Annotated in this window: 108 protein-coding genes, 1 tRNA gene and 1 pseudogene (2 of these 110 only partly in view); 86 read left to right on the forward strand and 24 right to left on the reverse strand. The window is 60.9% G+C overall.

Annotated features, from left to right (window positions below):
• The 5 genes in view from CLU91_RS18295 to CLU91_RS18315 are tightly spaced (at most 37 nt apart) and all read right to left on the reverse strand, a layout consistent with a single transcriptional unit that may run on beyond the window.
• Window positions 1-1324 carry the 5' portion of a sigma-54-dependent transcriptional regulator gene (locus tag CLU91_RS18295; protein WP_100875295.1) on the reverse strand. Its footprint begins 29 nt before the window's first position, so the window shows 1324 of its 1353 coding nt (coding positions 1-1324); its start codon is at window positions 1322-1324; the stop codon falls past the left edge of the window.
• A gap of 28 nt (window positions 1325-1352) precedes the next feature.
• Window positions 1353-2588 (reverse strand): ABC transporter permease, encoded by a 1236-nt coding sequence (locus tag CLU91_RS18300; protein WP_100875296.1) that lies wholly within the window; start codon window positions 2586-2588, stop codon window positions 1353-1355.
• Between the two features lie 30 nt (window positions 2589-2618).
• Window positions 2619-3929 carry an ABC transporter permease gene (locus tag CLU91_RS18305; RefSeq protein ID WP_100875297.1) on the reverse strand — a complete coding sequence of 437 codons (1311 nt, stop codon included), beginning with the start codon at window positions 3927-3929 and terminating at the stop codon, window positions 2619-2621.
• Window positions 3930-3938: 9 nt separating this feature from the next.
• Window positions 3939-4667, reverse strand: a complete 729-nt coding sequence (locus tag CLU91_RS18310; RefSeq protein WP_100875298.1) for an ABC transporter ATP-binding protein — start codon at window positions 4665-4667, stop codon at window positions 3939-3941.
• Window positions 4668-4704: 37 nt separating this feature from the next.
• The gene (locus CLU91_RS18315; RefSeq protein ID WP_100875299.1) at window positions 4705-5970 is read right to left on the reverse strand and encodes an efflux RND transporter periplasmic adaptor subunit; all 1266 of its coding nucleotides are present in this window, start codon (window positions 5968-5970) and stop codon (window positions 4705-4707) included.
• A gap of 243 nt (window positions 5971-6213) precedes the next feature.
• On the opposite strand from CLU91_RS18315, the gene CLU91_RS18320 reads away from it, so the two are divergent.
• Entirely contained in the window at window positions 6214-7800 is a 1587-nt protein-coding gene (locus CLU91_RS18320) for a MutS-related protein (protein ID WP_232730794.1), read from the forward strand.
• 9 nt (window positions 7801-7809) lie between these two features.
• Here CLU91_RS18320 and CLU91_RS18325 read toward each other — a convergent pair whose 3' ends face one another.
• Window positions 7810-9747: a phosphoethanolamine transferase gene (locus CLU91_RS18325; RefSeq protein ID WP_198521358.1), complete on the reverse strand. Its 1938-nt coding sequence runs from the start codon at window positions 9745-9747 to the stop codon at window positions 7810-7812.
• Between the two features lie 425 nt (window positions 9748-10172).
• Here CLU91_RS18325 and rpsL point away from each other — a divergent pair, with 425 nt between their 5' ends.
• From rpsL to dsbD, 38 genes are all read left to right on the forward strand, one after another.
• A complete protein-coding gene (rpsL, locus tag CLU91_RS18330; RefSeq protein ID WP_010394376.1) occupies window positions 10173-10556 on the forward strand; it encodes a 30S ribosomal protein S12 in 384 nt (127 codons plus the stop codon).
• A gap of 152 nt (window positions 10557-10708) precedes the next feature.
• Window positions 10709-11179, forward strand: coding sequence for a 30S ribosomal protein S7 (gene rpsG, locus CLU91_RS18335; RefSeq protein ID WP_010394377.1), 471 nt, complete (start codon window positions 10709-10711; stop codon window positions 11177-11179).
• A 108-nt stretch (window positions 11180-11287) separates the two neighbouring features.
• Window positions 11288-13393 (forward strand): elongation factor G, encoded by a 2106-nt coding sequence (fusA, locus tag CLU91_RS18340; RefSeq protein WP_100875301.1) that lies wholly within the window; start codon window positions 11288-11290, stop codon window positions 13391-13393.
• Window positions 13394-13465: 72 nt separating this feature from the next.
• The gene (tuf, locus tag CLU91_RS18345; RefSeq protein ID WP_100875273.1) at window positions 13466-14656 is read left to right on the forward strand and encodes an elongation factor Tu; all 1191 of its coding nucleotides are present in this window, start codon (window positions 13466-13468) and stop codon (window positions 14654-14656) included.
• Window positions 14657-14835: 179 nt separating this feature from the next.
• On the forward strand, window positions 14836-15153 hold the full coding sequence (gene rpsJ, locus CLU91_RS18350) for a 30S ribosomal protein S10 (RefSeq protein ID WP_010394389.1): 318 nt from the start codon (window positions 14836-14838) through the stop codon (window positions 15151-15153).
• 467 nt (window positions 15154-15620) lie between these two features.
• A complete protein-coding gene (locus CLU91_RS18355; protein ID WP_232730795.1) occupies window positions 15621-18371 on the forward strand; it encodes a TonB-dependent receptor plug domain-containing protein in 2751 nt (916 codons plus the stop codon).
• A gap of 288 nt (window positions 18372-18659) precedes the next feature.
• On the forward strand, window positions 18660-19328 hold the full coding sequence (creB, locus tag CLU91_RS18365) for a two-component system response regulator CreB (RefSeq protein WP_100875303.1): 669 nt from the start codon (window positions 18660-18662) through the stop codon (window positions 19326-19328).
• Entirely contained in the window at window positions 19325-20746 is a 1422-nt protein-coding gene (gene creC, locus CLU91_RS18370) for a two-component system sensor histidine kinase CreC (RefSeq protein WP_100875304.1), read from the forward strand. The genes creB and creC overlap by 4 nt, the downstream gene beginning before the upstream one ends.
• A gap of 82 nt (window positions 20747-20828) precedes the next feature.
• Window positions 20829-22238, forward strand: a complete 1410-nt coding sequence (creD, locus tag CLU91_RS18375) for a cell envelope integrity protein CreD (RefSeq protein WP_100875305.1) — start codon at window positions 20829-20831, stop codon at window positions 22236-22238.
• A 215-nt stretch (window positions 22239-22453) separates the two neighbouring features.
• The gene (gene rplC / locus CLU91_RS18380; RefSeq protein WP_010394393.1) at window positions 22454-23110 is read left to right on the forward strand and encodes a 50S ribosomal protein L3; all 657 of its coding nucleotides are present in this window, start codon (window positions 22454-22456) and stop codon (window positions 23108-23110) included.
• A gap of 3 nt (window positions 23111-23113) precedes the next feature.
• On the forward strand, window positions 23114-23734 hold the full coding sequence (rplD, locus tag CLU91_RS18385) for a 50S ribosomal protein L4 (protein WP_034753197.1): 621 nt from the start codon (window positions 23114-23116) through the stop codon (window positions 23732-23734).
• The gene (gene rplW / locus CLU91_RS18390; RefSeq protein WP_010394398.1) at window positions 23731-24048 is read left to right on the forward strand and encodes a 50S ribosomal protein L23; all 318 of its coding nucleotides are present in this window, start codon (window positions 23731-23733) and stop codon (window positions 24046-24048) included. The genes rplD and rplW overlap by 4 nt, the downstream gene beginning before the upstream one ends.
• Window positions 24048-24875, forward strand: coding sequence for a 50S ribosomal protein L2 (gene rplB, locus CLU91_RS18395; RefSeq protein ID WP_034753198.1), 828 nt, complete (start codon window positions 24048-24050; stop codon window positions 24873-24875). Before rplW ends, rplB begins: the two co-directional genes overlap by 1 nt.
• Window positions 24876-24885: 10 nt before the next feature.
• The gene (rpsS, locus tag CLU91_RS18400) at window positions 24886-25161 is read left to right on the forward strand and encodes a 30S ribosomal protein S19 (protein ID WP_008444295.1); all 276 of its coding nucleotides are present in this window, start codon (window positions 24886-24888) and stop codon (window positions 25159-25161) included.
• Entirely contained in the window at window positions 25158-25490 is a 333-nt protein-coding gene (gene rplV / locus CLU91_RS18405) for a 50S ribosomal protein L22 (RefSeq protein WP_170840583.1), read from the forward strand. Before rpsS ends, rplV begins: the two co-directional genes overlap by 4 nt.
• 9 nt (window positions 25491-25499) lie before the next feature.
• Window positions 25500-26324, forward strand: coding sequence for a 30S ribosomal protein S3 (gene rpsC, locus CLU91_RS18410; protein WP_034753199.1), 825 nt, complete (start codon window positions 25500-25502; stop codon window positions 26322-26324).
• A 2-nt stretch (window positions 26325-26326) separates the two neighbouring features.
• On the forward strand, window positions 26327-26746 hold the full coding sequence (rplP, locus tag CLU91_RS18415; RefSeq protein WP_010394411.1) for a 50S ribosomal protein L16: 420 nt from the start codon (window positions 26327-26329) through the stop codon (window positions 26744-26746).
• A 12-nt stretch (window positions 26747-26758) separates the two neighbouring features.
• Window positions 26759-26950, forward strand: coding sequence for a 50S ribosomal protein L29 (rpmC, locus tag CLU91_RS18420; RefSeq protein ID WP_010394412.1), 192 nt, complete (start codon window positions 26759-26761; stop codon window positions 26948-26950).
• Complete coding sequence (rpsQ, locus tag CLU91_RS18425) at window positions 26947-27219, forward strand: 30S ribosomal protein S17 (RefSeq protein WP_010394415.1); 273 nt, start codon at window positions 26947-26949, stop codon at window positions 27217-27219. Before rpmC ends, rpsQ begins: the two co-directional genes overlap by 4 nt.
• Window positions 27220-27472: 253 nt before the next feature.
• Window positions 27473-27841 (forward strand): 50S ribosomal protein L14, encoded by a 369-nt coding sequence (gene rplN / locus CLU91_RS18430; protein ID WP_008444317.1) that lies wholly within the window; start codon window positions 27473-27475, stop codon window positions 27839-27841.
• 9 nt (window positions 27842-27850) lie between these two features.
• Window positions 27851-28165, forward strand: coding sequence for a 50S ribosomal protein L24 (gene rplX, locus CLU91_RS18435; protein WP_034753204.1), 315 nt, complete (start codon window positions 27851-27853; stop codon window positions 28163-28165).
• Between the two features lie 6 nt (window positions 28166-28171).
• Window positions 28172-28711: a 50S ribosomal protein L5 gene (gene rplE / locus CLU91_RS18440; protein ID WP_010394421.1), complete on the forward strand. Its 540-nt coding sequence runs from the start codon at window positions 28172-28174 to the stop codon at window positions 28709-28711.
• Window positions 28712-28713: 2 nt separating this feature from the next.
• Window positions 28714-29019, forward strand: a complete 306-nt coding sequence (gene rpsN / locus CLU91_RS18445) for a 30S ribosomal protein S14 (RefSeq protein ID WP_010394423.1) — start codon at window positions 28714-28716, stop codon at window positions 29017-29019.
• A gap of 14 nt (window positions 29020-29033) precedes the next feature.
• Window positions 29034-29429, forward strand: coding sequence for a 30S ribosomal protein S8 (rpsH, locus tag CLU91_RS18450; RefSeq protein ID WP_034753208.1), 396 nt, complete (start codon window positions 29034-29036; stop codon window positions 29427-29429).
• A 10-nt stretch (window positions 29430-29439) separates the two neighbouring features.
• Window positions 29440-29973 carry a 50S ribosomal protein L6 gene (gene rplF, locus CLU91_RS18455; protein WP_034778281.1) on the forward strand — a complete coding sequence of 178 codons (534 nt, stop codon included), beginning with the start codon at window positions 29440-29442 and terminating at the stop codon, window positions 29971-29973.
• A gap of 13 nt (window positions 29974-29986) precedes the next feature.
• Window positions 29987-30349, forward strand: a complete 363-nt coding sequence (gene rplR, locus CLU91_RS18460; RefSeq protein WP_010394431.1) for a 50S ribosomal protein L18 — start codon at window positions 29987-29989, stop codon at window positions 30347-30349.
• A 9-nt stretch (window positions 30350-30358) separates the two neighbouring features.
• Window positions 30359-30877 carry a 30S ribosomal protein S5 gene (gene rpsE, locus CLU91_RS18465; protein WP_010394433.1) on the forward strand — a complete coding sequence of 173 codons (519 nt, stop codon included), beginning with the start codon at window positions 30359-30361 and terminating at the stop codon, window positions 30875-30877.
• Between the two features lie 10 nt (window positions 30878-30887).
• Window positions 30888-31067 carry a 50S ribosomal protein L30 gene (gene rpmD, locus CLU91_RS18470; protein ID WP_010394435.1) on the forward strand — a complete coding sequence of 60 codons (180 nt, stop codon included), beginning with the start codon at window positions 30888-30890 and terminating at the stop codon, window positions 31065-31067.
• Between the two features lie 30 nt (window positions 31068-31097).
• On the forward strand, window positions 31098-31529 hold the full coding sequence (gene rplO, locus CLU91_RS18475) for a 50S ribosomal protein L15 (protein ID WP_034753211.1): 432 nt from the start codon (window positions 31098-31100) through the stop codon (window positions 31527-31529).
• A gap of 32 nt (window positions 31530-31561) precedes the next feature.
• On the forward strand, window positions 31562-32896 hold the full coding sequence (secY, locus tag CLU91_RS18480; RefSeq protein ID WP_010394438.1) for a preprotein translocase subunit SecY: 1335 nt from the start codon (window positions 31562-31564) through the stop codon (window positions 32894-32896).
• A gap of 18 nt (window positions 32897-32914) precedes the next feature.
• Window positions 32915-33133, forward strand: a complete 219-nt coding sequence (gene infA, locus CLU91_RS18485; protein ID WP_005663428.1) for a translation initiation factor IF-1 — start codon at window positions 32915-32917, stop codon at window positions 33131-33133.
• Window positions 33134-33175: 42 nt separating this feature from the next.
• Complete coding sequence (rpmJ, locus tag CLU91_RS18490) at window positions 33176-33289, forward strand: 50S ribosomal protein L36 (protein ID WP_010394471.1); 114 nt, start codon at window positions 33176-33178, stop codon at window positions 33287-33289.
• Window positions 33290-33303: 14 nt separating this feature from the next.
• Window positions 33304-33669, forward strand: a complete 366-nt coding sequence (rpsM, locus tag CLU91_RS18495) for a 30S ribosomal protein S13 (RefSeq protein ID WP_046681666.1) — start codon at window positions 33304-33306, stop codon at window positions 33667-33669.
• Window positions 33670-33686: 17 nt separating this feature from the next.
• A complete protein-coding gene (rpsK, locus tag CLU91_RS18500; RefSeq protein WP_010394475.1) occupies window positions 33687-34091 on the forward strand; it encodes a 30S ribosomal protein S11 in 405 nt (134 codons plus the stop codon).
• A 255-nt stretch (window positions 34092-34346) separates the two neighbouring features.
• On the forward strand, window positions 34347-34970 hold the full coding sequence (rpsD, locus tag CLU91_RS18505; RefSeq protein WP_010394478.1) for a 30S ribosomal protein S4: 624 nt from the start codon (window positions 34347-34349) through the stop codon (window positions 34968-34970).
• Between the two features lie 102 nt (window positions 34971-35072).
• Window positions 35073-36050, forward strand: coding sequence for a DNA-directed RNA polymerase subunit alpha (locus CLU91_RS18510; RefSeq protein WP_008444343.1), 978 nt, complete (start codon window positions 35073-35075; stop codon window positions 36048-36050).
• Window positions 36051-36183: 133 nt separating this feature from the next.
• On the forward strand, window positions 36184-36576 hold the full coding sequence (rplQ, locus tag CLU91_RS18515; RefSeq protein ID WP_010394482.1) for a 50S ribosomal protein L17: 393 nt from the start codon (window positions 36184-36186) through the stop codon (window positions 36574-36576).
• A 158-nt stretch (window positions 36577-36734) separates the two neighbouring features.
• Complete coding sequence (gene dsbD / locus CLU91_RS18520; RefSeq protein WP_100875306.1) at window positions 36735-38663, forward strand: protein-disulfide reductase DsbD; 1929 nt, start codon at window positions 36735-36737, stop codon at window positions 38661-38663.
• Between the two features lie 106 nt (window positions 38664-38769).
• On the opposite strand, the gene CLU91_RS18525 is transcribed toward dsbD, so the two are convergent.
• Window positions 38770-39303: a Spy/CpxP family protein refolding chaperone gene (locus tag CLU91_RS18525; protein ID WP_157814729.1), complete on the reverse strand. Its 534-nt coding sequence runs from the start codon at window positions 39301-39303 to the stop codon at window positions 38770-38772.
• A gap of 187 nt (window positions 39304-39490) precedes the next feature.
• Here CLU91_RS18525 and CLU91_RS18530 point away from each other — a divergent pair, with 187 nt between their 5' ends.
• The 5 genes from CLU91_RS18530 (at window position 39491) to CLU91_RS18550 (ending at window position 47112) form a co-directional block, all read left to right on the forward strand.
• Window positions 39491-40219, forward strand: coding sequence for a response regulator (locus tag CLU91_RS18530; RefSeq protein WP_035824023.1), 729 nt, complete (start codon window positions 39491-39493; stop codon window positions 40217-40219).
• The gene (locus CLU91_RS18535) at window positions 40216-41574 is read left to right on the forward strand and encodes an ATP-binding protein (RefSeq protein ID WP_100875307.1); all 1359 of its coding nucleotides are present in this window, start codon (window positions 40216-40218) and stop codon (window positions 41572-41574) included. The genes CLU91_RS18530 and CLU91_RS18535 overlap by 4 nt, the downstream gene beginning before the upstream one ends.
• Before the next feature lie 88 nt (window positions 41575-41662).
• Window positions 41663-42835 (forward strand): efflux RND transporter periplasmic adaptor subunit, encoded by a 1173-nt coding sequence (locus CLU91_RS18540; RefSeq protein ID WP_100875308.1) that lies wholly within the window; start codon window positions 41663-41665, stop codon window positions 42833-42835.
• Window positions 42832-45942, forward strand: coding sequence for an efflux RND transporter permease subunit (locus CLU91_RS18545; protein WP_100875309.1), 3111 nt, complete (start codon window positions 42832-42834; stop codon window positions 45940-45942). Before CLU91_RS18540 ends, CLU91_RS18545 begins: the two co-directional genes overlap by 4 nt.
• Before the next feature lie 267 nt (window positions 45943-46209).
• On the forward strand, window positions 46210-47112 hold the full coding sequence (locus tag CLU91_RS18550; RefSeq protein WP_232730796.1) for a hypothetical protein: 903 nt from the start codon (window positions 46210-46212) through the stop codon (window positions 47110-47112).
• Between the two features lie 61 nt (window positions 47113-47173).
• Here CLU91_RS18550 and yihA read toward each other — a convergent pair whose 3' ends face one another.
• Window positions 47174-47923, reverse strand: coding sequence for a ribosome biogenesis GTP-binding protein YihA/YsxC (gene yihA / locus CLU91_RS18555; protein ID WP_100875310.1), 750 nt, complete (start codon window positions 47921-47923; stop codon window positions 47174-47176).
• 186 nt (window positions 47924-48109) lie between these two features.
• Between yihA and CLU91_RS18560 the strand changes: the two genes are divergently transcribed.
• The 5 genes from CLU91_RS18560 (at window position 48110) to CLU91_RS18580 (ending at window position 54023) form a co-directional block, all read left to right on the forward strand.
• On the forward strand, window positions 48110-48781 hold the full coding sequence (locus tag CLU91_RS18560) for a c-type cytochrome (protein WP_070221697.1): 672 nt from the start codon (window positions 48110-48112) through the stop codon (window positions 48779-48781).
• Window positions 48782-48966: 185 nt separating this feature from the next.
• Window positions 48967-51063: a cytochrome c biogenesis protein ResB gene (locus CLU91_RS18565; protein ID WP_100875311.1), complete on the forward strand. Its 2097-nt coding sequence runs from the start codon at window positions 48967-48969 to the stop codon at window positions 51061-51063.
• A 64-nt stretch (window positions 51064-51127) separates the two neighbouring features.
• A complete protein-coding gene (gene ccsB, locus CLU91_RS18570; RefSeq protein ID WP_100875312.1) occupies window positions 51128-52279 on the forward strand; it encodes a c-type cytochrome biogenesis protein CcsB in 1152 nt (383 codons plus the stop codon).
• A 103-nt stretch (window positions 52280-52382) separates the two neighbouring features.
• On the forward strand, window positions 52383-53360 hold the full coding sequence (msrP, locus tag CLU91_RS18575) for a protein-methionine-sulfoxide reductase catalytic subunit MsrP (protein ID WP_100875313.1): 978 nt from the start codon (window positions 52383-52385) through the stop codon (window positions 53358-53360).
• Window positions 53361-53369: 9 nt separating this feature from the next.
• On the forward strand, window positions 53370-54023 hold the full coding sequence (locus CLU91_RS18580; protein ID WP_100875314.1) for a sulfite oxidase heme-binding subunit YedZ: 654 nt from the start codon (window positions 53370-53372) through the stop codon (window positions 54021-54023).
• Here the strand turns inward: CLU91_RS18580 and lptM are convergent.
• On the reverse strand, window positions 54020-54202 hold the full coding sequence (gene lptM, locus CLU91_RS18585; RefSeq protein WP_100875315.1) for an LPS translocon maturation chaperone LptM: 183 nt from the start codon (window positions 54200-54202) through the stop codon (window positions 54020-54022). The genes CLU91_RS18580 and lptM overlap by 4 nt on opposite strands.
• A gap of 40 nt (window positions 54203-54242) precedes the next feature.
• Here lptM and cyaY point away from each other — a divergent pair, with 40 nt between their 5' ends.
• The gene (gene cyaY / locus CLU91_RS18590; RefSeq protein WP_100875316.1) at window positions 54243-54572 is read left to right on the forward strand and encodes an iron donor protein CyaY; all 330 of its coding nucleotides are present in this window, start codon (window positions 54243-54245) and stop codon (window positions 54570-54572) included.
• Between the two features lie 66 nt (window positions 54573-54638).
• On the opposite strand, the gene CLU91_RS18595 is transcribed toward cyaY, so the two are convergent.
• Window positions 54639-56984: a penicillin-binding protein 1A gene (locus CLU91_RS18595; protein WP_100875317.1), complete on the reverse strand. Its 2346-nt coding sequence runs from the start codon at window positions 56982-56984 to the stop codon at window positions 54639-54641.
• 299 nt (window positions 56985-57283) lie between these two features.
• On the opposite strand from CLU91_RS18595, the gene pilM reads away from it, so the two are divergent.
• From pilM to CLU91_RS18645, 10 genes and pseudogenes are all read left to right on the forward strand, one after another.
• Entirely contained in the window at window positions 57284-57916 is a 633-nt protein-coding gene (pilM, locus tag CLU91_RS18600; RefSeq protein WP_157814730.1) for a pilus assembly protein PilM, read from the forward strand.
• Window positions 57913-58473: a PilN domain-containing protein gene (locus CLU91_RS18605; protein ID WP_100875319.1), complete on the forward strand. Its 561-nt coding sequence runs from the start codon at window positions 57913-57915 to the stop codon at window positions 58471-58473. Before pilM ends, CLU91_RS18605 begins: the two co-directional genes overlap by 4 nt.
• 15 nt (window positions 58474-58488) lie before the next feature.
• Window positions 58489-59523: a pilus assembly protein PilP gene (locus CLU91_RS18610; RefSeq protein ID WP_100875320.1), complete on the forward strand. Its 1035-nt coding sequence runs from the start codon at window positions 58489-58491 to the stop codon at window positions 59521-59523.
• A gap of 98 nt (window positions 59524-59621) precedes the next feature.
• Window positions 59622-60947: pseudogene (locus tag CLU91_RS18615) on the forward strand (type IV pilus secretin PilQ); the annotation flags it as partial.
• 97 nt (window positions 60948-61044) lie between these two features.
• Window positions 61045-63285 carry an Ig-like domain-containing protein gene (locus CLU91_RS18620; protein WP_198521359.1) on the forward strand — a complete coding sequence of 747 codons (2241 nt, stop codon included), beginning with the start codon at window positions 61045-61047 and terminating at the stop codon, window positions 63283-63285.
• Window positions 63286-63402: 117 nt separating this feature from the next.
• The gene (gene aroKB / locus CLU91_RS18625) at window positions 63403-65022 is read left to right on the forward strand and encodes a bifunctional shikimate kinase/3-dehydroquinate synthase AroKB (RefSeq protein WP_100875323.1); all 1620 of its coding nucleotides are present in this window, start codon (window positions 63403-63405) and stop codon (window positions 65020-65022) included.
• A 2-nt stretch (window positions 65023-65024) separates the two neighbouring features.
• Entirely contained in the window at window positions 65025-66161 is a 1137-nt protein-coding gene (locus tag CLU91_RS18630) for a deoxyguanosinetriphosphate triphosphohydrolase (protein ID WP_100875324.1), read from the forward strand.
• Window positions 66162-66445: 284 nt separating this feature from the next.
• A complete protein-coding gene (dsrO, locus tag CLU91_RS18635) occupies window positions 66446-67156 on the forward strand; it encodes a sulfate reduction electron transfer complex DsrMKJOP subunit DsrO (RefSeq protein ID WP_100875325.1) in 711 nt (236 codons plus the stop codon).
• A 3-nt stretch (window positions 67157-67159) separates the two neighbouring features.
• Window positions 67160-68266: an NrfD/PsrC family molybdoenzyme membrane anchor subunit gene (nrfD, locus tag CLU91_RS18640; RefSeq protein ID WP_100875326.1), complete on the forward strand. Its 1107-nt coding sequence runs from the start codon at window positions 67160-67162 to the stop codon at window positions 68264-68266.
• Window positions 68267-68276: 10 nt separating this feature from the next.
• Window positions 68277-71498 carry a molybdopterin dinucleotide binding domain-containing protein gene (locus CLU91_RS18645; RefSeq protein WP_100875327.1) on the forward strand — a complete coding sequence of 1074 codons (3222 nt, stop codon included), beginning with the start codon at window positions 68277-68279 and terminating at the stop codon, window positions 71496-71498.
• Here the strand turns inward: CLU91_RS18645 and CLU91_RS18650 are convergent.
• Genes CLU91_RS18650 through mutM form a run of 5 tightly spaced genes read right to left on the reverse strand, consistent with a single transcriptional unit; the run spans window position 71495 to window position 77852 of the window.
• Window positions 71495-72109 (reverse strand): response regulator transcription factor, encoded by a 615-nt coding sequence (locus CLU91_RS18650; protein ID WP_100875328.1) that lies wholly within the window; start codon window positions 72107-72109, stop codon window positions 71495-71497. The two genes, CLU91_RS18645 and CLU91_RS18650, sit on opposite strands and share 4 nt — an antisense overlap.
• Window positions 72106-73920, reverse strand: coding sequence for a sensor histidine kinase (locus CLU91_RS18655; RefSeq protein WP_198521360.1), 1815 nt, complete (start codon window positions 73918-73920; stop codon window positions 72106-72108). Before CLU91_RS18655 ends, CLU91_RS18650 begins: the two co-directional genes overlap by 4 nt.
• Window positions 73920-75083, reverse strand: a complete 1164-nt coding sequence (gene mutY / locus CLU91_RS18660) for an A/G-specific adenine glycosylase (RefSeq protein ID WP_100875330.1) — start codon at window positions 75081-75083, stop codon at window positions 73920-73922. The genes CLU91_RS18655 and mutY overlap by 1 nt, the downstream gene beginning before the upstream one ends.
• 20 nt (window positions 75084-75103) lie before the next feature.
• Window positions 75104-77005, reverse strand: a complete 1902-nt coding sequence (locus tag CLU91_RS18665) for a dynamin family protein (RefSeq protein WP_100875331.1) — start codon at window positions 77003-77005, stop codon at window positions 75104-75106.
• A 10-nt stretch (window positions 77006-77015) separates the two neighbouring features.
• A complete protein-coding gene (mutM, locus tag CLU91_RS18670; RefSeq protein ID WP_100875332.1) occupies window positions 77016-77852 on the reverse strand; it encodes a bifunctional DNA-formamidopyrimidine glycosylase/DNA-(apurinic or apyrimidinic site) lyase in 837 nt (278 codons plus the stop codon).
• 166 nt (window positions 77853-78018) lie between these two features.
• Between mutM and CLU91_RS18675 the strand changes: the two genes are divergently transcribed.
• From CLU91_RS18675 to ychF, 8 genes are all read left to right on the forward strand, one after another.
• Window positions 78019-79788, forward strand: coding sequence for a tetratricopeptide repeat protein (locus CLU91_RS18675; protein ID WP_100875333.1), 1770 nt, complete (start codon window positions 78019-78021; stop codon window positions 79786-79788).
• 5 nt (window positions 79789-79793) lie between these two features.
• The gene (locus CLU91_RS18680) at window positions 79794-80444 is read left to right on the forward strand and encodes an outer membrane lipoprotein LolB (protein WP_100875334.1); all 651 of its coding nucleotides are present in this window, start codon (window positions 79794-79796) and stop codon (window positions 80442-80444) included.
• Window positions 80441-81325 (forward strand): 4-(cytidine 5'-diphospho)-2-C-methyl-D-erythritol kinase, encoded by an 885-nt coding sequence (gene ispE / locus CLU91_RS18685; protein WP_100875335.1) that lies wholly within the window; start codon window positions 80441-80443, stop codon window positions 81323-81325. The genes CLU91_RS18680 and ispE overlap by 4 nt, the downstream gene beginning before the upstream one ends.
• A gap of 78 nt (window positions 81326-81403) precedes the next feature.
• Window positions 81404-81480 (forward strand) — tRNA-Gln (locus CLU91_RS18690).
• Window positions 81481-81630: 150 nt separating this feature from the next.
• On the forward strand, window positions 81631-82581 hold the full coding sequence (locus tag CLU91_RS18695) for a ribose-phosphate pyrophosphokinase (protein ID WP_034753270.1): 951 nt from the start codon (window positions 81631-81633) through the stop codon (window positions 82579-82581).
• A gap of 166 nt (window positions 82582-82747) precedes the next feature.
• The gene (locus tag CLU91_RS18700; RefSeq protein ID WP_100875336.1) at window positions 82748-83356 is read left to right on the forward strand and encodes a 50S ribosomal protein L25/general stress protein Ctc; all 609 of its coding nucleotides are present in this window, start codon (window positions 82748-82750) and stop codon (window positions 83354-83356) included.
• A 115-nt stretch (window positions 83357-83471) separates the two neighbouring features.
• Complete coding sequence (pth, locus tag CLU91_RS18705) at window positions 83472-84056, forward strand: aminoacyl-tRNA hydrolase (RefSeq protein ID WP_100875337.1); 585 nt, start codon at window positions 83472-83474, stop codon at window positions 84054-84056.
• Between the two features lie 215 nt (window positions 84057-84271).
• Window positions 84272-85363, forward strand: a complete 1092-nt coding sequence (ychF, locus tag CLU91_RS18710; RefSeq protein ID WP_100875338.1) for a redox-regulated ATPase YchF — start codon at window positions 84272-84274, stop codon at window positions 85361-85363.
• Window positions 85364-85431: 68 nt separating this feature from the next.
• On the opposite strand, the gene CLU91_RS18715 is transcribed toward ychF, so the two are convergent.
• The 3 genes from CLU91_RS18715 to CLU91_RS18725 all read right to left on the reverse strand — a co-directional run bounded on the left by CLU91_RS18715 (window position 85432) and on the right by CLU91_RS18725 (window position 88713).
• Entirely contained in the window at window positions 85432-87144 is a 1713-nt protein-coding gene (locus CLU91_RS18715; RefSeq protein WP_100875339.1) for a PAS domain-containing hybrid sensor histidine kinase/response regulator, read from the reverse strand.
• Window positions 87145-87496: 352 nt separating this feature from the next.
• On the reverse strand, window positions 87497-88324 hold the full coding sequence (locus CLU91_RS18720) for a MipA/OmpV family protein (RefSeq protein WP_100875340.1): 828 nt from the start codon (window positions 88322-88324) through the stop codon (window positions 87497-87499).
• Window positions 88321-88713: a hypothetical protein gene (locus CLU91_RS18725; RefSeq protein ID WP_157814732.1), complete on the reverse strand. Its 393-nt coding sequence runs from the start codon at window positions 88711-88713 to the stop codon at window positions 88321-88323. Before CLU91_RS18725 ends, CLU91_RS18720 begins: the two co-directional genes overlap by 4 nt.
• 133 nt (window positions 88714-88846) lie before the next feature.
• Between CLU91_RS18725 and CLU91_RS18730 the strand changes: the two genes are divergently transcribed.
• The 3 genes from CLU91_RS18730 (at window position 88847) to CLU91_RS18740 (ending at window position 92116) form a co-directional block, all read left to right on the forward strand.
• The gene (locus CLU91_RS18730; protein WP_099760896.1) at window positions 88847-89941 is read left to right on the forward strand and encodes a type II asparaginase; all 1095 of its coding nucleotides are present in this window, start codon (window positions 88847-88849) and stop codon (window positions 89939-89941) included.
• A 128-nt stretch (window positions 89942-90069) separates the two neighbouring features.
• Window positions 90070-90921, forward strand: coding sequence for an MOSC domain-containing protein (locus CLU91_RS18735; protein WP_100875342.1), 852 nt, complete (start codon window positions 90070-90072; stop codon window positions 90919-90921).
• Between the two features lie 34 nt (window positions 90922-90955).
• A complete protein-coding gene (locus tag CLU91_RS18740) occupies window positions 90956-92116 on the forward strand; it encodes a GGDEF domain-containing protein (RefSeq protein WP_100875343.1) in 1161 nt (386 codons plus the stop codon).
• Here CLU91_RS18740 and CLU91_RS18745 read toward each other — a convergent pair whose 3' ends face one another.
• Window positions 92117-94096, reverse strand: coding sequence for a monovalent cation:proton antiporter family protein (locus CLU91_RS18745; RefSeq protein ID WP_100875344.1), 1980 nt, complete (start codon window positions 94094-94096; stop codon window positions 92117-92119).
• Between the two features lie 84 nt (window positions 94097-94180).
• Here CLU91_RS18745 and CLU91_RS18750 point away from each other — a divergent pair, with 84 nt between their 5' ends.
• The 8 genes from CLU91_RS18750 to CLU91_RS18785 all read left to right on the forward strand — a co-directional run bounded on the left by CLU91_RS18750 (window position 94181) and on the right by CLU91_RS18785 (window position 100900).
• On the forward strand, window positions 94181-95215 hold the full coding sequence (locus CLU91_RS18750; RefSeq protein ID WP_442906569.1) for a KpsF/GutQ family sugar-phosphate isomerase: 1035 nt from the start codon (window positions 94181-94183) through the stop codon (window positions 95213-95215).
• Complete coding sequence (locus CLU91_RS18755) at window positions 95215-95748, forward strand: KdsC family phosphatase (protein ID WP_100875346.1); 534 nt, start codon at window positions 95215-95217, stop codon at window positions 95746-95748. The genes CLU91_RS18750 and CLU91_RS18755 overlap by 1 nt, the downstream gene beginning before the upstream one ends.
• 42 nt (window positions 95749-95790) lie before the next feature.
• The gene (lptC, locus tag CLU91_RS18760; RefSeq protein WP_100875347.1) at window positions 95791-96402 is read left to right on the forward strand and encodes an LPS export ABC transporter periplasmic protein LptC; all 612 of its coding nucleotides are present in this window, start codon (window positions 95791-95793) and stop codon (window positions 96400-96402) included.
• A gap of 25 nt (window positions 96403-96427) precedes the next feature.
• On the forward strand, window positions 96428-97009 hold the full coding sequence (gene lptA, locus CLU91_RS18765) for a lipopolysaccharide transport periplasmic protein LptA (RefSeq protein ID WP_100875348.1): 582 nt from the start codon (window positions 96428-96430) through the stop codon (window positions 97007-97009).
• Window positions 97009-97764, forward strand: a complete 756-nt coding sequence (lptB, locus tag CLU91_RS18770; RefSeq protein WP_099760888.1) for an LPS export ABC transporter ATP-binding protein — start codon at window positions 97009-97011, stop codon at window positions 97762-97764. The genes lptA and lptB overlap by 1 nt, the downstream gene beginning before the upstream one ends.
• 4 nt (window positions 97765-97768) lie before the next feature.
• Window positions 97769-99247, forward strand: a complete 1479-nt coding sequence (locus CLU91_RS18775; protein ID WP_100875349.1) for an RNA polymerase factor sigma-54 — start codon at window positions 97769-97771, stop codon at window positions 99245-99247.
• A gap of 69 nt (window positions 99248-99316) precedes the next feature.
• A complete protein-coding gene (gene hpf / locus CLU91_RS18780; protein WP_035824124.1) occupies window positions 99317-99679 on the forward strand; it encodes a ribosome hibernation-promoting factor, HPF/YfiA family in 363 nt (120 codons plus the stop codon).
• A 135-nt stretch (window positions 99680-99814) separates the two neighbouring features.
• On the forward strand, window positions 99815-100900 hold the full coding sequence (locus CLU91_RS18785; RefSeq protein WP_100875350.1) for an enoyl-CoA hydratase/isomerase family protein: 1086 nt from the start codon (window positions 99815-99817) through the stop codon (window positions 100898-100900).
• On the opposite strand, the gene rapZ is transcribed toward CLU91_RS18785, so the two are convergent.
• From rapZ to ilvA, 5 genes are all read right to left on the reverse strand, one after another.
• Window positions 100901-101764, reverse strand: a complete 864-nt coding sequence (gene rapZ / locus CLU91_RS18790) for an RNase adapter RapZ (protein ID WP_071079719.1) — start codon at window positions 101762-101764, stop codon at window positions 100901-100903.
• A gap of 153 nt (window positions 101765-101917) precedes the next feature.
• Window positions 101918-102853: an HPr(Ser) kinase/phosphatase gene (gene hprK, locus CLU91_RS18795; RefSeq protein ID WP_034753337.1), complete on the reverse strand. Its 936-nt coding sequence runs from the start codon at window positions 102851-102853 to the stop codon at window positions 101918-101920.
• A 36-nt stretch (window positions 102854-102889) separates the two neighbouring features.
• The gene (locus CLU91_RS18800; RefSeq protein ID WP_071079718.1) at window positions 102890-103372 is read right to left on the reverse strand and encodes a PTS sugar transporter subunit IIA; all 483 of its coding nucleotides are present in this window, start codon (window positions 103370-103372) and stop codon (window positions 102890-102892) included.
• Window positions 103373-103705: 333 nt separating this feature from the next.
• Window positions 103706-104548, reverse strand: a complete 843-nt coding sequence (queF, locus tag CLU91_RS18805) for an NADPH-dependent 7-cyano-7-deazaguanine reductase QueF (protein ID WP_100875351.1) — start codon at window positions 104546-104548, stop codon at window positions 103706-103708.
• A gap of 94 nt (window positions 104549-104642) precedes the next feature.
• Window positions 104643-106178, reverse strand: a complete 1536-nt coding sequence (gene ilvA, locus CLU91_RS18810) for a threonine ammonia-lyase, biosynthetic (protein ID WP_100875352.1) — start codon at window positions 106176-106178, stop codon at window positions 104643-104645.
• 201 nt (window positions 106179-106379) lie between these two features.
• Between ilvA and CLU91_RS18815 the strand changes: the two genes are divergently transcribed.
• From CLU91_RS18815 to ubiE, 7 genes are all read left to right on the forward strand, one after another.
• Window positions 106380-106871, forward strand: a complete 492-nt coding sequence (locus CLU91_RS18815) for a YqaA family protein (RefSeq protein WP_092718393.1) — start codon at window positions 106380-106382, stop codon at window positions 106869-106871.
• A 257-nt stretch (window positions 106872-107128) separates the two neighbouring features.
• Complete coding sequence (locus CLU91_RS18820; protein ID WP_100875353.1) at window positions 107129-111169, forward strand: DUF3683 domain-containing protein; 4041 nt, start codon at window positions 107129-107131, stop codon at window positions 111167-111169.
• A complete protein-coding gene (locus CLU91_RS18825; protein WP_100875354.1) occupies window positions 111169-111618 on the forward strand; it encodes an HIT family protein in 450 nt (149 codons plus the stop codon). The genes CLU91_RS18820 and CLU91_RS18825 overlap by 1 nt, the downstream gene beginning before the upstream one ends.
• Window positions 111619-111627: 9 nt before the next feature.
• On the forward strand, window positions 111628-112077 hold the full coding sequence (locus tag CLU91_RS18830) for a gamma-butyrobetaine hydroxylase-like domain-containing protein (RefSeq protein ID WP_100875355.1): 450 nt from the start codon (window positions 111628-111630) through the stop codon (window positions 112075-112077).
• Between the two features lie 97 nt (window positions 112078-112174).
• The gene (locus tag CLU91_RS18835; protein WP_100875356.1) at window positions 112175-112519 is read left to right on the forward strand and encodes a YciI family protein; all 345 of its coding nucleotides are present in this window, start codon (window positions 112175-112177) and stop codon (window positions 112517-112519) included.
• Between the two features lie 2 nt (window positions 112520-112521).
• Window positions 112522-113763: an RNA polymerase sigma factor gene (locus CLU91_RS18840; RefSeq protein WP_100875357.1), complete on the forward strand. Its 1242-nt coding sequence runs from the start codon at window positions 112522-112524 to the stop codon at window positions 113761-113763.
• A 29-nt stretch (window positions 113764-113792) separates the two neighbouring features.
• A protein-coding gene (gene ubiE, locus CLU91_RS18845; protein WP_034778407.1) for a bifunctional demethylmenaquinone methyltransferase/2-methoxy-6-polyprenyl-1,4-benzoquinol methylase UbiE crosses the window boundary here: on the forward strand, window positions 113793-114458 show its 5' portion. Its footprint extends 69 nt past the window's final position; only the first 666 of its 735 coding nucleotides appear in the window; it begins with the start codon at window positions 113793-113795; the stop codon falls past the right edge of the window.

The raw sequence follows: 114458 nt of genomic DNA on the forward strand, positions 1-114458 counted from the left end.
TGCGCCGGTACAGCGCCTGGCGCGACAGCCCCAGTTCCTGCGCCGCTTGCGCCACCACGCCGTGCGTGCGCGCCAGCGCCGCAGTGATGCTGTCGCGGTCCGGTTCCGTCGCGGCGCCATCGTGCGGCGCGCGTGGCGCTGCGACATCCGCCAGCGGCAAGCCCGTTTCCTGCGCGCCGATCACCGGGCCGGCCGTCAGCAGGCTGGCGCGCTGCATGACATTTTTCAGTTCGCGCACATTGCCCGGCCAGCCGTGCGCCAGCAGGGTCGCCTGCGCTTGTGCGTCCAGCGTTTTTTCGCTGCCCAGGAAATGCCGCGCCAGCACCAGGATATCCAACGGGCGCTGGGCCAGCGGCGGCAGGCGCAATTCGATCACGTTCAGGCGGTAAAACAGGTCTTCGCGAAACGTGCCCGCCTTGATCATCGCCGGCAGGTCGGCGTTGCTGGCGCTGATGACGCGCACTTTCACTTGCCGCTCGCGGTTCGAGCCGAGGCGCTCGAAGCGTCCCGTTTCCAGCACGCGCAGCAGTTTCATTTGTCCGGCCAGCGGCAGGTTGCCGATCTCGTCGAGGAACAGGGTGCCGCCGTCAGCCGCGTCGAACTTGCCGTCGCGCGCGCGCGTGATGCCGGTGTAGGCGCCCGCTTCGGCGCCGAACAGTTCCGCCTCGATCAGCTCGACCGGCACGGCGCCGCAATTGAGCACCACGAAGGGGCCGCCGGCGACCTGCGAATTGGCTTGCACGATGGCGGCGATGCATTCCTTGCCGCTGCCGTTCGGCCCCGAAATGAGCACGGGCACGTCGGCACGCGCCACCTGGCACGCCAGGTGCACCACTCTTTCGGTGGCCGGGTCTTGCCACACCATGCCGCGCAAGTCGAAGTCGTGTTCCAGCGCGTGGCGCTGGCGCTGCTCGGCCACCACGCGCTGGCGCAGCGCGCGGTTGGCCTGCCCCAGTTCCAGCAGGTTTTGCACGGAAGCGATCAGGCGCCGGTCATCCCATGGCTTGGCCAGGTAGTCGGCCGCGCCGGACTTGATCAGGTCGACCGCCGCGTCGAGCTGGGTCCAGGCCGTCAGCAGGATCACGGGCAGGTCAGGGTAGCGCGCGCGGATGGCGTGGAACAGCGCGCTGCCTTCCTCGCCCGAGGTGGTGTCGGCCGTGAAGTTCATGTCCTGCACCACCAGGTCGATGGCATGACGTTCGAGCAGGTGCAAGCCCTCCTGGGGCGAGGCGGCGCGCACGGCGTCGATCTCGTGCAGGGAGAACAGCACGTCGAGCGCGATGGCCACGGCGGCATTGTCGTCAATAATCAGTACGGTAGGCATGCGCGCAGCATATCACTCAGGTGCCGGCTCAGGTACTGCGGGTGGCAGTGGCTGGCGAAATGCTGGCCGCGCGCCAGGCCGGGCCGTACACGGCGCCCAGGCCCAGCAGCCAGAAGACGGCCGCGCCACCAAGCAGGTAGGGCAGGGGCAGGCGCGCCATTTCCAGCTGGCTGACCAGCAGCTGGTTCAGCGCCAGGGCCAGCAGCACGCCGGCAGCCACGCCGACGCTGGTGATCATGAAATTCTCCGTCAGGAAGTAGCGCAGGATGTCTACGCGGCGCGCGCCCAGGGCACGCCGCACGCCGATCTGCTTGCGCCGCTGCGTCACCCACAGGCTGGCGATGCCGACGATGCCGCTGGCGGTGACCAGCAGCAGCAGGGCCGAGACCGTGATCAGCATCCACGACATCGCGCGGTCGGCGCGGTAGCGCGTGTCGCGGTCTTCATCGAGTGTGCGCAGGCGCACGATCAGCTTGTCCGGCGTGGCTGCGCGGATGGCCTGCTCGGCGTCTTTCATCACGCGGTCGCGCTGGCCCGCTTCGGCACGGATGGTCAGCAGGGTATCGCCGTCGCCCGTCAGGCGTGCGGGAAACAGCACCGAATACTCTCCTTTGTCACCCACTTCCGCACCCTGGCTCTGCAGCCGCTCGACGACGCCGACGACTTGCAATTGCTGCGCTCCTTCGCCGGTGCCCAGAAAGAGCGGCATGCCCAGCGCACTGCTGCCACCAGGGTGGATTTTCTCGGCCATTGCCCGCGTGACGATGACTTGCGGGGGAAATTCTTCCGTCACGTTCTGGTCGATTTCGACGATCTCGGCTGGCGTGAAGTCGCGTCCTTCCACCAGCGTCAACCCCCAGGTCTTGATCAGGGAATCGGGCGTGATATACACGGCGGCAATGGCGGAACTGTTTTCCTGCTTGCGGCTGGCGGCGAAGCCGCTGTTGCTGCCACTGCGCGACAACGGCACCTGGCTCACCTGCGCTACCGAGACGACGCCCGGCACGGCACGTGCGGCCGCGGCCAGGCGCTTTTGCAGCGCGAGTTCTTCGTTGTGGCCCAGCGGACGCAGGTTGCGCGCCAGCAGGTGGAAGACGTCGCCCTCCGCCGCCACGCCGCTGGGCCGCGCCGCCACTTCCTGGCGCACGTTGACGATATGCAGGGCATTGGCCAGGATGGCCAGGCTCAGGGCTACTTGCACGGCGACCAGGATGGCGCCGGTTTTGCTGCGCATCAGCGCAGACAGGATGGGTCGGATTTCCATGGTGATCCTATTCGTGTGCGGTCGATACTGTCATTGGGATTTGAGCTGGATGGCCGGCGTCACCTGGCAGGCGCGCCAGGTCGGCAGCAGGCCCGCCAGGATCGCTGCGGCCACCGAGATGACGAAGGTCATGGCCAGCATCATCCAGTCCATGTGCGCGGCGACGGTCAGCTGCTTCGACTGCATGCCGATCAGTGCCAGCGCACCGAAGGACAGCAATAGTCCCAACACGCCGCCGGCCAGGCCGATGACGGTGGTCTCGACGAGGAACTGGCGGAAGATATCGCTGCGCGAGGCACCGAGTGCGCGGCGGATGCCCACCTCGGCGGCGCGTACCGAGAACTTGGCCAGCAGCAGGCCGATGGTGTTGACCAGGCACAGGGCCAGAAAGCCGAAGGCCAGCCAGGCCGACAGTTTGTTGTCATTGCCCACCACGCGCAGATGCACCAGCCACTCATCGATGTTGAACAAACGGTTGGGCGCAGCGCGTTTCAGGCGGCCCAGCTTGCGCTGCTCCTGCGCATAGCTGTCGAGGTAATTTTGCAGTTCGCCGCGCTGGCCGTCGTTGGCCATCTCGAACCAGAACTGCATCCACGTGCATTCCGAATCGAGCGTGCCCTGGTAGCCCGGCTCCCGGTTGCCGCTGCAGTTCATGCTGCCGTTATGGCTGGTCTGGTGGCGGATCGCGCTGGTAAACGGGATGAAGTAACTGTCCTCGCTGCCAAAGGCGCCGCTGCCGATGATGCGGTGGATGCGCGGCACGGGTTCCCATGTATCGAGCACGCCCGTGATCTGGTATTGGAAGCCCATGAGCGTCATGCGCTGGCCTACAGGATTGCCGTCGCCGTACAGCTTTTCTGCCAGCTTGCGCGACAGGACGATGACGTCGGCGCCGGCGGCATCGTCGGCTTCGCTCCATGGCTGGCCATGCAGGAAGGGCGTTTCGAACATGGCAAAGAAATCGCGGTAGGCGGCCAGGCCTTGCGACGTGAAGGCGCCGATGTCCTTGCGCTGCGGCTCGATGGCACCGCCCACGCCGAACATGACGCTGCGCCGCTCGCCCATTTTGCTGTTCTGGAAATTGACGGCGTCGCGGTAGCTGAGCTGCTTGTCGCCCGATGTATTTCCCGGTGTATAACCGGAGAGGGAGCCATTGTCGACCAGCGGCACGAACATGCGGCCATTCTTGTGCGGCAGGGGATTGCCCGACATGACATGCAGGATGGTCAGGGTAGAAATGCTGGCGGCCACGCCGATGGCCAGCGTCAGCACCATCAGTGCCGTCAGGGCCGGGTTGCGGCGCAGGCTGCGCAGGCCGAGCAGAAAGTAGTACTGGAACATGGGCGATCCTCAGACAGTGGCGGCGTTGCTGCCGGCCTTGGCCTGGCGGCTGGCCAGCGTCGGCCCCTTGTGCACCAGGTCCGATACCTGGCCGTCGATGATGTGCACATTGCGCTGGCTGCGCAGCGCCAGTTCGGGATCGTGCGTGACCATCAGGATGGTGGTGCCTTGCGCGTTGATGTCTTCCAGCAGTTCCATCACGCCGCGCGCCATCTGCGTGTCCAGGTTGCCCGTCGGTTCATCGGCCAGCAACAGTTTGGGCGAGCCGGCCAGCGCGCGCGCGATGGCCACGCGCTGCTGCTGGCCACCCGACAGTTCGGCCGGATAGTGTTTCATGCGCGACGCCAGTCCCACCTTGGCCAAGGCATCCTCGATGCGTTCGCGCCGCTCGGCGCTGTTGAAGCCCCGGTAGCGCAGCGGCACGTCGACATTGTCGAACAGCGACAGGTCGGGAATCAGGTTGAAGCCCTGGAAGATGAAGCCCAGTTTCTCATTGCGCAGGCGCGAGCGGGCATTGTCGTTCATGCCCTTCACGTTGACGCCGTCGAGGATGTATTCGCCGTCGGTAAATTCTTCCAGCAGGCCAGCGATGTTCAGAAAGCTCGTCTTGCCGGAACCGGAAGGGCCTGTGACGGTGACGAATTCACCTTGCTTGACGTGGATTTCGAAGCCGCGCAGCGCGTGCGTTTCGATCATGTGGGTGCGATAGACTTTGTTCAGATTTTGCATGCGCAGCATGGCGGACCTCTTGATGGAATGGAGTGGATGCAGCTGATTAATTGAGGGAAACGCGGGCCGCGTTCTCGAACGCTTCCGTGCCGGCGACGACCACCTTGTCGCCCAGCTTCAGGCCGCCGAGAATTTCCACGGCCGAGACGCTGGTGGCGCCCATCTTGATGGGCGTGCGCATCGCCACGCCGTCGCGCACGACATAGGCGTAGCGGCCGCCTTCGGCCTCGACGAAGGGGCCGCGCGCCAGCATCAGCACATTCGGTTTTTCATCGATCAGCAAGCGTGCCGTGACGCGCTGGTTCTGGCGCAGGCCGGCCGGCTGTTCGCCGTTGAAGCGCACGCGCGCCAGCACCTGGTTTTTGACCACTTCGGGCGACAGGGCCGAGAGTTTGCCCGTTGCCTTGATGGCGCCCGTTTCGATTTCCGCGCGCATGCCCAGGCCCATGTCGGCGACATACGTTTCCGGCACTTCCAGTTCGACTTCCAGCTGCGACAGGTCGACCAGGGTCATCAGGGCGGTATTGGCTTGCACCACGCTGCGGTTGGCCACCGACAGGGTGCCGATGAAGCCGTTGACGGGCGCGCGCACGGTCAGCTCGTCGACCCGGCGCTGGGCATTGTCGCGGACGAGGCGCTGGCGTTCCAGCTCATTGACCTTGGTTTTCAAGGCCAGCGTCACGTCTTCGCTTTCCAGGCCCGCCGCCTGCGAGGCGTGCTTGCTGCGGATGTCGGCAGAATTCAAGGCATCCCTGGCCTTCTGGTAATCGATCTTGGCGATGATGCCCACCTGCGCCACGCTTTCATAGCGCTCCAGCGTGCGCTGCGCGGACAGGCGTTCGATTTCGGCTGTATCGGCTTCGCGGCGCGCCAGCAGCTTCTGTTTTTTTGCCAGGATCTGCTGGCGCGCCACCTCGGCTTCCAGTTGCTGCACGCTCGATTGCTCGCGCTTCAATGCGTCGGACAGGTCAGGCGATTCCAGCACGGCGAGGATGTTGCCCTTTTTCACCGTGTCGCCGGCCTTGGCCTTCAATGTCACGGTCGCTACCGTTGTCGAATACAGGGTGGGACTGATGGCGGCCACCACGCGGCCATTCACGGCGGCGTCGCGTATCAGGGTGCCGCGCGTGACCTCGGCGATGCGTAGCCGGCTGCTGTTGACGGAATGCTCGCTGTTGCGCCAGCCGGCAACGGCAGCGATGGCGCCGCCGATGACGATGACGGCGCCAGCGAGCAGCAGGGCGCGTTGCTTGTGGCGCTGGCCCGGCGGGGCAGACAGGACGGCATCTTGAGAGGAAGTATCGCGGATCATGGTCAGGTCTCGTGAAGGATGCGTTTTCCAATGCACGATCCGTGCCAGTTATCAAGTCGTTGATTTGAATGGAAAAAGTTTTGGCGTCCGGCTGTCCGCCGTGTCCGCGCTGTCCAGGTGGTGTCCGCGTGCGCGGCAGTGTCGCGGCGTTTGTGCATGGATCTTGATATTCTGGCAATCGACCTGATCTGCGGCCCATGCAGTGATGGCGCGCGGCGCCATGCTGGTCCCCTTCTTTGGAGCATGATGTTGCCTTCGCCCTCCCTTTTTGCCCGTCTGGGTCCCTGGCTGCGCCAGTTTGCCAGCCTGCCCGAGCCGGCGGAACTCGATTATCCATTCGCCGCCAGCGACATCGCCATGCTGCAGCGGATCGAGGGTGGCTTGCCCCAGCTCGATAGCCAGACCTGGGATGAAATGCTGCTCGATGACTACCATCGCCAGCTCGCCGGCCAGACCAGCATTCTTGGCCAACAGCGATTGCATCAGCGCCTGGCCAGCGGCACGGCGGGCGCCGCCTCGCGGGCGCGTATCGCGGCCTTGCTGGCCGCGCCGGCACAGCAGGCGGTGCTCGAGCAAGCCATGCAGCCGCTGCGTACGGCAGACATGGAAGTGGCGGCGCTGCTGTGCGGCGCTGCGCCGCCAGCACCACCGTGGTGGAGCCGCTGGCTGCTGCTGCCGACCCTGGCGCTGTTGGTGTCGCTGCTGGCAGCGTGGCTGTTTGCGCCGCTGGCATGGGCCGTCGCGGTGCCCGTCTGGCTCTTGCTGATGGCGTTGCAGATGCGTTTTTACGACCGTTGCAAACCGTGGGAGCGCAGCGTCTTTACCTTGCAGCAGATACTGCTGGTGCATGGCCGCCTGGGCGCGCTCGATACGGCGTTCACGGCGGACCTGCGCGAAGGTGGGCGGGCAGCCGGCGTGATCAACCGCCAGATCACGCCGGTACGCTGGATCAAGATGATTCCCCTGCTGAGCGAATATGACGACTGGCTCATGCTGGGCAATATCCGGCGCTACTTCCACAGCCTGCGCGTGGTGCGGCGCGAACGCGCCTTCTTGCGCCAGAGTTTCCTGCTGCTGGCCGACCTGGAGGCGGACCTGGCCCTGGCGCGCCACCTGCGCGGTCGCGCACAGTTTTGCTGGGCGCAGCAAGCCGATGCGCGGCAGTTGTCGCTCGACGCCATGGTGCATCCGCTGCTGGAACGCGCCATGCCGCTGTCGCTGCATCTCGATGGCCGTGGCGCCTTCATCTCGGGCCAGAATGCCATCGGCAAGAGTACCTTGCTGCGCGCCGTGGGCCTCAATCTGATCGGTGCGCGCGCTTTCGGCTTTTGCTATGCGCAGGCGGCCCAGGTGCCCATGCTGCCGCTGTATTCGAGCATGCAGAACGAGGACTCGCTCGATGGCGGCGAGAGCCTGTACATCGCCGAGCTGCGGCGCGCGCGCGAATTGCTGGCGCTGGCCGAAGCGGGGGCGCCGGCCTTGTTCCTGATCGATGAGATTTTCCGCGGCACCAATCACCTCGAATCGGTGGCGGCCGCGGCCGCCGTGCTGCACAGCCTGGCCGCAGATCACCTGGTGATCGTCTCGTCGCACAACCTGGTATTGGGGCCGCTGCTGGAAGACTGCCTGGCGCCGTGGTGCGTGCGCCGCGATGAGGCCGGCGCGCTGCTGCTGGCGCCCGGCGTGCTGCAAGCAACAAATGGCATCGCCCTGCTGGCGCAGCGCGGTTTCGACGCCGGTATCGCGGACAAGGCGGGGCGCGTCTTCGACTGGCTCAGCACGCACATGGCGCAGCCGGCCGATTGCGGCGGCGTCCTCGAACGGGCTTGACGGCCGCCCTTACTTGTCCTGCTTTTCCGGCGTGCTCTTGTCGATCACTTCGCGGCAATCGCCGCGGATGATGGCGTTGTCGTAGTTGGTCCAGCCATAGCTGTCGACGTAGCGCTTGTGCTGCCTGAAGCGGGGGCTGGCGATGCTCCATTCGGGCTGTTCGCCGGCAAAGCGGATGTCGCCCAGGTCGAGCAGGGTGTGGAACATGTTTTCCGTCGACAGGCGCGCCTTCTGATGGCGCTTCAGCTGCGTCACCTTGTCCGGATAGTGCTGCTGGAATTGCGGTGAATACCAGACGAAGGCGGGCACGTGGAATTCGAATTGCGTGTTGTGGCCATGGAAGGCCAGGCGGCAGGTGCCGTCGTACAGGGTCTGGCCATGGTCTGCCACGTAGACGAGCGAGCTGCGCAGGGCGGTGCGCTGGCCATCGTCCTTCAGCATGCCGATCACGTTCGACAGGAACCAGTCCGTGTACAGGATGGAACTGTCATAGCTGTTGTTGAGCTGTGGCTTGATGGCCGTGTCCGTGTAGATGGGCTTGTCGACGCCGAACAGCGACGGCTGCCACTTGTCGAACGATTTCGGATAGCGCTGGCTGTAGTTCCAGTGGCTGCCCAGCGTGTGCAGCACGATGAGTTTTTTCGGCGCCGGGTCGGCCAGCGCGTTCTTGAACGGATCGAACAGGATCTGGTCGAAGTTCGAATTGTTGGTGAAGCCGCCCAGGTTCAAAAATTGCACCACGTCCGCTTCCTTGGCAAACACGGACACGGGCGTGTCGAACTGGCCGAACGAAATCTGGTTCGACAGCCAGTAAGTCTTGAAGCCCGCTTCCTTGTAGGCGGTGAGGAAGGATTTTTCCGAGAAGCCATCCTTGAGGCTTTGCGTGGCTGGCTTGCGCGAGATGATGACGGGCACGGACAGGCGCGTGGCGGAAACGGCCGTGATGACGTCGGCCAGCGGTAGCAGGTTGCTTTCCTGTTTCAGCAGGGGATTGGTGTCGCGTTCGTAGCCGTTCAGGCTCCAGCGGTCGTAGCGCGACGATTCGCCGATCACCATGACCACCACTTCCGGGTTGGCATCGGGCTGTTGCTGGTGTGCGCCGAAACGGAAGCTGCTGCTTTTCTGTCCCAGTTCGGCCAGGTACCGACGTTCCTTGTAGAAATCGAAGCCGCGCGCGGCCAGGCCGAAGGGCCAGGAATTGCTGACGGTGTCGAAGGCGTACGGCAGGCGCGCCCAGTGGGGCAGGCTGGGCCAGCCCAGGCCCGTTTCGTCGGCGCCGGCGATGCTGGCGTTCTCCGGCTTGCTGCTTTCCTCGTCTTCTTCGGCCGTGTCGTCGTCGGCCGAGCTGGCGTCGCCGAAGCCGGAGGCGCCCGCCTTGCCGCTGGCCGCCGGCACGCTGGCCTTGGCCTTGGTCTTGGCCGAGGCGGGCGCGCTATGCAGCACCTTGGCCTCGAAACCGAATTCATGGCCATACCACCAGAAGCCTCCCAGCAGGATCAGCAGCACGAAGGCGGCCGGGCGCGTCTTGCCGCGCCAGTCGAGGTCGCGCGTGCGCGTGGCCGCATACCAGCCCAGCGCGCACCAGGCGATCACGCCCAGCATGACGGCGCCCATCAGCCACACTTTTTGTCCGAGGAATTCCATCGCTTCCTTGGGGCTGGTTTCGAAGATGATGCCCAGGTGGTGCGTGGAAATGCCCTGGCCATAGAAGATGAACAGGTAGATTTCCGTCGGCAGGGCCAGGAAGGCGGGCACCAGCAGCCAGTGGAAATACGCGGGGCGCTTGAACACGCTCCAGACGGCCAGCCAGGCCAGCAGCTCGAAGCTGAGCATCTGCCAGGGATGCTCGGGCGCACGGCCCAGCAGCGCGGGGACGAAGGGCACGGCCGTCAGCAAGGCATACGTCAGGAGCAGGAACAGAGTGGCAGGGCGAAGCAAGGAGCGCATAAGGGAGGGCAGCGAAAAATGTCCGCTATTATCAATCCTTTTGTTGTCTTGCGGTCACACAAGAATGTGCGCGCCAGATGCTTGGTGGCAGGGAAAGTATGCCAAATCATCAATCGTTTACGCATGCCGGCATTCGCGCATCGTTGCCAAAGATTAGTCAAAATGCCACAAAAGTGCCGCTTGCTTGCCTTTTTTTATAGCAAAAAGCGGTAAACTGATTGACCCCCTGTAACACAAGGTCTAAACTAGCGAGTTCTCGATTTTATTCTGCTCATCGTTTACGCATTACTTGGCATTTCATGGCCGCTCCTTACCGAGTGGCTGCGGGCGCCTCCGGTGCGCAGTAGATGAAAGTGGGACGAGGTTTTAGTCGCCGGGCATCTTGCCCGGGTTATTAATCGTAGTTTTTTGTTGGATTTATAACGATGCCAACCATCAATCAATTGATTCGCAATCCACGCGTCGCTTTGACCGTGAAGAGCAAATCGCCGGCGCTGGAAAACAGCCCGCAAAAACGTGGCGTTTGCACACGTGTTTACACCACGACTCCAAAGAAGCCTAACTCGGCTCTGCGTAAAGTCGCTAAAGTTCGCCTGACCAATGGTTTCGAAGTCATTTCGTACATTGGCGGTGAAGGCCATAACCTGCAAGAGCATAGTGTTGTGCTGTTGCGCGGCGGCCGCGTCAAGGATTTGCCGGGTGTGCGTTACCACATGGTTCGCGGTGCTCTGGATACCCAAGGCGTTAAAGACCGTAAGCAATCGCGTTCGAAGTATGGTACCAAGCGCGCTAAAGCAGGCAAGAAGTAATAAGTTGTACGCAGCAAACCCAAGTTTCGCTCAGTGGCAACTAGCTAAGTGAATGTAGTCGACCGCATCTGGTCGAGTAAGTGGAAGACTATGATGGTCGTCCGCGAGTGTGCGAAGAACGCGCGCTCAACTGAAGATTGAAAGGAATTGATATGCCACGTCGTCGTGAAGTACCCAAGCGCGAAATTTTGCCAGATCCAAAATTCGGCAACACTGATGTCGCTAAATTTGTAAACGTGCTGATGCTGTCCGGTAAGAAATCGGTTGCAGAAAACATCATCTACGGTGCTTTCGAGCACATCGCAGCAAAATCGGGTAAAGATCCACTCGAAGTTTTTGCTACCGCAATCAACAACGCCAAGCCGTTGGTTGAGGTGAAATCCCGTCGCGTCGGTGGTGCAAACTACCAGGTGCCGGTCGAAGTTCGCCCAGTCCGTCGTATGGCTCTGTCCATGCGTTGGTTGCGTGAAGCTGCTAACAAGCGCAGCGAAAAATCGATGCCACAACGCCTCGGCGGTGAGCTGATGGAAGCGGCTGAAAGCCGCGGCGGCGCGATGAAAAAACGCGACGAAGTCCATCGTATGGCTGAAGCGAACAAAGCGTTCTCGCATTTCCGCTTCTAATATAAAGCCAGCTACCGCAAGGCGGCTGTCAAGCATCTGTTGTTCGAGGCCGGGCTCATTTTTGCAAAAAAATGCTGCTCGGTTTTGTCCATTCATTTAGGATTAATTATGGCCCGCAAGACCCCCATTGAGCGCTACCGCAATATCGGTATCTCCGCTCACATCGATGCAGGTAAGACGACCACCACCGAGCGCGTTCTGTTCTACACGGGCGTGAACCACAAGCTGGGCGAAGTCCATGATGGCGCTGCCACCACCGACTGGATGGCACAAGAGCAAGAGCGCGGTATCACGATTACCTCGGCTGCTGTTACGTGCTTCTGGAAAGGCATGGCTAACAACTTCCCAGCGCATCACATCAACATCATCGACACCCCAGGCCACGTTGACTTCACCATTGAAGTAGAACGTTCGATGCGCGTGTTGGATGGCGCCTGCATGGTTTACTGTGCAGTCGGCGGCGTGCAGCCACAATCGGAAACGGTTTGGCGTCAGGCTAACAAGTACAAAGTGCCACGTCTGGCCTTCGTGAACAAGATGGACCGTACCGGCGCCAACTTCTTCAAGGTCTACGATCAGATGCGTTCGCGCCTGAAGGCCAACCCAGTGCCTATCCAGATGCCTATCGGCGCTGAAGACCTCTTTACCGGTGTTATCGATCTGGTCAAGATGAAAGCGGTCATCTGGGATGACGCTTCGCAAGGCATGAAGTTTGAATACGGCGACATTCCTGCCAACCTGGCTGCTGAAGCTGCCAAGTGGCGCGAAAACATGGTTGAGGCCGCTGCTGAAGCGTCCGAAGAACTGATGAACAAGTACCTGGAAGAAGGCGACCTGTCGGAAGCCGAGATCAAGGCTGCTTTGCGTCAGCGTACCATCGCCAGCGAAATCGTTCCAATGCTGTGCGGTACCGCCTTTAAAAACAAGGGCGTACAAGCCATGTTGGACGCGGTCATCGAGTACCTGCCATCGCCAATCGACATTCCACCTGTCCCAGGTCTGGACGAGGACGAGCAGCCAGTCGAGCGCGCTGCTGACGACAATGAGAAATTCTCGGCATTGGCGTTCAAGATCGCAACCGATCCGTTCGTCGGTCAGTTGTGCTTCATCCGTTGCTACTCGGGTACCCTGAATTCGGGCGACTCGGTGTTGAACTCCGTGAAGCAGAAGCGTGAGCGTATTGGCCGTATCGTGCAGATGCAAGCCAATGAGCGCGAAGAAATCAAGGAAATGCGCGCTGGCGACATCGCCGCCGTTGTGGGTCTGAAAGACACCACCACTGGCGATACGCTTTGCGACGAAAAAGCCAGCGTCGTTCTGGAACGCATGGTCTTCCCTGAGCCAGTGATTTCGCAGGCAGTCGAGCCAAAAACCAAGGCCGACCAGGAAAAAATGGGTCTGGCGCTGAACCGCCTGGCTGCAGAAGATCCATCGTTCCGCGTGCGTACCGATGAAGAATCGGGCCAGACCATCATCGCCGGTATGGGCGAGTTGCATCTGGACATCATCGTTGACCGCATGAAGCGCGAATTCAACGTTGAAGCGACCGTCGGCAAGCCACAAGTGGCTTACCGCGAAACGATCCGTAAAGTGTGCGAAGAGTCGGAAGGCAAATTCGTCAAGCAATCGGGTGGTCGTGGTCAATACGGTCACGTGGTTCTGAAGATCGAACCGCAAGAACCGGGCAAGGGCTTCGAATTCGTTGACGCGATCAAGGGCGGCACCGTTCCTCGCGAATACATCCCTGCAGTTGAAAAAGGTGTGCGCGACACGCTGACTTCGGGCGTGATGGCTGGTTACCCAGTCGTTGACGTGAAAGTCACGCTGTTCTTCGGTTCGTACCATGATGTTGACTCGAACGAAAATGCATTCCGCATGGCCGCTTCGATGGCATTCAAAGATGGCTGCCGCAAAGCATCGCCAGTCATCCTGGAGCCGATGATGGCCGTGGAAGTGGAAACGCCGGAAGACTACGCCGGTACCGTGATGGGCGATCTGTCGTCGCGTCGCGGCATGGTGCAAGGCATGGATGAAATTGCTGGCGGTGGCGGCAAGATCATCAAGGCCGAAGTGCCTCTGTCGGAAATGTTCGGTTACGCTACGTCGTTGCGTTCGTCGACCCAAGGTCGTGCGACTTACACGATGGAATTCAAGCACTATGCTGAAGCACCTAAGCATGTGACTGAAGCGATCGTAAGCTCGAAAGCTAAGTAATAGAAGTTCCGGGCCGGCTTTCACGAGAATGCCGGTCCCTACATTTAAATCATTGTTCTAAGGAAGAATAAAATGGCAAAAGGTAAATTCGAACGGACCAAGCCGCACGTCAACGTCGGCACCATCGGCCACGTCGACCACGGTAAAACCACGCTGACCGCTGCAATCGCAACGGTTCTGTCGAAGAAATTCGGCGGCGAAGCCAAAGCATACGACCAGATCGATGCGGCACCAGAAGAAAAAGCGCGCGGTATCACGATTAACACCGCCCACGTCGAGTACGAAACGGAATCGCGTCACTACGCGCACGTTGACTGCCCAGGCCACGCCGATTACATCAAAAACATGATTACCGGTGCTGCCCAGATGGACGGCGCGATCCTGGTATGTTCCGCAGCTGACGGCCCAATGCCACAGACCCGCGAACACATCCTGCTGGCCCGCCAAGTTGGCGTTCCATACATCATCGTGTTCCTGAACAAGTGCGACCTGGTCGACGACGCAGAGCTGCTGGAACTGGTTGAAATGGAAGTGCGCGAGCTGTTGTCGAAGTATGAGTTCCCTGGCGACGACGTGCCTATCATCAAAGGTTCGGCACGTATGGCGCTGGAAGGCAAAGAAGGCGAAATGGGCGTTGACGCAGTGCTGCGTCTGGCCGATGCCCTCGATTCGTACATCCCAACGCCAGAGCGCGCTGTTGACGGTGCTTTCCTGATGCCAGTGGAAGACGTGTTCTCGATCTCGGGTCGCGGTACCGTTGTGACCGGTCGTATCGAGCGCGGCATTGTTAAAGTCGGCGAAGAGATCGAAATCGTTGGTATTATCGATACCGTCAAAACGACTTGCACCGGCGTGGAAATGTTCCGCAAACTGCTGGACCAAGGTCAAGCAGGCGACAACGTTGGTCTGCTGCTGCGCGGCACCAAGCGTGAAGACGTGCAACGTGGTCAAGTTCTGGCCAAGCCAGGCTCGATCAAGCCGCATGCACACTTCACCGGCGAGATCTATGTTCTGTCGAAAGACGAAGGCGGCCGTCATACGCCATTCTTCAACAACTATCGTCCACAGTTCTACTTCCGCACGACGGACGTAACTGGTTCGATCGAGTTGCCAGCAGACAAAGAAATGGTTATGCCAGGCGATAACGTGTCGATCACCGTCAAGCTGATCAACCCGATCGCGATGGAAGAAGGTCTGCGCTTCGCTATCCGCGAAGGCGGCCGTACCGTCGGCGCTGGTGTTGTTGCAAAAATCCTGGCTTAATTCTTAAGCCTGCATAAAAGAAGACGCGTCGTCGCCCGGCGCCCTTCTTTTTATTCAACTGCCGGGGTTGGCAAGCATTTTGGTGCTATCATGTCGACCCTGACGGTTGTTGCGTCAGAAATTCCCGTATGACCTCATTGCCGTGCAGACCGCGCGGTTCGTTCTTTTAAGGAAATATCATGTCGGCACCAAACCAAAAAATCCGTATCCGCCTGAAGGCTTTCGATTACAAACTGATCGACCAGTCCGCTCTGGAAATCGTTGAAACCGCGAAGCGCACCGGCGCTGTCGTCAAAGGCCCAGTACCACTGCCTACCCGTATTCAGCGTTTCGACGTGCTGCGTTCCCCGCACGTCAACAAAACTTCGCGCGATCAGTTCGAGATCCGTACGCACCAACGCCTGATGGACATCGTTGACCCAACGGACAAAACCGTTGACGCGCTGATGAAGCTGGACCTGCCAGCTGGTGTTGATGTTGAAATCAAACTGCAATAATTGTTTTTAAGCAGGCCGGCGGGGTGTCCCGCTGCCTGATGATGGGGCCGGGCCTGCTCACGATCGTGAGTGCGCCCGGCCCCATTGCTATTGGCCCGCAGTATTGTGTTTGCACCGTACATCTTTCGCTCTCCCCTTCCTTTTCTTTTCCTCTTTCTCCGCTTTACTTTCTTTTTCTATCGTTATCCACACGCGCGGACCAGGCCGGCACAGGCCAAATCAATACCGAAAAACAACAGGTTGGCGAATAAAGTTGTATCGCAACAACAATTGTTAAATTTCCCCTTCCTTGCATCGCCTCAATGTGAGAAATTTGTAATATACGGCGAGATTGTGTGACTTTTTTACAAAAATGGTCAATGAGACGTATCGATTTATAAAACGAAAACAATATTTGAGGAGTAGTCTTGAAAGTTCCGGTAATTAACAATGCACCACGGTTGAAGAAACGTACCCTTGCAATTGCAGTGACATTAGCCTTTTCCCAATACGCCACGGCACAAACAGCTGCCGAGCCTGTAGAAAAACTGCAGCGCGTCGAAGTCACCGGTAGTAGTATCAAGCGTACCGAAGCTGAAACAGCTGGCTCGCTGCAGGTTCTGACCCGCGACGACATAGAGCGCACCGGCCAGACCACGGCGCTGGGCATCCTGAATTCCTCCGCCGCCATCAGCACCTCGATCGACTCGGCAAGCGCCAGCTCCGGTGGCTTTGCCACGGGTTCCTCGGGCGTGGGCATGCGCGGCCTGGGCAAGGTCGCTACCCTGGTGCTGGTTAACGGCCGCCGCATTGCACAATACGGCCTGGCCGATGGCGCACAACAGAACTTCACCAACCTGGACGCGATCCCGGCTGCCGCCATCGAGCGCATCGAGATCCTGAAGGACGGCGCTTCGGCAATCTACGGTTCCGACGCCATCGCCGGCGTCATCAACATCATCCTGCTGAAAAACTTTGAAGGCGCCAAGATCACCGGCAACTACAAGGAGACCGACGGTTTCAGAGACCAGCGTAATCGCAGCGTTTCCGGCATCGTCGGTTACGGCGATGTCGACAAGGATGGTTTCAACACCTACCTGACGTACGAAGCCTACAAAAACGACGGCTACACCGTCGGTGACCTGCGTAACCACTATCCTGAATGGCACCGCCAGACCCCGACCCGTTCGACCTGGGATGCGAAGAACTCGTATTCGCCAACCGGCAACTACTTCCTGGACAGCAACAACATCGTTGCCGCGCCAGGCTGCCCGGACAAGCTCGACCCGAAAGACAAGCTGTGCAAGATGGACCTGTTGCCGTACAGCGGCCTGGCAACCAATGCCAAGCGCTATGCGCTGGCCAGCAACACGCATTTTAAAATTGGCAAGTCTATCGACGCCAATTTCGAGATCACCAACGCCAGTGCCAGCAACGATTACATCGTCGCGCCATTCGCCCTGAGCAGCACTTCGTCGCCGAGCACCTGGTATAACGCGATGGAAGGCAAGATGGTCGGTCCGTTCTACTATCCAAAATTGCCGGTTGGCCACGCCAACAACCGTTACGACGTACCGGTGGAATACCGTGCCCGTTTGATGGACACCGGCAACGGCTTCAACTTCAACCGCACTGAATCCGACCAGACGCGCGTCATGCTGAGCCTGAACGGCGATGTGAGTGGCTTCGACTGGAAATCCGCGGCTGGCTACATGACTTCGAATGCCACCAAGGCCACCCGTGCAGCCAGCGCCGTTGGCTACACCAACGCCATCGTCAACGGCACCTACAGGTTCGGCCAGCAAAACGATACCGCGCTGCTGGAGTCGATGTTCCCAGTACGTACCACCAAGGGCAAGTCGAAGATCGCTTTCTTCGATGCGACAGTCTCCGGTGAAGTGGCGCAATTGCCAGCCGGTCCTTTGAACGTGGCGTTCGGTACCGACATCCGTCGCGAAAAGTATGAAATGGCCAGCTCGGACAACGTGCTGCGTGGTGACCTGGTCGGCATCGCCGGCCTGCAGGTCAAAGACACCATGGATCACTACGCGCTGTTCGCCGAAGCGACCATTCCGGTGGTCAAGCGTGTGGAAGTGAGCGCCGCGGTACGTGCCGACAAGTCCACCAACAGCGACGTGCACTTTTCGCCGAAACTGGGCCTGCGCGTCAACGCGACCGACACCCTGTTGCTGCGCGCCACCGCTGCTGGCGGCTTCCGCGCGCCGAACATCGTTGAAACCGGTAACGGTCTGGGCCGCAGCTCGTTTGCCACCGATGTCAGCGATCCACGCCGCTGCGCAACCGCCAGTGCCCTGAACAAGCTGGTGCAAGGCAATCCAGCCGTCACCCCCGCTGACAAGTCGCAGGGCAACACCTTCCAGAACAGTGATTGCAAAGGCGGCGTTCCTAGCTTCGTATCGGCGAACAAGGACCTGAAACCGGAAACCTCGCGTTCGATCACCGCTGGTTTCGTCTTCGAACCAGTCAAGAACTGGACCGTGGCACTGGACTACTACCATATCGAACGCAAGGACGAAATCGGTACCCGTGGCGTGGCGGATATTCTGCGCGGCGAAGCTGGTTTGCCAGCCGGACAGCTGGTGCGTGTCGATAACTCGGCTTCCGATGTGCAATTCCTGGCACTGGTTAAAAAGTATGCACCAGGCAATACGACCGACTTCGGCGGCGTTGGCGTGATCGGCCTGCTGTACAACCCATACGTCAACAGCGGCAAGACCCGTGCTTCGGGCTTCGACTTTGACGCTTCGGGCCGTTTCAACACGAGTATCGGCCAGGTTCGCCTGAAACTGGAAGGTAGCTACCTGTGGAAATACCAGGAGTTCAGCGTGACCGACAATGCTTATGCTGACAACCTGGCCGGCAACTGGGCCCTGCGTTCGCGTCTGAACACCAAGCTGCGCGCCAGCCTGAAGGCCGGTTCGTTCGACCACGGCATGACCCTCAACTATGCCAGCGGTTATAGCAACAACGACGACACGTCGCGCACCTTCTGCGTGACGAATAAAGTCTCTGCCGAGAATATGGCAGCATGCTCGCGCGTCGGCAGCAACACGACCGTCGACTACAACCTGTCGTACAACGGCATCAAGAACACGCGTCTGAGCCTGTACGTGGATAACATGTTCGACAAGGCAGCGCCAATTCAATGGCGTTCCGGCTATGCGGATACGTTCCAGATGCGTCGTATCGGTGTGACCGCCAGCTACACTTTCTTCTGATCGTCGTCAACTGACAAGCTTGCGCCCGGCATCATTGTCGGGCGCAGCAAAAACCAGGCCTCGTGCCTGGTTTTTTTTTGCCCTGCCATCGATGCATGGGGGATATCGCTTTACAGTGCCGCGGCTGGCCGCGCTTCCTGACCGAATTCCTGTATTTCGGCATCAAGGAGGCGAGGTCGTGCCTGTCCGTCGGGCGGCTTTTTGCCCGCGCACGGCAAGGCGCGCGATTGACGCCGCTTGCCCGCTTCAGGGATACTCCGGACTTGTCCATTAATGCGTGCCGCCGCCATGTCCAAGACTGTCCTGATCGTGGAAGATGAACAGGCGATAGCCGACAGCATCGCCTATGCCTTGCGCACGGACGGCTTTACGCCGCGCCATGTGACCTTGGGTGAGCAGGCGCTTGCCGCGCTGCGCATTGAGGCCGCACCGCAGCTGGTGGTGCTCGATATCGGCTTGCCCGACATGAGCGGGCTGGAAGTGTGCCGCCGGATGCGCCAGTTTTCCGAGGTGCCGGTGATCTTCCTGACGGCCCGCAGCGATGAAATCGACCGCATCGTCGGCCTGGAGATCGGCGCCGACGATTACGTCACCAAGCCATTCTCGCCGCGCGAACTGGTGGCGCGCATCCGCGTCATCCTGCGTCGCGCCGGCGCCGCGCCGGCACCGGCGCGCTTCGAGCTGCGCGCGCTCGAAGCGAAAGTGCTGTTTCACGGCCAGCCGCTGGACTTGACCCGCTACGAATACCTGTTGTTGAAAACCTTGCTGGAGCACCCAGGCCACGTGCTGTCGCGCGCGCAGCTGATGGAGCGCGTGTGGAGCGGGGCGCCCGACACGCTCGACCGTACCGTCGACGCGCACGTCAAATCGCTGCGCGCCAAGCTGCGCGCCATCGATGCGCAGGTCGATCCCATCCAGACCCACCGTGGCCTCGGCTACAGCCTGGCCGGCGCATGAAGATCGGCCTGCGCATCCTGCTCGGCTACTTCCTGATCGTCGGCCTGGCCGCGTGGTTCTTGCTGAACGTCTTCATGGAGCAGGTCAAGCCGGGCGTGCGCTCGACGCTGGAAGACACCCTGGTCGACACTTCGCAACTGCTGGCCAGCCTGGTGGCGCCCGACTTGAAGGCGGGCACGCTGGCGCAGTCGCCCGTGGCCGAGCGCATGCAGGATTACGCGCGCCATGGCGTGGATGTCAATATCAATGGCGTGCGCAAGCGCACGCTCGATTACCGCATCTATATTACGGACCGGCACGGCATCGTGCTGTTCGATTCCAGCGGGCGCGACGTGGGGCGCGACTATGCGCGCTGGAACGACGTGTATCTGACCTTGCAGGGCAAGTATGGCGCGCGCAGCACGCGCAGCCGGCCCGACGACGAGATGTCGACGGTGATGCACGTGGCAGCGCCTATCCGCGACGGCAACGAGGTGATCGGCGTGCTGACGGTGGCCAAGCCGAATGCCAGCGTGCAAGCGTTTGTCGAGCGCAGCCAGCGCAAGATATTGCAGCGCGGCGCCATCCTGTTGCTGCTGTCGTTGCTGATCGGCCTGGCATTCGCCTGGTGGTTGCACCATGCGCTGGGCAAGCTGATGCATTACATCGGCGATGTGGAAGCAGGGCGCAAGGTGGCGCTGCCGGCGCTGGGCCAGAACGAGATCGGCACCCTGGGGCGGGCGCTGGAGGCGATGCGCACGCGCCTGGAAGGCAAGGAATACGTGGAGCAGCTGATGCACACCCTGGCGCACGAATTGAAAAGCCCGATCGCCGCCATCCAGGCATCGGCCGAGCTGCTGCAGGAAGACATGCCGCCGGCCGAGCGGCGCCAGTTCCTCGCCAGTATCCTGGAACAGAACGCGCGCCAGCGGCAACTGATCGACAAGCTGCTGGCCCTGGTGCGCGTGGAAAAGCAGCAGCGGCTGGAGCATCCCGAGCGCATCGCGCTGGGGCCGCTGCTGGCGCAAGTGGCGCAGGACGCGGCCGCCACCGTGGCGGCGCGCGGCGTGCGCCTGCAGCTGCAGGCCGACGATGCGAATGTGGCGGGCGACCCTCTGCTGCTGCGCCAGGCGCTGGGCAACCTGCTCGACAACGCGGCCGGCTTCGCGCCACCCGGTAGCTGCATCGACCTGACGGCGCGGCGCCACGGCAGCTTGGTGGAAATTGCCGTGCGCGACCGCGGCGCGGGCATCCCCGCGTATGCGCTGGAGCGTATCTTCGAGCGCTTCTATTCCCTGCCGCGCCCGAGCGCCGGCAAGAGCACGGGCCTGGGCCTGCCCTTCGTGCGCGAGGTGGCCTCGCTGCATGGCGGCACGGCCGAAGTGCTCAACCATGCGGAAGGTGGCGCCTGCGCCCGCCTGTGCCTGCCGTTGGCCTGAGGGTATTTTTCGACTTCACACGCAGCGCATCATCAGCGCACATGATTTTTCTACACTGGCCTTCTTACTTCAAGGATGCGCCATGCAAAAAACTCTGTTAGTCAAAGCGTTGATCGTGTTCGGCCTGATGCTGCTGATCGGCCTGCCTCTGCTGATGATTCAGGAAACGATCAAGGAGCGGATGGAATTCCGCCAGGAAGCCGTCAACAGCATCGCCGCCGATTCGGTGCGCGAACAAACCATCATCGGCCCCATCCTGGTGATCCCCTACACGGAGCAATATGAAGAGCGCGTGGAAGTGGCCAAGGGCGATGACAGGGAAGCGAAGTCGCCCGTACGCACGGAGCTGCTGCGCCGCACGGTGCAGCGCCGCTTGCTCGTCTACCCGAACAACCTGCTGATCAATGGCAGCATCGACGCGGATCGCCGCTACCGCGGCATCCACCAGGTACTGGTCTACAGCGGCCAGCATGCGTTCCAGGGCGACTTCACGGTGCCGGCCGGCAGCCAGCTGCCGCGCAAGTCGCCGGACTCGCGCGTGACCCTGGGCGCACCTTTCGTCGCCCTGTCCATCGAGGACGTGCGCGGCATCCGCAACATCCCGAAAATCGACTGGGGCGGCCAGAAGATCGAGTTCGAGCAGGGTACCGAGCTGTTTGCCTTCCGCAGCGGCCTGCACGCGCCGCTGGGCGCCATGCCGCTGGCGGCACCGCAACAGGTGAAATTCAGCTTTGACCTGGGCCTCGACGGCATCGAACGCCAGCATTTCGTGCCGGTGGCGAAAAACAGCCAGATCAGCATCAAGTCGAACTGGCCCCATCCGCAGTTTGGCGGGCGCTTCCTGCCGTCGCCGAAACACCGCCAGATCAATGCCGATGGCTTTCAGGTCGAGTGGAACATCTCCTCGCTGGCCACCAACGCGCAAACGCAGCTGAGCACCATCGAGGGGGAATTCAAGGTGCCCGACAGTGCGCCGCTGGGCCAGGTGGACCGCTTCAGCGTCGGCTTCATCGAGCCGGTGAATGTGTATTCGCAATCGGACCGGGCCACCAAATACGGCTTGCTGTTCGTCGCGCTGACCTTTGCCGCCTTCTTCATCTTTGAAATTTTGAAAAGCCTGCCGATCCACCCGGTGCAGTATTTGCTGGTGGGGCTGTCGCTGGTGATCTTCTTCCTGCTGCTCGTGGGCCTGGCCGAGCACATCGCCTTCCTCGCCGCTTATCTGATCGCCAGCGCCGCCTGTATCGCGCTGACCAGCTTTTATCTGGCGCACGTGCTGCACAATGCCTGGCGCGGCATCGGCTTCGGCCTGGCGTTGACGCTGCTGTATGGCGCCCTGTATGGCTTGCTGAGCTCGGAAAACAATGCGCTGGTGATGGGCAGCATCCTGCTGTTCGCCGTGCTGGCCGCGATCATGGTGGCGACGCGCAAAGTTGACTGGTATCAAGTGGGCAAGGGTGGGGTGGCACCCGCTGCAGAGCCGCATGAATAGGCGATGTATGCTACATTAGCCGACCTTTGCAGCGCCGCCGGCAACTGTCGCAGGGGCGCTGCGCAACACTTTGACATACCCCGTGTTAACTTGTTGCGTCAAGGGTTTTTGTGCTATATACTAGCCGGCTTCGGTATGGATTCGTCTTTTTTGAGTCCTACGTTACTTTGTAGTTAAACAAGCCCCGCCCAATCGCAGGTGGGAATGGAGAAAAAATGAGCCTAGGCCTTCTCGGTCGCAAGGTTGGTATGATGCGCATTTTCACGGATGAAGGGGATTCGATTCCTGTCACCGTGTTGGACGTATCGAACAACCGTGTTGCGCAAATCAAAACCCCTGAAACAGATGGCTACTCCGCTGTTCAGGTCGCATTCGGTCAACGTCGCGCTTCCCGCGTGACCAAAGCTGTTGCTGGTCATCACGCTAAAGCTGGTGTTGAAGCCGGTACTCTGTTGAAAGAGTTCCGTGTCGACGCTGCCAAAGCCGCTGAACTGAAAGCTGGCGATGTTGTCGCTGCTTCCCTGTTCGAAGTCGGTCAAAAGATCGACGTGCAAGGCGTTACCATCGGTAAAGGCTATGCAGGCGTTATCAAACGTTACCACTTCGCTTCTGGCCGTGCAACGCACGGTAACTCGCGTTCGCACAACGTTCCAGGTTCCATCGGTATGGCACAAGATCCAGGTCGCGTTTTCCCTGGTAAGCGCATGACCGGTCATCTGGGTGACGTTAACCGTACGATCCAGAACCTCGTGATCGCCCGTATCGATGCCGACCGTCAGCTGTTGCTGGTCAAAGGCGCGATTCCAGGTGCGAAAAATGGCCAGGTAGTTGTCTCGCCAGCCATCAAAACCAAAGCCAAGAAGGGAGCTTAAACGATGGAACTCAAGCTTCTGAATGCGCAAGGTCAAGCCGCCTCGAACGTTGCTGCAGCCGATACGATTTTCGGCCGTGACTACAATGAAGCGCTGATCCACCAAGTCGTCATCGCTTATCAAGCGAATGCACGTAGTGGTAACCGCAAGCAAAAAGACCGTGAAGAAGTTCACCACACGACGAAAAAGCCATGGCGCCAAAAAGGTACCGGCCGCGCTCGTGCTGGTATGTCGTCGTCGCCACTGTGGCGCGGCGGTGGTCGGATTTTCCCGAACTCGCCTGACGAAAACTTCACCCACAAAGTGAACAAAAAGATGTATCGCGCAGGTATCTGCTCGATCCTGTCGCAGCTGGCCCGCGAAGAGCGCCTGATCGTCATCGACGATCTGACGATCGACGCGCCAAAAACCAAGCTGCTGTCGCAAAAATTGAACGGCCTGGGCTTTGATTCGGTTCTGATCATCACCGACGTTCTGAACGAAAACCTGGAACTGGCATCGCGCAACCTGCCTAACGTACTCGTCGTTGAGCCACGTCACGCAGACCCGATGTCCCTGGTGTTCTACAAGAAGATCCTGGTCACCAAAGCTGCATTGGCCAAGATTGAGGAGATGCTGGCATGAGCGCGATTTTGAAACATAGCGAAGAACGCTTGATGAAGGTGCTGTTGGCGCCCGTGATTTCCGAAAAGGCCACCATGGTCGCGGAAAAGAACGAGCAAATTGTATTCCGCGTACTGCCGGATGCAACCAAGCCTGAAATCAAGGCAGCGGTCGAACTGCTGTTCAAGGTTGAAGTTCTGTCCGTGCAAACTGCAAACCGCGAAGGTAAGCAAAAGCGCACCGGCAAGTTCAACGGTCGTCGTAACCATACCAAGCGTGCTTTCGTGTGCCTGAAGCCTGGCCAGGAAATCAACTTCTCCGAGGAGGCTGCATAATGGCACTCGTTAAGATGAAACCAACCTCGCCAGGCCGTCGCGGCATGGTGAAGGTGGTGAATGCCGACCTGTACAAAGGTCGTCCGTTCGCTGCCCTGGTTGAAAAGAAATCCAAGACCGCTGGTCGTAACAACAACGGTCACATCACCACCCGTCATATCGGTGGTGGTCATAAGCAACACTACCGCTTGATCGACTTCAAGCGCACCAAAGATGGTATTCCAGCGAAAGTGGAACGTATCGAATACGATCCAAACCGCACCGCGAATATCGCTCTGCTGTGCTACGCCGACGGCGAACGTCACTACATCATCGCAACCAAAGGCATGGCCGTTGGCGACAGCGTGATGAACGGTTCGGAAGCACCGATCAAATCGGGTAACTGCTTGCCAATCCGTAACATCCCAGTCGGTACCGTGATGCATTGCGTCGAAATGCTGCCAGGTAAAGGTGCCCAAATGGCACGTACCGCTGGCGCTGGCGTTGTGCTGATGGCACGTGAAGGTACCTACGCTCAAGTGCGTCTGCGCTCGGGTGAAGTACGTCGCGTGCACATCGAGTGCCGTGCAACGGTTGGTGAAGTCGGCAATGCCGAGCACAGCCTGCGTAAAATCGGTAAAGCTGGCGCGATGCGCTGGCGCGGTGTTCGTCCTACCGTTCGCGGTGTGGTCATGAACCCGGTCGATCACCCGCACGGTGGTGGTGAAGGTAAAACAGCAGCTGGTCGTCATCCAGTTTCGCCATGGGGCCAACAGACCAAGGGTAAGAAAACACGCAGCAACAAGCGTACGACTTCCATGATCGTCTCGCGCCGCGGCAAGAAATAAGGGGTAGCACATGACACGTTCATTGAAAAAAGGGCCGTTCTGTGACGCCCACCTGGTGAAAAAAGTTGAAGCCGCGCAAGCAGCCAAAGACAAAAAGCCAATCAAAACCTGGTCGCGTCGTTCGACAATCATGCCTGACTTCATCGGCCTGACGATCGCGGTTCATAACGGCAAGCTGCACGTGCCGGTTTATGTTTCCGAAAACATGGTTGGTCACAAGCTCGGCGAATTCGCACTGACCCGTACGTTCAAGGGCCATGCAGCTGACAAAAAGGCTAAGAAATAATGGAAACTAAAGCTATCCTCAAAGGTGTGCGCCTGTCGGACCAAAAGGGCCGCCTGGTTGCTGACCTGATCCGTGGCAAGAAAGTTGACGCTGCACTCAACATCTTGCAATTCAGCCCGAAAAAAGGTGCTGCGATCATCAAACGTGTTCTGGAATCCGCTATTGCGAATGCCGAGCACAATGATGGTGCGGACATCGACGAATTGTTCGTGAAAACGATCTACGTCGAAAAGGGCCCCGTCCTGAAGCGCTTCACCGCGCGTGCAAAAGGCCGTGGCGACCGTATTTCGAAACAATCCTGTCACGTTTACGTGACTGTCGGTAACTAAGGAGCCACGATGGGTCAGAAAATTCATCCAACCGGTTTCCGTCTGGCGGTCACCCGTAACTGGGCTTCGCGCTGGTATGCAGGCAACGGTAATTTCGCTGCCATGCTGAACGAAGACTTAAAAGCACGTGCTTACCTGAAAAAGAAACTGAAGAACGCTTCCGTTGGCCGCATCGTTATCGAGCGCCCAGCCAAGAACGCGCGCTTCACGATCTACAGCTCGCGTCCAGGCGTGGTCATTGGTAAAAAAGGCGAAGACATCGAAGTACTGAAGTCGGCGCTGACCAAGATCATGGGCGTACCTGTTCACGTGAACATCGAAGAAATTCGCAAGCCAGAAATCGACTCGCAACTGATCGCCGATTCGATCGCTCAGCAGCTGGAAAAACGGATCATGTTCCGCCGCGCCATGAAGCGTGCAATGCAAAATGCAATGCGCCTGGGTGCTCTCGGTATCAAGATCATGTCGTCCGGCCGTCTGAACGGTATCGAAATCGCGCGTAAAGAGTGGTACCGCGAAGGCCGCGTGCCTCTGCATACCCTGCGCGCCGATATCGACTACGGTACCAGCGAAGCGTCGACCACCTACGGCATCATCGGTGTCAAGGTGTGGGTATACAAAGGTGACCGCGCGCCTAACGGCGATGCACCAGTCATCGATACCCCAGCTGACGAGAAGAAAAGCCGCGGCCCACGCCGTGACGATGGCAAGCCAGCTGGCCGTCCACGTCCAGCCGGTGCCGGTGCGAAACCATCCACAGCACCAGGTGCACGTGTGCGTACCGCCGCTAAACCGGCCGCCGCAGCAGCACCAGCTGAGAAAGCAGGAGAATAATCATGCTGCAACCAGCACGCAGAAAGTATCGTAAAGAGCAGAAAGGCCGTAATACCGGTATTTCGCACAGCCGCGGCACCGCCGTGTCGTTTGGCGAATTCGGTCTGAAGGCAGTTGCGCGCGGTCGTATCACTGCGCGTCAAATTGAAGCGGCGCGTCGTGCAATGACGCGTCACATCAAGCGCGGTGGCCGTATCTGGATCCGTATTTTCCCGGACAAACCGATTTCGAACAAACCGGCTGAAGTCCGTATGGGTAACGGTAAAGGTAATCCTGAGTACTACGTCGCTGAAATTCAGCCAGGCAAAGTACTGTACGAAATGGATGGCGTTGATGAAGCGCTGGCACGGGAAGCTTTCCGTCTTGCCGCCTCTAAACTGCCACTGGCGACGACGTTTGTCATCCGCCAAGTCGGCCAATAATTGGAGTTGTATATGAAAGCATCTGAACTCCGCGGCAAAGACCAGCCAGCTCTGCAAAAAGAGCTGAATGACTTGTTGAAGGCACAGTTCGGCCTGCGTATGCAAATCGCTACGCAACAGCTGAGCAACACTTCGCAGCTCAAGAAGGTACGCCGCGATATCGCGCGTGTGAAGACGGTAATGAATCTGAAGGAAGCCAAATGAACGAACCAGTGAAACAGTCGCTCAAGCGCACGCTGATCGGTAAAGTGGTTTCGGACAAGATGGACAAGACCGTTACCGTTCTGATCGAGCGCCACGTAAAACATCCTTTGTATGGCAAGATCATCATGCGCTCGAACAAGTATCACGCGCATGACGAGACCAACCAAGTCAAGGCCGGTGATACGGTCGAGATCCAGGAAGGTCGCCCGATCTCCAAAACGAAGGCATGGACGGTGACACGTGTGGTTCAAGCCGCACCAACCGTTTAAATAAAAACCACCGTTTCGGCGGTGGCTTTTAATTAGTACTTGCAGGCCCGCAAATTGTATGTAATACTTGCGGGCTTCGTTCATGTAACGCCGCAAAGTGTCTGGTCACAGACAGTAGCATTCGCGGTCAGTTAATGTATGAAGGTCATGCACCCAAACAGTGAAGCCCAGCAGGGCGGCTCTGGCGGGACCAAGACTGACCGTGGGTCTACATTGTGTGGATTCTTCGGCTTAAGTTGGGAAAGAGAATACTATGATTCAAACTGAAAGCCGGCTCGAAGTGGCTGACAATACCGGTGCCAAAGAAGTAATGTGCATCAAGGTATTGGGCGGCTCCAAGCGCCGTTATGCTGGCATTGGCGATGTGATCAAGGTAACCGTTAAGGTTGCTGCGCCACGTGGCCGTGTCAAAAAAGGTGAAATTTATAACGCCGTGGTTGTGCGCACCGCTAAAGGTGTTCGCCGCCAAGACGGTTCCCTGGTGAAGTTCGACGGCAATGCCGCCGTTCTGTTGAACGCCAAGCTGGAACCGATCGGTACCCGTATTTTTGGACCTGTCACACGCGAACTGCGTACTGAGAAGTTCATGAAAATCGTGTCCCTGGCACCGGAAGTCCTGTAAGGAGTCGTAATGGATAAGATTCGTAAAAACGACGAAGTCATCGTTCTGACCGGGAAAGACAAGGGCAAACGTGGTGTGGTACAGCAGCGTATCGATGCTGAACATATCGTGGTTGACGGCATTAACATCGCTAAAAAAGCGACTAAGCCAAACCCGATGACTGGCGTAACTGGTGGTATCGTCGATAAGACCATGCCAATTCACGTGTCCAACGTTGCATTGTTTAATGCAGCGACTGGCAAGGCAGATCGCGTGGGTTTCAAAGAAGTGGACGGCAAGAAAGTTCGCATCTTTAAATCCTCCGGCGAAGTAGTGAAGGCTTAAGAAATCATGGCACGTCTCCAAGAATTCTATAAAGAAAAAGTCGTTGCCGACCTGACCAGCAAGTTTGGTTACAAGTCGGTAATGGAAGTTCCACGCCTGACCAAGATCACCCTGAACATGGGTGTTGGTGAGGCTATCGCGGATAAAAAAGTTCTCGAGCACGCAGTTGCTGACTTGACCAAGATCGCCGGCCAGAAGCCAGTGACCACCAAGTCCCGCAAAGCGATCGCAGGCTTCAAAATCCGTGAAGGTTACCCGATCGGTACGATGGTCACCCTGCGCGGCGCTCGCATGTACGAGTTCCTGGATCGCTTCATTACCGTGGCTCTGCCGCGCGTACGCGATTTCCGTGGTGTGAACGGCCGTGCATTTGATGGTCGTGGCAACTACAACATCGGTGTCAAGGAACAGATCATTTTCCCTGAAATCGAATACGACAAGATTGACGCGTTGCGCGGTATGAATATCAGCATCACGACAACCGCTAAGACCGATGACGAAGCCAAAGCTTTGCTCGCCGCCTTTAAATTCCCTTTCAGGAACTGATCATGGCCAAACTGTCACTGATTAATCGTGAGATCAAGCGTGCTGACCTGGTGGCGAAATTCGCCCCTAAGCGCGAAGCTCTCAAGGCCATCGTCGATGACCAATCGAAATCGGAAGAAGAGCGCTACGAAGCTCGCCTGAAACTGCAGGCGCTGCCACGTAACTCGAACCCGACGCGTCAACGTAACCGTTGCGCCATCACTGGTCGTCCGCGCGGCACATTCCGTAAATTCGGTCTGGGTCGTATCAAGCTCCGTGAATTCGCCATGCGTGGTGAAATTCCGGGTATGACAAAAGCAAGCTGGTAATAGGAGAATATGCAATGAGTATGAGCGATCCTATCGCCGATATGCTGACCCGCATTCGCAATGCACAAGGCGTGCAAAAGACGACCGTGGCCATGCCATCGTCGAAAGTCAAAATTGCGATTGCCAGCGTCCTGAAGGACGAGGGTTACATTGAAGATTTCGCTGTTGCCGAAGCTGGTGGCAAAGCGGAACTGAAAATCGGTTTGAAGTATTATGTTGGCCGTCCCGTCATTGAGCGCTTGGAGCGCGTGTCCCGTCCGGGTCTGCGCGTCTACAAGGGTAAAGACGAGATCCCTGTTGTGATGAATGGCTTGGGTGTGGCGATCGTGTCGACTCCGCAAGGCGTCATGACTGACCGCAAAGCACGCGCTACCGGTGTCGGCGGCGAAGTTATTTGCTACGTGGCTTAAGGAGTTACACATGTCTCGAGTAGCTAAAATGCCTATCGTAGTGCCAGCTGGCGCCGAAGTCGCCATCTCCGCACAAGCGATCACCGTAAAAGGCCCGCTGGGCGTACTTTCCCAGGCCCTTACCGGCCAGGTCAAAGTGGAAAACAATGCAGGAACCCTGAGTTTCGACGTGGCGAACGACAGCCGCGAAGCCAATGCCATGTCCGGCACGCTGCGCGCACTGGTCAACAACATGGTTGTTGGCGTCACCAAGGGTTTCGAGAAAAAGCTGAACCTGGTAGGCGTGGGTTACAAGGCGCAAGCTCAAGGCGACAAGCTGAATCTGTCCCTGGGTTTCTCGCACCCTGTAGTGCATGACATGCCAGCTGGCGTTACCTGCGCAACACCAACCCCGACCGAGATCCTGATTAAAGGTATCGACCGTCAGCAGGTTGGCCAGGTAGCCGCTGAAGTTCGTGCTTACCGCGCTCCTGAGCCTTATAAAGGCAAGGGCGTTCGCTATGCGGACGAAGTGGTTAAGCTTAAAGAAACCAAGAAGAAGTAATTAGGGGCTGACGATGGATAAGAAAGAATCACGGCTTCGCCGCGGACGCCAAACCCGCATCAAGATTGCGGAATTGAAAGTAAATCGCTTGTCGGTGCATCGCACCAACCTGCATATTTACGCCAACCTGATCAGCCCGGATGCTAAAGTCCTGGTTTCGGCCTCGACGGCTGAAGCGGAAGTTCGCGCTGAACTGGCAGGCCAATCCGGCAAAGGCGGCAATGCCGCTGCTGCAGCCTTGATCGGCAAGCGCGTCGCTGAAAAAGCGTTGAAAGCAGGGATTACCGAAGTTGCGTTTGACCGCTCCGGTTTCCGTTACCACGGCCGTGTGAAAGCGTTGGCAGAAGCCGCACGCGAAGCCGGTCTGAAGTTCTAAGGATCAATCATGGCAAAAATGCAAGCAAAAATGCAAAGCGACAAGCCGGATGATGGCATGCGCGAAAAAATGATCGCGATCAACCGCGTGACCAAAGTGGTCAAGGGTGGTCGTATCATGGGTTTCGCCGCGCTGACCGTAGTTGGTGATGGCGATGGCCGCGTCGGCATGGGCAAGGGCAAATCGAAAGAAGTGCCAGTTGGCGTGCAGAAGGCAATGGAAGAAGCCCGTCGCAACCTGATCAAAGTACCGCTCAAAAACGGTACCTTGCATCACACGGTTGTTGGTCGTCACGGCGCCTCCAAGGTCCTGATGAACCCAGCTAAGCCTGGTACTGGCGTGATCGCTGGTGGCGCCATGCGCGCTATCTTCGAAGTGATGGGCGTAACGGACGTGGTGGCGAAATCCACCGGTTCGAACAACCCATACAACCTGGTACGCGCTACGCTGGACGGCCTGTCGAAAATGAGCACTGCTTCCGATATCGCTGCCAAACGCGGCAAGTCGGTTGAAGACATTCTGGCTTAAGGTGGACAAAATGACAAACACAGTCAAAGTGCAATTGGTCAAGGGCTTGATCGGTACGCGCGAATCGCATCGCGCTACCGTGCGCGGTCTGGGTCTGCGTCGTGTAAATTCGGTTTCCGAATTGCAAGACACCCCATCCGTACGCGGCATGATCAATAAAGTATCGTATCTCGTTAAAGTTGTCGGGTAAGCCTTCGGGCTTACACGAACGGAGCAAATCATGGAATTGAATACTATTGCACCAGCCGAAGGCGCTAAGCACTACAAGCGTCGCGTCGGTCGCGGTATCGGCTCCGGCCTGGGTAAAACCTCGGGTCGTGGTCACAAAGGTCAGAAATCGCGTTCGGGCGGCTTTCATAAAGTCGGTTTCGAAGGCGGTCAGATGCCTCTGCAACGCCGTCTGCCTAAGCGCGGTTTCAAATCGATGCACGCAACCTTCAAAGCTGAAGTGCGCCTGTCCGATCTGAACAACCTGGCTGTTGGCGATGTCGACATTCTGGTCTTGAAGCAAGCTGGCGTTCTGGGCGTGTTGGCCCGTGACGTGCGCGTGATCTTGTCCGGCGAAATCACCAAAGCGGTGAATTTGAAGGGCTTGAAAGTGTCCGCTGGCGCGAAAGCCGCCATCGAAGCAGCCGGCGGCTCGGTAGCCTGAGTTGACCGCTAACAGCTTGATCGGAGCGAAAATTGGCGACTAATCCACAACTTGCTAAAAGTGCAGCGGCCGGTTTCCCTTGGGGACGGCTCTGGTTTTTGCTTGGCGCATTGGTGGTTTATCGTATCGGTGCTCACGTCCCGGTTCCCGGGATTGACCCGACACAATTAGCCTCGCTGTTCAAGGAGCACGAAGGCGGCGTCCTGGGCATGTTCAACATGTTCTCGGGCGGTGCCTTGTCTCGTTTTACAGTGTTTGCGCTGGGTATCATGCCTTATATCTCGGCCTCGATCATCATGCAATTGCTGTCGATCGTGTCACCGCAGATGGAAGCGTTGAAAAAAGAAGGCGAAGCAGGTCGTCGCAAGATCACCCAGTACACCCGGTATTTCACGGTTGCCCTGGCACTGTTCCAAGCGTTAGGCATTGCAGTCGCACTGGAGTCGCAAGCTGGTCTGGTGTTGGAACCTGGTCTTGCATTCCGCTTCGTGACGGTCGTCACTTTGTTGACCGGAACAATGTTTTTGATGTGGTTGGGTGAGCAAATTACCGAGCGTGGCTTGGGGAATGGCATCTCGATCATCATTTTTGCCGGGATTGCAGCAGGTCTGCCGTCGGCGTTGGGTGGCTTGTTCACTCAGGTGTCGAATGGTTCGATCGGCAGCTTCAGCGCGATTTTCATCGTGATCCTGGTAGCACTGGTAACGTACTTCGTTGTATTCGTCGAACGTGGTCAGCGCAAAATATTGGTCAATTACGCGAAGCGCCAGGTAGGCAACAAGATTTATGGCGGTCAAACCAGCCATTTGCCGTTGAAGCTGAACATGGCCGGCGTGATCCCGCCGATCTTTGCTTCTTCGATCATCTTGTTTCCGGCCACTATCGTGGACTGGTTTTCAAAGGGCGCCGACAACGCTAACCCTGCGGTGCGGTTCTTGAAAGATTTGGCAGCATCGATGGGGCCTGGTGAGCCTATCCATGCGCTGTTGTACGCAGTGGCGATCGTGTTTTTCTGTTTCTTCTATACAGCGCTGGTGTTTAACAGCAAGGAAACAGCGGATAACTTGAAGAAAAGCGGTGCGTTCATTCCCGGGATTCGTCCAGGCGAGCAGACAGCCCGTTACATCGACAAGATCCTGACACGCTTGACACTTGCCGGCGCAGTCTACATCACCCTGGTGTGTTTATTGCCGGAATTTATGCAAGCCCAGTGGAAAGTACCATTCTATTTCGGCGGTACTTCTTTATTGATTATTGTAGTTGTCACCATGGATTTCATGGCGCAAGTACAGAACTACGTGATGTCGCAGCAATATGATTCGCTGCTGCGCAAAGCAAATTTCAAGGGCGGAATTCCGACGCGTTAAGCGCGGTAAACATACCGAATGGCAAAAGACGACGTCATACAGATGCAGGGCGAGATTCTTGAGAATCTCCCAAATGCAACATTTCGAGTGAAGCTGGAGAACGGACACGTGGTGCTCGGGCATATTTCAGGTAAAATGCGGATGAACTATATTCGCATTCTCCCTGGAGACAAGGTGACGGTGGAGTTAACGCCGTACGACTTGAGCCGAGCCCGCATTGTGTTCCGTACCAAGTAACACACTGAATCAAACCAAAGAAGCGAAAGAAAGAGCCCAAAAATGAAAGTTCTCGCATCAGTCAAGCGGATCTGCCGCAACTGCAAGATCATCAAGCGCAAAGGCGTAGTCCGCGTAATCTGCGTGGAACCACGTCACAAGCAGCGTCAAGGTTAATCGAGGAATAACAAATGGCACGTATTGCAGGGGTTAATATCCCAAATCATCAGCATACCGTTATCGGCCTGACAGCCATCTACGGTGTGGGCCGTCCACGCGCAGAGAAAATCTGTGCATCGACCGGTGTAGCAACCAACAAAAAGATCAAAGATCTGGATGACAGCGAACTGGAAAAACTGCGCGATGAAGTAGGTAAATTCATCGTCGAAGGCGATCTGCGTCGTGAACTGTCCATGAACATCAAGCGTTTGATGGATCTGGGTTGCTACCGCGGCATGCGCCATCGTAAGGGTCTGCCTTGCCGTGGCCAGCGTACGCGTACGAACGCACGTACCCGCAAGGGACCGCGTAAAGCCGCTCAATCGCTGAAAAAATAATCCGCTAGGGAATAATTATGGCTAAGTCGCAAAATAACGCCGCATCAGCACGCGTGCGTAAAAAAGTTAAAAAGAACGTCGCTGAAGGCATTGCACATGTCCACGCTTCGTTCAATAACACCATCATTACCATCACCGATCGTCAAGGCAATGCCTTGTCGTGGGCTACCTCCGGCGGTGCAGGCTTCAAGGGTTCGCGTAAATCGACCCCGTTCGCAGCGCAGGTCGCCGCGGAAGCCGCTGGTAAAGTGGCTGTTGAGTGTGGCGTCAAGAACCTGGAAGTACGTATCAAGGGCCCAGGTCCTGGTCGTGAATCCGCCGTTCGCGCGCTGAACAACCTGGGCATCAAGATCACCGAGATCCAGGACGTGACGCCGGTACCGCACAACGGTTGCCGTCCACCGAAACGTCGTCGTATCTAAGATAGTGTTGCAGAGGGCGCTTCGGCGCCAGCTGCTTTTCTGTCTGTTGTATTAGTACAGTTGTGTGAAATCGCTGGAGCAGGGAGCCGGAAACGGTTATACTGCCCGGCTGTTCTTGCCTGTCAAATTCCATTTGGCGGGTTTTTCGTTTTCAGCCACCGTCTGATTGAAGCTGAGTCAGACTAGCGCCTAACCGCAGCAGCGTGTTTGATCATGCATGTGGCTGGGGCGTTATCATTAATAAAAGGAAGCATCGTGGCACGTTATATCGGACCTAAAGCAAAACTCTCCCGCCGTGAAGGTACTGACCTGTTCCTGAAGAGCGCACGTCGCTCGCTCGACAGCAAGTGCAAACTGGACGTCAAACCAGGCCAGCACGGTGTCAAATCCGGCGCCCGCACCTCGGACTACGGTAACCAACTGCGCGAAAAGCAAAAAGTAAAACGCATGTACGGCGTGCTGGAACGTCAATTCCGCCGCTACTTCGCTGAAGCAGACCGTCGTAAAGGCAACACCGGCGAAACGCTGTTGAAGTTGCTGGAAACGCGTCTGGACAACGTTTGCTACCGCATGGGCTTTGGTTCGACCCGCGCTGAAGCGCGTCAATTGGTCAGCCACAAAGCGTTCACCGTGAACGGTATCGTTGTGAACATCGCTTCGTACGCTGTCAAAGTTGGCGACATCGTTGCTGTTCGTGAAAAATCGAAAAAGCAAGTGCGTATCGTTGAAGCACTGTCGCTGGCTGAACAAGTTGGTATGCCTAGCTGGGTTTCGGTTGATGCCAAGAAAATGGAAGGTACCTTCAAGTCCCTGCCAGAGCGTAACGAAATCGCTAACGACGTCAACGAATCGCTGATCGTCGAGCTGTACTCGCGTTAATAGTAGTTAGCACTATCACCGCCCACTCGATCGAGTGGGCGTTTTACTAATGCCATCAGCCTTATCGGTGTAATGAGCCGAGGGTATTGAAAAGGACATTTCATGCAAAACAGTTTGTTGAAGCCACGTATTATCGATGTTGAAGCTCTCGGTGCAGGTCACGCCAAAGTCGTGATGGAACCGTTCGAGCGCGGCTATGGCCACACATTGGGTAACGCGTTGCGCCGCGTTCTGCTGTCGTCGATGGTGGGCTACGCGCCGACCGAAGTGACGATCGCCGGCGTCGTCCACGAATATTCCTCCCTCGATGGCGTGCAAGAAGACGTCGTCGATCTGTTGCTGAACTTGAAGGGTGTGGTTTTCAAAGTCCACAACCGCGATTCGGTAACCCTGACCCTGAAAAAAGAAGGCGAAGGCGCGATCCTGGCCTCCGACATCGACCTGCCGCATGACGTCGAACTGATCAACCCTGACCACGTGATCGCCCACCTGACCGCTGGTGGCAAGCTGGACATGCAGATCAAGGTTGAAAAAGGCCGCGGCTACGTTCCTGGTAACGTGCGTCGCCTGTCGGAAGACACGAACAAGACCATCGGCCGCATCATCCTGGACGCGTCGTTCTCGCCAGTGCGCCGTGTATCGTACTTCGTTGAATCGGCCCGCGTTGAACAACGTACCGACCTGGACAAGCTGATCATCAACATCGAAACCAACGGCGTGATCTCGCCGGAAGAAGCGATCCGCCAGTCGGCCCGCGTCCTGGTGGACCAGTTGAATGTGTTCGCTGCCCTGGAAGGCACGGAAGCCGCCGCCGAAGCGCCATCGCGCGCTCCGCTGGTCGATCCTATCCTGTTGCGTCCAGTCGACGACCTGGAGTTGACCGTGCGTTCGGCGAACTGCCTGAAAGCGGAAAACATCTACTACATCGGCGACCTGATCCAACGTTCGGAAAACGAACTGCTGAAAACGCCAAATCTGGGCCGCAAGTCCCTGAACGAAATCAAGGAAGTGCTGGCATCGCGCGGCTTGACCTTGGGCATGAAGCTGGAAAACTGGCCGCCTGCAGGCCTGGAAAAGTAATTCGTAGTTGTAGCAAACTGCCTGGGACAGGTGTCCCAGGCTTTTATTTTGAAGCACCAAACCGGCCCGCGATGTTGCACTAGCATCATCGATCGAAGAGCTGGAATTTAAACACTCACCGAAAGGATTTATCATGCGTCACGGTCACGGCCTCCGTAAACTGAATCGTACCTCGTCCCACCGTCTGGCAATGCTGCGCAACATGACAGTATCGCTGCTGCGTCACGAAGCGATCAAAACCACCCTGCCAAAAGCAAAAGAACTGCGCCGCGTTGTCGAGCCAATTCTGACCTTGGGCAAAACTGACTGCCTGGCAAACAAGCGTCTGGCCTTCAACCGCCTGCGCGATCGTGAAATGGTCTTGAAGCTGTTCGCTGAACTGGGCCCACGTTACGCCAACCGTAACGGCGGCTATGTGCGCATCCTGAAAATGGGTTTCCGCGTAGGCGATAACGCTCCTATGGCGTTCGTCGAACTGATGGATCGTCCAGACACGACCGAAGCAGTTGAAATCGCTGGCGAGTAATCCTGCCAGTTGTATCTGAGAAAGCCAGGCCTAGCCTGGCTTTTTTGTTTTCTGCTGCAGTCATTCTTACCGCAGTGTACTATTCTCCTTTCGCGCCGGCCCGGCACAAGCGCTGCCTGCTCCGCGCGTCCTCTGTCGAATGGTCGAAAAGGTAGTTCATGTCCCGTTTCCTCTCCAGCGCCACCGCGCGCGCCGCGCCACGCCATCGTTTTCTCACCTGGTTTGCTGCCTGTTGCTTCCTGTTGATCGCCGTTTTTGGCGCCGGCCATGCCCGCGCCGACGATGAATTCCTCGATCCCGAGCTGGCCTTCAAATTTTCCGCCCGCATGCAGGACCCGTCCACCATCGCCGTCACCTATGTGATTGCCGATGGCTACTATATGTACCACGAGCGCTTCAAGTTCGAGGCCGTGGGCGCCAAGCTGGGCACGCCCGTGTATCCGGCTGGCAAGGTCAAGTTTGACGACACCTTCCAGAAGAACGTGGAAACGTTCCGCAAGACGCTCACCATCACGATACCCGTGGAAGCGGCCGGCGCGTTCACCCTGAAGGCGACGGGGCAAGGCTGCTCCGACAAGGGCTTGTGCTATGCGCCGCAGGATGCGACGGCCCAGCTGGTGGGCGGCGGCGGCCAGAGCATGGCGCCGGGCGGCTTGCCGTCGAAGTTTGCCTTGCCGGCCGCGCCGGCCGTCGACACGGCAGCCGTCAACGGGCCGCAGGCGCAAGCATCGCCTGGCGTATCCGTGCTGAGCATTCCCCAGGCGAACATCACCAGCACACCGGATCCCGTCGCAGCAGCTCCCGTCGCGGCAAGCGCCGCGCCTGTTGGCGAGATGGGGATTGCCGAAGCCGCATTGAAAAGCGGCAAGCTGCTGGTGATCGTGCCGCTCTTCCTGGTATTCGGCCTGGCGCTGTCGTTTACACCGTGCGTGTTGCCGATGGTGCCGATCTTGTCGTCGATCATCGTCGGCGAAGGCGCCGGCATCAAGCGCTCTCGCTCTTTCCTGCTATCGCTGACTTATGTGTTGGGCATGGCCATCATTTATACCGCACTGGGCGTGGTGGCTGGCCTGCTCGGTGAAGGACTGGCGGCGCGGCTGCAGAATCCTTGGGTGCTGGGTACGTTTGCAGTGTTGTTGGCGCTGCTGTCGCTGTCGATGTTCGGCTTTTACGAGTTGCAAGTACCGGCTGCATTGCAGCAGCGTTTGACCAAGGCATCGAACCAGCAAGCTTCGGGCAAGCTGGTTGGCGTATTTGTCATGGGTGCCATTTCGGCACTGATCGTTGGCCCATGCGTGGCTGGTCCGCTGGCCGGTGTGCTGCTTTACATCAGTCAGACTGGCAACGCGGTACTCGGTGGCCAGGCACTGTTCACCTTGGCGATGGGGATGGGCATTCCGCTGTTATTGGTGGGCGCGTCGGCCGGCTGGCTGTTGCCGCGTGCCGGCGTCTGGATGGATGCGGTCAAGCGCTTCTTCGGCTTCATGCTGCTCGTGACGGCATGGTGGATGGTGTCTCCCGTATTGCCGGGCGCCGTGAAGATGCTGGGCTGGACGGCGCTCGGTATCGGTTATGGCATGTATTTGCTGAACGGTAAGGCCAGCTGGGTCGCCAGGGCCTTCGGCCTCGTGTTTGCCGTGCTGGGCGCGGTGCAACTGGTTGGCGTGGCCAGCGGTGGCCGCGACCCGCTGGCGCCGCTGGCGCACCTCGGCGGTGGCCAGGTGCACGCGCAACCATTTACGCGTGTAAAGACCGTGGCGCAGCTCGACGCGGCGCTGGCGCAATTGAATGGCAAGCCGGCCTTGCTGGACTTTTATGCGGACTGGTGCGTGTCGTGCATCGAGATGGAAAAGCTGACCTTCGTCGACCCTGCCGTGCGCGAGAAAATGGGGCAAGCCGTGCTGCTGCAAGTGGATGTGACGGCCAATGATGCGGACGACAAGGCCATGCTGAAACGTTTTCAGCTGTTCGGCCCGCCCGGCATCATCATGTTCAACCCGCAGGGGCAGGAAATCGCCCAGTCGCGCGTAATCGGCTTCCAGAATGCGGCCACTTTCCTGACCTCGTTGCGCAAGCTAGAGGAGTAGGGCGGGTAGGTCGGGGTAGGTCGGGTTAGCCCGCCAGGGCGTAACCCGACGCCACCACATACATCAACGATGTTGTCGGATTACGCGGCGTTGCCGCTAATCCGACCTACCCAGCTTTGGGCTGCTGATGCATACCATGGTGGCCACCGCGATGGCCGCCGTGCTTGCCGCCAGGCACGCTGTCGTCAAACACTTTCTTTTGCTCCGGCGTCAGCACGGCGTAAAACGTTTTCAGCGAGGCCAATCGGCTTTCCTGGTCGGCGATGCGTTCCTTCGACATGGCGATCCATTGCTCCATGCGTTCCGGCGCCGACAGCTTGGCCATCGCTTCGCGCCTGGCTTTCCAGTCGCCCATCGGTTTTTTCGGCGCGTTGGCGGCCGTGAAAGTGGCCCAGGCCGATTCCTGGGCGGCCGTCAGCTTCAGCTTGTCGTGCAGACGGGCCTGGTATTTGGCCATGCGTTCGGCAGGATTGCCTGCGCGGTGCTGGCCGCGCTGGCCTTCATGTTGCATCTTGCTGCTGGCGGCAGGCGCGCTGGCGGCCGCTTCCTGGGCGTGGACGGTCAGCGATGCCGCTCCCATGCCGAGCACGCTCATGGCGATGATCAAATTCTTGCGCAAGGTTGTCATTGAGGCGTTCATCTGGATTCCTTTGTAAAAGATGAGGGATGTACATGTTGCTGCACATGAATCCATGGTGGACGCCCCATGTTTCCCCGAAGTGTCCGCTGCCAGACAGTTTGTATCTATATGTTTCTTCGGGTCCCCTATATACAAGACGATACAAATGCGCTGTGCAAGGGCAGGGGAAGTGGGGATAATTCGTACCATGGAACCCACTTCTACAATTCTCATCGTCGACGATGACCGCGATATCCGCAGCTTGCTGGCGGACTACCTGGAAACGAACGCCTACCGCACCCTGGGCGCGGCCGATGGCACGGCCATGTGGAAAATCCTCGATGAAACGCGGCCCGACCTGATCGTGCTGGACTTGAACCTGCCCGGCGACGATGGCCTGACCTTGTGCCGCAAGCTGCGTGCCCAATCGACCGTGCCGGTGATCATGCTGACGGCGCGCAATGAGCCGCTGGACCGCATCCTGGGCCTGGAAATGGGCGCCGACGATTACTTGCCGAAACCGTTCGAACCCCGTGAATTGCTGGCGCGCATACGCAGCGTGCTGCGCCGCAGCCATGCCATGCCATCGAACGTGCCCTCGGACAAGGCGCAGCAAATCCGCTTTTCCGGCTGGACCCTGGACCTCACGGCGCGCCATTTGTTGAATCCCACGGGCCTGGTGATCATGCTGTCGGGTGCGGAATTTCGCTTGCTGCGCGTGTTCCTCGAACACCCGAACCGCGTGCTCAACCGCGACCAGTTGCTGAACCTGACGCAGGGCCGCGACGCCGATCCGTTCGACCGCTCGATCGATATCCAGATCAGCCGCTTGCGGCAAAAGCTCGGTGAAGATGCCCGTTTGCCGCAAATCATCAAGACCGTGCGCAATGGCGGCTACGTGCTGGCCGGGCAAGTCAACGTGGAGCCGCACGCGTGAAGGCCTTTCTGGGGTCGATGACGGGCAGGGTCTTCATGTTTCTGCTGATCGGCATCGTCGCTTCGGCCGCGCTGACGCAGTGGCTGGCCGTGGGCGAACGCCAGCGCGCCATCGAGCAATACCGCGACTATCATGCCGTCGAGCGGGCCGAGCAGCTGGTGATGGCGGCCGACGTGGTGCCGCTGGCCTCGCGCGCCGCCTACCTGAAGGTCGCCAACAAAGGCAGCGTGCGCCTGGAATTGCGTCCCGACACGGAACATACGCCCGGCGCGCCGACGGAGTTTTCCAGCGCCCTGCAAGCCAAGCTGGGCGAAGGTTTCAAGGTCAGCGCGCTGGCCGAACGCCCGGAAGCCTGCGTCAAGCCGCGCCAGAGGCCGGGCATGTTTTCCGCCAAGCCATGGGGCGGCACCTGCGAAAACCTCGACGTGCGCATGCAGGATGGCCACGTGCTGCGCCTGATGGTCTTGCCGCCGCGCCAGCAGCCACCGTTCAATGAACATAACGACTGGATGACCCTGCTGCCTTTCCTGATCAGCATTGCCATCCTCGCCTACCTGGTCACGCGCATGACCATGCGCCCGCTCAAGCAGCTGGCGCAGGCGGCAAAAGACCTGGGCAACGACATCAACCATCCGCCGCTGACCCTGTCGGGCGCCAGCGAGATCCGCCAGGCCAGTGCCGCCTTCAATGCCATGCAGGCGCGCATCCGCCAGCATATTTCCCAGCGTACACAAATGCTGGCCGCCATCACGCACGACTTGCAGACGCCGCTGACGCGTTTGCGCCTGCGCCTGGAAAAGGTGGCCGATACGGAATTGTATGAGCGCCTGGTGGGCGACCTGTCGGCCATGCAGAGCATGGTCAAGGAAGGGCTGGACCTGGCCCGCTCGATGGATAGCACGGAAGCGATGCAGGCGCTCGATCTCGATTCCCTGTTGGATAGCGTCTGCTCCGATGCGGCCGATGCCGGCCAGAACGTGACCCTGGCCGGGCAGGCCAGCATGGCCCTGATGGCCCGGCCCATCGCCATGCGGCGTTGCCTGGTGAACCTGATCGACAATGCCGTCAAATATGGCCAGTACGCGCAGGTCACCGTTGAACGCATCGCCGGCGCCGCACGCATCCGCATCCGCGACGGCGGGCCGGGTATTGCGCCGGATCAGCTGGCCAAAGTGTTCGAACCGTTTTATCGCATCGAGACCTCGCGTTCGCGCGAATCGGGCGGCACGGGCCTGGGCCTGACCATCGCGCGCAATATCGCCGAGCAACATGGCGCCACGGTTTCACTGCTCAATCATGTCGACGGTGGACTGGAAGTTACCCTGATCGTGCCAGAGTATTACGCAGGAAAGTGAGCATTTCCATGCGACAATATTGTGCTTTACGCCCCCCTGGCAACTACCTTCAACCTGCAGCCCTGCGCTGCAACAGCGTGACAGAACAATGAAAAAGACTAGCCTGGCAATCCTTGTGGGTGCTGCCCTGTGTATCGGTGGCGGCATCTGGTATTTCAATCATCAGCCAGGCAAAGCGGCCGGTGGGCAGGAGGGCAAAGGGGGCAAGGGCGGACAGGGGCCGGCCACGGTGAGCGTGGTGGTGCCGCTGCGACAGGATGTACCGATGCTGCTGCAAGCCAATGGCAGCGTGACACCCATCAGCAGCGTCGACCTGCATCCACAGACGACCAGTACGATCACCAAGGTGCACATCCGCGAAGGCCAGTTCGTCAAGCAGGGCGAGCTGATGTTTACGCTGGACGCGCGCAGCGAGCACGCGAACGTCGACAAGGCGCAGGCGCAGGTCTTGCGCGACCGCGCCTCGGTGCAGGACTTCGAGCGCCAGCTCAAGCGCAACCAGGATTTGCTGAGCAAGAATTTCATCGCCCAGGGTGCCGTCGATACCCTGCAAAGCCAGCTCGACGCGGCACGTGCCTTGCTGGCCGCCGACCAGGCCGCCTTGCGCGCCGCCCAGGTCGATTCCAGCTACACCGTCCTGCGCGCGCCGCAGGCGGGCAGGGTGGGCGCCATCAATGTCTACGCGGGCAGCCTGGTGCAGCCGACTACTTCGCTGACCAGCATCACCCAGCTCGACCCGATCGACGTGGTCTTCACCTTGCCGGAAAGCAGTCTGTCGGGCTTGCTGGCGGCGCAGAAGGCGGGCGAGGTGGCGGTCAAGGCGCTGCTGTCGGACGCGGGCGGCAAGCAGCTCGACGGCAAACTGAACTTCATCGATAATGCCGTCGATCCCGCCACGGGCGTGATCAAGGTCAAGGCCCGTTTCAACAATGGCGGCACCGATTTGTGGCCTGGCCAGTATGTGAATACGCAGCTGACCGTGCGCACCCTCAAGGATGCGCTCGTGATTCCGCAAAACGCCATCATCACGAGCACTACCGGCACCTTCGTGTACTCGATGGAGGCGGACAGCACGGCCAAGATGCGCAAGATTGCCCGCGTGTATGCATTTGGACCGAATGCCGTCGTCACCGGCCTGGCCGGCGATGAAAAAGTCATCGTCGATGGCAAGCAAAACTTGCGTCCGGGTAGCAAGGTGCGCCTGGTGGAAAAACACAAGGCTGCCGATGGCGCCGCCGCAGCGCAGGGCAAGCCAGCATGAACCTGTCCGAACTGAGCATCCGCCGCCCCGTCATGGTGGTGCTGCTGTCCCTCTCCATCATCCTGGCTGGCGTGCTGGCCTACCTGCAAATTCCCGTTGCCGCCTTGCCGAGCTACAACACGCCCGTCATCAACGTCAGCGCCGACCTGGCCGGCGCCAGCCCGGAAACGATGGCTTCGTCCGTGGCCTTGCCGCTGGAAAAGCAGTTTTCCACCATTTCTGGCCTCAGCCTGATCACGTCCACGAGTACCCTGGGCAATACTTCGCTGACCCTGGAGTTTGACGCCAGCATCAACGTCAACGAGGCGGCCGTCGACGTGCAGGCGGCCCTGCTGCGCGCGCAGCGCCAGTTGCCGACGGAAATGACGGACTTGCCGTCCTACCGCAAGGTCAATCCGGCCGATGCGCCCGTGCTGTTCATCCAGATGACGTCACCCTCGCTGAACTTGTCGGACCTCAACGATTATGCGGAAAACCTGATCGCGCCGAGCCTGTCGACCTTGCCTGGCGTGGCCCAGGTTATCGTGAATGGCCAGAAGCGCTTTGCCGTGCGCGTGCGCGCCCGTGCCGACCTGATGAATGCGCGCAACCTGACGATGGACGAACTGGCCATTGCCTTGCGCACCTCGAACACGAATTCCCCGCTGGGCATTCTTGACGGCCCCAGCCAGACCCTGACCATCCAGGGCAATCCGCAAATGATGAAAGCGGCCGATTTTGCCGAACTGATCGTCGCCAGCCGCAACGGCCAGCCCGTGCGCCTGAAAGACGTGGCCGAGGTGGAAGACAGCTTTCAATCGATCAAGGCCGTCGGCAGTTTCAATGGCGAGCGCTCGATCAGCCTGATGGTGCAGCGCCAACCGGATGCCAACACCGTGCAAGTGGTCGATGGCGTGCGCCGATTGCTGCCTGGCTTCAAGGAGCAATTGCCGCAGTCGATACAGATCAGCCTGGTCAACGACCGCTCGCTGTCGATCCGCGAAGCCATCCACGACGTGAATCTGACCCTGGCCCTGACGGTGGTGCTGGTGGTGCTGGTGATCTTTTTGTTCCTGCACCGCGCGGCCGCCACCTTCATTCCCGCCGTCACCATGCCGATCTCGCTGCTCGGCGCCCTGGCCCTGCTGTACTGGCTCGGCTACAGTCTCGACAACGTTTCCCTGCTGGGCATCACCCTGGCCGTGGGCCTCGTCGTCGACGATGCCATCGTGGTGCTGGAAAACATCGTGCGCCATATCGAGATGGGCAAGAAACCGATACGCGCGGCCCTGGAAGGGGCGAAGGAGATGGGCTTTACCATCATCTCGATTTCCGTCTCGCTGGTGGCCGTGTTCATCCCCATCTTCTTCATGCCGGGCGTGATCGGTTTGCTGTTCCACGAGTTCGCCGTCGTCGTTTCGCTGGCCGTGCTGGTGTCTGCCGTCGTGTCGCTGACCCTGGTGCCGATGCTGGCCAGCCGCTTCCTGCCGGCCGATTCGCGCGAGCACAATGACAGCGACCCCACGCATGGCGAAAAAACCTTCATCGGCCGCCACTTCGAGGCGGGTTTCACGGCATTGCGCAACGGCTACGTGCATCTGCTCGACAAGGCACTGGCGCACCGCAACGTGGTGCTGTTCGTTGCCGTGTGCACTTTTGCCCTGACGGTGCTGCTGTACGCGACCATTCCGAAAGGTTTCTTCCCCGAGGAAGACCTGGGTCAGATCCAGGTGAATACGGAAGCGTCGGAAGACATCTCATCCGCGGCATTGCAGGATTTGCAGGCGCGCGTGGCGGCCGTGCTCAAGGCGGACCCCAGCGTGCAGGATGTGACCTCGTTCGTCGGCGGCGGCAACACGGGCCGCATGTTCATGGTCTTGAAACCGCGCAGCGAACGGCCGAAAATGCCGGTGGTGCTGGAAAACCTGCGCCGCGCGGCGGGCACCGTGCCCGGCATGGCCGTGTATTTCCGGCCCGTGCAAAACTTGCAGCTGGGCGGGCGCCAGAGCAAGAGCCGCTACCAGTACACCTTGCAAAGCGTCAGTCCCGACGCCTTGAATGACTGGGCGGAAAAGTTTATTGCCGGCATGCGCGCCGATCCCGCCTTCCGCGACGTCACCAGCGATTCGCAGATCAAGGGCTTGCAGGCCTCGCTGCGGATCGACCGCGACAAGGCCAATCTGCTGGGCGTGCAAATGTCCGATATCCGCACGGCCCTGTACAGCGCTTTTGGCGAGCGGCAAGTATCGACCATCTATTCGTCGGCGGCCAGCTATTACGTGATCCTGGAAGCGGCCACGGCGGATCGCCAGTATGACGATGCGCTCACGCGCGTGTCCGTGCGCAGCAAGACGGGCGCACTGGTGAAATTGTCAAGTATTGCCTACGTGGAACGCACGATAGGCCCCACGTCCGTCAATCACCAGGGGCAGTTGCAGGCCGTGACGATCTCCTTCAACCTGGCGCCGGACGTGCCGCTGGGTGTCGCCACGGGCAAGATCGACGTAATGGGCAAGGGCATGAGCTTGCCGGCCTCCATCATCACGCGCTACGGCGGCGACGCGGCCGTGTTCCAGAGCTCGCAGTCGAGCCAGATCATCCTCATCATCGCCGCGCTGGCCGTGATCTATGTGCTGCTCGGCGTGCTGTATGAAAGCTATATCCACCCGCTGACCATCCTGGCCGGCTTGCCATCGGCGGCCGTGGGCGCGCTGCTGACCCTGCGCCTGTTCGGCATGGACCTGACCATGATCGCCATCATCGGCATTTTGATGCTGATCGGTATCGTCAAGAAAAACGCCATCATGATGATCGACTTTGCCCTGCATGCGCAGCGCAACGACGGGCTGGCGCCGGCCGAGGCCATCCGCCAGGCGTGCATCCTGCGTTTCCGTCCCATCATGATGACATCGGCGGCGGCCCTGATGGGCGCCTTGCCGATCGCCCTGGGCCTAGGCGCCGGCGCCGAGCTGCGCCAGCCGCTGGGCCTGGCCGTGGTCGGTGGATTGCTGTTTTCGCAAGTGATTACCCTGTTCATCACGCCCGTCATCTATTTGTTCCTCGACAAGTACAGCGGCACGGGGCCGGTGACGGACGAGCAACTGGTGGCACTCGACAACAAGGCTTGAGCGCGTGCGTTACCCGTTGACCCGTTGACCCGTGGCCGGCGCCCCATTCCTGCGTGAATGGGGCGCCGGTTTTGTATGGGCAGTGATACATACGGTAACAACCGTCAAGGGGCGGCTCGGGTACTCTGGTCAGCGCTGCAAGGAATGTCGCTATCCTGTAGGCTTCGGGTTGGAAAGGCCGAGGAAGTGTTCCCAAAAGCAAGGGACTCTGGCACTATGGCTGCCCTGTAATGTTATTTCTTCGCTACACAGAAAGCACGATTCATTTTGCATGACACGACCCATTTGTTGGCTGCCGATTCCGATGTTTGCCCCACCTGCGGGCAAGTGATCCAGCCACTGCCGGCCTACGGGTCCAGGACCAGCACCACGCGCAAGGTGGCGCTTGGCGTGTCCGTCTTGCTGCACGTGCTGCTGGCGGCGTATGTCCTGTTGCGCAGCGACAAGATCGAAAAGATCCCGCCGCCGAAGAAGGAAAGCGCGATGGTCTACATCGCGCCCCTGAAAGACAAGCCGCAACCGAAGCCGCAACCGAAACCCACGCCCAAGCCGAAGGACACGAAAGTGGCCAAGGTGAAACCGCCGCCGGCGCCGAGCAAGCGCGTGGTGACGAAAGACGTGCCGCGCGACAAGCCAAAACTGGAAACGTTTACGCCGCCGCTGGTGTCGAAAGTGCCGTTGCCGCCGCCACCGGCTGAAGACATGAGTTCGATGATCGAGCAGCGGCGCAAACAGCGCGAGGCGCAAAATCCCACGCCGCCGGCCGAGGAAAGCGAGAATGACCGCGCCATGCGCGTGGCCAAGGCGAATATCGCCGGCGCACAGGGGCGCAATTCCGGCAGCGACCGCGAGGATTCGGGCGGCGTGTTTTCCATCGTCAACCAGACCTCGTTCAGCGCGGAAGTCAAATTCAAGGGCTGGAACGGCAACTTCAAGCGCAATTGGCTGAAGCAGGAAAAAGTCGAGCTGGGCAATGAGCCCGATATCGAAACGGCCATCGTGAAAAAGATGATCCAGCTGATCCGTGCCGAAAAGCCGGGCGACTTCGTCTGGGAATCGCGGCGCCTGGGGCGTAACGTCAACCTCAGCGCCCGCGTGGAAGACACGGCCGAGCTGACTGCCTTCCTGCGCCAGGAATTCTTTTCCGAGAAGCGGCCAGGACGGCGCTAAAAATTAAAAAGGCTGCGCGGTGTGACCGGGCAGCCTTTTTGTCATACGGCGCTGATGATGCTCAGGCCGGTTTATCCGACTCGGTGCCCGGCGCCGCTTCCACGTCGTCTTCCATGTCGATCAGTTCGACCATCTGGGCCGCCCCATCTTCGCTGATGCCGGCCAGTTCCATGATCTTGTCGTTGGCTTCGTCGATGCCGACTCTTTTCAAGGCCGAGAACAGTTGCACGGTGAACGGGAAGCCGACGCCGTCTTCATCCACGTAGCTGTCGAGCTTGGCTTTCGCCTGGCGCAAGGCATTCACGGATTCATTGCGGTTCAGCTTATCGACTTTCGTCAGGATGCAGTGGATCGGTTTGCCCGTCGGCGCGAACCATTCCAGCATTTGAATGTCCAGGTCGGTGAACGGACGGCGCGAATCCATGATCAGGATCAAACCGGCCAATTGCTCGCGACGCTGCACGTAGTCACCCAGCAGGCGCTGCCAGTGCAGTTTGGCCGAGCCCGACACTTCCGCGTAGCCATAGCCGGGCAAGTCGACCAGCAGGCATTCGATCTCTTCGACGATGGTGGCATCCTTGCGGTGCTGCGCCACATGGGCGCCGCCGATGGAGAAGTAGTTGATGTGCTGGGTACGGCCAGGTGTCTTGGAGGCGAACGCCAAGCCTTTCTGATTACACAAGATGTTGATGGCGGTCGATTTACCGGCATTGGAGCGGCCGGCAAAAGCGATTTCCGGCACCGTGGTATCGGGCAGGTCACGCAATTGGTTGACGGTCGTAAAGAAGCGGGCTTGCCAGAGTTTTGACATGGGAGTAGTAAAGCAACAAAATGGAGCGATAAGGGAGCGATAACGCCAAGAAGCTATTGTACAATAAGGGATTGTTAATTGTTGCCGGCGTAGCAGCGATGCGGCTTGCGGCCCTGAAAATAAATCAAAAATCTCAGGCGCGCGGCAATGTCCACCACTAATTTCTCACTGTCTCAGGGTGCCTGAATGAATCGTGCGTTTTCACCGTTGTTCAAATCCATGCTGCTCGCTTTGCTGGCTGTATCGGCAACTGCCTCCGCGGTCGAAGCACCGAAACCGGCCGTCAAGGCCGATGCCGCCAAGGGCGCGACCCTGTACGCCGATGGCGATGCGGCGCGCGGCTTGCCTGCCTGCGTGTCCTGCCATGGTGCGGCCGGCAACTCGACCATCACGGTCAACCCGAAGCTGGCCGGCCAGCACGAAAGCTATATCTACAAGCAACTGGTCGATTTCACCACGCCGGAGCGCAACCAGCCCGTCATGACGACGTACGCGAAGATGCTCAGCGACGCCGACAAGAAGAATATCGCCGCCTACCTGGGTGCGCAGCTGTCCAAGCCGGGCGCCGCGAAAAACAAGGATACGATTGACCTGGGCAAGAAAATCTACCGTGGTGGCATTGCTTCCAAGCAAGTTGCTGCCTGCGCCAGCTGTCATGGCGCGACGGGCAATGGCATTCCCGTCCAGTATCCGCGCATCGCCGGCCAGCACCAGGACTACACGGTGGCCCAGCTGACGATGTTCCGCAGCACCAAGGCTGACGCCCGCAAGAACAGCGCGCAAATGCACACCATCGCCGCCCGCATGTCGGATGACGAGATTGCCGCCGTGGCCGATTACATCGCCGGCCTGAAGTAAGTTTTCATAGTGGCAAGAGATTGCCAGGCGCAGCAGCGCGCATGAACGAGGGCGGCCGTCTCAACAGGCTGCCCTTTTTTATGGCAAGGGCCAAAACTGGAGTATGCTGCCGCCTTGCGCGCAGAAACACTCTGCTCCATGCCACATTTTCTTGAAGATTGCATATCCCGTATGAGTATCCACGTATGAGCACAGGCACGACCGGAATCGAGTTAAAGACCCAACGCCGCAGCCTGGCTGAATTCGTCGAGCTGGTCTCGTCGATGCGCTTTGCCATCAGCCTGCTGACCCTGATCGCCGTCGCGTCCATCATCGGCACCGTGCTCAAGCAGAACGAGCCCATGCCCAATTATGTCAATCAGTTCGGTCCGTTCTGGTTCGCCGTCTTTGACAAGCTGAGCCTGTATTCCGTGTATTCGGCCTGGTGGTTCCTTGTGATCATGGGTTTCCTCGTCGCCTCGACCTCGCTGTGCATCGTGCGCAATGCGCCGAAGATGCTCAAGGATATGCGCAGCTGGCGCGAAACCGTACGCGAACAATCGTTGCGCAATTTCCATCACAAGCTGGAATGGAAGGCGCCGCTGCCGCGCGCCGTACTGGCGCAGCAGATGGTGATGCGCCTGAAGGACGCCGGCTACGGTTCCAAGGTGGTGGAAAAGGAGAACGCCACCCTGGTGGCCGCCAAGCGCGGCGCGGCCAATAAATGGGGCTATATCTTTGCCCACGGCGCCATCGTCATCATCTGCGTGGGCGGCTTGCTCGATTCGGAAATGCCGATCCGCATACAACAATGGTTCTTCGGCAAGACGCCGTTTTCCGGCAGCGGCGTGATCGCCGACATTCCCGCCCAGCACCGTTTGAGCCTGTCGAACCCTACTTTCCGCGGCAATACCATGATCCCGGAAGGCTCGTCGAGCAACACGGCCATCATTCCCCAGGCCGATGGCGTGCTGATCCAGGATCTGCCCATCACCATCCTGCTGAAAAAATTCCACATCGATTTCTACAGCACCGGCATGCCCAAGCTGTTCGCCAGCGATGTCGTCATCACCGACCATGTCACGGGCGAGACCTTCCCTGCCACCATCAAAGTCAACCAGCCGCTGCTGTACAAGGGCCTGGCCCTGTACCAGTCCAGCTTTGAGGATGGCGGCAGCAAGCTCAAGTTGACGGGTTTTCCCATGACGGGCAAGACGACGAAACGCTTCGATATCGGCGGCGAAGTGGGCGGCAGCACGCCGCTCGAGCGCAGCGATGGCAATTCCTACACGGTGGAATGGTCGGGTTTCCGCCCCTTCAACGTGGAAAACCTCAGCGCGGGCCAGGATGTGCGCGCCGTCAGCAAGGCGGAAAGCTTTAACGATAAATTTGCCGTCGGCCTCGACAAACGCCTGGGTTCGGCCGCGAAGAACGCGAACAACAAGGATCTCAAGAACGTCGGTCCTTCGGTGCAATACAAATTGCGCGACAAGACGGGCCAGGCGCGCGAGTACCAGAACTACATGCAGCCCGTCACGGTCGATGGCGCCACCGTCTTCCTGGCCGGCATGCGCATCAACCCCAGCGATGCCTTCAGCTTCCTGCGCATTCCCGCCGACGACAATTACAGCGTGACGGAATGGATGCGCTTGCGTGCCGCGCTGCAAGATCCCGCGCTGCGCCAGCAGGCCGCCACGCGCTATGCGGCGCGCGCCATGCCGCAGGCGAACGCGGAAGCCCTGCGCGGCCAGTTGCAGGAATCGGCGGCGAAAAGCCTGGGCATCTTTGCCGGCAATGGACAAGAGGGTGGTTTCCTCGCCATTTCACGTTTCCTGGAGAAAGTACCTGCGGCCGAGCAGGAAAAAGCGGCCGATATCTTCATGAAAATTCTCAATGGCAGCCTGTGGGACTTGTGGCAGGCGGCGCGCGCCCAGGATGGCTTGAAAGCCATCGAGGCCGATGACAAGCACGGCCGCTTCCTGCAGCTGGCCACGAATGCGCTGTCCGACAGCTTCTTCTATGGCGCGCCCGTGTATCTGCAGCTCGATGAGTTTACGGAAATCAAGGCGTCCGTACTGCAAGTGACGCGTTCGCCAGGCAAGAGCGTGGTCTACCTCGGTTGTTTGTTCCTCGTGATCGGCGTATTTTCCATGTTCTATATCCGCGAACGCCGCCTGTGGGTGTGGATCAAGGATGGCGAGGGCGGCAGCGAGGCCCTGATGGCCATGAGCACGCAACGCAAGACCCTGGATTTTGAAAAAGAATTTGAGACTTTGAAGGCAAAGCTGCCGCAATCGGCGTAAGCTGCGCTGAGTTGGATTGGCTGAGTTTCGGGACGCTTGCGCGTCGCCGGGAATGGAGAAAATGATGGAATTGGCAAACAAGCAAATATATACGCAGGAACCAGGATTTTTCAAGCGCCTGAGCCTGATCGATTGGCTGTATGGCGCCGGCTTGCTGGCCGCCTCCCTGTTCGGCCTGATGCGCTTTGGCGCCTTCATGGATATCTATGAAAAGGCCATCTTGCTGGCCGCGGCGCCCACGTTTGCATGGCTGGGCTGGTACTGGAAGCCCGTGCGCTGGCTGATCCCCGTGGCGGCCGTGCTGTCGCTGTTCGCCATCGAGCTGTACGCCGGTCATCTGGACATGGCGAACCAGAAATTCTTCCTGAAATACATCTTGTCGAGCCAGTCCGCCATTCTGTGGATGGGCACACTTTTCGTGCTGTCGACCCTGTTCTACTGGATCGGCCTGGTGGCGCGCTCGGAATTCGGTTCGTCCGTCGGTTCCCTGCTGTGCTGGGCCGGCGTGGTCCTGGGCCTGACGGGCATGCTGGTGCGCTGGTACGAGTCTTACCTGATCGGCACCGACGTGGGCCATATTCCCGTGTCGAACCTGTATGAAGTGTTTATCCTGTTTTCGCTGATCACGGCCATGTTCTACCTGTACTACGAGCAGCATTATGCGACGCGCCAGCTGGGCGCCTTCGTCATGCTGGTCATTTCGGCAGCCGTGGTGTTCCTGATGTGGTACACGGTCACGCGCGACGCGGCCGAAATCCAGCCGCTGGTACCGGCCCTGCAAAGCTGGTGGATGAAGATCCACGTGCCGGCCAACTTCATCGGCTACGGCACGTTCGCCCTGTCGGCCATGGTGGCGGCAGCCTACCTGCTCAAATCGAGCGGCTACCTGGTCGACCGCCTGCCTTCGCTGGAAGTGCTCGACGACGTCATGTACAAGGCCATTTCCGTGGGCTTTGCTTTCTTCACGGTAGCGACCATCCTGGGCGCCCTGTGGGCGGCCGAAGCGTGGGGCGGCTACTGGTCGTGGGATCCGAAGGAAACGTGGGCGCTGATCGTCTGGCTCAACTATGCGGCCTGGCTGCACATGCGATTGATGACGGGCTTGCGCGGCCGCGTCGCCGCCTGGTGGGCGCTGGTGGGCTTGCTGGTGACGACGTTTGCCTTCTTGGGCGTCAACATGTTCCTTTCGGGCCTGCATTCTTACGGAAAACTGTAAAAGTAGGCACTTTAGTAACGTTTTTTTTGCATGACAGAAGCGTCATGAACGGCCCGGAAAAACTGGTGTAAGGTAGATCCAATCACCTTTTTCCGGAGCCGCCATGTTGATCAAGCGCAGTCCCAACGGCATCGAGTTGCCGTATTCTTCCGAAATCACGCCGCGCGCCGTGTTTGAATCGCGCCGCAGCTTCATCAAGCAAGTGGCGCTGGGCTCAATGTCCAGTGCGGCCTTGCTGGAAATGGCCAGCCGCGAAGCGTTCGCGCAAGGCAGCAATCCCAAGCTGGCTGCCAAATTGAATCCCGCCTATTCGGCGCTGGACAAGCAGACGGCCTATAAAGACGCCACCAGTTACAACAATTTCTACGAATTCGGCACGGACAAGAGCGACCCGGCGCAAAACGCGGGCACCTTGCGCACGCGGCCGTGGACGGTCAGCATTGAAGGCGAGGTCAAGAAGCCCATGACCCTCGATCTCGATGCGCTGTTAAAACTGGCGCCGCTGGAAGAGCGTGTCTACCGGCTGCGCTGCGTGGAAGGCTGGTCGATGGTCATCCCCTGGGTCGGTTATTCCTTCTCGGAAATCATCAAGAAGGTCGAGCCGACGGGCAATGCCAAGTATGTGGAATTCATCACCCTGGCCGACAAGAAGCAGATGCCGGGCGTGGGCAGCCGCGTGCTGCAGTGGCCGTATACGGAAGGCTTGCGCATCGATGAAGCGAACCATCCGCTGGCGCTGCTGACCCTGGGCATGTATGGCGAAACCTTGCCGAACCAGAATGGTGCACCGGTGCGCATGGTCTTGCCATGGAAATACGGTTTCAAGTCAGCCAAATCCATCGTCAAGATCCGTTTCGTCAAGGAGCAGCCGCGCACGTCGTGGAACCTGTCAGCACCGTCCGAATACGGTTTTTATTCGAACGTGAACCCGAACGTCGATCATCCGCGCTGGTCGCAAGCTTCCGAGCGGCGCATCGGCGAGGACGGGTTTCTCGCGCGCAAGCGCAAGACCCTGATGTTCAATGGCTACAACGATGTCGCTTCCTTGTACGCGGGCATGGATCTGAAGAAGTTCTTTTAAGGAAAGACCATGGCCCTCAACCCCACGCCGAGACAATTGTCGCTATTCAAAAGCCTGGTTTTTCTGCTGGCGCTGCTGCCGTTTGCCCGCATGGTCTGGCTCACGTACACGGGGCAACTGGTGGAGCCACTGGAATTCATCACGCGCGGCACGGGCGACTGGACCCTGTATTTCCTGTGCATCAGCCTGGCTGTCACGCCCTTGCGCCGGTTCACGCAATGGAATTGGCTGATCAAGCTGCGGCGCATGCTGGGCCTGTTCGTGTTTTTCTACGCGGCACTGCACTTCACCACGTTTTTATGGTTCGATCACTTTTTTGATGTGCAGGAAATGTGGAAGGATGTGCTCAAGCGGCCATTCATCACGGTGGGTTTCATCGCCTTCGTCTTGCTCATTCCGCTGGCCGTGACGAGCACGAACGGCATGGTCAAGCGCCTCGGTGGCAAGCGCTGGCAGTGGTTGCACCGGCTGATTTACATCATCGCGCCGCTGGGCATTTTGCACTTCTGGTGGATGAAGGCGGGCAAGAATAACTTCGCGCAACCGATACTGTTCGGCAGCATCGTCGCGCTACTGCTGTTAATACGCGTTTATTTCGCCTGGAGCAAGCGTGAGAAGAGCGCCAGGGCAGCGAATGCCGCCACCCCGGTACGCTCGATTTAGCTCGCTGGCACGATGACCGGTGGCGGCGGCACGGGGGCCGGTTCGACGGGGCCCTTGGCGGGTGCGCCTTTGGCCGCTGGCGGCTTGGGCAGGTACAGGGCGCCGGGCTGGCCACAGCCCGCCAGGACGCTGGAAACCACAATGGCGGTGCCGATATAAAACGCTGAGGATGACTTCACGATTAGAATCACGGTTTGATTAAGATCTTTGGAGTGTAGCATGAGCGAATCGGAATTCCTGGCCCAGGCCGAAGCCACCCTGACCCAGATCGCCACGGCGCTGGACCGGCTGAACGATGAAGACGTGCTCGACGTCGAATGCAGCCGCAGCGGCAATGTGCTGGAAATCGAATTCATCGACAACGGCACGAAAATCATCGTCAACAGTCAGGCCCCCATGCGCGAAATGTGGGTGGCCGCCCGTTCCGGCGGTTTTCATTACAAGCGCGTGGGCGATGAATGGATCAACACGCGCGACGGCTCGGAACTGTTTGCGGCCCTGTCGGCCATGGCCAGCGAGCAGGCCGGCGCGGCGGTGGTCCTGAAGTAATTCTGACTGCCGTGGCAATAAAAAAAGGGCAGCCTTTGCAGGCTGCCCTTTTTGCATGATTACCGTTTAAAACAATTCATTTTTGACGGCTTCCTTGGCTTTCTCTTCCTCCGGCGTGCCGCGCGCCGCGCCTTCCAGGCTGCCGACGCCCGTGCCCGGTGGATTTTCCGCGTAGTAATACTCGTCACCCACGCGTATCAGGCCTTCGGGCACGGCGCGTTCCTCGACGGGAATGCTTTTCAATGCCTTCGCCATGTAGCTGATCCAGATCGGCAAGGCAAGGCCGCCGCCCGTTTCCCGGTTGCCCAGGTTGCGCGGCTGGTCGTAGCCGATCCAGGCGATGCCCACCAGCTTGGCCTGGTAACCGGCAAACCAGGCGTCGATGGAATCGTTGGTGGTGCCCGTCTTGCCGGCCAGGTCAGGGCGCTTCAAGGCCATGGCTTTATTTGCCGTGCCGAAGCGCACGACGTCGTTGAGCATGCTGTTCATCATGAAGGCATTGCGCTCGTCGATGACCCGGTTGGCTTCCTCGCCCGCCAGGTCCGGCTTGGCTTGCGACAGGATATTGCCATCGCTGTCGGTCACCTTGGCGATCAGGTACGGGTTGATCTTGTAGCCGCCGTTGGCGAACACGGCGTAGGCGCCCGCCATCTGCAGCGGCGTCACGTTGCCGGCACCCAGGGCCAGGGTCAGGTAGGGCGGGTTCTTGTCTGCGTCAAAGCCGAAGCGCGTCGCGTATTCCTGTCCATACTTGGCGCCGATCTTGTGCAGGATGCGGATGGAAATCATGTTCTTCGATTTCATCAAGCCCTTGCGCATGGTCATCGGGCCATCGTATTTGCTGTCGTAGTTTTTCGGTTCCCACGCCTGGCCGCCCGTCTGGCCCGCGTCGAACGAGATCGGCGCATCGTTGATGATGGTGGCCGGCGACAGGCCCCGCTCCAGCGACGCGGAATAGATGAAGGGCTTGAAGGCGGAACCGGGCTGGCGCCACGCCTGCGTGACGTGGTTGAACTTGTTGCGGTTGTAATCGAAGCCGCCCACCATGGCGCGGATGGCGCCGTCCGTGGTGCTGGCCGAGACAAACGCCGATTGCACTTCCGGCATCTGCGTCAAGACCCAGGCGTTGCCTTCTTGCATGACGCGGATCACGGCGCCACGCTTGATGCGGCGGTTCGGTGCCGCTTTTTCCGACAGCCAGGCCGCGCCGAAGGTCAGGCCGGGGCCCGTAATGGTGATTTCTTCGCCGGCCGAGGTGACGGCCTGGAGGGACTTGGGCGATGCCTGCAACACCATGGCGGCGATGATGTCGTCGCTGTCCGGGTGGTCGGCCAGCTCCGTCTCGATCGCGTCGTCCGCTTCGGCCTTGGTTTTCGGAATCTCGATGTAGGCTTCCGGGCCGCGGTAGCCGTGGCGTTTCTCGTAATCCATCACGCCCTTGCGCAAGGCGATGTAGGCGGCGTCCTGGTCGGCCTTGGTGATGGTGGTGTAGACGTTCAGGCCGCGCGTATAGGTATCTTCCTTGAATTGCTCGTAGACCAGCTGGCGCGCCATTTCCGACACGTATTCCGCATGCACGCCAAAGGCGCTGCTGTCGGTCTTCACTTTCAGCTCTTCATTTTTCGCTTCTTCGAACTGCGCCGGGGTGATGTAGCCCAGCTGCGCCATGCGCTGCAGAATGTATTGCTGGCGCATGCGCGCGCGTTTCGGATTGACGACGGGGTTGTAGGCCGATGGCGCTTTAGGCAAACCGGCCAGCATGGCCGCTTCGGCCACTGTCAGGTCCTGGATATTCTTGCCGAAATAGATTTGCGCGGCCGAGGCGAAGCCATAGGCGCGCTGGCCCAGATAAATCTGGTTCATATACACTTCGAGAATCTGGTCCTTGCTGAGGTTTTTCTCGATCTTCCATGCCAGCAAGACTTCATACGCCTTGCGTTTCAAGGTCTGTTCGCTGGACAGGAAGAAATTGCGCGCCACCTGCTGCGTGATGGTCGAGGCGCCTTGCTTGGCGCCGCCCGTCAGGTTGTGCAGGGCCGCGCGCGTGATGCCCAGGTAATCAACGCCGCCATGTTCATAGAAGCGGTCATCTTCGATGGCCAGCACGGCTTTCTTCATGACATCGGGAATATCCTTGATGTGCACCATGTTGCGCCGCTCTTCGCCGAACTCGCCGATCAGCACACTGTCGGACGTGAACACGCGCAGCGGCATCTTGGGCTTGTAATCGGTCAAGGTATCAAGCGCTGGCAGGTTCGGATAGGCCATGGCCAGACCAAAGACCACCAGCAAGACGCCGACGATGCCCAGACCCAGCAGCGATACCAGGGCCATCAACAGAAAACGTTTGGGTTTGCTGCCCTTGGTGGGCGGCTTCGAGCCAGCGGAGCCAGCGGAGTTTGAAGATGTCATGCGTCGTATGTCTTTCGGTTAATTATGCCGGCCAATTATAAGCGAGCTTGCCGGGGTGGCAGCGCGCTGTGGCGCTTGCCGGGGGCGTGTTGAAACTTGTCGATACTCTATATAAGCGTGTATTGGCCCGCTGGCAACCAGGATTTGGTAACAATTATTCTGCGCCAGATCACGGCCGGGCCAGATAGGTGCCGCGCGCCGCAGACACCAGCGTGAAATCCATTTACAAGCCAGCGCTGCCGGGACTAGGCTTGGGATGGCAGCAACCCCTCCCACGCTGACGTTTCTCCATGAAAAACATGTCCATCCGCAGTGTTCTTGGCATCGGTTTGCTGGGCGTCGACATGGCGGACGATGCCGTGCGCGTGGTCGAGCTGAGGCGCCGGCGAGGGAAGCTGTCGTGCCAGCATTGCGGCAGCGCCGCGCTGGCGCCAGGCGTGATGATTGATGGTCATGTCGAAGATCCGCAGGGCCTGGCCAGCGCCGTGCGCCTGGCATGCCGCAACAGTGGCAGCGGCTGCACCCGCGTGGCCCTGGCCATGCCGGCCACGGCCCTGATCACGCATGCGATTCGCCTGCCGGCAGGCTTGCCGGAGGAACAGCTGGAAATCCTGGTGGAACTGGAGGCGGCCCAATACATGCCGTTTGCGCTGGAAGACGCCAGCCTGGATTTTTTCATTCTCGGGCCCGCGCCGCCGCTTGCCGGCCAGACAGAGCGGGAGATAGAGGTGCTGCTGGTGGCGGCGCGGCGCGCCAGCGTGCAGCGCCGCCTCGATGCGGCCATGGCGGCCGGTTTGACGCCCATCGTCATGGATAGCGAGGCGCTGGCCCTGCAGGCGGCACTCGCGCAGGGGGGCTGGCAAGCCTTGCCGGACGGCGGCCTCAGTTATCAGCTGGCCTGGGGGCTGGCTTTGCACCGGTACGCGCGATGATGGCCGTGGCGCAAGTGCCGGGCATCAACCTGTTGCCGCATCGGCAGGCGGCACGGCGCCGGCGCAGTCAGCTGCTGCTGTGGCAACTGGCCGGAGGAGCGGTGCTGGGATTGCTGTTGGCCCTGGCGGCGGGCGCCTGGCTGCAGCACCAGCTCGACGCGCAACTGCGTCGCCAGCAAGGCTGGCGCCATGCCATGCAGCAGGTGAATGCCGTCCTCGCCTCCGGCAAGCGGGTGCAGGGCGAGACGGCGGCGCTGCTGCTGCGCCAGCAGGCCATTGCCAATTTACAAGCGCAACGCCATGCCTGGGTGCGCATGCTGGATGTGCTGGCCCAGGCGATGCCGGCCGGCGTGGCCTTGCACAGTGTGCACCAGGAAACGGCGCTGGTGCGCCTGCAAGGGCAGGCCGTGTCGCAGGACAAGGTCGCGGCACTGTTGCTGGCACTGGAGCAGGCTGCGCCTTGGTCCCGCCCGGCATTGGTGGAAGTGCGCGGCGTGGCCGATGGCGCCGTGGAATGGACGATACGGCTGGCGTTGGCACCCGCTGTGCAATCTTAGTCGTGGAGGTTGATCATGCTGAGCTTGAAGACCGCGTCGCTGTGGCCGCTACCCGCGCGCCTCGCGTGCGCCACCCTGGCCGGCGCGCTGATGGCCGCGCTGCTGCACGCCATCTGGCTGGCTGGACTGATGGCCGCCGTGCAGCTGGCGCAAGGCGAGGAAGGCCGCTTGCGCGCCGATTATCTGTCGGCGCAGGCCAAGGCGAAGCAGTTGCCGCAGTGGCGTGCGCAGCAGCGCCAGGCCGGCGCCGAGCTGGCCCAGCTGGAACAGCAATTGCCCGACCAGCAGGCGATGGCGGTGTTGTTGACGGACATCAACACCGCAGGCCAGTCGCGCGGCCTGCAATTTTCGCTGTTCAAGCCCGGTGCGGTGCGGCCGCAAACGCCGTATGTCGCCTTGCCGATCACCATACAGTTGCGCGGCGGCTATCACGCCATGGGCGCGTTGCTGGGGGACTTGGCGCGCCTGCCGCGCATCGTTACGGTGCATGAGCTGGCCTTGACCCTGGGCAAGGATCGCTTGCTGACCCTCGATGCCGTGCTGCAGGCGTATCGCTTGCCCGACGCGGGGGAACGGGCAGCGCAAGCGGCTTTGGCGTCCAAGGCGGCCACACCCGCAGCGGTGCCAGCATGGCGCCCGCTTGCCGCTGTCGCGCCGCAGCCGTACGCGGCCGCCGCCCTGGCCGACCCTTTCAATGCATTGCCGCCAGCGTCCGAGTCCGGTCAGCGTGGCAGCGTGGCGGGGCCCGACCCGCGCCGCGTGCGCGAGCCGCTGGAAAGCGTCGCCTTGCCGGCCATCAGCATGGTGGGCAGTGTGCAGCAGTCTGGCCGCCTGAGCGCGCTGCTGCTGGCGGGCCCGCGCGTGTACCGGGTGGCGGTGGGCCAGTATCTGGGGCCAGACCACGGCCGGGTCACGCAGATCAGCGAACAGGCGCTGCAGTACAAAGAGTTGCTGCCGGACGCGGGCGGTGGCTGGCGTGAACGGCATGGCAGCCTGTCCCTGCAAAGGCCGGGTGACGCCAGGGCCAGTGTGCCGGAGGCCACGCCATGAAGCCGTCTATGTGGATGTGTTCGATGTGTTGGCTATTGCTGCCTGGCACCGCCCTGGCCGGGGACGAGGCGGTGGTGCAGGTGACGGCGCCGCGCCTGTATGCGGGCGAGAAAATCTCCGTCGACTTTCAGAACGTGGGCGTGCGCGCGGCCCTGCATATCCTGGCCGATGCATCGGGGCAAAACATCATCGCCAGCGACAGCGTGGCGGGCAACCTGACCTTGCGCCTGCGCGACTTGCCGTGGGACCAGGCGCTCGACGTGCTGCTGCAAGCCAAGGGGCTGGACATGCGCCGCAATGGCAACGTGCTGTGGATCGCGCCGCGCGAGGAAATGCTGGCGCGCGAAAAACTGGAGCTCGAAGCGCGCGCCCAGATCGCGGAACTGGAACCCTTGCAATCAGCCATCTTCCAGCTCAACTACCAGAAGGCCGAAGCGTTCCGCAGCGTGTTCGGCCTCGATGCGGGGGAAGGGCGCAGCCGGCTGCTGTCGCGCCGTGGCAGCGTGCTGATCGAACCGCGCACGAATCAGCTGTTCGTCACCGACGTGCCGGCGCGCCTGGAGCAGATCCGCCAGTTGATCGCCAAGACGGATATTCCAACGCGGCAAGTGATGATCGAGGCGCGCATTGTCGAGGCAAACGACAGTTTCAGCCGCAACCTGGGCGCCCGCCTGGGCTTTACGGACCAGCGCCTGGCAGCGGGCCAGCCGCCCGGTTTTTCGCTGGGCGGCAGCGGGCGCCGTGCGGCCATTGGCGGCACGTATCAGGGCGTGGGCGAGGCGACGGGGCAAACGGTGGCAGGCAGCGGCGCCTTCGTGCCGAACTCGCAATTCGTCAACTTGCCGGCCGCCAGCATCAATGGCTTGCAACCGGCCAGTTTCGCCCTGAGCCTGTTTTCGGCGGCCGCCAACCGCTTCTTGAACCTGGAATTGTCGGCGCTGGAGGCCGATGGCAGGGGCAAGATCATTTCCAGCCCCCGCGTGGTGACGGCCGACAAGGTGCTGGCGCTGATCGAGCAGGGCATCGAATTGCCCTACCAGGTGGCCACCAGCAGCGGCGCCACGTCGATCACGTTCCGCAAGGCGAATTTGCGTCTGGAAGTGACGCCGCAGATCACGCCGGACGGCAACGTTGTGCTGGAAGTGGATGTGAACAAGGATAGCGTGGGCCAGGAAACGCGTTCCGGCTTCGCCATCGACACCAAGCATGTGCGCACGCAAGTAATGGTGGAAGACGGCGGCACGGTGGTGCTGGGTGGCATTTATCAGCAGTCCGAACGGGGTACGGACAGCAAGGTGCCGCTGCTGGGCGACATCCCCGTGCTCGGTGTTTTTTTCCGCAGCACGGGCCGCAGTCAAGAAAAAACGGAACTGATGGTGTTTATTACGCCGAAAATAGTGGCAGATCGGCCAGCAACACGTTAATGTCACATCTTTACGTTTAAGTAACAATGCACACGAAAGCGGACGGATGGCGACTATGCGGAATTTTTCTTTAGGCAATACTTCTTGGAGTAGGGCATTGAATTGGCTGGCTTTGCTGGTCTTGAGCACCGTGCTGGCCGCGTGTGGCGGCGGTGGCGGCGATCCGACCATCGATGGCGGCAAGGGCGGTGGTACCACCGGTGGTGTGGCCGCGACGGTCACGGTGAGCCTGTTGAACTCGGCCGACCAGCCTGCCAGTACGTTAAGCAGCACCGCGCCGCTGACGGCCAAGGCGCTGGTGATCGATAAAAATGGTGCTCCGGTCAGCAATACGATAGTCACTTTCGCCTCCGACGCCACACTGGTAAAGCTGTCGTCGACCAATGGCACGGCGCTGACGGACGCCAAGGGCTATGCCAGCATCACTGTCTCGGCCTTGAATGCGACGGTCACCGGTGCGGGCAAGCTGACGGCCACTGTCGCGGCGGGCACCGCCACGGTCACCGGCGAGGCGAGCTATGAAGTCAAGGCGGCGCAGGCTGCGGGCGCCAAAATGACGCTGTCGCTGTTCAGTGGTGGCAGCGCCAGTAACGCGCTGTCGAGCGCCACGCCGCTGACGGCCAAGGCCATCGTCACCGATCTGAGTGGAAAACCGATTAGTGGTGCGCTGGTCATGTTTTCTACCGATAACGCTTTGGCGTTGCTGTCGTCATCGACTGGCACGGCGCTGACCGATGATAGTGGCATAGCCAGTGTCATCTTGCGGCCAGTCAGTTTGTTGGCCAGTGGCGCTGGTACTCTGCTGGCCACCAGCACGACCAACGGCGCCACCGCCAACAGCCAGGCCAACTACGTGCTGGGTGCCACCGAATTGTTTGCGTCGAACCTGACATTTTTACCCACTGCTATCGCTGCTTATGGCTCCACGACCATGTCGGTCGATATCAGGTCTGGCGATAGCATGACTGCTGGCACCCCGTATTTGGGGGCTGGTGCGACTGTCCGATTCAGCTCGCCCTGCATTCTGGCAGGAAAGGCCAGCGTGGCCACTGACGTCGCTGCCAGTAACGGCAAGGCAACGGTGGTGTATCGCGATCTCGGTTGCAGCAACACCGACAAGATCAATGCCAGCGTAGTTGGCAGTAACAGCGCCGCGCACGCCTCCCTGCCCGTGGGCTCTCCCGCACCGGCATCGATACAGTTGTCAGCCGTGAGTCCGGCAGGCAAGTCCATTGTGATCAAAGGGCAGGGCGGCTTGCTGCGCACGGAAACGGCAACGCTGACTTTCCGCGTGTTCGATACCTTTAACAAACCGCTTGCCGGCCAGGATGTAACGTTCTCGCTGGACGACGGGGCTGCCGTCACCCTCAATAAGTTGACGGACACCACCGATGCCAATGGCGAGGTCATTACCACGGTCAATTCCGGTACGACGCCGACCACGTTCCGCGTGAAGGCGTCACTGAAGTCCTTGATGTATACGTATTCCGACTCCATCCTCGTCACGACCGGCAAGCCCGTGCAATCGGGATTCTCGATTAGCGTGGGCAAGTCGAATGTGGAAGGCTGGTCGTATGACAGTCCTTTGAATGCACCGGCTACCACCGTCACGGTTTTGCTGGCGGACCAGGCTGGCAATCCCGTTCCTGACGGTACACCGGTCGCATTCCAGAGTAGTCTGGGCGCCATTGGATCGTCCAGCATGGGCGGTTGCATCACCGCCAATGGCGGTTGTTCCGTGGACTTCCGCAGCCAGGAGCCGCGCACGGCAAGCAATCCACCCGTCACACCCTGCAACGATGTTAGCAATGGTGGTACGGCAGACAAGCCGTGGCCGGGTCTGGCGTTGATATGTGCCAGTACGACTGACGGCAGCAAGCCGCTATTTGTCAGAACGGCCATTTTCCTGAGCGACAGCCACGCCGATAACGTCACATTGTTCGATGGATCAACTAACGTCAGGCTCGGCGGAAGCGTCTATGATCTTGGTACCGTGAAGGCTGCGGATGTACGTCAATTCAGCGTGCGGATCAGTGATTTTCAGCAGAATCCCATGCCTTCCGGTAGCACGGTGTCGATTAGCAACATGGTCAACGGTAGCGCCACGATATTGCCCACCAGTGTGCAAAATATCTTCCCGCACAATACCGCTGGCGTCGATGACAGGACAGGAAGCAACATTCAAGGTAACCAGGGAAGCTGGCATGCCGTTACAATTAACAGCCTGACGCCGACCAGTTGCACGATCCCGTTGACCAGCACGTTTAATGTGACGGTGACCACGCCGCTGGGCAATATCACCAGTTATCCGTTTAAACTGGCATTCTCTTGTCCTTGACGCGAGGGGAACGGGCAGTGCTGCACAGGGGGCAGGCTGCTCGTGGTGTGCGTTTATTTTCTGATTGATATAAAAGTGTCTGAAATTTCCAACAGTAATATTTTCCTTGTCGGCCTCATGGGCGCAGGCAAGACCACCATCGGGCGCATCCTGGCCCGCAAGCTGGGCTTGCGCTTTGTCGATTCCGACCATGAAATCGAGGCACGCACGGGAGCGACCATCCCGTGGATCTTTGAAATCGAGGGCGAGGCCAGCTTTCGCCGGCGCGAGGCCGAGGTCATCCGCGACCTGAGCGCCCAGGAAGGCATCGTCATGGCCACCGGCGGCGGGGCCATCCTCAATGCCGACAGCCGCGCCTACCTGAAGGAACGGGGCACGGTCGTGTATCTGCGCGCCAGCGTCAGCAACATCCTCGCGCGCACCAGCCATGACAAGAATCGTCCGCTGCTGCAGACGGCTGACCCGCGCAGGAAGCTCGAAGAGCTGACGGCGCAGCGCGAACCCCATTACATGGAAGTGGCCGACATTGTCATCGACACGGGCCGTCCTAACGTACAATCGATGGTCCAGACCATCCTGATGCAGCTGGCCAGCCTCGAATGCGAAGCTTCGCCCAACTGCGTCATTCATGCAGAGCCTTCGATGAACGAGCAATCCAAAATGTTGTTGAGCGTAGACCTCGACGAACGCAGTTATCCGATCGCCATCGGTCCTGGCCTCCTGGCCGACGCCGATGCGCTGCTGCGCCATATCAGCGGCCACAAGGTGGCCATCGTCACCAATACCACCGTTGCGCCCCTGTACCTGGGCCGCCTGCAGGCAGCGCTGGCCAGCGATGGCCGGGAAGTGATCTGCATCGTCCTGCCGGACGGCGAAGAATATAAAAACTGGGCCAGCCTGATGCAGATCTTCGACGCGCTGCTGGCCAATAAATGCGACCGCAAGACCACCCTGGTGGCGCTGGGCGGCGGCGTGATCGGCGACCTGACCGGCTATGCTGCCGCCAGCTACATGCGCGGCATCGGCTTCGTGCAGGTGCCCACCACCTTGCTGGCGCAGGTCGATTCCTCCGTCGGCGGCAAGACGGGCATCAACCATCCGCTGGGCAAGAACATGATCGGCGCGTTTTATCAGCCGCGCGCCGTGATCGCCGATACCTCGACCCTGGAAACCCTGCCGGCGCGCGAGCTGTCGGCGGGCCTGGCCGAAGTGATCAAGCATGGCGCCATCATCGACGCCGCGTTTTTCGACTGGATCGAGGCGAACATGGCCAAGCTGATGGCGCGCGACAAGGGCGCGCTCGCGTATGCGATCGCCCGCTCGTGTGAAATCAAGGCCGACGTGGTACGCCAGGACGAACGCGAAGGCGGCTTGCGCGCCATCCTGAATTTCGGCCACACCTTCGGCCACGCCATCGAAGCGGGTCTGGGCTACGGCCACTGGCTGCACGGCGAAGCCGTCGGCTGCGGCATGGTGATGGCGGCCGACCTGTCCTGCCGCATGGGCTATATCGACCAGGCGGCCGTGGAGCGCGTGCGCAAGCTCGTCGCCGCCGCCGGCTTGCCCGTCAAGGCGCCCGACCTCGGTGTCGCGCGCTGGCTGGAACTGATGGAAGTGGACAAGAAGAACGAGGGCGGCGCCATCAAGTTCATCCTCTTGAAACCGCTGGGCAGCCCGAGCATCACGTCCGCGCCGCACGAACTGGTACTGGCCACCCTGGCCGCCGGAGTGGCTTGATCATGATGCCGGAAGACTTCCTCGCTCCCTATGCAGCCCATTCGGCACAGGGGCAGGGACGTCGCTTTGCCGAGGCGGCGCACGCCTCGCGCAGCCAGTTCCAGCGCGACCGTGACCGCATCATCCATTCCTCGGCCTTCCGCCGCCTCGAATACAAGACGCAGGTGTTCCTCAATCACGAGGGAGACCTGTTCCGCACGCGTCTGACGCACAGCCTGGAAGTGGCGCAGGTGGGCCGCTCGATTGCGCGCAACCTGCGCCTGAACGAAGACCTGGTCGAAGCCATCGCGCTCGCGCATGACCTGGGCCACACGCCGTTCGGCCACGTGGGCCAGGACGTGCTCAATGAATGCATGCAGGCGCACGGCGGCTTCGAGCACAACCTGCAAAGCCTGCGCGTGGTCGATACCCTGGAAGAGCACTACGGCGCCTTCGATGGCTTGAACCTGATGTTCGAGACGCGCGAAGGCATCTTGAAACACTGCTCGCTGGCGCATGCGCGCGAACTGGGGCCAGTGGCCCAGCGCTTCATCGACCGCACGCAACCGACGCTGGAAGCGCAGCTGACCAACCTGGCCGATGAAATCGCCTACAACAGCCACGATATCGACGACGGCCTGCGTTCCGGCCTGATCACCATCGCCCAGCTGGAAGAGGTGGAATTCTTCGGCCGCCTGTGGCGCGACGTGCAGCAGGCGTTTCCCGGCCTGTCGGGCCGGCGCGCCATCTACGAAACCCTGCGCCGATTGATCACGGCCCTGGCCGACGATCTGATCGTCACGTCGAATGCGCTGATCCTCGACGCGGCGCCGCGCGATGTGAACGAAGTGCGCGCCAGTGCCCCGCTGATCCGTTTTTCGGATGCCATGCGCCGTGACGCGACGGACCTGAAACGCTTTTTGCGGGCAAACCTGTACCGCCACTACCAGGTCAACCGCATGCGGGTAAAGGCGAGCCGCATCGTGCGCGAACTGTACGACAGCTTCATGGCCGAACCGGCCCTGCTGCCGCCCGACTATCAGGTCAATGGCGATGATGTGACCAAGCAGGCGCGCAAGATCGCCGACTACATCGCCGGCATGACGGACCGCTACGCGATCCGCGAGCACCGCCGGCTGTATTCGCTCGACGAGCTGTAACGGTCACTGCGGGCACCGATCTACCCCTTGGGATGAATTGTCAACGTAGGTCGGATTAGGCCGCAGGCCGTAATCCGACAACATTGTTGGCGCGGCCGGTGGTGGTGTCGGATTACGCGCTTGCGCGCTAATCCGACCTACCCATTACTCCGCATTGCCGATCCTGTCAATCGGCATGATCATCTAGGTCCCCACCCGATCACCCCAATATCCGTACGGCAACTTCTTTTCTATCATGGCAGCAAGTCAACAAGGGCTTGCCGCCCATAGTCAAGGAGAGTGTCATGATTGAATCGCGCCGCAGTTTTTTGCGCGCCTTGCCAGCCGTTACCATCGGGGCGGCCATCGCGCCGCTGCCCGGCAAGGCCGCCACCAGGGGCGAAGGCGGCCAGCGCTGGGCGATGGTGGTCGATGTGCAGAAGTGCATCGGCTGCCAGGCGTGCACGGTCTCCTGCATCATGGAAAACGCCGTACCGGAAAACAGCTTCCGCACCGTTGTCTCGACCTATGAAGTCAAGGAAGAAAACCGCTGCGGCACCTACATGCTGCCGCGCCTGTGCAACCACTGCGCCAATCCCCCCTGCATTCCCGTCTGTCCCGTGGGCGCCACCTTCCAGCGCAAGGATGGCGTCGTCGTCGTCGACGGCGACCGCTGCGTGGGCTGCGCCTACTGCGTGCAAGCCTGTCCGTACGACGCGCGCTTCATCAACCACGAAACGGGCAAGGCCGACAAATGCACGTTCTGCGCGCACAGGGTCGATGAAGGCCTGCTGCCGGCCTGCGTGGAAACCTGCGTCGGCGGCGCGCGCATCTTCGGCGACCTCAATGACCCTGAAAGCCTGGTGCACCAGCTGCTCAGCGAGAACAAGGTGAAAGTGCTCAAACCCGAGCAAGGCACCCAGCCCCACGTGTTTTACCTGGGACTGGACACGCGCTTCGCCGGCCACGTCGAAGGCGAAGCGACTCTTTGGCAACCGAGCAAACACGGGAAATAAACCATGGACAGCCACATCACAGAAATTGTCAACGTCACGCGCGAAGCGGCATGGCTGCCGTGGGCGGTGCAGTATTTTTTCCTCATCGGACTCAGTTACGGCAGCTTCATGCTGACCTTGCCGTACTTCGTCTTCGGCCGCAAGGCGTATGAACGCCTGGGGCGCATCGCGTTGCTGGCGTCCCTCGTCTGCGGCATGACGGCGCCCGTGGCGCTGCTGGCCGACCTGCACGGGCCGGGCCGCTTCTACCACTTCTATATTTACTTCCAGCCGCAGTCGTGGATGTCGTGGGGCTCGTTCTTCATTCCCCTGTATCTGGGCTGCCTGATGCTGTACGCGTGGCTGGCGCTGCGCGTGGATTTTTCCACGCGGGGGCAGGGCCAGGATCGTCTGGCCTGGGCTTACCGCCTGCTGGGACGCGGTGGTGCCACATCGCGCAAGGCCATCGTCAGCGCCGCCGCCTTCACCTTGCTGGCCGCCTTTGTCGTGGGCCTGTACACGGGCATGGAAGTGATGGTGGTGCGCGCCCGTCCCCTGTGGTTCACGCCTTTCCTGCCGGCGCAATTTGCCGCTACGGCCTTTGTGGGCGCCGTGGGCCTGGCGCTGCTGTTCAACCGCTTCCTGCCGGGCCGCGAGCAGGCGCTGGAAGTGTCCTTGAACCGCGCGCTGGCCCTGTCGCTGGCGCTGGTGCTGGCGCTGGGCGGCGGCTGGCTGTTCGTCAGTCTCTCTGGCGTGAGCGCCAGCCACAGCATGGCCTTTACCCAGGTGGCGGGCATGCCGCAATGGCAGTTCACGGCTGTGTGGGCCGTGCTGTCGTCCATCGTGCCGATGGCGCTGGCCATCTGGCGCCCGGCCACGAGTGGCCTGGTGAACGGCCTGATCGCGCTGCACAGCGCCTGGATGATGCGCTGGACGATTTTCATCGGCGGCCAGACGATCCCGAAAACGGGCGCGGGCCTGTACGACTACCACCTGCCGATGGGGAACGATGGCTTGATGGGGATTATCGGCACGGCTGGCCTGTGGATCGCGCTGCTGTTGCTGATGCTGGAATTTTTGCCATGGGCCGGACGCATGCTGCGCAACCGTCCCGCCATGGCCACGCACTGAGGAGTCAAAAATGAACGAACGCACACACAACGACGACCGCAACGACGGCCCGGAAGATGAAAATGAAAAACGCCGCAAGCTGCTGCGCTACGGCGCCATCGGCGGCGGCCTGGCCGCCTTTGCCGCCAGCTTTTCCACCACGGCCGGCCGCATGGTCGACCACGCGCTGGGCAAGGACAAAGCCGTACAGCGCTTGCACGGCAATTCCCTGCCGCCCGAGTTTTCCGTCGACACGGCCACGGGCAAGCTGACCGTCAACCCGGACCAGCAGGTCAGCTACACCATGTGCATGGGCTGCACCACGTTTTGCGGCGTGCGCGTGCGCCTGGATAAAAAAAGCGGCAAGGTCTTGCGCGTGGCGGGCAACCCGTACAGCCCCATGTCGGCCGACCCGGCGCTGCCTTACCAGACCTCGATCCGCGACAGCTTTGTCTCGCTGTCGCGCTTCCAGGAAAAGGGCTTGAAGGGCCGTTCGACGGCATGCGGCCGCGGCAACGGCGTGCTGGAACAGATGGAGTCGCCGTTCCGCGTGCTGGCGCCGATGAAGCGCGTGGGACCGCGCGGCGGCGGCCAGTGGGAACCGATCGCCTTCGATCAATTGGTCAAGGAAGTGACGGAAGGCGGCGACCTGTTTGGCGAAGGCCACGTGCAGGGCTTGCGCGCCTTGCGCGAGCTGGAAAAACCGATCGATCCGGCGCAGCCGGAACTGGGCCCGCAAGTCAATCAGGTAGGCCTGATGTGCAGCACCGACGATGGACGCCTGGCGTTCGGCACGCGCTTTTTCAAGCAGTCGTACGGCAGTCTGAATCTGGTCAATCACGGTTCGTATTGCGGCGGCGCCTACCGCAGCGGCTCGGGCGCCATGTTCGGAGACATGAAGAAGATGCCGCATGCGAAAGTAGACCTGGAAAACACGGAATTTTGTATTTTTGTGGGCACGGCGCCGGGCAATGCAGGCAACCCGTTCAAGCGCCAGGGCACCCTGATCGCCAAGGCCCGTTCGGGCAAGCGCGCATTCAGCTATGTCGTCGTCGACCCCGTGCTGACGAATGCCGACAGCCTGGCGGCGGGCGACCGCAGCCGCTGGGTGCCGATCAAGCCGGGCACGGATGGCGCGCTGGCCATGGCCATGATCCGCTGGATCATCGAGCACGAACGCTATGACCGCAACTTCCTCGTGCAGCCGAACCTGAAGGTGGCGGAAGCGGCCGGGGAGGCCGCCTGGTGCAACGCCACGCATCTGATCATCAACGAGAAAGGCCATCCGCGCGATGGCCGCTACCTGCGCGCGTCCGACATCGGCGCGGTGGAGCAGGCGGAAGAAGAGCGCTACAAGGATGGCGACGCCTTCTGCGTGATCGACGCCGCCACGCAAGCCATCGTGCCGCACAATGCCGCCAAGGGAGAAGGGCGTTTGTTCTTCGACGGTCCGCTGGACGTGCTTGGCGCGCCGCTGCACCTGAAGACGGCCATGACGATGCTCAACGAGGAAGCGCAGCGCCACAGCATGGACGAGTATTCGGCCGCCTGCGGCATCGGGCGCGACATCATCGAAGGCCTGGCGCAGGAACTCACCAGCCATGGCAAGCGCGCAGCCGTCAATGCGCACGGCGGCATGATGTCGGGCGCCGGTTTCTATAACGCCTATGCGCTGGTCATGCTCAATACCCTGATCGGCAATTTGAACCGCAAGGGCGGCACCCTCGTCAACGGCGGCAGCTTCAAGGATGCGGGGCCTGGGCCACGCTACAACCTCGAGAGTTTCGACGGCGAGATCAAGGCGGCCGGCATGCCGATCGGGCGCAATGTGCCGTATGAAAAAACCTCGGAATTCAAGCTGAAGAAGGAAGCGGGCAAGGCCTATCCGGCCAGGGCGCCGTGGTATCCGAATGCGCCCGCGCTGGCGACCGAGTGGCTCACCAGCGCCATGAACGGCTACCCATACACTCTGAAGGCGCTGATCCTGTGGAGCTGCAATCCCGTCTACGGCATCACGGGCTTGCGCGCCCAGATCGGCAAGGAGCTGGCCGATCCGAAGAAGATTCCCCTGATCGTCGCCATCGACCCCTTCATCAATGAAAGCTCGGCGTTTGCCGACTACCTGCTGCCCGATACCCTGCTGTATGAAAGCTGGGGCTGGGCCGGCGCCTGGGGCGGCATGCCCGTCAAAATGAGCACGGCGCGCTGGCCCGTGGTCGAACCGCGCGTGCAAAAAACGCCGGACGGCCAGACCATCTGCATGGAATCGTTCTTCATCGCGCTGGCAAAAACGATGGCCTTGCCCGGCTTCGGTCCGGATGCCCTGCAAGACATGGATGGCCAGCGCTTCCCCCTGCAGCGCGCGGAAGACTGGTATCTGCGCGGCGGCGCCAACATCGCCTGGCAGGGAAAGACGTCCGTGCCGGAGGCCAGCGACGACGACATCGAACTGTCCGGCGTTGCCCGCATCCGCTCCGAACTGGAGCGCACCCTGAAGCCGGAAGAGTGGCGCAAGGTGGCCTTCATGCTGGCGCGGGGAGGGCGCTACCAGAGCTATGGCGAGATGTTCGGCCTGCGCCTGCCGCCGCCTGCGAACCCCAAGGCGCCCGCTGCTGCCGTGCCGGTGATCGACGAGACGCCGTATCCGCAGGACTGGTCCACGCACCGTTATTTGAAACCGATGATGCTGTACAACGAGGGCCTGGGCGTAAGCAAGAACAGCTTGAGCGGCAAGCGCTTCCCCGGTACGCCCGCGTGGAGAGTGGCGGCGTTTGCCGACGGCACGCCCGTGCGTAAAACCTATCCGGCCAGCGAATGGCCGTTCGAGTTGATCAGCTATAAATCGGCACTGCAGAACTCCTACAGCATCGGCGCGCGGCGCTTGCGCGGCATCCATCCTGACAACCCCGTCGCCGTGCATCCCGACGATGCGGCGCGCTTGAAGCTGGAAAATGGCGATGAAATTGTGCTGGAAACGCCGGGCGGCAAGGCCAGGGCCACGGTGATGCTGCGCCATGGCGTGCAGCGGGGCGTGATCGCCGTCGAACACGGTTTCGGCCACAAGGAGCATGGCGCGCGCGCGCACCGCATCGGCAAGCTGCGCCAGCCCGACGAGCCGGCCATCGGCGCTGGCATCAACCTGAACGATCTGGGATTGACGGACCCGAGCCGCGGCGACAAGAACGTGTTTGTCGATCCCGTCTCGGGCACGTCGGTGCGGCAGGGACTGCCGGCACGCATCGTGCGGGCTTAAATCTCTCCGCTGGCCATCAGCAGCCGGGCCACCTCGGCTGCCGAATGCAGGCCCAGTTTTTCCATCGTGTTATGGCGGTGCACCTGCACCGTCTTGTCGCTGATGCCCAGCTCGCGGGCGATGACTTTCGACGCTTTGCCTTCGGCCATCAAGAGCGCCACTTCGCGTTCGCGCGCCGTCAGCCTGGCCAGCGCCGATTGCGCCGTATTCGCGCTGGCGGCGCTGCGGCTCTCATCCACGCTGCGGGCCACGGCGCGCGAGACGGCGTCCAGCAATACCTGATCCTTGCACGGTTTTTCCAGAAAATCGCAGGCGCCTGCCTTCATCGTCTGCACGGCCATGGCCAGGTCGCCGTGGCCGCTCAAGAAAATCACGGGTAGCGAGATCGCATGGCGCGCCAGCTCCTGTTGCAGTTCCAGGCCGCTCATCAAAGGCATGCGCACGTCGAGCAGCAAGCAACCGGGCGCATGGCCGTCATAGCGCTGCAGGAAATCGCGCGCCGATTCGAACGTCTGCACTTGCCAGCCGGCCGAATCGAACAGATAGGCCAGCGAGCGGCGCATGGCGGCGTCGTCGTCGACGACAAAGATGATCGCATCGCTTTCATTCATGGTGTTTCCTCTTGGTTTTCCTTGTGCGCTTCCATACCGGCATCTTCGGGCAGGCGGAACCAGACCGTCAAGCCTGGCGCATCGGCGTTGGCGTGCGCCGACAGGCTGCCGCCGAACGATTCGATGATGCTTTTGCTGAGCGACATGCCCAGGCCCAGGCCTTCGGCCTTGGTGGTGAAAAAGGGTTCGAACAATCGCGCCATCTGCGCCGCCTGCAGGCCGCAACCGGCGTCGCGCACGGCCACCGTGCAGGCGCCGTTTTCGCGGTGCAGCAGCACGCCGATGGGGTGCCCCGGATTGTCGTTTTCCACCTGCGCATCGAGCGCGTTCTTGAGCAAATTGAGCAGCACCTGCTGCACTTGCTGCGGGTCGGCCAGCACGCGCGGCGCAAGCTTGGCGCTGTCGTGGCGCCAGTCTATCCGCGCTTGCGGATGGGCCGCGCGGAACAGCGATACCGCCTGCTCCACGGCGTCGGCCAGGGCGAAGGCGGTGCTGTGCGCGGGACGTTTTTGCGCCATCGCGCGGATGTGGCGGATGATGGCGCCCGCGCGTTCGCTTTGCGTGGCGATTTCCTGCGCGCCGTCGAGCAGGGGCGCCGCATCGAGCCGGCCCGCCGTGATGCGGCGCGCCATGCCGCGCGCGAAATTGCCGATGGCCGCCAGCGGCTGGTTCAATTCGTGCGCGATGGCGCTGGCCATTTCGCCCAGGATCGCCAGGCGCGCCGTGTGGTCGAGCGTGGCCTGGCGCTGGCGCGCCTGTTCTTCCAGCGCGCGCTGCTGGTGCTGGGCGGCGCGCAATTGCTCCGTGCGCCGGCTGACCAGGTATTCCACACGCACCGTGTGCACAGCCCAGGCCACGAGCAGGGCCAGCACCAGCAGCATCCAGCCCCAGTAGCGGCGCAGGGCCGTCTCGAACGTCAGCTTGTCCAGATAGGCGTAGGGACCGATGTGCAAGTCGCGGAACAGTTCATCGACGATCTGGTAATCGCTGGGCACCGTCCAGCTGTAACCTTCATCGGTACGCGGCATGGCGAGCAAGGCTTGCGCCACCTTTTTGGCCAGTGCGGGCGGCGTCTGGCGCAGGGCCACGAAGGGCCAGTCCGGATACAGCCGCGACGAGCTGGCGCAGCGAAAGCCGGGTATCGGGCGCGTGGTAATCACGCGCAGTTCATCAGCGCGCACTTCGCCGCGTGCCACCATCTGTTCCAGCAGACACGTGCGCACGATACCGGCATCCATGCGTCCCGCCCGCACGGCGTCGACGATCTGCTGCGAGGGGAAACCGCTGTAGCGCAGGCTGGCGAAATCATGCGTGGGATCGATGCCCCCTTCGCGCAGTTCGCGCGCGGCGATCTGGTAGCCGCCAAAGGCATCGGGCGCCACGGCCATCACGTTCTTGCCCGCCAGGTCGGCCAGGTCATGCAGCGGCGAAGTACTGCGCACGACGATGGCCGAACCGATGGCCTGGCGCGGCGAGTCCGTCCACGGTGATTCGAGGGTGGCGATGCGGCTGGCGCCGTCGCTGTGTTCGAGCGCCACGTAATGGCCGCTGCTGGTGATGGCAAAGGCGATCGCTTGCGACTGCACGGCGCGCGTCAAGCCCGCCTGGTCGTAGTCGGCCAATGTAAAACGGATGCCGGGAATGCTGGCCTGCAGGTGGCGCGTCACGTACGACCAGTCTTGCTGCACGGCGTCGGCGCCCTTGTAGGCGAGCACGCCAATTCTCACCTCCGGGACCTCTGGCAGTGCGTCATCCGCTTGCGCGCCGTGCAGACACAGCGCCGTCAGCGCGAACAGTAAAAAACGTCGCACTAGAACATGCTGCGCTGCGCCGCGCGCGCATCGCCGAACAGGTCCAGCAGCAGTTTCTTGATCGGTGCGGGCAGCGGCGCGTCTGCAATTTTTGCGCCGTCGTACCAGACGTGCGTCGCTTCCCCAGCCAGCGCCAGACGGCGCGCCAGGGTGACGCGGCAGGGCACGATGTGCAGCTTGTAGTGGGTGAAGACGTGCACGATGGGCAGCAGCCGTTCCTGCGTTTCGATGGTGCCGAACGGTGCCACGGCGCGCGCCAGCGCCTGCTGGTCGATGTCGCGCGGAGAGTCGTCGCCGGCCAGCACGTGGCCATCGAGTTCGGGCAGCGACAGCAAGCCGCCCCAGATGCCCGAGCCGGGGCGCTGTTCCAGCAGCACCTGGCCATCGTCGATGACGACCAACATGACGGCATGTTTTTCCGGGCTGGTTTTCTTCGGTTTGCGCACAGGTAAATCCTTGGTGCGGCCGGTGGCGTAGGCCACGCAGCGCGGCTGCAGCGGGCAGCGGCCGCAATCGGGGCTGCTGCGCGTGCACAGCGTGGCGCCGAAATCCATCAAACCCTGCGTGTAGGCTTCGATACCGGTTTCAGGCAGCAGCGCTTCGGCGCGGCGCCACATGGCTTCCTCGACCCGTTTTTCGCCGGGATAGGCATCGATGCCAAACGTGCGCGCAAACACGCGCTTGACGTTGCCGTCCATGATGGCCGCGCGCGTGCCGCTGGAAAACGCGGAGATGGCGGCCGCCGTCGATCGGCCGATGCCGGGCAGGTCGGCCAGCAGGGCCGGGTCGCTGGGGAAGACGCCATCGTATTCGGCCACCACGCGCTGCGCGCACTTGTGCAGGTTGCGCGCCCGCGTGTAGTAGCCGAGGCCGCTCCATTGCGCCATCACGTCTTCCACCGGGGCGCTAGCGAGGTCGCGCAGGGTGGGAAAGCGTTCGAGGAAGCGCGCGTAGTAGCCGAGTACGGCGGTGACCTGCGTTTGCTGCAGCATGATTTCGGACAGCCAGATCAGGTAGGCATCGCGCGTGTTTTGCCATGGCAGCGCATGGCGGCCATGCTGCTTTTGCCAGGCGATGACGGTGGCGGAAAAAGTCGGGTCGACGTAGTCTTCCAAAGGGGCCGTGCCCGTGGCGGGCGAGAGCGGATGCAGCAGACGTTTCATGCAGGATTCCAGTGTTTTTGTTAGGTCGCGCTGGCGGCGCGCAGGGTGGCCAGCAATTGCGCCAGCTGCGCCTTGTCGCGTTCAAGCGCCGCCAGGCTGGCCTCGAAGCCGGCGATTTTCTGTTCCAGGCTGCCCGTGGCGTCGTGGATGCGCTGGATCGAGGCAAAGCGCAGTTTCAGCTGTTCCTTGTACTCGACGATCTGCGCTTCGAGCGGTGCCATGATGACTTTCAGCCAGGCGCTGGCGTCGTCGTTGGCGTTGGTGAAACTGCGCCGCACGCGCGAGGCGATGGTGTCGAAGAATTTCTCCATCAGCACGACCCTGCTGGTGGTGAGCAGGGTCGCCGTGCCGAACTGCTTATGGTAGACGGCTTCGATGTCGGCGATTTCCTGGCGATAGCGGGCCAGCGAAAACGGCATCGGTAAGGCCAGCGCCAGGCCGTGTTCGGAGGCGAATTTACGGTACATCACGTTCATCATTTCCGTGATCTCGGCCGTCTTGCCTTCCGAGCGATCCAGGTTGCTGGCGATGCGCTCGAAATACTGGCGCACGGCTTCGCGCAGGCCCGTGAAAAAGCGGCTGCGCTGCATGGCCGCGCGCACGCCATCGATATCGTCGCGCACGATGTCCATGCCCAGGCTCGTGTACAGCTCCGTCGACAGGCGGGTAAACACGGCGCGCGTCGCTTGCAGCTTGAACAGGCTGCTGTCGAATTCCTTTTTCTCGATATCGATGCGCCGCATCATGTGGGCGATCACGCTCTGGTTCTTGCCGCGCAGGCTGTGCAGCTCGTGCAGCTGCTCGGCGATGCCGCGCGCGCGCGCCGCCGCCTGCACCTGCTGCGCCGCTTCGATGGCGTCCAGGTCGAACGCCAGCTGGCGCCGGATGATGTCCTTGCGCGCGGGGATCAGCTCCTCGAACAGGGCCGTTTCCAGCGCCTGCAGGCGGCTCTTTTCCAGCAGCGCCGCATCGTGGTTGATCTTGCCCACCAGGGCTTTTTGCGCCGACACTGGAAACACCTGGCCAGCGTCGAGCGTCAGCAGATGCGCCACGCTGGCTTGCTGGCGCTCGATCGCTTGCGCCACCTCGGCATCGCCGCGCAATTCGTCCCACATGCTGTCGATCTTGTTGAGCACCACCAGGCGCCCCGCGCCAGCGCCGATATGGTTGCGCCATACTTCGATATCGCTGCGCGTGACACCCGTGTCGGCCGCCAGGATGAACAGCACCGCATGCGCATTCGGGATCAGGTTCAGGGTCAGTTCCGGTTCCGTGCCGATGGCGTTCAGGCCGGGCGTATCGAGGATCACCAGGCCCTGTTTCAGCAGCGGATGGGGGAAGTTGATGATGGCGTGGCGCCACATGGAGATTTCCACCTGGCCGTCGTCGTCCAGCATGGCGGGGGCGTCCGCGTCGCCGGCGTCGTACAGGCCGTAGCGCGCCGCTTCCTCGACGCTGACTTTTTTCGTCAGGCTGACCTGGCGGATGGCTTCCTGCATGTCGTCGCCCGCATCGATGTTCAGGGGCAGGACGGTCCAGGCGGCGGGCAGGTCGCGGTAGTCGCTGGTCGACAGGTTCTGCGCGCGCGTCTCGATGGGCAGCAGGCGGATCGATGGCGGCCAGGCCGCGTCGTACAGCAGCTCGGTGGGGCACATGGTGGTGCGGCCCGCGCCCGAGGGCAGGATGCGCTGGCCGTAGCCGGCAAAGAAGATGGCGTTGATCAGCTCGGATTTTCCGCGCGAGAATTCCGCCACGAAGGCAACGGATAAACGGTCGTCGAGCAGGCGGGAGCCACAGCGCGCCAGGCGCAGCGCGGACGCGCCGTCGACCAGGCCCGCCGCGCTGGCGGCTTGCCGGTATGCCTGCAAGGCGGCCTGCACGTCCTGCCGCCATGCGCTGTATTGTTCCAAATCTCTGACCATCAGGCCCCCTTTACTTTTGACAGTTCACGCAGTAGAACGTGGAACGCTGTCCCTGCACGATCTGGCGGATAGGCGCGCCGCACACGCGGCATGGCTTGCCCGCGCGGTTGTATGTGAAATACGTCTGCTGGAAGTAGCCGGACTGGCCATTCACGCCGATGAAATCGCGCAGGGTGCTGCCGCCCTGCACGATGGCTTCGGCCAGCACGTCGCGGATCGCTTGCGCCAGTTTCTCATAGCGCGCCAGGCCGATGCGCCGGGCCGGCGTCTTCGGGTTGATCCCCGCGCGAAACAGGCTTTCGGAACAATAGATATTGCCCACGCCGACGACGATGTCGCCCGCCATCAGCACCTGCTTGATATTGGTGCCCTTGTTGCGCGTTTTTTCGAACAGCAGCTGGCCCGTGAAGCCGCCTTCCAGCGGTTCCGTACCGAGTCCCCGCAGCAGCGCGTGGCCATCGAGCGGGCCGTCGGCCTCGTCGTGCCACAGCACGGCGCCGAAGCGGCGCGGGTCCGTCATGCGCAGCACCTGGCTGCCGCCGTCCGCGTCTTCCACGACGAGGTCGAAATGGTCGTGTTTTTGCGCCTGCGTGTCCGTTGGCAGCACGCGCAAATGGCCGGACATGCCCAAGTGGATGATCAGGGTGCCGTGGCGGAAGTGGATCAGCAGGTATTTGCCGCGCCGCCCCGTCAGGCCGATGGTTTGCCCCGACAATTGTTCGCCCAGGGCCGCAGGGAAGGGCCAGCGCAGGCCGTCGCGGCGCAGCACGACGGCGCGCACGGCGCGGCCCTCGATGTGGGGCGCGACACCGCGCCGTGTGACTTCGACTTCTGGCAATTCTGGCATAGGGCTCGAATGGTTGAAAACCGGGTAAAAACAGGCGGCTTGCCGGCCGATGGCTGGCTCGGGCAGGCTACGCCGCCACGACGTATATATTTCGTTACATACGTGAAGTACGCGATAGCCGCGTTGGGCGTAGAATCAAACTTTGCCGTTTAGCCAGGATCAGCCTTTGAAAAACGCTTTCGCCATTGTAACCTTGTCCGCCCTGATGGCCACGCATGCCATGGCACAGACGCCCGTCGCCCCCGCCGATGCCGCGGCCGGCCCCTCTGCGGCCGCGCCGCAGGAGCTGGACGCCGACGCCAAGACGAAGGGTTTGCCCAAGGTCGAATTGAGCAGCGATCTGCTGTACAAGCTGACCCGCGCTGAAATGGAATTCAAGAGCGGCCAGTGGCAAGGGCCGTACGTGACGATGATGGTGGCGGCGCAGCAGACGCGCGACCCGCGCCTGGCGCGCCGCGCTTCCGAAATGGCGCTGGCCGCCAAGCAGGGCAGCGAAGCGCTGGCGGCCATCCGCCTGTGGCGCGAGCTGGCACCCGATTCGGACGAGGCGACGCAGTTCTTCCTCGGCTTTGTCGTGTTGACGGACAAGATCGAAGAAGCGGAACCGATTTTCGCCGAGCGCCTGGCCAATGCGCCAGCGGGCGCGCGCGGCGTGGCCCTGTTCCAGATGCAGCAGATTTTGTCGCGCTCGAATGACAAGCTGTATGCCTATTCGATGGTGACGCGCCTGGCGCAGCCTTACCTGGACATGTTTGAAGCGCACCTGGTGCTGGCGCAGGGCGCCCTGTCGATCGGCGAGCGTGAGCGCGCCATCGGCGAAGCGAACAAGGCGCTGGCGATCAAGCCGAATTCCGAGCTGGCCGTGCTGACCCTGGCGCAGGTGACGGGCGAGTCCGAGGCGGCGGGCAAGGTGCTGGCCACTTTCCTGCAAAAGAATCCGGACGCCGTCGAAGTGCGCGGCGCGTATGCGCGCCTGCTGGTCGAACAAAAACAGCTGGAGCCGGCGCGCGAGCAATTTCTGCTGCTGCTGAAAAGCGCGCCCGATAACGTGGGCGCGCTGTATGCGCTCGGTATCGTGGCCCTGCAGCTGGAAGACACCAAGGGCGCGGAGCAGCACTTCAAGCGCTTCCTGGCCGTGCTTGAAAAATCCCCCGGCGACACGCGCGATCCGTTCAAGGCCCTGATGATCTTGTCGCAGATCGCCGAGACGCGCGGCGACACGGCCGGCGCCATCGCCTGGCTGGACAAGGTCGACAACAGCGCATCAAGCGGTTATGTCGAGGCGCGCTTGCGCCGCGCCCAGCTGATCGCCCGTGGCGGCAATCTCGATGCGGCGCGCAAGGCGCTGACGGAAATCGAAACGGACGATCCGGCAAGCCAGGCGCAGGTGCTGCTGGTCGATGCGCAATTCCTGCGCGACGCTGGTTACGTGCAAAGCGCCTACACGGTGCTGGAAAACGCCTTGCTGCGCTTCCCCGATAATCCTGAACTGCTGTATGACTACGCCTTGCTGGCCGAGCGCCTGGATAAGCTCGAACTGATGGAGGCGAGCCTGCGCCGCGTGATGGCGCTGGCGCCCGACAACCAGCATGCGTACAACGCCCTGGGCTACTCGCTGGCCGAGCGGGGCATTCGCCTGCCGGAAGCCCATGCGCTGATCGAAAAAGCCTTGCAGATGGCGCCGGGCGACCCGTTCATCATGGACAGCATGGGCTGGGTGCAGTTCCGCATGGGCAACCTGGCCGCCGCGGAAAACGCGCTGCGCCGCGCCTATGCCGTGCGCAGCGACCCGGAAATCGCCGTCCACCTGGGCGAAGTGCTGTGGCAGAAGGGCGACAAGGATGAAGCGCAAAAACTGTGGCGCGAAGCGCGAAGCAAGGACCCGAAAAACGATGCGCTGAAAAGTACGCTGGCGCGCTTGAATGTCAGTTTGTAATCGCCATGCCAAAAAACCTCTTTGCTCTCACCTCCCTTTGCCTGTCCCTCTCGGCCTGCTCGACCCTGACCTCCCCATTCTCGTCCGGCGCCGCGCCATCCGCCAACACCGTCGCGCCCTACCGCGAGCAGGTGGAGCTGACGGGGCGCCTGAACGTCGTCTACCAGAAGGATGACAAGCCCGAATCGGCGACCGTCAATTTCAACTGGCAGCAGACGGCGCAGCGCACGGACGTGACCCTGTATTCGCCCGTCGGCAGTACCTTGGCGACGATTGCCGTCACGCCGCAGCAGGCCGTCTTGACGCAAAGCGGCAAGGCGCCGCGCAGCGCGCCCGATGTCGATACCCTGAGCGCGCAGATGCTGGGCTGGTCCTTGCCCGTGTCGGGCTTGCGCGACTGGCTGCAAGGCTATGCCGTGGGCGCCGATGGCAAGCGCTTCGCCGCTTCGCCGGCGAACGACAGCGTGACGACCAAAGACGGCTGGCGCTTGCGCTATGTGTCGTGGCAAGAAGTAGGGCAAAATGCGGCCGACAATACACCGGGCGCCTTGCCGCAACCGCGGCGTATCGATGCCGAACGCAATGCCAGCGCGCAGGCCGATGCCGTCTCGCTGCGCATCGTGCTCGATCCCGCCACTTCCGCACCTGCACCATGACACTGACGACCCTGAACAATTGCCCGGCCCCGGCCAAGCTGAACTTATTTCTACACGTCAACGGCCGCCGCGCCGATGGCTACCACCTGCTGCAGACGGTGTTCCAATTGCTCGACCATGGCGACACCTTGCACTTTGCGCTGCGCGACGACACGGCGATTGTCCGCGTGACGGAACTGGCCGGCGTGCCGCAGGAGCAGGACCTGATCATCCGCGCCGCGACATTGCTGCAGGCCGAAGTGCTGCGCCGCACGGGCGCCTTGCCCCGCGGCGTCGATATCGCCATCGACAAGGTGCTGCCCATGGGCGGCGGGCTCGGTGGCGGTTCGTCCGACGCGGCCACGGCCCTGATGGCCTTGAACCGTCTGTGGCAAGCGGGCTTGACGCGCGAGGAATTGATGGCGCTGGGCTTGCCGCTGGGCGCCGACATCCCGTTTTTCATCTTTGGCGAGAATGCCTTTGCCGAAGGCGTGGGCGAAGCCCTGCAGCCCGTCGCCACGCCAGAATGCTGGTATGTGGTGATCGAGCCGGGCGTGCAAGTACCGACCGCTGCAATTTTTTGCGCGGAAGGCTTGACGAGAAATACCGAACCCGTCACAATAGCGGACTTTTCCAGGTACCTCGCAGAAGGAAACGATGCGGGCGGGTTTGGTAAGAATGATTTACAGCAAGTAGCATGCAGTCTTTTCAAGCCGGTAGCAGATGCGGTAGAATGGCTCGGTGCTTACGGTGAAGCCAGGATGACTGGTTCCGGAGCTTGTGTGTTTAGTGCGTTTGGCAGTCAGGAAGAAGCGGATGCGGTGCTCAGCAATGTGCCACCAGTCTGGATCGCCTGGAAGGCAAAAGCGCTGAAACGCCACCCGATGCTCACCATGTTGTAGAGAGCAAAAAAAGATTTTGCTTAGCGTCAAATAGTCGGTATAATACTGGCCAACATGACGGCAAGCAGTCAGTAACGTAGGGGAATCGCCAAGCTGGTTAAGGCACTGGATTTTGATTCCAGCATGCGAAGGTTCGAATCCTTCTTCCCCTGCCACCATTTCACCGTAGTCTGTCGATGCGAAGTTAGCGTCCAGTGCGGGAAAAAGCAGATATGTCGCCACGCGGCATATTCTAAACAATGACTGACCGGGCCTATGCCCGGTTAGTGCTTTTCAAGACTTCTATATCACCTCTTGGGACTCCCATGGCTTACGAAAACCTGATGGTTTTTACCGGCAACGCGAATCCAGCGTTGGCAGAGGGGGTCGCAAAAAACCTCGGCATCCCTCTCGGTAAAGCAAACGTTTCGAAATTCTCCGACGGCGAAGTAATGGTCGAGATTAACGAAAACGTGCGCGGCAAGGATGTTTTTGTTTTGCAATCCACCTGTGCTCCAACCAACGACAGCCTGATGGAAATCATGCTGATGGTTGATGCCTTGAAACGTGCTTCCGCTGGCCGCATCACCGCCGCGATTCCTTACTTCGGCTACGCCCGCCAAGACCGTCGTCCCCGCTCCGCGCGTGTGGCGATTTCGGCCAAGGTGGTGGCGAACATGCTGGAAGAAGCCGGTGTCGAGCGCGTCCTGATCATGGACTTGCACGCTGACCAGATTCAAGGTTTCTTCGATATCCCAGTCGACAATATCTACGCTTCGCCAATTTTGCTCGGTGACCTGCAAAAGAAAAACTACCAGGATCTGCTGGTGGTGTCGCCGGACGTCGGCGGTGTGGTACGTGCGCGCGCCCTGGCAAAACGCCTGGGCTGCGACCTGGCCATCATCGACAAGCGTCGTCCAAAAGCGAACGTGTCCGAAGTGATGAACATCATCGGTGAAGTCGAAGGCCGCAACTGCGTGATCATGGATGACATGGTCGACACGGCAGGCACCCTGACCAAGGCTGCCGAAGTGCTCAAAGAGCGCGGCGCGAAAAAGGTCGTGGCGTATTGCACGCACGCGGTGCTGTCCGGCCCGGCGATCGACCGTATTTCGGCTTCGCCACTCGATGAGCTGGTCGTGACCGACACGATCCCCCTGTCCGAAGCGGCCCTGGCCTGCGGCAAGATCCGTCAATTGACGTGCGCGCCGCTGCTGGCCGAGACGTTCAAGCGCATCATCAAGGGTGATTCGGTTATTTCCCTCTTTATCGACTAATTCGGTAAATAGAAACAGACGTAATGCCTGCGGCGCGACCGGCTTTTAGCCTGTTGCGCCGCAGTGTTTTAGTTTTCGGGGCGCGTATGCGCCCATTTCCGAAGATTCCTGGTCGCGGGAATCTTCATAACACAAGGCGCAAGCCTTGTTCTTCTTGGAGTTTCACATGAAAGTTATCGCATTTAAACGCGAATTGCAAGGTTCCGGAGCGAGCCGCCGCCTGCGCATTTCCGGCCAAACCCCTGGTATCGTCTACGGTGGCGCTGAAGCCCCTGTGCTGATCTCGCTGGATCACAACGCCCTGTACCACGCGTTGAAAAAAGAAGTGTTCCACTCGTCGATCCTGGAACTGGAAATCGACGGCGTTTCCCAGCAAGTTCTGTTGCGCGACTTCCAAGTCCACGCATACAAACAACTGGTCCTGCACGCTGACTTCCAGCGCGTTGACGCTAAGCAAGCTATCCACGTGAAAGTTGCTCTGCACTTCACGAACGCTGACGTTTCGCCAGCAGTCAAGCTGCACGGCGCGACCATCAGCCACGTTGCCAACGAAATCGAAGTAGCTTGCCTGCCAGGCCAACTGCCAGAATTCATCAACGTTGACCTGTCGAACATCGACGTCGGTCACTCGCTGCACGTCGGCGACCTGGTCCTGCCAGCTGGCGTGACCGCTGTCACCCACGGCGCCAACCTGACCATCGCTACCGCTTCGGTACCGGCTGGCCACGTTGCTGCTGAAGCCGCTGCTGCTGAAGTTGTTGCTGACAAGAAGTAATTTTGCCGCCGCAGCAATGCGGTAGTCGCAAGGAAAAACCCGCCAGGTTCGCCGCGCGGGTTTTTTTCTGCCTGTTTTCACCGATAATGTTTTCTTTTACATTGCAGACACAGCCATGCCCATACGCCTGATCGTCGGCCTCGGCAACCCGGGACCCGAATACGAACAAACCCGCCACAATGCCGGTTTCTGGCTGGTGGACAATCTTGCCAACAGCTTGTCCGGCACGCGCTTGCAGCGCGATTCGCGCTACAACGCCATGCTGGCCAAGACCTCCATCGGCGGTAACGAAGTCTGGCTGCTCGAACCGCTGACCTTCATGAACCGCTCGGGCCAGTCCGTGGGCGCACTGGCGCGTTTTTTCAAGATCGCCGCCGATGAAGTGCTGGTGGTGCACGACGAGCTCGATCTGATGCCCGGCATTGCGCGCCTGAAGAAAGGTGGCTCGGCCGGCGGCCACAATGGCTTGAAAGACATCACGGCCGCGCTGGGCACGCAGGATTACTGGCGCTTGCGCCTGGGCATCGGTCACCCGCGCACCCTGAGCCTGCAGCAGCAGGTGGCCGACTTCGTGCTGCACCGGCCGCGCCGTGAAGACCAGGAACTGATCGAGCAAGCCATCGAGAAATCCTTGCAGGTGATGCCGCAGATCGTCGAAGGCAAGTTCGAGGCGGCCACGATGAAGCTGCATACGGCCTGAGAACAGGGCCTGATGGCGTCACGATACGGCTATTTTGGCGTCATTTGCCCATCATCGGGCTTTTGAAGCGCGCGCGACACGGGTACAATTGACCCCTTGAAATGCAGCACACGCACTATCCCCGGAAAAGGGCGATGCATCGCCCCGTTTTCCCTAACAGCACGGCAAGCACGCCGATAGACGGCGCCATGTGCTTTGATTATTAAAGGTTTTCCATGAGTCTCCAATGCGGTATCGTCGGCTTGCCGAACGTCGGCAAGTCCACCCTGTTCAATGCACTGACGAAAGCCGGCATCCCGGCTGAAAACTATCCGTTCTGCACCATCGAGCCGAACGTCGGCGTCGTTGAAGTGCCGGATCCACGCATGGATGCGCTGGCCGCCATCGTCAAGCCGGAACGCACGGTGAACGCCATCGTGGAATTCGTCGACATCGCCGGCCTGGTGGCTGGCGCATCGAAGGGCGAGGGCCTGGGCAACCAGTTCCTGTCGCACATCCGCGAAACGGACGCTATCGTCAACGTCGTGCGCTGTTTTGAAGATGACAACGTCATCCACGTGGCCGGCAAGATCAGCCCGCTTGACGATATCGAAGTCATCCAGACCGAACTGGCGCTGGCCGACATGGGCACCGTGGAAAAAGCGATTCATCGCGAAAACAAGAAAGCCCGCTCGGGCGACAAGGACGCGGCCAAGCTGGTGGCCATCATGGAACGCATGATGCCTTACCTGAACGATGCCAAGCCCGTGCGCGCGATGGGCCTGGACGCCGACGAAATGGAACTGATCAAGCCCTTGTGCCTGATCACGGCCAAGCCGGCCATGTTCGTGGCCAACGTGTCCGATTCGGGCTTCACGAATAACCCGCTGCTGGACCAGTTGACGGCCTACGCACAATCGCAAAACGCCCCCATCGTCGCCATCTGCGCGGCGCTGGAAGCGGAAATCGCCGACCTGGACGACGCCGACAAGGGCGCTTTCCTGGCCGACATGGGCATGGAAGAGCCCGGCCTGGACCGCCTGATCCGCAGCGCCTACAAGCTGCTGGGCCTGCAAACCTACTTCACGGCAGGCGTGAAGGAAGTGCGCGCCTGGACCATCCATGTGGGCGACACGGCACCGCAAGCGGCTGGCGTGATCCACACCGACTTCGAACGCGGCTTCATCCGCGCACAAACCATCGCCTATGACGACTTCATCACCTACAAGGGCGAAGCGGGCGCCAAGGAAGCGGGCAAGATGCGCGCCGAAGGCAAGGAATACGTGGTCAAGGATGGCGACGTGCTGAACTTCCTGTTCAACGTCTAGGCGTCTGGCAGATAAAAAAAACCTCGCAGCATGCGAGGTTTTTTTGTTTCTGGCGCGCGTACAGCACGCTATGGCGTTGTGGCGCCCTTTGCCGACGCTGCCGTCAAGCTGAGGGCCGTGTCGAGCGCCTCCATGAACTCGGGTACGTTGATGGGCTTGGTCAGATAGCGCAGGAAGCCGGCGTCGAGGCCTTTGCGCACGTCACGCGGCAGGGCGTTGGCCGACAAGGCGATGACGGGGATGTGCGCCGTCAGCGGATCGACGCGCAGCAAGCCCAGCACCTCGGTGCCGCTGATGCCGGGCAGGTTGATGTCCATCAGGATCAGATCGGGCTGGTGCTGGCGCGCCAGCGCGATGCCGAGGTGGCCATCGACGGCGCTGAGCATGCCCAGGTCGCTGCGGCGGGCGATCAATTGCTCGACCAGGAACAGGTTGGCCGGATTGTCCTCCACGTACAGCACCTTGCGGCGCGGCGCATCGTGCGGCGCATCAGCCGATGGCTCCCGGCCCATATTCCCGGCATGCTCGCCGAGTTGCAGTTCAGGAGCAGATGAGGCTGCCAATTCGATCCAGAACAGCGTGCCGACCCCGACCTCGCTCTCCACCCCCAGCGTGCCGCCCATCAGTTCGACCAACTGCTTGGTGACCACAAGGCCGATGCCGGTGCCTTCCTCGGTGCCGGCTTCCTGTCCCAGTCGGTTAAACGGCTGGAATAATTGTTGCAATTGTTCGGCCCTGAGGCCGTTGCCGGTGTCGCGCACGCTCAGGCGCACTTTGTCGCCACGCTGTTTGCATTCCACTTGCACGCTGCCGCCCGTGCGGTTGTATTTGATCGCATTCGACAGCAGGTTGATGACCACTTGTTTGACGCGCGTCAAGTCGGCATGTACGTAGAACGGCTGGTCGAGTGTAGGGAAGGTCAGCGTGATGTGGCGCTTTTGCGCCTGCGGCGTGATCATCGCGCGGCAATCGCGCAAGACTTCGGTGAGCGCCATCGCCTCGCGCGACATGGCGACCCGCCCCGATTCGATCATCGACAGGTCGAGAATTTCATTGATCAGGCGTAGCAGATACCAGCCGCCATTGAGGATCTGCTCCAGCGAGCGTTGCTGCGAGGCGCTGGGCGGCGGCGTGTCCGACGCCATCAGCTGGGCAAAGCCCAGTACCGCGTTGAGCGGCGTGCGCAACTCATGACTCATGCTCGACAAAAATTCCGACTTGGCGCGGTTGGCCTTGTCCGCTTGCGCACGCGCGTTTTCCAGTTCGATGCTATTGTCGCTCATCACGCGATTGAGCAGCTCGCGCTCCTGTTCCGCATGCTTGCGCACGGTATTGTCGGTGCCGATCAGCAGATAGCCGAGAATGGCGTCGTCCGCATCGCGCAGCGCCGTCACCGAGACGATCGCCGGGAAGCGGCTGCCATCCTTGCGCACATACGTCAGCTCATAACTGTCTTCGATCCCGCGCGACGCCTTGTAGACCAGCGCCTCAAAACCGGGAGCGATCAGCGTACCGAGTTCTTGCGAGAGGGCGGCGGCGCGGCAGATGACCTCGGCCGGATCGGATATGCCGGCTGGCGTGATCTGGTTGATCACCTCGTCTGCCTGATAGCCCAGCATGCGCTCGGCACCGACATTGAATAATTGGATCACACCCTGTGCATCGGTGGCGATGCAGGAAAAATAGGGGCTGCTGAAGATGGCTTCCTGCAGCACTCCCGCTTTCAGGAGCGCAGGCTGGGCTGCGCGTGCGGCGGTACCGGCACGGTGAATGTCGTTCATGCTTACTGCCCTTGGTTCGCAACGGCCGCTTCCGGTCGGATAGGGCTGGCTGCATATTGTTGAGCGACAGGCGCTGTGGTTTTGTGAAAGACGCTGCTGTCTGTGTTGCTAAACCACATGACAAAGGATATTTTAGCAAATTTCCTTCCCATCGCCGCGTGCGTCACGCGGACAAGACGACGTCAGCCGGGCAGCCGGCTGACGTCGATCACGCCGCAAACGCCGGCCTTGACGTGCTGGTCAATGCGACGATCAACTCCAGCGCGCCTTCAGGCAATCCGACGGCATCGTGTCTATCCCTCCAGAAACCAGACTGGCCAGCGCCGTGTTCCCGCACTATCGGGCACGATCATCATTCGACGGCTATGCGGTCCGAGCGGCGCCACGTCCACATCAGGCCGATGCCGGCCGAGGTGCCGCTGTTCTGGCGCAGCAAGGGGCTGGAACGGTTGGCGGCGCCTGCGTAGTTGTCGTAGCGCAAAAAGGCAAAGGCGCGCCAGTCGCGCTGCAGCCGGTACGAGCCGCCGAGGCCCAGACGCGTGAGCATCAGCCCGCTTTTTGCCACATACGCTGGACGCTGAGCGGTGGCAAACGCGGGGCTGACGCCATAAAAGTAATCGTTGATGGCGGCATTGCCCAGTACGGCGCCGATGCTGGCATCGACGTGCCATGCCTGGCCGTCATCGTTCAGACGGTAGAGCAGGCGCGGCTCGAACGTGGCGCCCTGGCGGCGCAGGCCGCCGCGCGTTTCGATGACGGCGCGCAAAGGCAGTTCCAGGCCCAGGCGGCTGTGTTGTGTCGGTTCGGCCAGCTTGATTTTCAGGCGCGGGCCAAATTCCACCAGGGTGCCCAGGTCCGGCATGCCGCGCCGGGCCGGCACGTCGCTGGAGCGGGCCGGCAAGGACAGGGCAAAACCGATATCGACATCGAATCGCTGCGTATCGAGCAGGCGCGCACCCACGCCGGAGCGGTCTGCGCGCAATACTTTCCCGCGATAAATCAGGTAGGGCAGGGCCAGGCTGCGCGTCGAGCGTTCGCTGGCACCCGGATAGGCGGGCGTGACGGCCGTGCCGCCAAACACGCCCGCTTCCCATAAGGGTAACGCTGGCTCGGCGGCGCGCGCCGGCGCCATGGCGGCCAGGAGGGTGATGAAGGCCAGCAAGACAGGCGCGATATTCATCGGGGAACTCCGCAAGGTTTGCCGGCCTGTAGCGATTCCAGCGCCTTCTCGCTGAGCGCGCTCGATGTGCTGGCCTGCTTTGCCAGCGCGATGGCGCGGCGGAAATGGAATTGGGCCGCATCGTCGCGGCAGGCGGCGCTGGCGGCGCGTCCCGCCTCGTGATGCAAGCGGGCTTGCCAGGCTGCATCTCCGTGACCGAGTTCGGCATTGTCGGCCGCGTCCGCGTAGTTGCGCATGGCTTGCGCCCAGTCGCCCCGGCTGGCCGATTCGCGCGCGAACTGCTCCTGCTGCGCTGCCGTGCGCAGTTCGATTTGCGTGGAGCAGGCGCCCAGCGCCATCAGGACGAGCGGCAGGACGAGGCAAGACAGGAGGGGCCGCAGTGTGGACATGGCGCCACTGTAGCGCATGCGAAGGCGCGCACGTTTGCGCGGGACGCATGAATTGGGGGATTTGTGCGGCACTGATGACATATAATTTGCACACGACTTTGTTATTTTTGACAGTACACTTCACGGGAGCACCATGTTTTCACGTAAATTCCATTCTTGTGCACAACTGATGCTGGCCACCTTGCTGATGGGTTTTGTCGCCGCGTCCCCCGCGCGCGCGCAGCAAGCGGCCGTCAAATTGCCGAACGTGGTGATCCTGGCCACGGGTGGCACCATCGCCGGCAGCGGTGCCGACAGCACGACCACCGTCGGCTACACCTCGGCCACCGTGGGCGTCGAGCGCCTGATCGCGGCCGTGCCGGAACTGAAGAAAGTGGCCAATGTGAAAGGCGAGCAAGTATTCCAGATCGCCAGTGAAAGCATGGGCAATAGCCACTGGCTGGCTCTGGCCAAGCGCATCAACGTGCTGCTGGCCTCGAACGACGTCGATGGCGTGGTCGTCACGCACGGCACCGATACCATTGAAGAGACGGCGTATTTCCTGAACCTCACCGTGAAGAGCCACAAACCCGTGGTCGTGGTGGGCGCTATGCGTCCGTCGACGGCCATTTCGGCCGACGGCCCCATCAACCTGTACAACGCCGTGATGCTGGCGGGCAGCAAGGAAGCCGTGGGCAAGGGCGTGCTGGTGGCCTTGAATGACCAGATCAACGCCGCGCGCGAAGTGACCAAAACCAACACATCGACGACCGATACCTTCAAGTCGCCGGAACTGGGCATGCTCGGCTACATCCAGGGCAGCAAGGCCTTTTTCTACCGCCAGTCGACGCGCAAGCACACCTTGGAATCGGAATTTGACATCAGCAAGCTCGATGCCCTGCCGCAAGTGGACATCGTGTATGGCTACGCCAACATGAACCGCGTCGGCATGGACGCTTTCATCGCCGCTGGCGCCAAGGGCATCATCCACGCGGGCGTGGGCGATGGCAGCGTGGCCGCGCAAATGAAGCCGGCCCTGGTGGAGGCGCGCCAGAAGGGCGTGCTGATCGTGCGTTCGAGCCGTGTCGGCCAGGGCATCGTGGCGCGCAATGGCGAAGCCAATGACGATGAACTCGACAGTGTCGTGTCCGACACCCTGAACCCGCAAAAAGCCCGCATCTTGCTGATGCTGGCCCTGACCAAGACCAACAGTACGCAAGAAATCCAGCGTATTTTCTATACCTATTGATCGCCGTCACGCCGGCCCAGCCACTGCGGCTGGGCCTGGCTGATTTACGCTTGCCCGCTTTGCTGCCATACTGCGCTTCTGACTAACTTCCTGGCAGAAGCAGCAACACTGTTCCTTCTCCCCTGTCCATGGCTATCCTGTCCGACATCATCCTGTATCCGATCAAATCGTGCGCCGGCATCCATTTGCGCGAAGCTGTCCTGACGCGCTCGGGGCTGATGAGCGAGCACGTGTTCGACCGCGAGTGGATGGTGGTCGATGCGCAGGGCCGTTTCCTGACCCAGCGCGAACATCCGCGCATGGCGCTGATCGTGCCCTCCATCAAGGCCACCACCCTGGAATTGCGCGCGCCGGGCATGCTGTGCCTGGAAATCGAGCTGGGCTTGCCACATCCGCAACTGGCGCCCATGCTGGACGTGCAGGTGTGGGACGATAGCGTGCGCGCCTACGATTGCGACGACGTCACGGCCACCTGGTTTTCCAACGCCATCGGCGTGCCGTGCCGCCTGGCGCGCTTTCACCCGGACGTGGTGCGCGCCACCAGCACCAAATGGACCAATGGCATTGCCGCCGCGACCATGTTTGCCGATGGTTACCCGGTGCTGATCGCCGGCGCCGCTTCGCTCGACGACGTGAATGACAAGCTGCGCGCCGCCGGCCGCGAGGCGCTGCCGATGAACCGTTTCCGTCCCAACCTCGTCATCGGCGATATCGGTGCCTTCGAGGAAGACTACGCCGACTTCCTGCAATTTGGCGCCACCGTGTTAACACCCGTCAAGCCGTGCTCGCGCTGCCCGATCCCGTCGGTGGACCAGGCCACGGGCGTGCCGGGACCGGACCCGCTCGACGTCATGCATGGCTATCGTGCCAAGCCCGAACTCGATGGCGCCATCTGCTTCGGCATGAACGCCATCGTCACCGAAGGCGGCGATGAGCGCATCGTGGTGGGGCAGGACATCGGTTTCGAACTGGCATTTTAAGCATGGCGGCCGCACACATGGGTTTAAGGTTTCTATGAATCAAGCAATACCGCCGGACCCGCGCATTGCCAGCCTCGAAGCCGAAAACCAAGCCTTGCGCGCGCGCATGGATTTCCTGCTGGAACAGGTCGAGCGCAACCACGACATCATGTGCCGCCACCAGGCGTTTGACCTGGAAATCGTCGGTGCGTCCACCTTTCCCGAACTGATCGGCACCATTTTCCGCACCTTGCCCGTGATTTCCGACCTCGACGGCGTCACCCTGAGCCTGCTCGACGAGGATGACGATATCGTGCTGGTGATGGAAAAGCTGGGCGTCGATTTCAGCGCTTTCCCGCAGTTGCTGTTCGTGCATGCCGTGGCGGAGCTGGGTTTTGCTGCACCAAAACCCGTGGCCGAAGGGGAAGCGGCCTTGCCGCCGCGGCCCCTGCTGGGCACCTTCGACGCCGCCGTGCATGGCCCGCGTTTTCCGCAGATAAACGTGCCCCTGCGCAGCGTGGCGCTGGTGCCCTTGCTGCGCAACAAGCGGCTGATTGGCAGCCTGAACCTGGCCAGCGGCGACGAGACGCGCTTCACGCCTTCGCTGGGCACGGATTTCATCAAGCACATGGCCTCCATCATCGCCATTTGCCTGGAAAACGTGATCAGCAATGAAATGCTGAAATACATCGGCTTGACCGATTCCCTGACGGGCGTCTATAACCGCCGCTATATCGACCGCCGCCTGCTGGAAGAAATCGCCCGCGCGCGGCGCCAGAATTATTGCATTTCGTGTATGTATATCGACATTGACCATTTCAAGCTGTTCAATGACAAGCATGGTCACCAGGGCGGCGATGAAGTATTGCGAGAAGTGGCCACGCGCATCCGCACGGAATTGCGCCGCTCCGATGCGCTGGGCCGCTTCGGCGGCGAGGAATTCGTCGTGCTGCTGATCGATGCCGACCTCGACAGCGCGACCTTCGTGGCCGAACGCATCCGCGCCAGCATCGCCGGCACCATGTTTGACTTGCCGGGCAGCGCGCAGGCGTGGGTCAGCGTGTCGATCGGCGTGGCCAGCCTGGAAGCGGACGTGGCGCTGCTGCCGATCGAAACGGTGGCGCAGCAACTGGTGGCGCACGCCGACCAGGCCCTGTACCAGGCCAAGGCCGATGGGCGCAACAAGGTCGTCAGCTGGCAGGCGCAGCCAGGTTAATTACTTTAATAGTAAAGTTTCCGCTTTGGCCACGGCGTCGGCCGTGCCGCGCAGCACCACCACGTCACCGCTGGCCAGCTGCGTCTCGGGCGTGATATCGAGGCGGCCGCGGCCGCGGCGAATGGTCGTCACGGCAGCGCCGCAGCCGGCCACGTCGATCGTGCTCAGGGGCAAGCCCACGCAGTGCGCGCCCTCGCTGACGGTGACCGTATGCAGGCGCTCCAGCTCGGCATCGTCGCCCGCGTCGCTGGAACCGTGGAAATAGCCGCGCAGAGAGGCATAGCGTTCCTCGCGCGCCGCCTGCACCCGGTGCACCACGCGGCGCAGGGGCACGCCCATCATGATCAAGGCGTGCGAAGCGAGCATCAGGCTGCCTTCCATCAATTCCGGCACCACTTCGGCCGCGCCCGCCTTCTTCAACTGATCGAGGTCGCTGTCGTCGTGGCTGCGCACGATGACGGGCAAGGTTGGCGCCATTTCGTTGAGTAAATGCAATAACTTCAGTGCCGAGGGCGTGTTGGCGTAGGTGATCACCACGGCGCTGGCCCGGTAGATGCCAGCCGCCACCAGGCTTTCGCGCCGGCCCGCGTCGCCATACGAGACGTGGGCGCCGGCCAGCTGCGCTTCCTGCACCCGTTCCGGGTCCAGGTCCAGCGCGTGGTATTCGATTTTTTCTTCCGCCAGCAGGGTGGCCAGGCTTTGCCCGCTGCGCCCGAAGCCGGCGATCAGCACGTGTTTCTGCGAGGCCATGGTGCGCGTGGCGATCTTGGTGAGCGCCAGCGATTGCATCATCCAGTCGTTGGCCGCCAGTTTCATGACGATGGCGTCGGACTTGGCGATGAGGAAGGGCGCCACCAGCATCGACAGCACCATCGACGCCAGCACCACCTGCACGACGAACGGGTCCATCAGCTTGATGCCGCCAGCCAGGTTCAGCAGCACGAAGCCGAACTCGCCCGCCTGCGCCAGCGCCAGGCCCGTGCGCAATGACACGCCCGTCGATGCGCCGAACAGCCGGGCCAGCCCTGCGATGAGGGCAAATTTCAGCAGCACGGGGCCGCACAGCAGCAGCAAGACGAGCCACCAGTTATCGAGCACCACGCGGATATTGAGCAGCATGCCGACGGTGATGAAGAACAGGCCCAGCAGCACGTCGCGGAAGGGCTTGATATCCTCTTCCACCTGATGCTTGAATTCCGTCTCGGAAATGAGCATGCCGGCAACAAACGCCCCCAGGGCCAGCGACAGCCCGGCCCGCTCCGTGATCCACGCCGCACCGAGGGTGATCAGCAGCAGGTTGAGCATGAACAGTTCTTGCGAGCGGCGCTTGGCGACGATGGTCAGCCAGCCGCGCACCAGTTTCTGGCCGATGAACAGCAGCAAGATCAGTACGACGAGGGCCTTGCCGCCGGCCCAGGCCAGGGTTTCGGCCAGGTTGTCCGAATCGCGCGTGAGAGCAGGAATCAGGATCAGCAGGGGCACGACGGCCAGGTCCTGGAACAGCAAGATGCCGATGATCTTGCGGCCGTGTTCGCTTTCGAGTTCCAGCCGTTCCGTGAGCATTTTCGAGACGATGGCCGTCGACGACATGGCCAGCGCGCCGCCCAGGGCGAACGCGGCTTGCCAGCTCAGGTGGATGTAGGCGGACAGGTAGCGCCCGACGAACCAGCCGAAGACGACGGTAGCGATGATGGTGGTGACCACCTGGGCCATGCCAAGGCCGAAGACGATGCGCCGCATGGCGAGGAACTTGGGCAGAGAAAATTCGAGCCCGATGGAAAACATCAGGAAGACGACGCCGAATTCGGCCAGGGTGTGGCTGGCCTCGTTTTCCGCTGCCAGGCCCAGCGCATGGGGGCCGATGACGATGCCAACGGCCAGGTAGCCCAGCATGGGCGGCAAATGCAACATTCTGAAAGCGACCACGCCCAGCACGGCGCTGCCGAGTAACATCAGAGTCAGTTCAAGCGAGGAAAACATGGGTTGCCCGGTACGGTCAATGGAAATCGTTGTTTGTTGTGACTGGCAAGTTTTTTGCTTTCCTAATTCGTTTATACTTTGGGCATGAGTGTAACCCATGAAAAAACAATGCTGAAAGCTTTTGATCGAATTGACATGCAAGCGACCACCGAGCGCGCCGTCGCGCTGGCCCGCACCACCTTGCAGATCGAGTCCGACGCCATCGTCGCGCTGCACGCGCGCCTGGCCACGGACGACAGCGTGGGCCGCGCCGTGGCGCTGTTGCTGCAATGCAAAGGAAGAGTCGTCGTCTCCGGCATCGGCAAATCCGGCCATATCGCGCGCAAGATTGCCGCCACCCTCGCTTCCACCGGCACGCCGGCCCTGTTCGTGCATCCGGCCGAAGCGGCCCATGGCGACCTGGGCATGGTCACCTCGGACGATGCTTTTATTGCCATATCGTATTCGGGCGAATCGTCGGAACTGATGGCCATCATGCCCGTCGTCAAGCGCATGGGCGGCGTACTGATTTCCATGACGGGCAAACCGAATTCGAGCCTGGCGCAGCTGGCCGACGTGCACCTGGATGTTTCTGTTGAGAAAGAAGCCTGTCCGCTGAATCTGGCGCCGACGGCCAGCACCACCGTCACCCTGGCCCTGGGCGACGCGCTCGCCGTGGCCTTGCTCGATTTGCGCGGCTTCAAGGAAGAAGATTTCGCGCGCTCGCATCCGGGCGGCGCCCTGGGCCGGCGCCTGCTCACGCACGTGCATGACGTCATGCGCAGCGGCGAACGGGTACCCAAGGTGCCCGTGGACGCTTCCTTGCTGCAGGCGCTGGAAGAAATGACGAAGAAGGGCATGGGCATGACGGCCGTCGTCGATGCGGACAACCGCCCCGTGGGCGTGTTTACCGATGGCGACCTGCGCCGCATGTTCGAGCGCGTGCAGGATTTCACGCAAGTGGCGATCCGCGACGTCATGCATGCGCAGCCGCGCAGCATCGCGCCCGAACGCCTGGCCGTCGATGCCGTGGCCGTGATGGAGCAGTTCCGCATCAACCAGATGCTGGTCGTCGATGCCGACGGCAAGCTGGTGGGCGCGCTGCATATCCATGATCTGACGCAAGCGAAGGTGATCTGATGGACAGCGTAGCGGACAACCTGGCGCGCGCGGCCAAGGTCAGACTGATGATCTTTGACGTCGACGGCGTGCTCACCGACGGCAGCCTGCATTTCGGCCCCGATGGCGAGATGATGAAAACGTTTAATGTGTATGATGGCCTGGGTATCAAGCTGCTGCAGGAATCGGGCGTGCAGACGGCCATCATCAGCGCGCGCCGCTCGGCCATCACGGCGCGCCGCGCGCAAGATCTTGGCATTACCCATGTGCACCAGGGCGGTCACGACAAGCTGACGCCGTTTCGCGAACTGCTGGCGCTGACGGGCTTGACGCAAGAGCAATGCGGCTACATCGGCGACGATGTCATCGACGCCCCCATCCTGCGCCGCGTGGGCTTTGCCGTCAGCGTGCCGGGCGGGCGTCCGGAAGTGCAGGACCTGGCGCACCATGTGACGCAGGCCGGCGGCGGCCGCGGCGCGGTGCGCGAGATCTGCGAATTCCTGCTGCGCGCGCAGGACAACTATGCGCGCGTCATGGCGCCGTTCCTGGAGTGAGGCGCACCTTGCCGCCAGTGAGATTGGAAAGAGTGAAACCCTATGCGTAAGCCAGGAGGCGCCCATCGCTGGCGCACGATTTTTACCGTGCTGGGCGCGGTTGTTGTCGCGCTGGCCAGCTTTTGGCTGCTCGAAGTGATGAACAAGAATGCCCAGGACATCACGGCCAGCAAGCATCTGGATGAGCCAGACTATTTCATCACCAATTTCAGCCTGGTGCGCATGGACTTGACGGGTAAACCCAGCTATATCGTATCGGGCACCAAGCTCACGCATTATCCGGCCGACGATTCCTCCGATATCGACCAGCCTTTCGTGCGCAAGCTCACGCCAGGCATGCCGCCGATGAACATGAATGCGGAACTGGCGCATATCGACCAGGACAATACCCGGCTGCAACTGCATCGCAATGTCGTGATCGACCGCGTGGCCAGTCCAAAGGCGCAGAACCTGACGGTCAGGACGGAAGCGCTGACGGTATTCCCGGATGAGGAAAGAATGGAAACGGACGTGCCTGTCGATATCCTGACGGGCGCCTCGCGCCTCAATGGCGTCGGCATGAAGGCCAATAACGCCACTGGCGTGGTGGAAGTGCAGAATGCGCTGCGCATGGTCCTCCCGCCGAAACCGCGCCCTGCCGCGGCGGCAAAATGACAGAATGAAACAAGGAAACCATACTATGAAGAAGATCTTGCTGTTGACCGTATTGTCCCTGGCCATCATGGGAGGTGCGCATGCCGAGAAGGCCGATTCCGAGAAGGAAGCCGTCATCACGGCACGCAGCGGCCACGTCGATGACGTCAAGCAAGTGCGTACCCTGACGGGCGACGTCGTGCTGGTGAAAGGCACGCTGACCATGAAGGCGGGCCGGGCCTTGATCACGGAAGACCCGCAAGGCTACCAGTTCATCACCTTCTGGGCCGATCCCGGCAAGCTGGCCACCTTCCGCCAGAAGCGCGATGGCGCGGGCGACCTGTGGGTGGAAGGCGAAGCGGAGCGCGTGGAATACAACAACAAGACGGAAGTGGTGAAACTGTTTTCCAAGGCCAAGCTGACGCGCCTGGAAGGCACGAAAGTGACCGATGTGGCCAACGGCGCCTTCATCTCGTATGACAGCCGTAAGGAAGTATTCACAATGGAAAATTCCGACAGCGGCACCAGCACGCCCGATGGCGGCAGCGTGCGCATGGTGATCCAGCCGAAGCCCAAGGCACCGGCGGCGGAGAAAGCGCCGGCCACGCCCGCGCCAGGAAAGAAATAATGGACAATACTCGTTGCGGCAGCACCCTGATCGTTCGCGGGCTGCAAAAAACCTATGGCAAGCGGCAAGTCGTGCATGATGTCTCACTGCAAGTCGAATGCGGCGAAGTGGTGGGGCTGCTGGGCCCGAACGGCGCCGGCAAAACCACCTCGTTCTACATGATCGTCGGCCTGGTGCCGTCGGACGGCGGCAGCATCGATATCAGCGGCGTGGACATTTCCCGCCTGCCGATCCACCGCCGCGCGCAGATGGGCCTGTCGTATCTGCCGCAGGAAGCGTCCGTCTTCCGCAAGCTGACGGTGGAAGACAATATCCGCGCCGTGCTGGAAATCCAGACCGTTGAAGGCCGTCCTTTGAAGAAGGCCGAGATCGAAGAGCGCCTGGATAAATTGCTGGCCGACTTGCAAATTGAAAAGTTGCGAGAGAACCAGGCGCTGTCCTTGTCGGGTGGCGAGCGCCGCCGCGTGGAAATCGCCCGCGCGCTGGCCACCGACCCCCGTTTCGTGCTGCTCGACGAGCCGTTCGCCGGCGTCGACCCCATCGCCGTGATCGAGATCCAGCGTATCGTGCGCTTCTTGAAGGAGCGCAATATCGGTGTGCTCATCACCGACCATAATGTGCGCGAGACGCTGGGTATCTGCGACCGTGCCTACATCATCAACCAGGGCTCGGTGCTGGCGTCGGGACGCCCCGACGACATCATCGCGAACGAGTCGGTACGCCGGGTCTATCTGGGCGAACACTTCCGTATGTGAGCCAATGAAACAATCATTGCAGCTGCGCACTTCGCAGCACCTGGCACTGACGCCGCAGTTGCAGCAATCGATACGCCTGTTGCAATTGTCTACCCTGGAATTGCACCAGGAACTAGAGCAACTGCTGACGGACAATCCCTTGCTCGAACGCCTGGACGATCCGCTCGACCATTCGCTGCGCCTGCTGTCCGACGGGGCCCTCAGTTCCACGGCCGCGCCGGCCGAAGCGCCGCCCCAGCCGCCAGGCCAGGAGGCGCCTGCGGCGCCGGCCGAAGCGGAAGCCTTTGACGGCGAGGCGGGCGAGGGCCCGGCCGCCGCGGACGGCGGCGACAGCGACTGGAGCGAGGCGAGCCGCGGCAAGGCGCCCGACGATGAGGATTCGCGTCCGCAACTGGAGGCCCATCACTGCACCCTGCGCGAGCACCTGATGGAGCAGATGCGCGTGACGGTGCTCGAATTGCGCGACCGCGCGCTGGTCGAGCTGATCATCGACGCGCTCGACGACAATGGCTACCTGGAAGAGTCGCTCGACGACATCCTGGCGCGCCTGCCGGAAGAGCTGGAAATCGACGCCGACGAACTGCGCACGGCCTTGTCGCTGCTGCAAAGTTTCGATCCGCCCGGCGTGGGCGCGCGCAATGCGTCCGAATGCCTGGCGCTGCAGATCAAGCGTTTGCCGCACGTCGCCATGGTGACGCGGCGCATGGCCCTCGTCATCGTGGAAAAGCACCTGGCCTGGTTTGCCCAGCGCGATTTCAACAAGCTGAAAAAAGCCCTCGATTGCGACGAGGAAGACTTGCGCGAAGCGCAGACGGTGATTCGCCAGTGCAATCCGCATCCGGGCGCCGTGTTCGCCTCGGATGTGTCCGATTACGTGGTACCCGATGTCGTCGTCAAGCGCGCGCGCAATGGCTGGCAAGTCACCCTGAACAATGACGTCATGCCGCGCCTGCGCGTCAACGCCATGTACGCCAACTTGCTCAAGCAGGGCAAGGGCGAGGGCGCCATGGGTGCGCAGTTGCAGGAAGCCAAGTGGCTGATCAAGAATATGCGCCAGCGCTTCGACACCATCCTGCGCGTGGCACAGGCGATAGTAGAAAGACAAAAGAACTTTTTCTCGCATGGGGCCGTTGCCATGCGCCCCCTTGTGCTCCGTGAAATAGCTGATACACTAGGTTTACACGAGAGTACTATCTCGCGGGTAACAACTCAAAAGTACATGCTGACCCCGCACGGCATGTTCGAGTTGAAATATTTCTTTGGTAGCCACGTCGCCACCGAAGCGGGGGGCGAAGCGTCATCGACGGCGATACGGGCATTGATCGTGCAACTGACAGGAGCAGAAGACCCTAAAAATCCTTTATCCGACAGTAAGATTGCGGACATGCTGGGGGAACAAGGCATGGTGATTGCGCGACGTACTGTTGCCAAATACCGGGAAGCGTTGAAAATTCCGCCAGTGAGCCTGCGTAAGTGTTTGTAAGTTTTTTTCGGTTCCTCTGCGGGCCGGACAGGATGGACCGCACGAACCCGATCATCTTTAGGAGTGTGTATGAATCTCACCATCAGCGGACATCATCTCGAAGTGACACCAGCCATCCGTGAATACGTACAAACGAAGCTGGAGCGCGTGAAACGTCATTTCGATCAAGTCATCGATATCGCCGTGATTCTGACCGTGGATAACCTCAAAGAGAAAGAAAAACGTCAAAAGGCTGAAGTCAACCTGCGTCTGAGTGGCAAGACTGTCTATGTGGAAAGCCTGGCGCACGACCTGTACGCCGCGATCGATACCCTGATCGACAAGCTCGATAGGCAAGTGATGAAATACAAAACCAAAGTGCAAGGGCACGGTAAAGAGGCGATCAAGCATCTGCCAGACAACTCCGAGGAAGACGCCGTCGTCGCCGTTTAAGGCCACCCGCTTCCAGCAGTTGTGATCAACTAAGGGCGCACATCTTGCGCCCTTTTTTGCGCCCGTACCTGTCGAACGCAATCTTCCCCGCGCAAGGGCTAGAATGTTTGCACTTTCACTTCTTTCCTGCCTGCCATGAGCGACTTCGTCCAGACCTCCATCCGCAACCGCACCGGGCACATCGTGCTCGACCGTCCGAAAGCCTTCAATTCCCTGTCGCTGGAGATGGTGCGCGCCTTGAGCGCGACGTTGCTGGCCTGGCGCGACGATCCGCAGGTGGACGCCGTGGTGATCCGTTCCAGCAGCGAAAAAGCCCTGTGCGCCGGTGGCGACATCCGTTTCTTTTACGATGCGGGCCTGGCCACGCCGCAAGGCGGCAGTGCCTTGCTGGAAGATTTCTTTACGGAAGAATACGCCTTAAATCATGTGATTCATTTCTATCCGAAACCGTATATCGCCGTGATGGATGGCGTGGTGATGGGCGGCGGCATGGGCGTGGCGCAAGCCGGGCCAGGCAACCGCCTGCGCATCGTCACGGGCCGCACGCGCATGGCCATGCCGGAAGTCAATATTGGCTTGTTCCCGGACGTGGGCGGCAGTTATTTCCTGTCGCGCCTGGCCGGCCAGCTGGGCCTGTACCTGGGCTTGACGGGCCTGACGATCAACGCGGCCGATGCCCTGTACACGGGGCTGGCCGATGTCTACCTGCCCGAGGCGCAGATGGGGACGCTGCTGGCCCTGTTCGACTCGACGCCGGGCGAGGCCTTGCCGGTCGCTATCAAGGCGCTGGCGGCACCGTTCCAGGCCGGGGCGGGGGCTTCTTCTTTGGCCACCGCGCGCGCGGCGCTGGACCGCCACTTCGGCGCGCCTTCCGTGGCCGCCATCATGGCCTCGCTGGCGCAGGACGACAGCGCGTTCGCGGGCAAGGCCCTGGCGGCCATGCGCCTGCGTTCGCCCCTGATGATGTCGGTGACCCTGGAATTGCTGCAGCGGGGGGCTCACCTGGGCGTGGCCGATTGCCTGCGCCTGGAGCGTACGGTGGTGCGCCATAACTTCGCGCATGGCGAAGTGCTCGAAGGCGTGCGCGCGCTGGTGGTCGACAAGGACAATGCACCGCGCTGGAACCCCGTCAGCCTGGACGAGGTCGATGCAGCCATGGTGGCGCGCTTCTTTGCCCCCGTCTGGCCGGCTCAAGCGCATCCGCTGCGCCACTTGAATTAACTAGCTACGCTCGCGGTGGCGCAGGACCACGCGCTCGTTGGGGCCGAAGTATTGCGCCAGCCGTTCCGCCATGTACACGGAGCGGTGCTGGCCCCCCGTGCAACCGAGGGCCACCGTCAGGTAGCTGCGGTTGTCGGACTTGAATGACGGCAACCATTTTTCGATGAAGGCGCGGATGTCGGCCAGCAGCTCCAGCGCGCTCGGCTGCGCGTCGAGGAAGGCGATCACGGGCGCATCGCGTCCGTCGAGCGGGCGCAGCGCCAGGTCGTAATAGGGATTGGGCAAGGCCCGCACGTCAAAGACGAAATCGGCGTCCAGCGGCACGCCCAGCTTGAAGGCGAACGATTCAAAGAACAAGGTCAGCGGCGCGCGTTCGGAGGCGACGATATCCTTGATCCAGGCGCGCAATTTATTGGCGCTCAGTTCCGACGTATCGATCACATGGCCCAGCTGCTCAATGGCCGACAGGCGCTCGCGTTCTTCCGAGATGCATTCGATCAGGGTGCGGCGGCTGGCCGGGTTCTGGTTCGGACGCAATTCGTGCGACAGCGGATGGCTGCGCCGCGTTTCCGAGAAGCGCGCCACCAGCGAATGCGTGGTAGCCGTGAGGAACATGACTTTGACGTCGTGCCCTTGGTCGCGCAGCAGGGCCACATTGTGCGGCAAGCTGGCCAGCGACTCGGCGCTGCGCGCATCGACGGCGACGGCCAGTTGCGGTGTGCCTTCGTCGAGCAAGGTTTGCACCAAGCTGGGCAGCAAGGCCGGTGGCAGGTTGTCGACACAATAGTAACCGGTATCTTCCAGCACATTGAGCGCGACGGATTTACCGGAGCCGGATATTCCGGTGATAAGGACGATATGCATACGCCGATCATACAATAAAGATCGGCGCTCTGCTCCAAGGCAATGATTTTTACAAATTATTGCAATTTAGACTGTCGTATTTCTTTGCTGCACACGTCAACAATGTCGTCGGATTACGCGGCGGCTTCGCCACCGCTAATCCGACCTACGTTGCTAATCACCGCTCATTGCTAACCTCTGCCGTTCCATGAACTCCTGCAAGGTATCGATGCCGCGCAGTTGCAAAATGGTATTGCGTACGGCCGCTTCGAGCAACACGGCGATGTTGCGGCCGGCGGCGACGGGGATGACGACCTTGCGCACGGGTAAGCCCAGAACGTCTTCCGTGGGGAACAGGAAGGGCAGGCGCTCGACTTCTTCTTCCAGGGCGTTGCGGCGCACCAGATGCACGATCAGTTTCAAACGCATCTTGCGGCGCACGGCCGTTTCGCCAAAGATGGCCTTGATGTCGAGTAAGCCCAGGCCCCGCACTTCGAGCAGGTTTTGCAGCAGCGGCGGGCAGCGGCCTTCGATCATGTTCGGTGCGATGCGCGAGAATTCGACGGCGTCATCGGCCACCAGGCCGTGGCTGCGCGAAATCAGTTCCAGGCCCAGCTCGCTCTTGCCCAGGCCCGAATCGCCCGTGATCAGCACGCCCACGCCCAGCACGTCCATGAACACGCCATGCATGATGATGCGTTGCGCCAACTTTTTGGACAGGTAGACGCGCAGGAAGTCGATCACTTGCGCGGCCGGCAGCGGGGTCGAGAACAGGGGAATGTTTTGTTCGTCGCAAATGGCGAGGATGTCGGGCGGCGTTTCCAGCCCTTGTGCGATGATCAGCGCGGGCGGGCCGCCGGCGATCAGCTCGCCGATCACGTGGGTGCGCGTGTTGACCTTCAGGCGCTGGTAGTAATTGATTTCCTGGTGACCGAAGACCTGGATGCGGCCCGGATGGATCAGGTTCAAGTGGCCCACCTGGTCGGCGGCCGACGAGACGTCGCCCGAGATCAGGCGCTCGCCGCCGGGGAAACCGGCGAACCAGCCCAGTTGCAGACTTTCACGATTATCGTCGTACAGGCGTTGTATCGTCAGCGGCGTTTGCAACATGGCAGTCTTCTTCAGGAGTGGAGGAATACCTGAAGTTTAACCCGCCGCTTGCAGACTGGGTTGCCAATTGACGATGCGCGAATGCACGGATTTCGGTTCCGGATCCGTCGCCAGCGCCGTGCGGAAGGCATCGTCGGAAAACATTTCGGCGATTTCCGACAGGATTTCCAGATGTTGCTGGGTGACATGATCGGGAATCAGCAGGAAAAACAGCAGATTGACGGGCTTGCCATCGGGCGACTCGAACGGAATCGGCTCGGCCAGACGCACGAAGGCGCCCAGCGGCGCTTTCAGGGTCTTGCTGCCTTTGACTCTGCCATGCGGCACGGCTACGCCATGGCCCAGGCCAGTCGAGCCCAGGCGTTCGCGGGCAAACAGATTGTCCGAAACGGTAGAGCGGGCGATGCCGTAATTGTTTTCGAAGATCAGGCCGGCTTGCTCGAAGGCGCGCTTTTTACTGGACACTTCCAGGTCCAGCAGGACGTTTTCGAGGGATAATATTTTGCTAAGATTAGTCATGACACTCAATGAAATGGTGCAATGCGCAGAGGGCTTGCGAGCCGAATTATAGGCCTGTTTCGGCGGCCTGTAACGCCAATTCTCAACAGTATACGCCCGCTGCGGGCGCAGTGGGCGCTACAGCCCACGTGGCCATCATTTTAGCAAAAAAATAACACCGGCGTGTATCGGCTATTTCTTGATTAAAAACACGCGGCGAACAGATTTTTCCGCCGCTGAATGCCGATTTTCCGATTTTTCAGCGTCTGTGACATGCTCTGCGGCACTACTGCAACGTTGTTTTAAAACACAGCCAACATTCCTGTTGGCATGGTTTCGTGGTGTTGCGCGAGGTTATTGGCGCGCATTGCGCAGATTGCCCGGCATCGTGCCCGTGCTGTAGTTGCTGCGCCACGGGTTGATATCGAGCCCGCCGCGGCGCGTATAGCGCGCATACACGGACAGTTTTTGCGGCTTACACTGGCGCAAGATATCGACAAAGATGCGCTCCACGCATTGCTCATGGAATTCATTGTGCTCGCGGAAACCGATCAGGTAGCGCAACAGGCTTTCCTGGTCGATCTGCGGTCCTGCATAGTCGATCTGCACGCTGCCCCAGTCGGGCTGGCCCGTCACCAGGCAATTCGATTTGAGCAAGTGCGAAACGAGTTTTTCTTCCACCGGCGCTTCATCGAGTGCCGCCTTCAACAGCAGCGGCGAGGGCGTGTATTGCGTGATTTCCAGGTCCAGGCGGTCCAGCAGCACGCCATCGAATTCGCCCATTTTCAGCTTGCCGAAGTCTTCCTGCAAGGTCAGTTCCACTTGCACGGGCGCGCCGAAGCCGTTCGATAAATCCTGCTTGAGCAAGGCCAGCAGCGCATCCGGGCTGTCCAGCTTGGTCTGGTTGAACGAGTTCAGGTACAGCTTGAACGATTTCGATTCGATGATGTTGGGCGAATCGGCCGGCGCGCTGACCTTGGCAATGGCCACCTGCGGCTTGCCGCGCTGGTTCAGCCACGACAGTTCGTAGGCATTCCAGATGTCGAGGCCGAAGAAGGGCAAGGTGCCGCGCAATTCCAGCTCGTCGCGCTTGCCCTGGCGCGGAATCGGAAACAGCAGTTCCGGCGCGTAATCGCTGCGGTAGGCGGAGCTTTTGCCCAGGGGGGATTGTTCGGCGAGGTCGTTGGTGGTGGTCATGGTCGTGTGGCGTAGTTCGGTCAAGGACGCATGGTAGCCTATTTCGGGGTCAGACCCGTCGGGTCTGACCCCAGCTTCTTCGCTTGGGTTATAACTAACCCAAAAACAATTTATATACAGGATTGCTGCTCTCATCCCAGTAACGGTACCCGAGGGTATCGAGGAAGCGGGCGAATTCTCCCATCTCGTCGGGCGGCACTTGCAGGCCCACCAGGATGCGGCCCACGTCGCCGCCCTGGCTGCGGTAGTGGCAAAGTGAAATATTCCAGTTCGGCGCCATGCTGTCGAGGAAGCGCATCAGCGCACCGGGGCGTTCGGGGAATTCAAAGCGGTACAGCAGCTCGTCCTGCGCCAGCCGGCTCTTGCCGCCGACCAGATGGCGGATGTGCGACTTGGCCAGCTCGTCGTGGGTCAGGTCCAGCGTCTTGAATTCGTGTTCCTCGAAGGTCTTCGCCAGCACGCTCGACTCATGCCGGTCGGCAATCTGAATGCCGACGAACACGTGCGCCGCTTTTTCATCGCTGATGCGATAGTTAAATTCCGTCACGTTGCGCGCGCCGATGAGCGAGCAGAAGCGCTTGAAGCTGCCTCGCTGTTCGCGCATGGTGACGGCAAACACGGCTTCGCGGAACTCGCCCAGCTCGGCCCGCTCGGCGACGAAGCGCAGGCGGTCGAAATTCATGTTCGCGCCGCAGGCGATGGTGACCAGCGTCTGGTTGACGATGGGGTGCTTGCTCAGGCTGGCCCGTTCCACGTAGGCCTTGGCGCCCGCGATGGCCAGCGCGCCGGCCGGTTCCAGGATGGAGCGCGTGTCCGTAAACACATCCTTGATGGCGGCGCAGATGGCGTCCGTGTCGACGATGATGATGTCATCGACATATTGCTGCGCCAAACGGAAGGTTTCCTCGCCCACCAGACGCACGGCCGTGCCGTCCGAAAACAGGCCCACGTCGGGCAGGGTGACCCGTTCACCCGCTTTCAGCGAGCGCGCCATGGCGTCCGAATCGACTGTTTGCACGCCGATGATCTTGATGTCGGGGCGAATCTGCTTCACGTACGCCGCCACGCCGGCGATCAGGCCGCCGCCGCCGATGGCGACGAAGATGGCGTGGATGGGGCCGGCGTGCTGGCGCAGGATTTCCATGCCGATCGTGCCCTGGCCGGCGATCACGTCCGGGTCGTCGAACGGGTGCACGAAGGTCAGCTTCTGTTCCTTTTCCAGGGTCAGCGCATGATTGTAGGCATCCGTGTAGGACTCGCCGTGCAGCACGATTTCCACATGCACGCCGCCGCGCGCCTTGACGGCGTCGATCTTGACGGGGGGCGTGGTGGTGGGCATGACGATGACGGCGCGGCAACCCATGCGCGCGGCCGACAGGGCCACGCCCTGGGCATGGTTGCCGGCCGAGGCGCAAATCACGCCGCGCTTGCGTTCCGCATCGCTGAGCTGGGCCATCTTGTTGTAGGCGCCGCGAATCTTGAAGCTGAACACGCTTTGCATGTCTTCGCGCTTGAAGTAAATCTGGTTGTTCAGGCGCTGCGACAGGGCAGGGGCCAGTTCCAGCGGCGTTTCGGTAGCGACGTCATAGACGCGGGCGGTCAGGATTTTCTTGAGGTAGTCGATGTTCATAGTCTGCAAGCAAGTGATTCTGGGCCAGAAAGGGTCTGGAACGTGTCGGGCGATAGCGGCGGCGCCGCGGCGGATAGCCTGGCGACAAAAATGCTCTGTGGAACTACGGGCGGGTATGCCTTTGCCTGCCGGCGCGGATTGTGCGGCGCGCAAGCTGCTCTTCATTATAATGGAGAGCCATACTGCATCGCGAAGTGTTCCATGATCGAATCCGCAATCGCCTGGCTGCTGCAGCTGATCGCAGCACCGGAAGTCGGGCTGACATCGGTCTTTCTGATCAGCTTTATTTCCGCCACCTTGTTGCCGCTCGGCTCGGAGCCGGCCGTGTTTGCCGTCATCAAGGCCAATCCCGCGCTGTTCTGGGCTGCCATCGGCGTCGCCACCCTGGGCAATACCCTGGGCGGCATCGTCGACTACTGGATGGGCTACCGGGCCAAGCAGGCGTTCGCCAAGGAGCGCGACACGCGCTGGTTCCGCTGGCTGGCCCGCTACGGCGCCAAGACCATGCTGCTGGCCTGGCTGCCCATCGTGGGCGACCCGCTGTGCACGCTGGCCGGCTGGCTCAAGCTGCCGTTCTGGCCCAGCGTGGCCTACATGGCCGTCGGCAAGTGCGCGCGCTACCTGACCATGACGGGCTTGCTGCTGTACGTGCCCGATGGCGTATGGCACCGGATTGGACAAATGCTGGCGTAATAGGGCTGCCTGCAACGCCGTTTTGCCCCATTTTTTGGCAGTCCGATAGTTTGCAATGGAGTCCGATTCTTGGCATTTTTTCGTCGAAAAATCAGCAATACTGGTTTTTTATTCATGTAAAATAGGGCTTTTCCATATTTGCTATGGTGGCGGGCGGGGTGCTTAAACCTTGGGCGGCATAAGGCTGTTCCCGCATGGTGCGGCGCAATAAGATAAAATGGCCCTTTAGGGTCCAGTCTATATCGTCACCACACTCCATGAACGCTCCCGCACAAATCCAAGCTTTACTGGCAGAAACGCCGAATGGTCCCGCAGCAAGCCGCCTGCGCGAAATCCCGTATAACTACACGTCGTTTTCCGATCGCGAGATCGTCATACGCCTGTTGGGGGAGGACTCCTGGCGCCTGCTCGACGAGTTGCGCGGCGCCCGCCAGACGGGCCGTTCGGCCCGCATGCTGTACGAGGTGCTGGGCGATATCTGGGTCGTGCGCCGCAATCCGTATTTGCAGGATGACTTGCTCGACAATCCGAAGCGCCGCCAGGGCTTGATCGATGCCTTGCATCATCGCCTGGCCGAAGTCGACAAGCGCCGCTTGGGCATCGATGCGGCCGGCGGCGACGTCGCAGCCAGTGGCGAAGCGCCGGAAGTGGCCAAGGCGCGCAGCGCCAACGTGGAACTGCTGCTGAAAGCGGCCAGCAAGGCCGTGGCCGACTTTGGCGACGAATTCCGCAAGACCTACGATTTGCGCAAGCGCACGGTCAAGGTGCTGGGCCGCTACACGGAAAAGCACAATGTGCGCTTCGATGGCATGACGCGCGTGTCGCACGTGACGGACGCCACCGACTGGAGGGTGGAATACCCGTTCGTTGTGCTCACGCCCGACACGGAAGAAGAAATGGCCGGCCTCGTCAAAGGCTGTATCGAGCTGGGGCTGACCATCATCCCGCGCGGCGGCGGCACCGGCTACACGGGCGGCGCGATTCCATTGACGCCGATGTCGGCCGTCATCAACACGGAAAAACTCATCACCCTGGGTGCCGTGGAAATGACGGTCTTGCCTGGCCTCACGCACGAATACGCGACGATCAATTCGGGCGCGGGCGTGATCACGAATAAAGTATCGGAAGCGGCGGAAAAGGCCGGCTTCGTGTTTGCCGTCGACCCGACCTCGGCCCACGCATCGTGTATCGGCGGCAACGTCGCCATGAATGCGGGCGGCAAGAAAGCCGTGTTGTGGGGCACGGCGCTGGACAACCTGGCCTCGTGGCGCATGGTCGACCCGAACGGCGACTGGCTCGACGTCACCCGCCTCGACCATAACCTGGGCAAGATCCACGATATCGCACTGGCACGTTTCCAGCTGGAATGGCGTCACCCGAGCACGCGCGACGCGACAAAACCGAACGCGCCATTCAAGACCGAAATCCTGGAAATTCCTGGCCGCAAGTTCCGTAAAGAGGGCTTGGGCAAGGACGTCACCGACAAATTCCTCGCCGGTTTGCCGGGCATCCAGAAAGAGGGTTGCGACGGCCTGATCACGTCGGCGCGCTGGATTCTGCACAAGATGCCGAAGTTCGCCCGCACCGTCTGCTTGGAATTCTTTGGCCAGGCACGCGACGCGATCCCGTCGATCGTGGAAATCAAGGATTACCTCGATGGCTTGCCGGCCAAGGGCGAGCAATACACGAGCATCCGCCTGGCGGGCCTGGAACACCTGGACGAGCGCTACCTGCGCGCCGTCGGCTATGCCACCAAGTCGAAGCGGGGCGTGCTGCCAAAGATGGCCCTGTTTGGCGACATCGTCGGCGACGATGAAAACGCCGTCGCGCAAGCGGCATCGGAAGTGGTGCGCATCGCCAACACCCGCGTGGGTGAAGGTTTTGTCGCCGTTAGCCCGGAAGCGCGCAAGAAATTCTGGTTAGATCGTGCCCGCACGGCGGCGATCGCCAAGCACACGAATGCGTTCAAGATCAATGAAGACGTCGTCATTCCCCTGAACCGCATGGGCGAATACACGGATGGCATCGAGCGCATCAATATCGAGCTGTCGATCAAGAACAAGCTGCAACTGGCCGAGGCCCTGAGCGAATTCTTTGGCAAAGGTAATTTGCCAGTAGGCAAGAGCGACGATGCGTCGGATGACCGGGTCGACGATGCGGAAATGCTGGGCGACCGCGCCGAGCAGGCACAGCAGTTGCTGGCGCAAGTCACCAGCCGTTGGACCTATCTGCTGGCCCAGCTCGACCGTCCGCTGGCGGACGTGAAGGGCGAATTGGCCGAATTGGGCATGGAGCGCTTGCTGCCCGTGTTTGATGCGCGCCTGGAAACCCAGCCGGACGCCACCCTGTTCGACGTGGTGCAGGACCGTACCGTGCGCATTACCTGGAAGCAGGAGATTCGCGCCCAGTTGCGCCAGATATTCAACGGCGCCGCTTTCAAACTGATACTCGACGAGGCCACCGCCATCCATGCACGCATCTTGCGTTCGCGCGTGTTTGTCGCGCTGCACATGCATGCGGGCGACGGCAACGTGCACACGAACTTGCCCGTCAACTCGGACAATTACGAAATGCTGCAGGATGCCCACGAAGCCGTGGGCCGCATCATGATTTTGGCCCGCTCGCTGAACGGCGTCATTTCCGGCGAACATGGTATCGGCATTACCAAGCTGGAATTTTTGACGGAAGAAGAAATCGGCGAATTCCGCAGCTACAAGCAGCGCATCGATCCTGAAGGCCGTTTCAACAAAGGCAAATTGCTGAACCTGCCAGGCATGGGCGCCGACTTGCGCAATGCCTACACGCCATCGTTCGGCCTGATGGGGCATGAATCCTTGATCATGCAGCAAAGCGATATCGGCGCCATCGCCGACAGCGTCAAGGATTGCTTGCGTTGCGGCAAGTGCAAACCCGTGTGCTCGACCCACGTGCCGCGCGCCAACTTGCTGTATTCGCCACGCGACAAGATTTTGGCGACCTCGTCCCTGATCGAAGCCTTCCTGTACGAAGAGCAGACGCGCCGCGGTATTTCCATCAAGCACTGGGAAGAGTTCGAGGACGTGGCGGATCACTGCACGGTGTGCCATAAATGCGTCACGCCTTGCCCCGTCAACATCGACTTCGGCGACGTGTCGATGAACATGCGCAACTTGCTGCGCAAGATGGACAAGAAGAGCTTCAATCCGGGCACCAAGGCCACGATGCTGTTCCTCAACGCCACCGATCCCGTGACCATCAACGCCACGCGCAAGGTCATGATCGGCTGGGGTTACAAGGCGCAGCGCCTGGGCCACGACTTGCTGAAGAAATTTGCGAAAAAGCAAACCAAGGCGCCGCCGCCATCGACGGGCAAGCCGCCCGTCAAGGCGCAGGTGATCCATTTTATTAACAAGAAGATGCCGGGCAACCTGCCGAAGAAAACGGCGCGCGCGCTGCTCGACATCGAAGACGATAAAGTCATTCCGATCATCCGCAATCCGAAGACGACGACGGCCGATACGGAAGCCGTGTTTTACTTCCCCGGTTGCGGTTCGGAACGATTGTTCTCGCAAGTGGGCCTGGCCACGCAAGCGATGCTGTGGGAAGTGGGCGTGCAGACGGTCTTGCCGCCGGGCTACCTGTGCTGTGGTTATCCGCAGCGGGGCGCGGGCGAGTTCGACAAGGCCGAGAAGATGATGACGGACAACCGCGTCCTGTTCCACCGCATGGCCAACACGCTCAATTACCTGGACATCAAGACGGTGCTTGTCTCGTGCGGCACCTGTTACGACCAGCTGGCGACGTACCAGTTTGAAAAGATTTTCCCTGGCTGCCGCATCATGGATATCCATGAGTATTTGCTGGAGAAAAACGTCAAGCTGGAAGGCGTCAACGGCACGCGCTATATGTACCACGAGCCATGCCACAATCCGATGAAACTGCAGGAATCGGGCAAGACCATCAATTCCCTGATCAGCACGGTAGATAACGTGAAGATCGAGAAGAATGATCGTTGCTGCGGCGAATCGGGCTCCTTGGCCGTTACGCGCCCCGACATTTCCACGCAAGTGCGTTTCCGCAAGGAAGAAGAGATGGTCAAGGGCGCCGACAAGCTGCGCGGCGACGGTTTTACGGGCGACGTGAAAATCCTCACCAGCTGCCCATCGTGCCTGCAAGGCCTCTCGCGCTACAATGATGATTCGGGCACGACGGCCGACTACATCGTCGTCGAGATCGCCAAACACTTGCTGGGAGAGAACTGGATGCCGGATTACGTGAAACGCGCCAATGACGGCGGCATCGAACGGGTGTTGGTGTAATGTCCACGCCTTGCGATCTGTGTCAGTTGCTCGATGGCTACGCCAACAAGCAGGGTTGTGAAACCTTGCTGTGGCGCAGCGAGCGCCTGTCCGTCGTGGCCGTCGACGACCCTGCATATCCCGGCTTTTGCCGCGTGATCTGGAACAAGCACGTCAAGGAAATGACGGATCTGACGCCCGGCGAGCGCAATTACGTCATGGAAGTCGTGTGGCAAGTCGAGCTGGCCGTGCGTGAAGTGATGCAGCCGGAAAAGGTCAACGTGGCCAGTTTCGGCAACATGACGCCGCATGTGCACTGGCACGTGATTCCCCGCTACCGCGACGACGCGCATTTCCCGAACCCCAGCTGGGCCGTGGTCCAGCGCGAGACGGCGCCCGAAGTCCTGGCCACGCGCCGCGCCCTGTTGCCGGCACTGCGCGCCGCCATCATTCAACGTTTATCCGCATAAAGTATCGTCATGACTGAAAAAACAGCAACACCGCAACCGACCGGCTTGACCGTGCACAACCAGTCGCGCGTGCTCGACGTGGCCTTCGACGATGGCAGCACATTTGTGTTGCCGTTCGAATACCTGCGCGTGTACTCGCCGTCGGCCGAAGTGCAGGGGCATGGCAAGGGCCAGGAAACCTTGCAATTAGGCAAGCGCCTGGTCGGCATTACGGGCCTGGAGCCGGTCGGCAACTACGCCGTGCAGCCCACCTTCAGCGATGGCCACAATTCCGGCCTCTACACCTGGGCCTATCTGTACAAGCTGGGCGCGGAAAAAGACAAACTGTGGCAAGCCTACCTGGACCAGCTGACGGCAGCCGGCTATCCCGGCGACAGCGGCCGCGACGCCAAGGCCGACATGACGGTCAAGCAATCTTCCGGCCACGTGCACGGACCGAGCTGCGGGCACAAACACTAAGCTGAAAAAATAATGCGGTAATCTGTCGGATAACCGCAGATCCATTCGTCGTATGAATGCCCGCGCTTGCGGGCATTTTTCTTTTGGAGAAGAGACTATGGAATACCTGATCCTGATCTACGCCGACGAGGCCCGCTATGCCGCCATGCCAGACGAGCAGATGGCCAGTCTGATGGCCGACTTTGCCAGCTATACGCAGGACCTGGAAACCGCTGGCGTGCTGCGCGGCGGGGCCGAACTGGCGCCCGTGGCCAGTGCCACCAGCGTGCGGGTGCGCAATGGCAAGCCCGTCATCACGGATGGGCCGTTCGCGGAAACCAAGGAGCAACTGGGCGGATATTATTTGCTAGCCTGCGCCAACCTGGACGAGGCGCTGGCCTGGGCCGGGCGCTGCCCGGCGGCTTCCCTGGGCACCATCGAAGTGCGGCCTGTCACGGCATAAACATGGCCGGCGACGCCCTGTCGGCCGTCGAGCACGTCTTTCGCCAGGAAAGGGGCAGGGTGCTGGCCGGCCTGATGCGGCGCTTCGGCGACCTGGGCCTGGCGGAAGACGTGTTGCAGGAAGCGTGCCGCAAGGCACTGGAACGGTGGCCGCGTACGGGCATCCCTGATCATCCCGCCGCCTGGCTCAGTGCCGTGGCGCGTAATGCCGGCCTCGATCAGGTGCGCCGCGCGGGCAAGAGCGTGCCGGACAGCGACGCCGTACTGTCGCGCCTGCCGGCATCCGCGATGGAAGAAACGCAGGCCATCGGGGACGATTGCATGCGCCTGCTGTTCATCTGCTGCCATCCCGCGCTGGCGCCCGAGGCGCAGGTGGCGCTGGCCCTGCGCACCCTGTGTGGCTTGTCCACGGGCGAGATCGCGCGCGCCTTCGGCGTGGCGGAGGCGGCCCTGTCGCAGCGGCTATTGCGCGCCAGGCGCAAGATCGCCGAAGCGCGCACCCCCTTCGAGTTGCCACCTGAGCAAGAATTGCAGCCACGGCTGGCGCAAGTGCTGCATGTGATTTACCTGGTATTCAGCGAAGGCTATTGCGCCAGCGGCGGCGATAGCCTGCTGCGCCCGGACCTGTGCGCGGAAGCGCTGCGCCTGGGGCGGCTGCTCGACAGCCTGCAGCCGGGCCAGCCGGAAGTGCAGGGCTTGTTGGCCTTGATGCTGTTGCAGGCGTCGCGCGGCCCGGCCCGGCTATCGCCTGAAGGCTATTTGCTGACCCTGGAAGAACAGGACCGCGGCCTGTGGCAGGGCGACCTGATTGCCGAGGGGCTGACCGTGCTGGCGCAGGCCTTGCCGGCGCGCGCACCGGGGCCGTACCAGTTGCAGGCGGCGATTGCCGCCTTGCACGCCCAAGCGCCCACGGCCAGCCAGACGGACTGGCGCCAGATCAGCGCCCTGTATGGCGCCTTGCTGCGGCACAAGCCGGAACCCTTGATTTTGCTCAATGCCGTGATCGCTTGCGCCATGGCGCACGGCGCCGAACACGGGCTGGCGTGGCTCGATCGCCTGGAAGCCGTGCCCAGCCTGGCGCTATCGCATTATCTGCATGCGGCCCGCGCCGACTTGCTGCGCCGCCAGGGTGACCGCTCAGGCGCGCTGGCGGCGTATGCACAGGCGGCAATGCTTGCTTCAAATGCAGTGGAAAGGCAATACCTTCTCCGGCGTCACGGGGAAATGCGCCTGCCGCTTGTATAATGCGTGCAAGTTCAAACAGACTGCCTACCATGACCAATACGACCCATTTCGGATACAAAACAGTTGCAGAAGACGACAAAGTGCGCGAAGTCGCCAAGGTGTTCCATTCCGTCGCTGCCAAATACGACGTGATGAACGACTTGATGTCGGGCGGGCTGCACCGTCTGTGGAAGACGTTCACCATTGCCAACGCGGGCGTGCGCCCCGGCTTCAAGGTGCTCGACATCGCCGGCGGCACGGGCGATCTGTCGAAGGCGTTCGCCAAGCAGGCGGGCCCCACGGGCGAAGTCTGGTTGACCGATATCAATGAATCGATGTTGCGCGTGGGCCGCGACCGCCTCTTGAATCGCGGCTTGCTCACCCCCACCATGTTGTGTGACGCGGAAAAACTGCCATTCCCCGATAATTATTTTGATCGTGTCAGCGTGGCCTTTGGCCTGCGCAACATGACGCACAAGGATGTGGCGCTGGCGGAAATGCGCCGCGTGCTGAAACCGGGCGGCAAGCTGCTGGTGCTGGAGTTTTCCAAGGTGGCAGCGCCCCTGCAAAAGCCGTACGACCTGTATTCGTTCTCGGTCTTGCCGTGGTTCGGACAGAAAATCGCCGGCGACGCGGAAAGCTACCGCTACCTGGCCGAATCGATCCGCATGCACCCGGACCAGGAAACCCTCAAAACCATGATGGAAACGGCGGGC

Origin of the sequence: Janthinobacterium sp. 64, assembly GCF_002813325.1 — a bacterium.
Lineage (GTDB): Bacteria > Pseudomonadota > Gammaproteobacteria > Burkholderiales > Burkholderiaceae_D > Janthinobacterium.

Excerpts from the sequence above, each read along its gene's own strand:
- cyaY (WP_100875316.1), top strand. The coding sequence starts at position 54,243 with ATGAGCGAATCGGAATTCCTGGCCCAGGCCGAAGCCACCCTGACCCAG.
- CLU91_RS18680 (WP_100875334.1), top strand. The coding sequence starts at position 79,794 with ATGCCAAAAAACCTCTTTGCTCTCACCTCCCTTTGCCTGTCCCTCTCG.
- rplF (WP_034778281.1), top strand. The coding sequence starts at position 29,440 with ATGTCTCGAGTAGCTAAAATGCCTATCGTAGTGCCAGCTGGCGCCGAA.
- creC (WP_100875304.1), top strand. The coding sequence starts at position 19,325 with ATGAAGATCGGCCTGCGCATCCTGCTCGGCTACTTCCTGATCGTCGGC.
- rpsE (WP_010394433.1), top strand. The coding sequence starts at position 30,359 with ATGGCAAAAATGCAAGCAAAAATGCAAAGCGACAAGCCGGATGATGGC.
- CLU91_RS18775 (WP_100875349.1), top strand. The coding sequence starts at position 97,769 with ATGAAACAATCATTGCAGCTGCGCACTTCGCAGCACCTGGCACTGACG.
- CLU91_RS18305 (WP_100875297.1), bottom strand. The coding sequence starts at position 3,929 with ATGTTCCAGTACTACTTTCTGCTCGGCCTGCGCAGCCTGCGCCGCAAC.
- rpmD (WP_010394435.1), top strand. The coding sequence starts at position 30,888 with ATGACAAACACAGTCAAAGTGCAATTGGTCAAGGGCTTGATCGGTACG.
- CLU91_RS18565 (WP_100875311.1), top strand. The coding sequence starts at position 48,967 with ATGAGCACAGGCACGACCGGAATCGAGTTAAAGACCCAACGCCGCAGC.
- rapZ (WP_071079719.1), bottom strand. The coding sequence starts at position 101,764 with ATGCATATCGTCCTTATCACCGGAATATCCGGCTCCGGTAAATCCGTC.
- CLU91_RS18595 (WP_100875317.1), bottom strand. The coding sequence starts at position 56,984 with ATGACATCTTCAAACTCCGCTGGCTCCGCTGGCTCGAAGCCGCCCACC.
- CLU91_RS18800 (WP_071079718.1), bottom strand. The coding sequence starts at position 103,372 with ATGACTAATCTTAGCAAAATATTATCCCTCGAAAACGTCCTGCTGGAC.
- CLU91_RS18725 (WP_157814732.1), bottom strand. The coding sequence starts at position 88,713 with ATGTCCACACTGCGGCCCCTCCTGTCTTGCCTCGTCCTGCCGCTCGTC.
- CLU91_RS18315 (WP_100875299.1), bottom strand. The coding sequence starts at position 5,970 with ATGATCCGCGATACTTCCTCTCAAGATGCCGTCCTGTCTGCCCCGCCG.
- CLU91_RS18320 (WP_232730794.1), top strand. The coding sequence starts at position 6,214 with ATGATGTTGCCTTCGCCCTCCCTTTTTGCCCGTCTGGGTCCCTGGCTG.
- rplW (WP_010394398.1), top strand. The coding sequence starts at position 23,731 with ATGAGCGCGATTTTGAAACATAGCGAAGAACGCTTGATGAAGGTGCTG.
- mutY (WP_100875330.1), bottom strand. The coding sequence starts at position 75,083 with ATGAAACGTCTGCTGCATCCGCTCTCGCCCGCCACGGGCACGGCCCCT.
- yihA (WP_100875310.1), bottom strand. The coding sequence starts at position 47,923 with ATGTCAAAACTCTGGCAAGCCCGCTTCTTTACGACCGTCAACCAATTG.
- CLU91_RS18525 (WP_157814729.1), bottom strand. The coding sequence starts at position 39,303 with ATGAACGCCTCAATGACAACCTTGCGCAAGAATTTGATCATCGCCATG.
- nrfD (WP_100875326.1), top strand. The coding sequence starts at position 67,160 with ATGGACAGCCACATCACAGAAATTGTCAACGTCACGCGCGAAGCGGCA.
- hprK (WP_034753337.1), bottom strand. The coding sequence starts at position 102,853 with ATGTTGCAAACGCCGCTGACGATACAACGCCTGTACGACGATAATCGT.
- rpsN (WP_010394423.1), top strand. The coding sequence starts at position 28,714 with ATGGCCAAACTGTCACTGATTAATCGTGAGATCAAGCGTGCTGACCTG.
- tuf (WP_100875273.1), top strand. The coding sequence starts at position 13,466 with ATGGCAAAAGGTAAATTCGAACGGACCAAGCCGCACGTCAACGTCGGC.
- fusA (WP_100875301.1), top strand. The coding sequence starts at position 11,288 with ATGGCCCGCAAGACCCCCATTGAGCGCTACCGCAATATCGGTATCTCC.
- pilM (WP_157814730.1), top strand. The coding sequence starts at position 57,284 with ATGTCCATCCGCAGTGTTCTTGGCATCGGTTTGCTGGGCGTCGACATG.
- rplP (WP_010394411.1), top strand. The coding sequence starts at position 26,327 with ATGCTGCAACCAGCACGCAGAAAGTATCGTAAAGAGCAGAAAGGCCGT.
- rpsG (WP_010394377.1), top strand. The coding sequence starts at position 10,709 with ATGCCACGTCGTCGTGAAGTACCCAAGCGCGAAATTTTGCCAGATCCA.
- rpsQ (WP_010394415.1), top strand. The coding sequence starts at position 26,947 with ATGAACGAACCAGTGAAACAGTCGCTCAAGCGCACGCTGATCGGTAAA.
- rpsL (WP_010394376.1), top strand. The coding sequence starts at position 10,173 with ATGCCAACCATCAATCAATTGATTCGCAATCCACGCGTCGCTTTGACC.
- rpsS (WP_008444295.1), top strand. The coding sequence starts at position 24,886 with ATGACACGTTCATTGAAAAAAGGGCCGTTCTGTGACGCCCACCTGGTG.
- CLU91_RS18560 (WP_070221697.1), top strand. The coding sequence starts at position 48,110 with ATGAATCGTGCGTTTTCACCGTTGTTCAAATCCATGCTGCTCGCTTTG.
- CLU91_RS18720 (WP_100875340.1), bottom strand. The coding sequence starts at position 88,324 with ATGAATATCGCGCCTGTCTTGCTGGCCTTCATCACCCTCCTGGCCGCC.
- CLU91_RS18825 (WP_100875354.1), top strand. The coding sequence starts at position 111,169 with ATGTCCACGCCTTGCGATCTGTGTCAGTTGCTCGATGGCTACGCCAAC.
- rplX (WP_034753204.1), top strand. The coding sequence starts at position 27,851 with ATGGATAAGATTCGTAAAAACGACGAAGTCATCGTTCTGACCGGGAAA.
- CLU91_RS18695 (WP_034753270.1), top strand. The coding sequence starts at position 81,631 with ATGGCTTACGAAAACCTGATGGTTTTTACCGGCAACGCGAATCCAGCG.
- CLU91_RS18325 (WP_198521358.1), bottom strand. The coding sequence starts at position 9,747 with ATGCGCTCCTTGCTTCGCCCTGCCACTCTGTTCCTGCTCCTGACGTAT.
- rpmJ (WP_010394471.1), top strand. The coding sequence starts at position 33,176 with ATGAAAGTTCTCGCATCAGTCAAGCGGATCTGCCGCAACTGCAAGATC.
- mutM (WP_100875332.1), bottom strand. The coding sequence starts at position 77,852 with ATGCCAGAATTGCCAGAAGTCGAAGTCACACGGCGCGGTGTCGCGCCC.
- CLU91_RS18750 (WP_442906569.1), top strand. The coding sequence starts at position 94,181 with ATGAGTGTAACCCATGAAAAAACAATGCTGAAAGCTTTTGATCGAATT.
- CLU91_RS18755 (WP_100875346.1), top strand. The coding sequence starts at position 95,215 with ATGGACAGCGTAGCGGACAACCTGGCGCGCGCGGCCAAGGTCAGACTG.
- CLU91_RS18645 (WP_100875327.1), top strand. The coding sequence starts at position 68,277 with ATGAACGAACGCACACACAACGACGACCGCAACGACGGCCCGGAAGAT.
- CLU91_RS18540 (WP_100875308.1), top strand. The coding sequence starts at position 41,663 with ATGAAAAAGACTAGCCTGGCAATCCTTGTGGGTGCTGCCCTGTGTATC.
- rplR (WP_010394431.1), top strand. The coding sequence starts at position 29,987 with ATGGATAAGAAAGAATCACGGCTTCGCCGCGGACGCCAAACCCGCATC.
- rpsC (WP_034753199.1), top strand. The coding sequence starts at position 25,500 with ATGGGTCAGAAAATTCATCCAACCGGTTTCCGTCTGGCGGTCACCCGT.
- CLU91_RS18530 (WP_035824023.1), top strand. The coding sequence starts at position 39,491 with ATGGAACCCACTTCTACAATTCTCATCGTCGACGATGACCGCGATATC.
- CLU91_RS18580 (WP_100875314.1), top strand. The coding sequence starts at position 53,370 with ATGGCCCTCAACCCCACGCCGAGACAATTGTCGCTATTCAAAAGCCTG.
- rpsJ (WP_010394389.1), top strand. The coding sequence starts at position 14,836 with ATGTCGGCACCAAACCAAAAAATCCGTATCCGCCTGAAGGCTTTCGAT.
- dsbD (WP_100875306.1), top strand. The coding sequence starts at position 36,735 with ATGTCCCGTTTCCTCTCCAGCGCCACCGCGCGCGCCGCGCCACGCCAT.
- CLU91_RS18815 (WP_092718393.1), top strand. The coding sequence starts at position 106,380 with ATGATCGAATCCGCAATCGCCTGGCTGCTGCAGCTGATCGCAGCACCG.
- rplO (WP_034753211.1), top strand. The coding sequence starts at position 31,098 with ATGGAATTGAATACTATTGCACCAGCCGAAGGCGCTAAGCACTACAAG.
- CLU91_RS18510 (WP_008444343.1), top strand. The coding sequence starts at position 35,073 with ATGCAAAACAGTTTGTTGAAGCCACGTATTATCGATGTTGAAGCTCTC.
- CLU91_RS18745 (WP_100875344.1), bottom strand. The coding sequence starts at position 94,096 with ATGTTTTCCTCGCTTGAACTGACTCTGATGTTACTCGGCAGCGCCGTG.
- rpsM (WP_046681666.1), top strand. The coding sequence starts at position 33,304 with ATGGCACGTATTGCAGGGGTTAATATCCCAAATCATCAGCATACCGTT.
- lptC (WP_100875347.1), top strand. The coding sequence starts at position 95,791 with ATGCGTAAGCCAGGAGGCGCCCATCGCTGGCGCACGATTTTTACCGTG.
- creD (WP_100875305.1), top strand. The coding sequence starts at position 20,829 with ATGCAAAAAACTCTGTTAGTCAAAGCGTTGATCGTGTTCGGCCTGATG.
- rplN (WP_008444317.1), top strand. The coding sequence starts at position 27,473 with ATGATTCAAACTGAAAGCCGGCTCGAAGTGGCTGACAATACCGGTGCC.
- rplE (WP_010394421.1), top strand. The coding sequence starts at position 28,172 with ATGGCACGTCTCCAAGAATTCTATAAAGAAAAAGTCGTTGCCGACCTG.
- CLU91_RS18820 (WP_100875353.1), top strand. The coding sequence starts at position 107,129 with ATGAACGCTCCCGCACAAATCCAAGCTTTACTGGCAGAAACGCCGAAT.
- creB (WP_100875303.1), top strand. The coding sequence starts at position 18,660 with ATGTCCAAGACTGTCCTGATCGTGGAAGATGAACAGGCGATAGCCGAC.
- pth (WP_100875337.1), top strand. The coding sequence starts at position 83,472 with ATGCCCATACGCCTGATCGTCGGCCTCGGCAACCCGGGACCCGAATAC.
- CLU91_RS18715 (WP_100875339.1), bottom strand. The coding sequence starts at position 87,144 with ATGAACGACATTCACCGTGCCGGTACCGCCGCACGCGCAGCCCAGCCT.
- lptB (WP_099760888.1), top strand. The coding sequence starts at position 97,009 with ATGGACAATACTCGTTGCGGCAGCACCCTGATCGTTCGCGGGCTGCAA.
- CLU91_RS18735 (WP_100875342.1), top strand. The coding sequence starts at position 90,070 with ATGGCTATCCTGTCCGACATCATCCTGTATCCGATCAAATCGTGCGCC.
- rpmC (WP_010394412.1), top strand. The coding sequence starts at position 26,759 with ATGAAAGCATCTGAACTCCGCGGCAAAGACCAGCCAGCTCTGCAAAAA.
- CLU91_RS18310 (WP_100875298.1), bottom strand. The coding sequence starts at position 4,667 with ATGCTGCGCATGCAAAATCTGAACAAAGTCTATCGCACCCACATGATC.
- CLU91_RS18545 (WP_100875309.1), top strand. The coding sequence starts at position 42,832 with ATGAACCTGTCCGAACTGAGCATCCGCCGCCCCGTCATGGTGGTGCTG.
- CLU91_RS18830 (WP_100875355.1), top strand. The coding sequence starts at position 111,628 with ATGACTGAAAAAACAGCAACACCGCAACCGACCGGCTTGACCGTGCAC.
- CLU91_RS18840 (WP_100875357.1), top strand. The coding sequence starts at position 112,522 with ATGGCCGGCGACGCCCTGTCGGCCGTCGAGCACGTCTTTCGCCAGGAA.
- hpf (WP_035824124.1), top strand. The coding sequence starts at position 99,317 with ATGAATCTCACCATCAGCGGACATCATCTCGAAGTGACACCAGCCATC.
- CLU91_RS18665 (WP_100875331.1), bottom strand. The coding sequence starts at position 77,005 with ATGGTCAGAGATTTGGAACAATACAGCGCATGGCGGCAGGACGTGCAG.
- rpsH (WP_034753208.1), top strand. The coding sequence starts at position 29,034 with ATGAGTATGAGCGATCCTATCGCCGATATGCTGACCCGCATTCGCAAT.
- lptA (WP_100875348.1), top strand. The coding sequence starts at position 96,428 with ATGAAGAAGATCTTGCTGTTGACCGTATTGTCCCTGGCCATCATGGGA.
- msrP (WP_100875313.1), top strand. The coding sequence starts at position 52,383 with ATGTTGATCAAGCGCAGTCCCAACGGCATCGAGTTGCCGTATTCTTCC.
- rplB (WP_034753198.1), top strand. The coding sequence starts at position 24,048 with ATGGCACTCGTTAAGATGAAACCAACCTCGCCAGGCCGTCGCGGCATG.
- aroKB (WP_100875323.1), top strand. The coding sequence starts at position 63,403 with ATGGGCGCAGGCAAGACCACCATCGGGCGCATCCTGGCCCGCAAGCTG.
- infA (WP_005663428.1), top strand. The coding sequence starts at position 32,915 with ATGGCAAAAGACGACGTCATACAGATGCAGGGCGAGATTCTTGAGAAT.
- queF (WP_100875351.1), bottom strand. The coding sequence starts at position 104,548 with ATGACCACCACCAACGACCTCGCCGAACAATCCCCCCTGGGCAAAAGC.
- ychF (WP_100875338.1), top strand. The coding sequence starts at position 84,272 with ATGAGTCTCCAATGCGGTATCGTCGGCTTGCCGAACGTCGGCAAGTCC.
- CLU91_RS18630 (WP_100875324.1), top strand. The coding sequence starts at position 65,025 with ATGATGCCGGAAGACTTCCTCGCTCCCTATGCAGCCCATTCGGCACAG.
- CLU91_RS18650 (WP_100875328.1), bottom strand. The coding sequence starts at position 72,109 with ATGAATGAAAGCGATGCGATCATCTTTGTCGTCGACGACGACGCCGCC.
- ilvA (WP_100875352.1), bottom strand. The coding sequence starts at position 106,178 with ATGAACATCGACTACCTCAAGAAAATCCTGACCGCCCGCGTCTATGAC.
- rpsK (WP_010394475.1), top strand. The coding sequence starts at position 33,687 with ATGGCTAAGTCGCAAAATAACGCCGCATCAGCACGCGTGCGTAAAAAA.
- rplQ (WP_010394482.1), top strand. The coding sequence starts at position 36,184 with ATGCGTCACGGTCACGGCCTCCGTAAACTGAATCGTACCTCGTCCCAC.
- rplC (WP_010394393.1), top strand. The coding sequence starts at position 22,454 with ATGAGCCTAGGCCTTCTCGGTCGCAAGGTTGGTATGATGCGCATTTTC.
- CLU91_RS18700 (WP_100875336.1), top strand. The coding sequence starts at position 82,748 with ATGAAAGTTATCGCATTTAAACGCGAATTGCAAGGTTCCGGAGCGAGC.
- dsrO (WP_100875325.1), top strand. The coding sequence starts at position 66,446 with ATGATTGAATCGCGCCGCAGTTTTTTGCGCGCCTTGCCAGCCGTTACC.
- CLU91_RS18730 (WP_099760896.1), top strand. The coding sequence starts at position 88,847 with ATGTTTTCACGTAAATTCCATTCTTGTGCACAACTGATGCTGGCCACC.
- CLU91_RS18835 (WP_100875356.1), top strand. The coding sequence starts at position 112,175 with ATGGAATACCTGATCCTGATCTACGCCGACGAGGCCCGCTATGCCGCC.
- CLU91_RS18740 (WP_100875343.1), top strand. The coding sequence starts at position 90,956 with ATGAATCAAGCAATACCGCCGGACCCGCGCATTGCCAGCCTCGAAGCC.
- ccsB (WP_100875312.1), top strand. The coding sequence starts at position 51,128 with ATGGAATTGGCAAACAAGCAAATATATACGCAGGAACCAGGATTTTTC.
- CLU91_RS18605 (WP_100875319.1), top strand. The coding sequence starts at position 57,913 with ATGATGGCCGTGGCGCAAGTGCCGGGCATCAACCTGTTGCCGCATCGG.
- CLU91_RS18785 (WP_100875350.1), top strand. The coding sequence starts at position 99,815 with ATGAGCGACTTCGTCCAGACCTCCATCCGCAACCGCACCGGGCACATC.
- rplD (WP_034753197.1), top strand. The coding sequence starts at position 23,114 with ATGGAACTCAAGCTTCTGAATGCGCAAGGTCAAGCCGCCTCGAACGTT.
- CLU91_RS18610 (WP_100875320.1), top strand. The coding sequence starts at position 58,489 with ATGCTGAGCTTGAAGACCGCGTCGCTGTGGCCGCTACCCGCGCGCCTC.
- ispE (WP_100875335.1), top strand. The coding sequence starts at position 80,441 with ATGACACTGACGACCCTGAACAATTGCCCGGCCCCGGCCAAGCTGAAC.
- CLU91_RS18300 (WP_100875296.1), bottom strand. The coding sequence starts at position 2,588 with ATGGAAATCCGACCCATCCTGTCTGCGCTGATGCGCAGCAAAACCGGC.